Annotated in this window: 118 protein-coding genes, 1 riboswitch and 1 other annotated feature (1 of these 120 only partly in view); of the genes, 106 read left to right on the top strand and 12 right to left on the bottom strand. The window is 30.7% G+C overall.

All coding sequences use genetic code 11. The features are described 5' to 3' along the window. From polA to obgE, 20 genes are all read left to right on the top strand, one after another. Positions 1-619 carry the 3' end of a DNA polymerase I gene (gene polA, locus B5X49_RS02565; protein ID WP_045749609.1) on the top strand. It extends 2,027 nt beyond the left edge of the window, so only the last 619 of its 2,646 coding nucleotides appear in the window; the start codon falls outside the window, past its left edge; its stop codon occupies positions 617-619. Positions 620-628: 9 nt separating this feature from the next. Continuing rightward, positions 629-1,996, top strand: coding sequence for a DNA-formamidopyrimidine glycosylase (mutM, locus tag B5X49_RS02560; RefSeq protein ID WP_052670095.1), 1,368 nt, complete (start codon positions 629-631; stop codon positions 1,994-1,996). After that, positions 1,993-3,183, top strand: coding sequence for a DnaD domain protein (locus B5X49_RS02555; RefSeq protein ID WP_045749608.1), 1,191 nt, complete (start codon positions 1,993-1,995; stop codon positions 3,181-3,183). The genes mutM and B5X49_RS02555 overlap by 4 nt, the downstream gene beginning before the upstream one ends. After that, positions 3,180-3,977 (top strand): ATP-binding protein, encoded by a 798-nt coding sequence (locus B5X49_RS02550; protein ID WP_052670092.1) that lies wholly within the window; start codon positions 3,180-3,182, stop codon positions 3,975-3,977. Before B5X49_RS02555 ends, B5X49_RS02550 begins: the two co-directional genes overlap by 4 nt. 285 nt (positions 3,978-4,262) lie before the next feature. Further along, positions 4,263-6,191 carry a threonine--tRNA ligase gene (gene thrS / locus B5X49_RS02545; protein WP_045749607.1) on the top strand — a complete coding sequence of 643 codons (1,929 nt, stop codon included), beginning with the start codon at positions 4,263-4,265 and terminating at the stop codon, positions 6,189-6,191. A 127-nt stretch (positions 6,192-6,318) separates the two neighbouring features. Then, on the top strand, positions 6,319-7,224 hold the full coding sequence (locus B5X49_RS02540) for an ABC transporter ATP-binding protein (RefSeq protein ID WP_045749606.1): 906 nt from the start codon (positions 6,319-6,321) through the stop codon (positions 7,222-7,224). Further along, positions 7,211-8,593 carry an ABC transporter permease gene (locus B5X49_RS02535; RefSeq protein WP_045749605.1) on the top strand — a complete coding sequence of 461 codons (1,383 nt, stop codon included), beginning with the start codon at positions 7,211-7,213 and terminating at the stop codon, positions 8,591-8,593. Before B5X49_RS02540 ends, B5X49_RS02535 begins: the two co-directional genes overlap by 14 nt. Continuing rightward, on the top strand, positions 8,586-9,578 hold the full coding sequence (locus B5X49_RS02530) for a P-loop NTPase (protein WP_045749604.1): 993 nt from the start codon (positions 8,586-8,588) through the stop codon (positions 9,576-9,578). The genes B5X49_RS02535 and B5X49_RS02530 overlap by 8 nt, the downstream gene beginning before the upstream one ends. A 13-nt stretch (positions 9,579-9,591) precedes the next feature. Beyond that, a complete protein-coding gene (locus B5X49_RS02525) occupies positions 9,592-10,866 on the top strand; it encodes a hypothetical protein (protein ID WP_045749603.1) in 1,275 nt (424 codons plus the stop codon). Continuing rightward, entirely contained in the window at positions 10,867-11,556 is a 690-nt protein-coding gene (locus B5X49_RS02520) for a DUF6320 domain-containing protein (RefSeq protein WP_045749602.1), read from the top strand. 50 nt (positions 11,557-11,606) lie between these two features. Next, entirely contained in the window at positions 11,607-12,269 is a 663-nt protein-coding gene (gene radC, locus B5X49_RS02515; protein WP_045749601.1) for a RadC family protein, read from the top strand. Positions 12,270-12,301: 32 nt separating this feature from the next. Then, the gene (locus tag B5X49_RS02510) at positions 12,302-13,240 is read left to right on the top strand and encodes a DUF697 domain-containing protein (protein ID WP_159444480.1); all 939 of its coding nucleotides are present in this window, start codon (positions 12,302-12,304) and stop codon (positions 13,238-13,240) included. Positions 13,241-13,368: 128 nt separating this feature from the next. Then, positions 13,369-14,466, top strand: coding sequence for a BMP family lipoprotein (locus tag B5X49_RS02505; RefSeq protein ID WP_045749599.1), 1,098 nt, complete (start codon positions 13,369-13,371; stop codon positions 14,464-14,466). A gap of 67 nt (positions 14,467-14,533) precedes the next feature. Beyond that, complete coding sequence (locus tag B5X49_RS02500; RefSeq protein WP_045749598.1) at positions 14,534-16,075, top strand: ABC transporter ATP-binding protein; 1,542 nt, start codon at positions 14,534-14,536, stop codon at positions 16,073-16,075. After that, complete coding sequence (locus tag B5X49_RS02495; RefSeq protein ID WP_045749597.1) at positions 16,072-17,187, top strand: ABC transporter permease; 1,116 nt, start codon at positions 16,072-16,074, stop codon at positions 17,185-17,187. The genes B5X49_RS02500 and B5X49_RS02495 overlap by 4 nt, the downstream gene beginning before the upstream one ends. After that, the gene (locus B5X49_RS02490; RefSeq protein ID WP_045749596.1) at positions 17,180-18,157 is read left to right on the top strand and encodes an ABC transporter permease; all 978 of its coding nucleotides are present in this window, start codon (positions 17,180-17,182) and stop codon (positions 18,155-18,157) included. The genes B5X49_RS02495 and B5X49_RS02490 overlap by 8 nt, the downstream gene beginning before the upstream one ends. 201 nt (positions 18,158-18,358) lie before the next feature. Further along, the gene (gene rplU, locus B5X49_RS02485) at positions 18,359-18,658 is read left to right on the top strand and encodes a 50S ribosomal protein L21 (RefSeq protein WP_045749595.1); all 300 of its coding nucleotides are present in this window, start codon (positions 18,359-18,361) and stop codon (positions 18,656-18,658) included. Continuing rightward, positions 18,658-18,972, top strand: a complete 315-nt coding sequence (locus tag B5X49_RS02480; protein WP_045749594.1) for a ribosomal-processing cysteine protease Prp — start codon at positions 18,658-18,660, stop codon at positions 18,970-18,972. Before rplU ends, B5X49_RS02480 begins: the two co-directional genes overlap by 1 nt. 1 nt (position 18,973) lies before the next feature. Continuing rightward, positions 18,974-19,252, top strand: a complete 279-nt coding sequence (gene rpmA, locus B5X49_RS02475) for a 50S ribosomal protein L27 (protein ID WP_045749593.1) — start codon at positions 18,974-18,976, stop codon at positions 19,250-19,252. Between the two features lie 70 nt (positions 19,253-19,322). Further along, positions 19,323-20,576, top strand: coding sequence for a GTPase ObgE (obgE, locus tag B5X49_RS02470; protein ID WP_045750067.1), 1,254 nt, complete (start codon positions 19,323-19,325; stop codon positions 20,574-20,576). A 51-nt stretch (positions 20,577-20,627) separates the two neighbouring features. Here obgE and B5X49_RS02465 read toward each other — a convergent pair whose 3' ends face one another. Further along, entirely contained in the window at positions 20,628-24,182 is a 3,555-nt protein-coding gene (locus tag B5X49_RS02465; RefSeq protein ID WP_045749592.1) for a hypothetical protein, read from the bottom strand. A gap of 87 nt (positions 24,183-24,269) precedes the next feature. Here B5X49_RS02465 and ruvA point away from each other — a divergent pair, with 87 nt between their 5' ends. From ruvA to queA, 3 genes are read left to right on the top strand one after another with little or no spacing between them, the layout of a single operon-like run. After that, a complete protein-coding gene (ruvA, locus tag B5X49_RS02460; protein ID WP_045749591.1) occupies positions 24,270-24,830 on the top strand; it encodes a Holliday junction branch migration protein RuvA in 561 nt (186 codons plus the stop codon). Positions 24,831-24,842: 12 nt separating this feature from the next. Beyond that, positions 24,843-25,856, top strand: a complete 1,014-nt coding sequence (gene ruvB / locus B5X49_RS02455) for a Holliday junction branch migration DNA helicase RuvB (RefSeq protein WP_045749590.1) — start codon at positions 24,843-24,845, stop codon at positions 25,854-25,856. Next, the gene (gene queA, locus B5X49_RS02450; RefSeq protein WP_045749589.1) at positions 25,853-26,872 is read left to right on the top strand and encodes a tRNA preQ1(34) S-adenosylmethionine ribosyltransferase-isomerase QueA; all 1,020 of its coding nucleotides are present in this window, start codon (positions 25,853-25,855) and stop codon (positions 26,870-26,872) included. Before ruvB ends, queA begins: the two co-directional genes overlap by 4 nt. Here the strand turns inward: queA and B5X49_RS02445 are convergent. Next, positions 26,865-27,686 (bottom strand): undecaprenyl-diphosphate phosphatase, encoded by an 822-nt coding sequence (locus tag B5X49_RS02445; RefSeq protein WP_045749588.1) that lies wholly within the window; start codon positions 27,684-27,686, stop codon positions 26,865-26,867. The two genes, queA and B5X49_RS02445, sit on opposite strands and share 8 nt — an antisense overlap. A gap of 112 nt (positions 27,687-27,798) precedes the next feature. On the opposite strand from B5X49_RS02445, the gene B5X49_RS02440 reads away from it, so the two are divergent. From B5X49_RS02440 to B5X49_RS02365, 16 genes are all read left to right on the top strand, one after another. Continuing rightward, on the top strand, positions 27,799-28,152 hold the full coding sequence (locus B5X49_RS02440) for a hypothetical protein (protein WP_045749587.1): 354 nt from the start codon (positions 27,799-27,801) through the stop codon (positions 28,150-28,152). Beyond that, positions 28,152-28,424: an HPr family phosphocarrier protein gene (locus tag B5X49_RS02435; RefSeq protein ID WP_079560629.1), complete on the top strand. Its 273-nt coding sequence runs from the start codon at positions 28,152-28,154 to the stop codon at positions 28,422-28,424. The genes B5X49_RS02440 and B5X49_RS02435 overlap by 1 nt, the downstream gene beginning before the upstream one ends. Then, positions 28,421-29,338 (top strand): undecaprenyl phosphate translocase family protein, encoded by a 918-nt coding sequence (locus tag B5X49_RS02430; protein WP_045749585.1) that lies wholly within the window; start codon positions 28,421-28,423, stop codon positions 29,336-29,338. The genes B5X49_RS02435 and B5X49_RS02430 overlap by 4 nt, the downstream gene beginning before the upstream one ends. Further along, positions 29,304-29,921, top strand: a complete 618-nt coding sequence (gene trmB / locus B5X49_RS02425) for a tRNA (guanosine(46)-N7)-methyltransferase TrmB (RefSeq protein WP_045749584.1) — start codon at positions 29,304-29,306, stop codon at positions 29,919-29,921. The genes B5X49_RS02430 and trmB overlap by 35 nt, the downstream gene beginning before the upstream one ends. Then, positions 29,908-30,960, top strand: coding sequence for a M42 family metallopeptidase (locus B5X49_RS02420; RefSeq protein WP_045749583.1), 1,053 nt, complete (start codon positions 29,908-29,910; stop codon positions 30,958-30,960). The genes trmB and B5X49_RS02420 overlap by 14 nt, the downstream gene beginning before the upstream one ends. Continuing rightward, entirely contained in the window at positions 30,960-31,799 is an 840-nt protein-coding gene (locus B5X49_RS02415) for an aldo/keto reductase (protein WP_052670090.1), read from the top strand. The genes B5X49_RS02420 and B5X49_RS02415 overlap by 1 nt, the downstream gene beginning before the upstream one ends. A gap of 85 nt (positions 31,800-31,884) precedes the next feature. After that, the gene (gene parE, locus B5X49_RS02410) at positions 31,885-33,840 is read left to right on the top strand and encodes a DNA topoisomerase IV subunit B (RefSeq protein ID WP_045749582.1); all 1,956 of its coding nucleotides are present in this window, start codon (positions 31,885-31,887) and stop codon (positions 33,838-33,840) included. After that, positions 33,837-36,404, top strand: coding sequence for a DNA topoisomerase IV subunit A (gene parC, locus B5X49_RS02405; RefSeq protein ID WP_045749581.1), 2,568 nt, complete (start codon positions 33,837-33,839; stop codon positions 36,402-36,404). The genes parE and parC overlap by 4 nt, the downstream gene beginning before the upstream one ends. Positions 36,405-36,412: 8 nt before the next feature. After that, positions 36,413-37,168 (top strand): hypothetical protein, encoded by a 756-nt coding sequence (locus tag B5X49_RS02400; RefSeq protein WP_045749580.1) that lies wholly within the window; start codon positions 36,413-36,415, stop codon positions 37,166-37,168. Between the two features lie 5 nt (positions 37,169-37,173). After that, complete coding sequence (locus B5X49_RS02395; RefSeq protein WP_045749579.1) at positions 37,174-38,046, top strand: uridine kinase family protein; 873 nt, start codon at positions 37,174-37,176, stop codon at positions 38,044-38,046. A gap of 33 nt (positions 38,047-38,079) precedes the next feature. After that, positions 38,080-39,123 carry a hypothetical protein gene (locus B5X49_RS02390; RefSeq protein WP_143228535.1) on the top strand — a complete coding sequence of 348 codons (1,044 nt, stop codon included), beginning with the start codon at positions 38,080-38,082 and terminating at the stop codon, positions 39,121-39,123. Between the two features lies 1 nt (position 39,124). Then, entirely contained in the window at positions 39,125-39,955 is an 831-nt protein-coding gene (locus B5X49_RS02385; RefSeq protein ID WP_159444479.1) for an SDR family NAD(P)-dependent oxidoreductase, read from the top strand. After that, positions 39,952-40,821, top strand: coding sequence for a DegV family protein (locus tag B5X49_RS02380; RefSeq protein WP_045749576.1), 870 nt, complete (start codon positions 39,952-39,954; stop codon positions 40,819-40,821). The genes B5X49_RS02385 and B5X49_RS02380 overlap by 4 nt, the downstream gene beginning before the upstream one ends. Positions 40,822-40,909: 88 nt before the next feature. Then, positions 40,910-41,179 carry a hypothetical protein gene (locus B5X49_RS02375; RefSeq protein ID WP_159444478.1) on the top strand — a complete coding sequence of 90 codons (270 nt, stop codon included), beginning with the start codon at positions 40,910-40,912 and terminating at the stop codon, positions 41,177-41,179. Next, the gene (locus B5X49_RS02370; RefSeq protein WP_045749574.1) at positions 41,172-41,522 is read left to right on the top strand and encodes a hypothetical protein; all 351 of its coding nucleotides are present in this window, start codon (positions 41,172-41,174) and stop codon (positions 41,520-41,522) included. The genes B5X49_RS02375 and B5X49_RS02370 overlap by 8 nt, the downstream gene beginning before the upstream one ends. Positions 41,523-41,568: 46 nt before the next feature. Continuing rightward, a complete protein-coding gene (locus tag B5X49_RS02365) occupies positions 41,569-41,832 on the top strand; it encodes a hypothetical protein (RefSeq protein ID WP_045749573.1) in 264 nt (87 codons plus the stop codon). A 13-nt stretch (positions 41,833-41,845) separates the two neighbouring features. Here the strand turns inward: B5X49_RS02365 and B5X49_RS02360 are convergent, their stop codons facing one another. From B5X49_RS02360 to gcvT, 5 genes are all read right to left on the bottom strand, one after another. Continuing rightward, positions 41,846-42,916: an NAD-dependent epimerase/dehydratase family protein gene (locus B5X49_RS02360; RefSeq protein ID WP_045749572.1), complete on the bottom strand. Its 1,071-nt coding sequence runs from the start codon at positions 42,914-42,916 to the stop codon at positions 41,846-41,848. A gap of 105 nt (positions 42,917-43,021) precedes the next feature. Continuing rightward, positions 43,022-44,467, bottom strand: coding sequence for an aminomethyl-transferring glycine dehydrogenase subunit GcvPB (gene gcvPB / locus B5X49_RS02355; protein WP_045749571.1), 1,446 nt, complete (start codon positions 44,465-44,467; stop codon positions 43,022-43,024). Further along, complete coding sequence (gene gcvPA / locus B5X49_RS02350; RefSeq protein WP_045749570.1) at positions 44,464-45,777, bottom strand: aminomethyl-transferring glycine dehydrogenase subunit GcvPA; 1,314 nt, start codon at positions 45,775-45,777, stop codon at positions 44,464-44,466. The genes gcvPB and gcvPA overlap by 4 nt, the downstream gene beginning before the upstream one ends. A gap of 22 nt (positions 45,778-45,799) precedes the next feature. Continuing rightward, positions 45,800-46,168, bottom strand: a complete 369-nt coding sequence (gcvH, locus tag B5X49_RS02345) for a glycine cleavage system protein GcvH (RefSeq protein WP_045749569.1) — start codon at positions 46,166-46,168, stop codon at positions 45,800-45,802. A 13-nt stretch (positions 46,169-46,181) separates the two neighbouring features. Further along, the gene (gene gcvT, locus B5X49_RS02340; RefSeq protein ID WP_045749568.1) at positions 46,182-47,252 is read right to left on the bottom strand and encodes a glycine cleavage system aminomethyltransferase GcvT; all 1,071 of its coding nucleotides are present in this window, start codon (positions 47,250-47,252) and stop codon (positions 46,182-46,184) included. Between the two features lie 113 nt (positions 47,253-47,365). On the opposite strand from gcvT, the gene B5X49_RS02335 reads away from it, so the two are divergent. Then, positions 47,366-48,055 (top strand): metallophosphoesterase, encoded by a 690-nt coding sequence (locus B5X49_RS02335; RefSeq protein ID WP_045749567.1) that lies wholly within the window; start codon positions 47,366-47,368, stop codon positions 48,053-48,055. A 71-nt stretch (positions 48,056-48,126) separates the two neighbouring features. Here the strand turns inward: B5X49_RS02335 and gpmI are convergent, their stop codons facing one another. Next, a complete protein-coding gene (gene gpmI / locus B5X49_RS02330) occupies positions 48,127-49,659 on the bottom strand; it encodes a 2,3-bisphosphoglycerate-independent phosphoglycerate mutase (protein ID WP_045749566.1) in 1,533 nt (510 codons plus the stop codon). A 184-nt stretch (positions 49,660-49,843) separates the two neighbouring features. Further along, positions 49,844-49,963, top strand: a riboswitch (FMN riboswitch). Positions 49,964-50,037: 74 nt separating this feature from the next. Here gpmI and B5X49_RS02325 point away from each other — a divergent pair. The 24 genes from B5X49_RS02325 to B5X49_RS02210 all read left to right on the top strand — a co-directional run bounded on the left by B5X49_RS02325 (position 50,038) and on the right by B5X49_RS02210 (position 70,690). Continuing rightward, positions 50,038-50,769, top strand: a complete 732-nt coding sequence (locus tag B5X49_RS02325) for an ECF transporter S component (RefSeq protein ID WP_045749565.1) — start codon at positions 50,038-50,040, stop codon at positions 50,767-50,769. A 141-nt stretch (positions 50,770-50,910) separates the two neighbouring features. Then, positions 50,911-52,206, top strand: coding sequence for a phosphopyruvate hydratase (gene eno / locus B5X49_RS02320; protein WP_045749564.1), 1,296 nt, complete (start codon positions 50,911-50,913; stop codon positions 52,204-52,206). 90 nt (positions 52,207-52,296) lie between these two features. Continuing rightward, positions 52,297-52,665 carry a methylglyoxal synthase gene (locus tag B5X49_RS02315; protein WP_045749563.1) on the top strand — a complete coding sequence of 123 codons (369 nt, stop codon included), beginning with the start codon at positions 52,297-52,299 and terminating at the stop codon, positions 52,663-52,665. Between the two features lie 30 nt (positions 52,666-52,695). After that, positions 52,696-53,307 carry a hypothetical protein gene (locus tag B5X49_RS02310; RefSeq protein ID WP_045749562.1) on the top strand — a complete coding sequence of 204 codons (612 nt, stop codon included), beginning with the start codon at positions 52,696-52,698 and terminating at the stop codon, positions 53,305-53,307. 7 nt (positions 53,308-53,314) lie between these two features. Continuing rightward, positions 53,315-55,465 carry a ribonuclease R gene (gene rnr / locus B5X49_RS02305; protein WP_052670088.1) on the top strand — a complete coding sequence of 717 codons (2,151 nt, stop codon included), beginning with the start codon at positions 53,315-53,317 and terminating at the stop codon, positions 55,463-55,465. Positions 55,466-55,517: 52 nt separating this feature from the next. Beyond that, positions 55,518-55,967: an SsrA-binding protein SmpB gene (smpB, locus tag B5X49_RS02300; RefSeq protein WP_211026743.1), complete on the top strand. Its 450-nt coding sequence runs from the start codon at positions 55,518-55,520 to the stop codon at positions 55,965-55,967. Then, entirely contained in the window at positions 55,964-56,926 is a 963-nt protein-coding gene (locus B5X49_RS02295; RefSeq protein WP_045749560.1) for a patatin-like phospholipase family protein, read from the top strand. Before smpB ends, B5X49_RS02295 begins: the two co-directional genes overlap by 4 nt. Then, positions 56,923-57,798, top strand: coding sequence for a phosphatase PAP2 family protein (locus B5X49_RS02290; protein ID WP_045749559.1), 876 nt, complete (start codon positions 56,923-56,925; stop codon positions 57,796-57,798). The genes B5X49_RS02295 and B5X49_RS02290 overlap by 4 nt, the downstream gene beginning before the upstream one ends. Before the next feature lies 1 nt (position 57,799). After that, a complete protein-coding gene (locus tag B5X49_RS02285) occupies positions 57,800-58,222 on the top strand; it encodes a GNAT family N-acetyltransferase (RefSeq protein WP_045749558.1) in 423 nt (140 codons plus the stop codon). Positions 58,223-58,271: 49 nt separating this feature from the next. Then, positions 58,272-58,456, top strand: a binding site (T-box leader). Positions 58,457-58,507: 51 nt separating this feature from the next. Beyond that, on the top strand, positions 58,508-61,078 hold the full coding sequence (alaS, locus tag B5X49_RS02280) for an alanine--tRNA ligase (protein WP_168711913.1): 2,571 nt from the start codon (positions 58,508-58,510) through the stop codon (positions 61,076-61,078). Continuing rightward, positions 61,075-61,491, top strand: coding sequence for a Holliday junction resolvase RuvX (gene ruvX, locus B5X49_RS02275; protein WP_045749557.1), 417 nt, complete (start codon positions 61,075-61,077; stop codon positions 61,489-61,491). Before alaS ends, ruvX begins: the two co-directional genes overlap by 4 nt. Positions 61,492-61,494: 3 nt before the next feature. Beyond that, positions 61,495-61,764: a DUF1292 domain-containing protein gene (locus B5X49_RS02270; protein WP_045749556.1), complete on the top strand. Its 270-nt coding sequence runs from the start codon at positions 61,495-61,497 to the stop codon at positions 61,762-61,764. Further along, positions 61,748-62,320 (top strand): O-methyltransferase, encoded by a 573-nt coding sequence (locus B5X49_RS02265; RefSeq protein ID WP_045749555.1) that lies wholly within the window; start codon positions 61,748-61,750, stop codon positions 62,318-62,320. Before B5X49_RS02270 ends, B5X49_RS02265 begins: the two co-directional genes overlap by 17 nt. Before the next feature lie 155 nt (positions 62,321-62,475). After that, positions 62,476-62,919: a M48 metallopeptidase family protein gene (locus B5X49_RS02260; RefSeq protein ID WP_159444477.1), complete on the top strand. Its 444-nt coding sequence runs from the start codon at positions 62,476-62,478 to the stop codon at positions 62,917-62,919. A 45-nt stretch (positions 62,920-62,964) separates the two neighbouring features. Next, the gene (gene greA, locus B5X49_RS02255; RefSeq protein WP_045749554.1) at positions 62,965-63,441 is read left to right on the top strand and encodes a transcription elongation factor GreA; all 477 of its coding nucleotides are present in this window, start codon (positions 62,965-62,967) and stop codon (positions 63,439-63,441) included. After that, complete coding sequence (locus B5X49_RS02250; RefSeq protein WP_045749553.1) at positions 63,441-63,986, top strand: YqeG family HAD IIIA-type phosphatase; 546 nt, start codon at positions 63,441-63,443, stop codon at positions 63,984-63,986. The genes greA and B5X49_RS02250 overlap by 1 nt, the downstream gene beginning before the upstream one ends. Further along, positions 63,970-64,998 (top strand): GTPase, encoded by a 1,029-nt coding sequence (locus tag B5X49_RS02245; protein ID WP_045749552.1) that lies wholly within the window; start codon positions 63,970-63,972, stop codon positions 64,996-64,998. Before B5X49_RS02250 ends, B5X49_RS02245 begins: the two co-directional genes overlap by 17 nt. Then, on the top strand, positions 64,995-65,555 hold the full coding sequence (gene yqeK / locus B5X49_RS02240; protein ID WP_052670086.1) for a bis(5'-nucleosyl)-tetraphosphatase (symmetrical) YqeK: 561 nt from the start codon (positions 64,995-64,997) through the stop codon (positions 65,553-65,555). Before B5X49_RS02245 ends, yqeK begins: the two co-directional genes overlap by 4 nt. Beyond that, on the top strand, positions 65,552-65,863 hold the full coding sequence (gene rsfS, locus B5X49_RS02235) for a ribosome silencing factor (RefSeq protein ID WP_045749551.1): 312 nt from the start codon (positions 65,552-65,554) through the stop codon (positions 65,861-65,863). Before yqeK ends, rsfS begins: the two co-directional genes overlap by 4 nt. A gap of 5 nt (positions 65,864-65,868) precedes the next feature. Continuing rightward, entirely contained in the window at positions 65,869-66,513 is a 645-nt protein-coding gene (locus B5X49_RS02230) for a class I SAM-dependent methyltransferase (RefSeq protein ID WP_045749550.1), read from the top strand. Positions 66,514-66,562: 49 nt separating this feature from the next. Then, a complete protein-coding gene (locus B5X49_RS02225; protein WP_045749549.1) occupies positions 66,563-67,063 on the top strand; it encodes a ComEA family DNA-binding protein in 501 nt (166 codons plus the stop codon). Between the two features lie 85 nt (positions 67,064-67,148). Continuing rightward, positions 67,149-69,017, top strand: coding sequence for a ComEC/Rec2 family competence protein (locus B5X49_RS02220; RefSeq protein WP_159444476.1), 1,869 nt, complete (start codon positions 67,149-67,151; stop codon positions 69,015-69,017). 60 nt (positions 69,018-69,077) lie between these two features. Continuing rightward, entirely contained in the window at positions 69,078-70,025 is a 948-nt protein-coding gene (gene holA, locus B5X49_RS02215; protein WP_045749547.1) for a DNA polymerase III subunit delta, read from the top strand. Next, a complete protein-coding gene (locus B5X49_RS02210; protein WP_045749546.1) occupies positions 70,022-70,690 on the top strand; it encodes a 3'-5' exonuclease in 669 nt (222 codons plus the stop codon). The genes holA and B5X49_RS02210 overlap by 4 nt, the downstream gene beginning before the upstream one ends. A 21-nt stretch (positions 70,691-70,711) precedes the next feature. Here B5X49_RS02210 and rpsT read toward each other — a convergent pair whose 3' ends face one another. Beyond that, positions 70,712-70,972, bottom strand: a complete 261-nt coding sequence (rpsT, locus tag B5X49_RS02205; RefSeq protein ID WP_045749545.1) for a 30S ribosomal protein S20 — start codon at positions 70,970-70,972, stop codon at positions 70,712-70,714. A 103-nt stretch (positions 70,973-71,075) separates the two neighbouring features. Between rpsT and pgsA the strand changes: the two genes are divergently transcribed. From pgsA to B5X49_RS02165, 8 genes are all read left to right on the top strand, one after another. Then, on the top strand, positions 71,076-71,663 hold the full coding sequence (pgsA, locus tag B5X49_RS02200) for a CDP-diacylglycerol--glycerol-3-phosphate 3-phosphatidyltransferase (protein WP_045749544.1): 588 nt from the start codon (positions 71,076-71,078) through the stop codon (positions 71,661-71,663). A 54-nt stretch (positions 71,664-71,717) separates the two neighbouring features. Next, positions 71,718-72,710 (top strand): recombinase RecA, encoded by a 993-nt coding sequence (gene recA, locus B5X49_RS02195; protein WP_045749543.1) that lies wholly within the window; start codon positions 71,718-71,720, stop codon positions 72,708-72,710. A gap of 109 nt (positions 72,711-72,819) precedes the next feature. After that, positions 72,820-73,290: a hypothetical protein gene (locus B5X49_RS02190; RefSeq protein ID WP_045749542.1), complete on the top strand. Its 471-nt coding sequence runs from the start codon at positions 72,820-72,822 to the stop codon at positions 73,288-73,290. 104 nt (positions 73,291-73,394) lie between these two features. Continuing rightward, a complete protein-coding gene (locus B5X49_RS02185) occupies positions 73,395-75,035 on the top strand; it encodes an FAD-dependent oxidoreductase (RefSeq protein ID WP_045749541.1) in 1,641 nt (546 codons plus the stop codon). Continuing rightward, complete coding sequence (locus B5X49_RS02180; protein WP_045749540.1) at positions 75,035-75,340, top strand: rhodanese-like domain-containing protein; 306 nt, start codon at positions 75,035-75,037, stop codon at positions 75,338-75,340. Before B5X49_RS02185 ends, B5X49_RS02180 begins: the two co-directional genes overlap by 1 nt. After that, complete coding sequence (locus tag B5X49_RS02175; RefSeq protein ID WP_045749539.1) at positions 75,330-75,581, top strand: metal-sensing transcriptional repressor; 252 nt, start codon at positions 75,330-75,332, stop codon at positions 75,579-75,581. Before B5X49_RS02180 ends, B5X49_RS02175 begins: the two co-directional genes overlap by 11 nt. Positions 75,582-75,770: 189 nt before the next feature. After that, entirely contained in the window at positions 75,771-77,504 is a 1,734-nt protein-coding gene (locus tag B5X49_RS02170) for an ABC transporter ATP-binding protein (protein WP_045749538.1), read from the top strand. 7 nt (positions 77,505-77,511) lie between these two features. After that, positions 77,512-79,530 carry an ABC transporter ATP-binding protein gene (locus B5X49_RS02165; protein WP_045750061.1) on the top strand — a complete coding sequence of 673 codons (2,019 nt, stop codon included), beginning with the start codon at positions 77,512-77,514 and terminating at the stop codon, positions 79,528-79,530. Between the two features lie 113 nt (positions 79,531-79,643). Here B5X49_RS02165 and B5X49_RS02160 read toward each other — a convergent pair whose 3' ends face one another. Then, positions 79,644-80,291 carry a hypothetical protein gene (locus tag B5X49_RS02160; protein ID WP_045749537.1) on the bottom strand — a complete coding sequence of 216 codons (648 nt, stop codon included), beginning with the start codon at positions 80,289-80,291 and terminating at the stop codon, positions 79,644-79,646. A 249-nt stretch (positions 80,292-80,540) separates the two neighbouring features. Here B5X49_RS02160 and rny point away from each other — a divergent pair, with 249 nt between their 5' ends. The 16 genes from rny to B5X49_RS02080 all read left to right on the top strand — a co-directional run bounded on the left by rny (position 80,541) and on the right by B5X49_RS02080 (position 98,426). Beyond that, positions 80,541-82,121, top strand: coding sequence for a ribonuclease Y (gene rny, locus B5X49_RS02155; RefSeq protein WP_045750060.1), 1,581 nt, complete (start codon positions 80,541-80,543; stop codon positions 82,119-82,121). 108 nt (positions 82,122-82,229) lie between these two features. Further along, positions 82,230-83,000, top strand: a complete 771-nt coding sequence (locus B5X49_RS02150) for a TIGR00282 family metallophosphoesterase (protein WP_045749536.1) — start codon at positions 82,230-82,232, stop codon at positions 82,998-83,000. A 111-nt stretch (positions 83,001-83,111) separates the two neighbouring features. Continuing rightward, positions 83,112-85,013, top strand: coding sequence for an MFS transporter (locus B5X49_RS02145; RefSeq protein ID WP_045749535.1), 1,902 nt, complete (start codon positions 83,112-83,114; stop codon positions 85,011-85,013). 24 nt (positions 85,014-85,037) lie between these two features. After that, entirely contained in the window at positions 85,038-87,572 is a 2,535-nt protein-coding gene (gene mutS, locus B5X49_RS02140) for a DNA mismatch repair protein MutS (protein ID WP_079560619.1), read from the top strand. Between the two features lie 2 nt (positions 87,573-87,574). Further along, a complete protein-coding gene (gene mutL / locus B5X49_RS02135) occupies positions 87,575-89,293 on the top strand; it encodes a DNA mismatch repair endonuclease MutL (RefSeq protein ID WP_045749533.1) in 1,719 nt (572 codons plus the stop codon). After that, complete coding sequence (gene miaA, locus B5X49_RS02130; protein WP_045749532.1) at positions 89,290-90,132, top strand: tRNA (adenosine(37)-N6)-dimethylallyltransferase MiaA; 843 nt, start codon at positions 89,290-89,292, stop codon at positions 90,130-90,132. Before mutL ends, miaA begins: the two co-directional genes overlap by 4 nt. A gap of 5 nt (positions 90,133-90,137) precedes the next feature. Beyond that, positions 90,138-90,629, top strand: a complete 492-nt coding sequence (locus B5X49_RS02125) for a shikimate kinase (RefSeq protein WP_045749531.1) — start codon at positions 90,138-90,140, stop codon at positions 90,627-90,629. After that, positions 90,626-91,054: a type II 3-dehydroquinate dehydratase gene (locus B5X49_RS02120; protein ID WP_045749530.1), complete on the top strand. Its 429-nt coding sequence runs from the start codon at positions 90,626-90,628 to the stop codon at positions 91,052-91,054. Before B5X49_RS02125 ends, B5X49_RS02120 begins: the two co-directional genes overlap by 4 nt. Before the next feature lie 33 nt (positions 91,055-91,087). Further along, positions 91,088-91,645: an elongation factor P gene (efp, locus tag B5X49_RS02115; RefSeq protein ID WP_045749529.1), complete on the top strand. Its 558-nt coding sequence runs from the start codon at positions 91,088-91,090 to the stop codon at positions 91,643-91,645. A gap of 107 nt (positions 91,646-91,752) precedes the next feature. Then, entirely contained in the window at positions 91,753-92,487 is a 735-nt protein-coding gene (locus B5X49_RS02110; RefSeq protein ID WP_045749528.1) for a pseudouridine synthase, read from the top strand. A 44-nt stretch (positions 92,488-92,531) separates the two neighbouring features. Continuing rightward, positions 92,532-93,197 (top strand): (d)CMP kinase, encoded by a 666-nt coding sequence (gene cmk, locus B5X49_RS02105; RefSeq protein ID WP_045749527.1) that lies wholly within the window; start codon positions 92,532-92,534, stop codon positions 93,195-93,197. After that, on the top strand, positions 93,194-94,597 hold the full coding sequence (locus B5X49_RS02100; protein WP_045749526.1) for a S1 RNA-binding domain-containing protein: 1,404 nt from the start codon (positions 93,194-93,196) through the stop codon (positions 94,595-94,597). Before cmk ends, B5X49_RS02100 begins: the two co-directional genes overlap by 4 nt. A 19-nt stretch (positions 94,598-94,616) precedes the next feature. Further along, positions 94,617-95,933, top strand: a complete 1,317-nt coding sequence (gene der / locus B5X49_RS02095; RefSeq protein ID WP_045749525.1) for a ribosome biogenesis GTPase Der — start codon at positions 94,617-94,619, stop codon at positions 95,931-95,933. After that, positions 95,923-96,918 carry an NAD(P)H-dependent glycerol-3-phosphate dehydrogenase gene (locus B5X49_RS02090; protein WP_045749524.1) on the top strand — a complete coding sequence of 332 codons (996 nt, stop codon included), beginning with the start codon at positions 95,923-95,925 and terminating at the stop codon, positions 96,916-96,918. Before der ends, B5X49_RS02090 begins: the two co-directional genes overlap by 11 nt. Positions 96,919-96,989: 71 nt before the next feature. Continuing rightward, a complete protein-coding gene (locus B5X49_RS02085; protein ID WP_045749523.1) occupies positions 96,990-97,265 on the top strand; it encodes an HU family DNA-binding protein in 276 nt (91 codons plus the stop codon). 210 nt (positions 97,266-97,475) lie between these two features. Continuing rightward, positions 97,476-98,426 carry an ankyrin repeat domain-containing protein gene (locus B5X49_RS02080; protein WP_052670085.1) on the top strand — a complete coding sequence of 317 codons (951 nt, stop codon included), beginning with the start codon at positions 97,476-97,478 and terminating at the stop codon, positions 98,424-98,426. A 10-nt stretch (positions 98,427-98,436) separates the two neighbouring features. Here the strand turns inward: B5X49_RS02080 and B5X49_RS02075 are convergent, their stop codons facing one another. Next, the gene (locus B5X49_RS02075; protein ID WP_045749520.1) at positions 98,437-99,609 is read right to left on the bottom strand and encodes a CPBP family intramembrane glutamic endopeptidase; all 1,173 of its coding nucleotides are present in this window, start codon (positions 99,607-99,609) and stop codon (positions 98,437-98,439) included. A 103-nt stretch (positions 99,610-99,712) separates the two neighbouring features. Here B5X49_RS02075 and rdgB point away from each other — a divergent pair, with 103 nt between their 5' ends. The 8 genes from rdgB to B5X49_RS02035 all read left to right on the top strand — a co-directional run bounded on the left by rdgB (position 99,713) and on the right by B5X49_RS02035 (position 107,120). Then, positions 99,713-100,315 (top strand): RdgB/HAM1 family non-canonical purine NTP pyrophosphatase, encoded by a 603-nt coding sequence (rdgB, locus tag B5X49_RS02070; RefSeq protein ID WP_052670083.1) that lies wholly within the window; start codon positions 99,713-99,715, stop codon positions 100,313-100,315. Beyond that, positions 100,275-100,721: a metallophosphoesterase family protein gene (locus tag B5X49_RS02065; RefSeq protein ID WP_045749518.1), complete on the top strand. Its 447-nt coding sequence runs from the start codon at positions 100,275-100,277 to the stop codon at positions 100,719-100,721. Before rdgB ends, B5X49_RS02065 begins: the two co-directional genes overlap by 41 nt. Beyond that, complete coding sequence (locus B5X49_RS02060) at positions 100,711-101,586, top strand: choline/ethanolamine kinase family protein (RefSeq protein ID WP_052670080.1); 876 nt, start codon at positions 100,711-100,713, stop codon at positions 101,584-101,586. The genes B5X49_RS02065 and B5X49_RS02060 overlap by 11 nt, the downstream gene beginning before the upstream one ends. A gap of 140 nt (positions 101,587-101,726) precedes the next feature. After that, the gene (locus tag B5X49_RS02055) at positions 101,727-104,600 is read left to right on the top strand and encodes an EAL domain-containing protein (protein WP_045749517.1); all 2,874 of its coding nucleotides are present in this window, start codon (positions 101,727-101,729) and stop codon (positions 104,598-104,600) included. Further along, a complete protein-coding gene (locus B5X49_RS02050) occupies positions 104,597-105,640 on the top strand; it encodes a hypothetical protein (RefSeq protein ID WP_045749516.1) in 1,044 nt (347 codons plus the stop codon). The genes B5X49_RS02055 and B5X49_RS02050 overlap by 4 nt, the downstream gene beginning before the upstream one ends. Before the next feature lie 44 nt (positions 105,641-105,684). Continuing rightward, positions 105,685-105,888: a hypothetical protein gene (locus B5X49_RS02045; protein ID WP_045749515.1), complete on the top strand. Its 204-nt coding sequence runs from the start codon at positions 105,685-105,687 to the stop codon at positions 105,886-105,888. A 145-nt stretch (positions 105,889-106,033) separates the two neighbouring features. Beyond that, the gene (locus B5X49_RS02040; protein ID WP_045749514.1) at positions 106,034-106,390 is read left to right on the top strand and encodes a hypothetical protein; all 357 of its coding nucleotides are present in this window, start codon (positions 106,034-106,036) and stop codon (positions 106,388-106,390) included. A gap of 28 nt (positions 106,391-106,418) precedes the next feature. Further along, positions 106,419-107,120, top strand: coding sequence for a Type 1 glutamine amidotransferase-like domain-containing protein (locus B5X49_RS02035; protein ID WP_079560617.1), 702 nt, complete (start codon positions 106,419-106,421; stop codon positions 107,118-107,120). A 30-nt stretch (positions 107,121-107,150) separates the two neighbouring features. On the opposite strand, the gene B5X49_RS02030 is transcribed toward B5X49_RS02035, so the two are convergent. Then, positions 107,151-107,846 carry a glycerophosphodiester phosphodiesterase gene (locus tag B5X49_RS02030; protein ID WP_045749513.1) on the bottom strand — a complete coding sequence of 232 codons (696 nt, stop codon included), beginning with the start codon at positions 107,844-107,846 and terminating at the stop codon, positions 107,151-107,153. Positions 107,847-108,009: 163 nt separating this feature from the next. Here B5X49_RS02030 and B5X49_RS02025 point away from each other — a divergent pair, with 163 nt between their 5' ends. The 10 genes from B5X49_RS02025 (at position 108,010) to B5X49_RS01985 (ending at position 115,096) form a co-directional block, all read left to right on the top strand. Next, the gene (locus B5X49_RS02025) at positions 108,010-108,246 is read left to right on the top strand and encodes a hypothetical protein (protein WP_045749512.1); all 237 of its coding nucleotides are present in this window, start codon (positions 108,010-108,012) and stop codon (positions 108,244-108,246) included. A 220-nt stretch (positions 108,247-108,466) separates the two neighbouring features. Further along, complete coding sequence (locus tag B5X49_RS02020) at positions 108,467-108,877, top strand: hypothetical protein (protein ID WP_045748781.1); 411 nt, start codon at positions 108,467-108,469, stop codon at positions 108,875-108,877. Beyond that, positions 108,874-109,059 (top strand): hypothetical protein, encoded by a 186-nt coding sequence (locus B5X49_RS02015; protein ID WP_211026742.1) that lies wholly within the window; start codon positions 108,874-108,876, stop codon positions 109,057-109,059. Before B5X49_RS02020 ends, B5X49_RS02015 begins: the two co-directional genes overlap by 4 nt. 112 nt (positions 109,060-109,171) lie before the next feature. After that, entirely contained in the window at positions 109,172-109,378 is a 207-nt protein-coding gene (locus tag B5X49_RS07590; RefSeq protein WP_045748783.1) for a hypothetical protein, read from the top strand. A gap of 34 nt (positions 109,379-109,412) precedes the next feature. Next, complete coding sequence (locus B5X49_RS02010) at positions 109,413-109,619, top strand: hypothetical protein (protein WP_045748784.1); 207 nt, start codon at positions 109,413-109,415, stop codon at positions 109,617-109,619. Positions 109,620-109,621: 2 nt separating this feature from the next. Continuing rightward, positions 109,622-109,822 (top strand): hypothetical protein, encoded by a 201-nt coding sequence (locus tag B5X49_RS02005; RefSeq protein ID WP_045748785.1) that lies wholly within the window; start codon positions 109,622-109,624, stop codon positions 109,820-109,822. Next, positions 109,819-110,376: a hypothetical protein gene (locus tag B5X49_RS02000; RefSeq protein ID WP_211026741.1), complete on the top strand. Its 558-nt coding sequence runs from the start codon at positions 109,819-109,821 to the stop codon at positions 110,374-110,376. Before B5X49_RS02005 ends, B5X49_RS02000 begins: the two co-directional genes overlap by 4 nt. Before the next feature lie 12 nt (positions 110,377-110,388). Then, a complete protein-coding gene (locus B5X49_RS01995; protein WP_045749508.1) occupies positions 110,389-111,057 on the top strand; it encodes a hypothetical protein in 669 nt (222 codons plus the stop codon). A gap of 621 nt (positions 111,058-111,678) precedes the next feature. Continuing rightward, entirely contained in the window at positions 111,679-113,382 is a 1,704-nt protein-coding gene (locus B5X49_RS01990; RefSeq protein ID WP_045749507.1) for a hypothetical protein, read from the top strand. Between the two features lie 19 nt (positions 113,383-113,401). After that, complete coding sequence (locus B5X49_RS01985) at positions 113,402-115,096, top strand: hypothetical protein (protein WP_045749506.1); 1,695 nt, start codon at positions 113,402-113,404, stop codon at positions 115,094-115,096. The last annotated feature ends 247 nt before the right edge of the window (positions 115,097-115,343 follow it).

Genomic DNA, 115,343 nt, shown 5'->3' with positions numbered 1-115,343 from the left:
AAATCTTCAAACAGCATTTATAGAGGGTGAAGACATTCATACATCAACAGCTAAAAATGTTTTTCACGTCGATGTTGTTGATAGTGAACAAAGAAGACGTGCAAAAGCAGTTAACTTTGGAATTATTTATGGAATAGGACCTTGGAGTTTAAGTGAAGATATTGGTGTAACAGTTAAAGAGGCTGAAAGCTTTATTACAAGATATTTAGAAGTTTATCCAGAAATTAAAGAATATATGACCAATATTGTTGAGTTTGCTAAAACACATGGTTATGTAGAAACAATTTTAAAGAGAAGACGTTATATTCCTGAATTATCCAGTAAAGTTTATGCATTAAGAGAATTTGGTAAACGTACGAGTTTAAATGCACCAATTCAAGGAAGTGCTGCAGATATTATTAAACTTGCGATGATTAAGTTACATGCATATTTAAAAGACAATCAGAAACAATCTAAACTGATTTTACAAGTACATGATGAATTAATCCTTGAAGTTGTTCCAGGAGAATTAGAAGAGATGAAGGAAGTTGTACCTCGTATTATGCAAGATGCATATCCACTCAAGGTGAGTTTAAAAACATCTTGTGATGTAGGGAAAACGTGGTATGAACTCAAGTAAGAGGTAGATATGCCAGAATTACCTGAAGTTGAAAGTATTAGAAAAAATTTAGAGGCAGTCATTCAAGGTGATACGATTGAACGTATCACTGTTTACTATCGTCCAATCGTTTCAAATGATGAATCGTTTGAAACGAAATTGATGAATCAAACCATTCATCAAATTGGTAGAGAAGCTAAATATTTAAAGTTTATATTGGATGATTATTGTTTAATCTCTCATCTTCGAATGGAAGGTAAGTATTTGGTTGATGAACCTATTACAAAACATACACATGTAGTGTTTCACTTAAAGAGTGGTCATATACTGCAATATCAAGACACCAGAAAATTTGGACGTTTTGAATGTGTACCTATTGAAGCAAGCAATACATATTTAAACCTTAAAAAAGGATTAGCTAAAGACCCAGATCAAATGACAGATGAAGCGTTTTATGATGCGATTAAAAATCAAAGAAGATCAATCAAAGAATTGTTGTTAGATCAAAAAATCATTGGTGGAATTGGCAATATCTATGCTAATGAAATATTATATTTAGCTCAAATGCATCCTGCAAGAAAAGGGTTAACGATATCAAAAGAACAATCAGATCTTATTTTAAAACATGCGAAAGAAGTTATTTTACTTGCAACAAAACTAGGTGGTTCAACAATAGATACTTTCGAGTCCTTAGGACATAAAGGGCAATTTCAGCAACATCTAAATGTGCATGGGAAAACATCTGAAACATGTAAAATATGTGGTAGTACCATCCAAAAAGTTCAATTTAAAGGCAGAGGTACTTATTATTGCCCGGGTTGTCAACCATCTATTACAATCGGCTTAACCGGTGGTATAGCTAGTGGTAAAACAACAGCTTCCAATTATTTAAAAAAACTAGGGTTTATGGTCATTGACTCTGATCATATAGTTAAAGAGCTATATGAGAAAAAAGAAGTTATAGATTTAATTAGTAAACAATTTGATGTATTAGAGTTTGGATTTATCAATAAAAAGAAACTCGCACAAATTATTTTTAAACAACCAAAAGCCAAAAAGAAACTAGAATCTATTTTACATCCTTTAGTATTTGAAGCGATAGATGTACTTAAGCATCAAGCTTTTGAACATTTGATATTTATTGATATGCCACTTTTATTTGAAGTGGGTTATCAAGATATTGATTATAGTCTATTAATTTATACGAAACCTTCAACGCAGTTAAAACGATTGATCGATAGAGACTTTTTAACAGAAAGTGATGCACTTTCAAGGATCAAGAGTCAAATGTCCATTTTGAAGAAAAAGAAATTAGCAAATCACGTTATTGAAAATGAAAAAGATATCCTTGATCTTTATCAAAACATGAATACATATTTAAGAGAGGTTCTCTCATGAAGAATAAACAAACATTTACAGTCATAACTCAATCTGCATTATCCAGTGATGAATGGAAAGTTTTAGGACTTTTATATCAACCTGTGATGGGATATTTAGCATTTTCTATGTATCATACGTTTTATCATTTACTGAATCAAAAGAATTACCAGTCTCAAACATTTACCAAAGAGTTCATTTTAGAATTACTCAATATTAAATCAGACCAATTCAAAGAGGCTTTAGAAAAACTCGAGGCGCTTAATTTACTGAATAGTTTTAATCATGAAGATCATTTTGTATTTCAATTAAAAACACCACTCTCACCAAGAGGGTTTATTCAAGATACAGTCTTAGGACAATTTCTTAAAGCTGAAATTGGTCAAAAAATGTATTTAGCATTAACAGAATTATTTAAAGTTGAAAAGTTTGATTTAACCAATTATGTAGAAACAACAAAAACATTTGATGATATCTTTAATTTTGTTCCAAGTAATCATTACAGTGATACGGATGTTTATTTAGGTAAAAAGAATAATTTAGGTGCACAAATTAAAAAACAAATCGATTTTGATCAATTTATAGAAAGATTACCGGATCGTTGTAAGAAACCAATTCTATTTTGGTGGAAAACAGAAGAAACGATTCAAAAGCTTGTCTTTATATATCAATTAACAATGGATGAGATTGTGGACCTTTATTTAAAAACAGTTATGCCAAGTGGTGAAATTGATTTATCAAATCTCTCATTTAAAGCTCAAAACTTATATCAAAATAAGAAACAAAGTCTTCCAGTTGTCTCCATGCAAAAAGAATTAAGTGGGTCAGAGGAACAAATTAAACAATTAAAAGAATTCTCACCAATGAGAATTGTTGAAATGTATGTTAAAGATGATTATCAAATGATGTCTTCTGATACAATTATGCAACTTCTTGAAAGAAACCAAGTTGAAGTAGGCGTTATTAATGCTTTATTATTACATATCCTTAAATTTAAAGAAGGACAATTACCACATATTAATTACTTAGAAAAAGTATTAGAAACATGGATTAAAAATGGTGTGAGAACTACAGAGGATGCATATCATAAGGTACTCAGTCAAGCAACTCCAGAACAAAAGACAAAAACTCAAAGTAAGAAGAATCCTGAATGGGTTGATAACTATTTAGATGAGTTAAAAGCATTGGAGGAATCTTATAATAAATGAAATTAGAAATGATTAGAAGTATTGTTGAAAAAGACAATGAACTGAATAAAATGAATATTCAAGATCAAGATCTTTTGGTTGCTTTTCAATATATCATGCAACGCGATCAAAATGATTTAAAAGATTTCTATCCTAAACTGGTTTTAAAACCATATGCACATATTGCATATATACCTACAAAAGAAAAAGTTATGTATGATTCCACAAGAAAACTACGTAGTTATTTAGAAATATTTGAATCAGATATTTATATATCGGATGCAACTTTAGATGATTTTATCATTGAAGATGATATTCATGAAAAAGCAATTAAATATGCTAAGAGTTTGATTCATAAAAAAGATACATTCTATAAGGGGTTATTTTTAGTCGGACCATATGGTTCTGGTAAAAGTTATTTATTATCTGGACTTGCTAATGATTTGACAAAATCCGGAGTGGATGTGGTTTATGTATTTGTACCAGATCTTATAAGAAGTATTAAAACATCGATTGGGTCTGATATGCTTGAAAAGAAGATTAATATATTAAAACGAGCAGACTGTCTGATCTTAGATGATTTAGGGGGAGAAAATTTATCTGTTTGGTTTAGAGATGAAGTTTTATTACCTATTTTACATTACAGATTAAATGCAAAACTACCTGTTCATATTTCATCCAACCTCTTTTATACGAAACTAGCAGATGCTTTAAAAACAGAAAAGGAAGATTCTGTTAAAGTCATGCGTATTATTAAACGTATACAAGATTTAACAGAACCTTTTGTATTCACAAAAGTGTTCAAAAAAGATTGATTTTTTAAATTATTAGAGTAAAATATCATATAGGCGTTAATAAAGGACATGATTTAAGAAAACAAAAAAGCGATGTAAGAATGGTGAAAGCTTACAACAAAACTTAAATTACCACCTTTGTAGCTGACTTAAACCAATAAGTCCGTCGAGTCTAGCGTTAATAGACAATGAAGTGCAATGGATTATATTTACAATCATTGAACTAAGGTGGTACCGCGGAAATTATATTTCGTCCTTATGTGTTTTTACACATAAGGACATTTTTATTTTAAGGAGGATTTATCCATGATACAAATTAAATTTATGGACGGAAACGTTCGTTCATACGAAAAAGGAATAAGCGTTATTGAGGTAGCTAAAAGCTTATCTATCTCTTTAGCGAAAAAAGTTATTGCAGCTAAGTTTAATGGGAACTTTATTGAAATCAACAGAGCATTATTAGAAGATGGTGAACTAATTTTATTAACTAAGGAAGATAGTGATAGTTTTAATGTTTTAAATCACTCTGCTGCGCATTTACTCGCTCAAGCAATTCATCTTTTATATCCATCAGCAAATTTTGGTGTAGGACCTGCAATTGAAGAAGGTTTTTACTATGATGTAGACTTTAAAGATCAAACATTTACAGACCAAGATTTATTAACATTAGAAAAGAAAATGAAAGAACTTGCTAAAAAGGATTTTTCAATCGAAAGACTTGAAGTATCTTACGAAGAAGCTGTCCAAGTGTTTTCACATGACCCTTATAAACTAGAACTTATAGAACAATATAAAGATACTCAGTTATCTTTATATCGTCAAGGTGAGTTTGTGGATCTTTGCCGCGGAGGTCATGTACCTTCCACACGTTTTATTGAACATTTTAAACTTTTAAGTATTGCAGGTGCTTATTGGAAAGGGGATGCAAAGAATAAACAACTGGTTCGTATTTATGGCGTTGCATTCTTCACAAAAGAAGCACTGGATGCACATTTAAACTTACTTGAGGAAAGAAAACAAAGAGATCACCGTAAAATAGGTAAAGATTTAGATATCTTTATGGTCAACCAAGAAGTGGGTTCTGGTCTACCATTTTGGTTACCTAAAGGGGCAACCATCAGAAGACTGATTGAAAGATATATTGTAGATAAAGAAATTGAGTTAGGGTATCTACATGTTTATACACCGATTATGGCTAATGTTGATTTTTATAAACAAAGTGGACACTGGGATCATTATCATGAAAACATGTACCCTCCAATGGACTTAGGTGATGGAGAGTTATTGGTTTTAAGACCGATGAACTGTCCGCATCATATGATGATTTATAAAAAGGATTTACACTCCTACCGTGAATTACCAATTCGCCTAGCTGAACTAGGTATGATGCACCGTTATGAAAAATCAGGTGCATTAAGTGGTTTACAGCGTGTAAGAGAAATGACTTTAAATGATGCCCATATCTTTGTAAGACCGGATCAAATTAAAGAAGAATTTATGCGTGTTGTTCATTTAATCGTTGAAGTATATAAAGATTTCAACATTACAGATTATTCCTTCAGATTAAGTTATAGAGACCCATTAAATACAGAAAAGTATTTTGATGATGATCAAATGTGGCAACGTGCTGAATCTGAATTAAAACATGTTATGGATGAAATGAAATTACCGTATAAAGAAGCTATTGGTGAGGCAGCATTCTATGGACCTAAGCTGGATATCCAAGTGAAAACTGCTTTAGGTATGGAAGAAACATTATCCACAGTTCAATTAGACTTCTTATTACCTGAACGTTTTGACTTAACTTATGTTGGCGAAGATGGTAAGAACAATCATCGACCTGTCGTCATTCACCGTGGTGTAGTTTCTACCATGGAAAGATTTGTTGCTTATTTAATTGAAGAATATAAAGGAAGCTTCCCATTATGGTTAGCACCTGTTCAATTAAAGTTTATACCAGTTTCCTTAGAACATCATAAAGACTATGTCATGGAGTTACATGAATCATTTAGTAAATTAGGATTTAGGGTAGAATCAGACTTTAGAAATGAAAAATTAGGATATAAGATTAGAGAAGCTCAAACTCAAAAAATACCGTACCAACTCGTCGTAGGGGATAATGAAGTCCAAACACATACCATTACTTATAGACCGTATGGTTCTGTTGAACAAGTCAACATCAAGATAGATGATTTCATTGCTTTATTACGCAATCGAATTGATTCTAAAAAATAATGAATGAAAACCTTAGTAGATGATATACTAAGGTTTTTTTGATATCAAAAATTTATCCGTGGATATGAGTTTGTGGTATCATAGATGTAGAAAAACTTAAAGATAATTAGATAGATAGGAGAAAACAATGCTAGAGGTAAAAAACGTCACACTTAAATATGGTGATTTTGTTGCAGTGGATAATCTCTCCTTTGAAGTAGAAAAAGGAGAAATATTTGGTTTGCTTGGTACGAATGGTGCAGGTAAGACAACTACATTTAGAACCATTATGGGTTTACTTTATCCAAGTAGTGGATATGTACGATATGAAGGGGAATTTGTATCATATCAAACGGTAGATAAAATTGGATATATGATTGAGGAAAGAAGTTTATTAACGAAACTTACGGTTAAGGATTTAATGCTTTATTTTGGTCAATTAAAAAATGTAGAAGCAAAAACAATTTTAGAAAGACTGGATTACTGGCTAAAACGTTTTGATATAACCGATTATAAAAATAAAAAAATTAAAGAATTGTCTAAAGGTAATCAACAAAAAATTCAGTTTATTAGTGCACTCATCAATGAACCTTCTTTACTGGTATTAGATGAACCATTTAGTGGGTTAGATGTTATCAATATTGAATTATTTGTTGAAGTCATTAGAGAATATCAAAAGAAGGGATGTACCATCATCTTCTCATCTCATCAAATTGATCATGTTGAAAGTTTTTGTGAAAGACTTGTAGTCTTACAAAAGGGTAAGAGCGTGATTTCAGGATTAATTAAAGATGTGAAAAAAGAATTTAAAAAACATAATATCAAAATTATTGTTGATGGTTTTGATCCAAAAGAGGTATTAAAAATCGATGGTGTTTTAGATGTCATTGAAAACTCCAATGAATGGATTGTAAAAACACGAGAAGAATCTGTTTCAAAAGATGTTTTTAATTATGTCAAACAACTCGATAATATTAAAAAATATGATGTTGAGGAAGCAACACTCTCTGAAATATTTATTGCGAAAGTAGGTAAAAAGTATGAAGAAGCTTAAGTATTTAATTCAATATGGTTTAAAGAAGAGACTTTTTACCAAAGCGTTTTATATTTCAACTGCTGTAATTGGCGTATTACTCATTGGTATAACCTTACTACCAACAATTATTCTTAACTTTACAGACCCAAATCAAGGTGAGTTATTAGAAGATGAAGTTTTAATTGTTAATACAACCACTTATGATGTTGGAAATGCAGATTTTACCAATTATATTATTACAGGAACCAATGCTGTAATCAATCAATTAGGGTATGATAACCAAGTAAGCTTTTTAAGAAGTGAAGACCCACTGGATGTTCCAAGTGATAATTACTATAATGAAGCACATAGTGAACAAGCATTAATTTATATTTACCGTGTTCAAGTAAGACCTGGAGATCCTGTTAATGATGATTTATTTGAGGTTCGAGTTAAGGTTTATAACAGAGGTATCAACTCAGGATTACTAGAAGTCATTCAAATGCATTTATCAGAACTTCAACGATTAAAATATAAAATAGACCATCCACAATTAGAACCAACACTCATTCAAGATTTACGACCTGAATTTGTTGTAAATCCAAATATCAGTGATGGTGTGGATCAAGAAATACTTGCTGCATTATCTCCAATGTTAATTATTCCAATATTTATCTTAATTACGATTGGTCTACAATTCGTAGGTACAGAAATCATGGAAGAGAAATCTACAAAAGCTATTGAAATTATTATTGCTTCTGTGCCACCTAGAACCCACTTTTTTGCAAAAGTACTATCCGTTATGATTTTCTTAGTTATTCAGTTATTTATTTATGTATTATTTGGAATGATAGGATATGGACTAAATGAAATTATTGCAGGAGGTCAGGTAAGTTCTGGTGGTAGTTGGAATATGATCTTAGGTGTGATCGCACCGATTGTCTTACCAACCTTAATACTGACTTTAATATGTTCGATTTTAGGTGCCTTAATTTATTGTATTATTGGTGCATTTGTTGCATCACTTGCAGTCAATCAAGAAGATTATCAGTCTATACAAACACCTGTAATGATGATTCTATTATTCTCATATATGGGTGGTATTATTGCAGGAGCTTCACAATTTAAAGAATTACTATTAATATTTGCTTATGTACCTTTCTCTGCACCACTGGTTATACCTGTTGCTTTCATGTCTGGATATATCGGGTTGGTAGAAGCAAGTATTGGTATTGTTATTCTTTTAATATCTACAGTACTTTTAATGATGGTATTTACACCACTTTACCGTGCAAGTATTTTATCCTATGACCAATCTTCATTAATTAAACGTATCAAAAACACATACAAAACAGCAAAAGTTTTAAAACAAAACCAAAAGATGCATGAGGAAAATCATATTGACTAATTTAGAATTATTGATAGAAGAAATTCAACAACTAAAAGATCCAAGTCTTGGTATTACTTTAAAGGAATCCAGTGGATTATTAGGTCATGAGTTTAACGATCAAGTCCTAGATTTAAAAATAGCTATAAAAAATCGTAAAAAGGATGAATCCACTTTAAAACTTGATATTGCTAGACTTGTAAAAATTAAATATCAAATTCCAGGACTTAGAATTGAATTCTTCGATTCTAAGTTTAAACTTGATAATGAAGAAAAAATAACTTATATTGGTGTGATATCTGGAAAAGGTGGCGTAGGTAAATCCAGTGTTTCTGCGAACTTAGCTCTAGCGATTTCAAGACTTGGATTTAAAGTAGGTATCATTGATACCGATGTATATGGTTCGAGTATTCCAAGTATATTTAAACTTCCTATAGAACCACTGGATACCACAGAAGATGATGAAATCATTCCTGCATTATATGGAGATATTCAAGTTATTAGCCCTGAATTTTTTATGCCTAAAAATCAACCACTGATGTGGCGTGGTCCTATGTTGGGTAAACTTATTACACATTTTTTTAAGAGTGTATGTTGGGATCCTGAAACAAAGTATATCATTATGGATTTACCACCAGGAACAGGAGATATTCAACTTGATGTACAAACATTTGTTCCTGAAAGTCCAATGATTATTGTAACAACACCACATCCTAATGCCAGTCATGTGGCGTTAAAGGCTGGTTTAGGTGCTATGGAAATAGGACATCCGATTCTTGGTGTTGTTGAGAATATGAGTTATTATTATAATGACTGTCGACAAGAAAAGGATTATATATTTGGTCAAGGTGGTGGGCACATGGTTGCTGATGCATTAAAGACATCCGTTCTCATTGAAATACCAATTAATCAACCGCTTAATCCTGAGTCTTTTTTATATGATTTAGAGGATATGAATGGTAAACTATATTTAGCACTTGCTAAAAAAATATTAGAAAAGTTATAAATGAGGTTTTAAATTGGCTAAATTAAGAAAGTTCTATGATTTAGATAACGCTGCAAAGATATTTCCTGTGGTTGCGAATGAATCTAGAAGTTATATGTTTAGATTGTCCATTGTCTTTAAAGAGTTAATTGATCCTGAATTACTCAAAATAGCTCTTGTTAAGACAACTAGACGTTTTAAACATTTAAATGTTCGCATTCGTAAAGGACTCTTTTGGTACTACTTTGAGGAGAATTTAAAAGAGCCATTTCCAATGCTTGAAAATGGATTAATTAATCCATATCTGTATTTTAAAGAGAATAATGATTTTTTATTTAGAACACTTTACTACAAAGAACGTTTGAGTGTGGAGTTTTTCCATGCACTTACAGATGGAAAAGGTGCATTAGAGTTTATTAACTCATTGGCATATGAATATTTGACTTTAAAGGGTTATAACATTGATCCTGAGGATTTAGTCATTCGTGCGGATGCTGCCGGTAGTTATCAAGAAGTAGAAGATGAATTTAAAAAACTTTATCATAAACAAAAAATAACATCCACTAAAGAACCTAAAGCATATCATTTAACTGGAACTTATTATGCCAATCATTATAATGCTGTTATGAATGCTTATATTGATGTAGAAAACATTAAAGCCGTTGCTAAAAACTTTGGAGCAACCATATCTGAGTATTTGGTTGCAGTAAGTATTTTAGCAATCAAAAGATCCGGTGGTCAAAAACAGTATAAACATTTGTTAAGAGTCTTTATACCTGTGAATATGAGACAATTCTATCCAAGCATTACATTAAGAAATTTTGCAAGTTTTGTAAGAGTTAATTATGATTTAAACCAACAAGAACAAGAATTAAAAGACATTATTATGTTGGTTAAATCTGAAATGAAAAAAGAGTTAGACCCAGACTTAATGTTAAATCGTATCATTCAAAATGTACGATATGAACAAAATCCATTCTTAAGATTAACACCTTTATTTGTCAAAATACTTGCTATGAGAAGTGTGTATGGCATGATTGGTGAGGCTTTAAATTCATTTGATATATCCAATTTAGGTCAAGTGATATTACCTAAAGATATGCAACCCTTTATATCACATTATCAGTTTACAATTGCAACCTCTAATGATACGCCAAAAGCTTTATCAGTAGTTACTTATAATGGTACATTAACCTTGTCATTTATTTCTAAAATGATTGAGCGTGACTTTGAGAAAGCATTCTTTGAAATACTTGGTGAACATCAAATTAAATCCTATATTGAATCCAATAATTGGGAGGTAATTTAAATGAAATACTGCAAAAAATGTCATACATATTACCACCATGATATTAAACTCTGCGATGTATGTGGCAGATCATTAGTAGAAACAGATTTTAAATCTAAACTAGTTACTCAAGGATATCCTGAAGTTAAAGTTTTAAAAGAAACAAGTCGATTCATTATGAAAATATTTAGTATGATATCGATAGGAATCAGCGTTTTATTAGTCGTTGTGAACTGGATGACTTATAGTGATTATCCGACACTTTGGAGTTTACTCGCTATAGGACCGATTGCTTATGCTTGGTTGTTGTTATTCCAAGTGGTTATATCGAAACATGATTACCCGACCAAGGTTGTCAGACAAGTATTCTTTATTAGTTTAATCTTAATTGCTGTAGATTTCTTTACGGAATTTCGATCTTGGAGTCTAACCTATGTGATTCCTTTCATGTTAACTACAACAACACTGATACTACCTATTATGATTGCATCTAATCCGGTCAAGTATTATTTACATGTTAGAACACTTTTATTCTTAGTTATTTTAAATCTAAGTATATCAATTCTTGCATTTACAACAAACCTTTGGATTGATACTGCAACTTGGACAGCTGTGATGAGTGGGTTATCAGGAGTATTCTTATTACTTTCAATGTTTGTTTTCGCAAGAAAGACAACATGGAACGAACTGGTTAAAATTTTTAGAATATAAAAGTTAAATGAATCACCTCCTATTACTATAGAGTAAGGAGGTGGTTTTTTATGTTTGAAGATAAACCTAGAGAAAAACTCATAAAGTATGGTGTATCAGTCTTAACAAATGCAGATATTATTGCTTTACTCTTAAGAACTGGAACTAAGAATAGTAATGTATTTGAAATGTCTTTAGAACTCATGAATAGATTATCATCCATACAACATATTCAAAACTTCAAAATTGAAGATTTTAAAGCAATCCCTGGTATTTCAGTTGCAAAGGCTACAACTCTAATTGCAGCGATTGAATTAGGACGTCGGGTATATGAACATAAAAGGGAAGAACAACCTTTTTTAAGAGAGTCTACAGACATTTATAAATTGCTCTATTTAGAGGTTTCTAATTTAGAAAAAGAAAACTTATTTATTCTATGCATTGATATAAAAGGAAGACTTCTCAAAAAAGACCATGTCTATATCGGTACATCCACTGCCATTCATGTTTCTATCAAAGATTTATTCAAATCAGCCATATTGGTAGGTGCTTATGGAATCATCTTAGTACATAACCATCCCAGTGGTGATTCTAGACCGAGTTATTCAGATGATACACTCACAGAAAAATTAAAACAGGCTGGTCAAATGCTCTCAATCGAGGTAGTTGACCACTTAATTATTGGTAAAAATGAATTTTACTCGTATAAAGGAGGGAAAGTCTATAAAATTTGATATAATAAATCAATAAAAGGAAGTGAATGACTATGAAAAGAGATTCATCTAAGGGTTTATGGTATTTAGTAGGAATAGGTGTATTAATTGTTATACTGATGATGATTACCGCATCTGTTATTCAGGTAGGAGAACAATTAAAATCGATTCATGAATATGCACCTTATGTATTTTATGGATTGGTAGCGATATTGGTATATGTCTTATTAATTAGACCGATTGTTATTATTCTTTTTTCACCTTCATTTTCTATAGATACAACACTTGATAAAAACCCAAAAAGAGAATATGGTGTTTTTAAAAGAGTTGCTAAAAGATTATTAGAACAAGAGGATCTTCCAGATTCCATTAAAGAAAACATTAAAAAGTCATACAGTAATCCAAGTGCTTTAAGAGATGCACTTCAAAATGCATATACACATCACATTAAAAAGAAGATGAATAAAATCATTAGAGAACATGCAAAAACCGTTATGGTATCAACAGCAATATCTCAAAATGGTCGTCTAGATTTTATTACGGTTATTGTAGTTAATATCAAAATGATTAAAGAACTTGTCTTAGTATGTGGGTTTAGACCAAGTTTTAAGAATTTAGCGAAGTTAGTTATCAATGTCTTTATAACAGCATTAATTGCTGAAGGATTAGAAAATATCAATATTGGAGACATATTACCGCAGTCTACGATGAACATGTTAGGCGAAATTCCTTTAATTAAGCCAATCATGTCATCTGTTCTTGAAGGTGTATCCAATGCGTTATTAACACTTAGAATTGGTATTGTAACCCGTAAATATTTATTTGATGATTCAAAAGAATTAACAAAAGAAAAGATTCGTTTCGGTGCTTTAATCGAAGCAGCACAGCATCTACCTATCGTTATAGCAGATGGACTTTTCTTATTTCCAAAAAGTGTGATGAATATCTTTAAACCTAAAAAAACCAAGATCGAAGAGATTGACGGTAATTAAAAATATCATGTTCGATTTTACAAAGCAAATTCTAAATTAGAGTTTTCACTTCTTGATAATCGTGTAAAATTGTGGTAAATTAATATTAGTATATTAATAAATAATATGCTAGGAGGAGATTTAAATACATGAAAAAAATATTAGCACTCTTAATCTTAAGTGTGTTTTCACTTGTGCTTGTAGCATGTGGTGAACAAACGACTGAGTGGAACATCGTTATGTTAACTGACGTTGGAACCATTACAGACAAATCATTTAACCAAGGTACTTGGGAAGGTGTTAAAGCTTTTGCAGAAGATAATGATATTACACACTCATACTTCAGACCAAATGCCGCTACACATGCTAGCTATTTAGAATCAATCGATATGGTTGTTGCTAATGGTGCAAATGTTGTTGTAACACCAGGCTTCTTATTTGAAACAGCTATTTATGAAGCACAATCTAGATACCCTGATGTATATTTCATCTTAATCGATGGAGAACCTCATACACCAGATTATTCTACATTCCGTACAGATGACAATGTTGTTAATATTTTATTCCAAGAAGAGCAATCAGGTTTCTTAGCTGGTTATGCTGCTGTTGCTGATGGATTTACAAATTTAGGATATATGGGTGGTATGGAAGTACCAGCTGTTCAAAAATTTGGTATCGGTTATGTTGCTGGTGCTTATTATGCTGCAAATGCATTATCTAAGACAATCACTTTTGATGCTTCAAGATATGAATATCTAGGTGACTTTGATAACAAACCAGAACATACAACTAAAGCTGCATCTTGGTATAATGCAGGTGTTGAATTGATCTTCGTTGCTGCTGGTGGTGCTGGTAATGCTGTAATGGCTGCTGCTGAAGCAACTTCAGGCAAATTTGTAATTGGTGTTGACGTTGACCAAGCTGGTGAATCTGATACAGTTATTTCTTCAGCAATGAAAGAATTGGCAATTGCAGTTCGTCAAGAATTACAAGCTTTAATCGATGGTAATTGGAATGGTGGACAAACACTACGTAAGAGTGCTGCAAATGACTCAGTAGGTTTACCAACTGCTCAAGCATCATGGAGATTTAGAACATTTACACAAGCACAATACGAAACAGTATTAGGCAAAGTTAAAGATGGTACAATTACTGTTCCTCAAACAAAAGCTGAATTAACTGCATTCTTAGCGGCTAATGGCAACCCAAGTGCTGCTGCATTAGTTAATAAAACAGTTACTGAATAATACAAAAACACTTTGAACTAGGGGATGATATTTTTATCATCCCCTATTTTAAAAGAAAAGGTGCACGATGGAAAAATATACTTTAGAAATGATTGGCATCACTAAGAAGTTTGGTCAACTTGTTGCAAACAACGACATTACACTCAAACTTCAAAAAGGTGAAATTCACGCTATTTTAGGTGAAAATGGTGCTGGAAAATCAACATTAATGTCTATTTTATTTGGTTTGTATCAAGCAGATGCAGGTGAAATAAAGATTAATGGTGAAGTTGTACATATAAAAAATCCAAATGACGCAAATAATTATCATATTGGTATGGTACATCAACATTTTAAACTGGTCGATACATTTACAGTATTGGAAAACATTATTTTAGGCAAGGAAACAGTGAGTAAGTCTAATTTTTTAGACTACGATACACCTAGAAAACAAATTGAGGCACTGTCTAAAAAATACAATTTGAATGTTCCACTTGATGCATATATTAAAGATTTAAATGTTGGTATTCAACAAAAAGTTGAAATTTTAAAGATGCTTTATAGAGATTCAGATATTCTTATATTTGATGAACCAACATCAGTTTTAACACCACAAGAGATTGATGGATTATTTCAAATTATTAGAAACTTTGCTAAAGAAGGTAAAACAATTGTCATTATTACCCATAAGTTAAACGAAATTAAGGCAATTGCAGAAAGATGTAGTGTACTTAGACGTGGTAAGCTTATTGGGACCGTACTGATCAAAGATACAACAATTGAACAATTATCATCAATGATGGTGGGAAGAAATGTTAACTTCCACGTCAATAAAGAAAAACAAAATGTCGGTGAAACCGTACTTGAGGTTAAGAATTTAACGTACTTTAATAAAGATAAAACAAAAAAGATTTTAGATGAAGTAGCGTTTGAAGTTAAGGCAGGAGAGATTGTTGCGATTGCAGGGGTTGAAGGTAATGGGCAGTCTGAACTTGTTTCCTTAATAACTGGTCTTTCATTAGTTGAGGATAAACAATCCAAAATTATTCTCAATGGACAAGACATTACAAAAGAATCTATTCGAAAAAGAATTAAATTAGGTATGTCACATATTCCAGAAGATCGACAAAAACATGGTCTTATTTTAGATTATAAATTAGGTGAAAATCTAATTTCAAATACCTATATGGAAGAAATGTTTCAAAAATATGGCTATTTACTCGATGATAAGATTGTAAAACACGGTGAAGAACTTGTTAATTCATATGATATTAGAAGTGCAGCAGGCATTAAGAGTAAAGCTAGAGATATGTCGGGTGGTAATCAGCAAAAAGCAATTATTGCAAGAGAGACTACAAAAAAACATAACTTATTAATTGCATCTCAACCTACACGTGGTTTAGATGTAGGTGCCATTGAGTATGTGCATCAAGTACTTGTCAAAGAAAGAAACAATGGCCAAGCAGTATTAGTCGTATCTTATGAACTGGATGAAGTTATTGATATATCCGATAGAATCTTAGTTATTCGTGAAGGAAAAATTGTTTATAATGTCAAACAAGAAGATACCACAATAGAAGAATTAGGTCTATATATGTTGTTTGACCAAGAACAAGGTACAAAAATATGATTAAAACAATTGGACTAAAACTTAAAGATTACTTTACGAGTGTTCGTTTTTACACAACATTTGGAACCATTATAATTTCTATATTGATAGGATTTATGATTATGGTGATGGTCAAACCTGAATCTGCATTTAGAGGTATATACTCACTTCTATTCAGTAACTTTAGAAGTCTTCAGTATATTGGTAACGTATTATTTGATGCGGGTCCATTAATACTTGTGGGTTTAGGTGTAGGGTTTGCTTTTAAAACAGGTTTATTTAACATTGGAGCATCAGGTCAGTTTATGATAGGTGGTTTAGCAACATTATATGCAGCACATGCACTAAACCTACCTCCTGGTATACATTTTATTGTAGCAATGATTATCGGTATGCTTTTTGCAGCATTATATGCATCCATACCAGGTATGTTAAAAGCATTCTTTAATGTAAATGAAGTCATTACTTCAATTATGCTTAATTATATTGCAGCATTTTCTTGTTATATTTTAATTCCTATGACAGGGTTTTATGATGTAGGGATAACTGCAATATCTACACAGTTTGGTAGTGCAGCAATACCTCAACTAGGTATGAATTTGATTTTCCCAAATTCATATATTGATATTGGGATTATTATTGCTATTTTAGTTGCAGTATTCTTACAATTTTTACTAAATAAAACAACATTAGGTTTTGAATTAAAAGCAGTAGGTCTTTCTAAAGAAGCAAGTAAATATGCAGGTATTAAGATCAAACAAAGTATTATTACCTCAATGGTCATTTCAGGTGCACTTATTGGTATGGCATCTGCACTGAATTACTTGCCATTAAATCCAGATTATTTTAGATACCAAACATTGGTAGATCCAATCGGATTTAAAGGTATTTCTGTTGCTTTAATGGGAGGGTCAAACCCAATCGGTATTATTTTCTCAGGCATATTTATTAGTTTTATTGAAAAAGGTTCGTTGACTATGCAGCTTTTTGGATACAATAAAGAAATTGCATCCATTATTACATCCGCTATTATTTATATGATTGCAATATCTGCATTTGTTGGACAAATGATTGACCAATCTATCAAAAATAAGAAATCACAAGCAAAGAAATTAGGTGATCCAAATGTATGATAGTATATTAAGATATTTAAGTTTAGTCGTTATTGTTGCTATACCGTTGATTGTAACTGCATTAGGTGGCATGTTTACAGAGCGTGGTGGTGTTACAAATATCGCTTTAGACGGGTTGATGATCATCGGTGGATTCGTAGGTCTATTGGTTGCAAACGCACTTAAAACAGGCGATTTAGTGACTAATTTAGTTGTTTATATGGTGGCTTTATGTATTGCTGGATTGGTGGGTATCCTCTTTTCGATGATACATGCATTTGCATCAATAAAAATGAAAGCTGACCAAACGATATCTGCAACGGCAATCAACACATTAACACCTGCACTTGCGTTATTCTTAACTCAAAGTTTAGTTTTAGGTGAATCTCAAGGGTCTGATAAATTACCTGTTTTTGCACCTGAATTTAGAATTAGACATATACCATTCTTATCAGATATTCCAATCATTGGCGACTTATTCTTTAAAAATGTTCAACCAGGTCTTTATGTTGGAATTATTGCAATCATCATTGCATCATTAGTCATTTTCAAGACAAGATTTGGACTAAGACTTACTGCAACAGGTGAAAATCCACATGCTGCTGATGCTGCGGGTATATCTATTTATAAAATGAGATATCTAGGAGTAGGTATCTCAGGATTCTTAGCAGGTATTGGTGGATTTATCTTAGTTATGACATTTAATGAATTTTCAGGTGATGTATCTGGATATGGATTCTTAGCTATTGCTGTATTAATATTTGGTAATTGGAATCCAATCAAAATTATGGGAGCAGCACTATTATTTTCAAGTTTATTAACATTGGGTAACGGTGTCGCATTCTTCCCGTTTTTAGAAAATTTAGGAGTTCCTTCAGCATTTTGGAGTATGGTTCCATACATTGCAACCATCATCGTATTGATCTTTACTTCTAAGCGTTCTAGAGCACCTAAAGCCTTAGGTATTGCATACGATAAAGGTCAAAGATAATAAAAATCATCGGTAATTCTCATAAAATAAGTAAAAAATAATAAAATCTAAAAAAACCTGGTTAAAACAGATTATTAACTTGACAAAATGCACGAAATCATATAAAATGATACTCGCGTTGTACCACGTAGAAAAGGTCAAAAATGTCTCCTGACTACCTTCATAGTGTGTCTTCAAATAAAAAAATAAGGAGGAAACAGCATGTTTGCAATTATCAAAACAGGCGGTAAACAAGTAAAAGTAACTGAAGGACAAGAAATCTATGTTGAAAAACTAGAAGTTGAACCAGGTGAAACTTATGAATTTACTGAAGTTCTTGCAATCGACTCAAAAATTGGACAACCATTCATCTCTGGTGCTAAAGTTGTTGCAGAAGTCGTAAAACAAGGTAAACAAAGAAAGATTATTGTTTTTAAATATAAGAGACGTAAGAATCTTAGAAGAAAACAAGGTCACAGACAACCATACACTAAATTGGTTGTTAAATCTATTATCGGCTAATGATTCAATACAGATTTCATAAAGATAATGGTACAATCCAAAATGTTCATGTCGAAGGACACGCACTCTTTGGAGCACATGGAACAGACATCGTTTGTTCAGCAGTATCAACTGCATTAATCATGACGGCTAATGCAATTGAAATTCTAGGCTTTAAAAAACAATTTAAAGTCAAGATTGAAAGTGGATTCTTCGAATTAAATGTGATCAAATCTAATGATACCATCGAAGGGTTACTCAAAAATTTAGAATACACAATGAATGAGTTAGAAACTCAATATAAAACTTACATTAAAAACCAAAAGGAGGGATAACATGCTAAAGATTAATATTCAGTTATTCGCATCTAAAAAAGGGGTTGGATCGACTAGAAATGGTCGTGACTCTAGATCACAACGTTTAGGACAAAAATTATCTGATGGACAATTCGCTTCAGCAGGTTCAATCATCTATCGCCAAAGAGGAACTAAAATTCATCCAGGCAATAATGTTGGACGTGGTGGAGACGATACGTTATTTGCTAAAGTATCAGGAACTGTAAAATATGAGCGTAAAGGTAAAGACCGTACGCAAGTATCAGTTTACGAAGCTTAATTTAAAGGGTAATTGATAATTACCCTTTTTTCTTGTAAAATAGTTGCTATTAGGAGTGATAGATATGAGTATATTTGTAGATGAGGTCACAGTAGAAGTTACTGGTGGCAGAGGCGGTAATGGTAAAGTTGCTTTTAGAAGAGAAGCCCATGTAGAATTTGGAGGTCCTTCTGGAGGTAATGGTGGTCACGGTGGTAATGTATATTTTATTGGTGATGAGGGTAAAAATACACTCATCGATTTAAAATATAACAGACACATTCGTGCCAAAGATGGTACACATGGTCAAATCAAAGGTATGCATGGTGCAAATGCACCTCATACGTATATTAGAGTTCCATTAGGTACCATCGTATATGATGATAAAAATCAATTGATTGGCGAAATTCTTTATCATGGTGAAGCACTTTTAATTGCTAAAGGTGGTAAAGGTGGACGTGGAAATATTTCATTTGCATCCAATAAAAACCAAGCACCTGACTTTGCGGAACAAGGTGATTTAGGTCAAAAGTTTGTTGCAAAAGTTGAACTACAAGTCTTAGCTGACGTAGGTCTTTTAGGTTACCCATCTGTTGGTAAATCTACACTAATTTCTGTTATTTCTAATGCTAAAGCCAAAATTGCTGCATATCACTTTACAACATTAAGTCCACAACTTGGAATGGTTAGAGTTCAAGATGATGAGTTTGTTGTGGCGGATTTACCAGGTTTAATTGAGTTTGCTCATTTAGGCGTTGGACTTGGAATCCAGTTTTTAAAACACGTTGAAAGATGTCGTGTATTACTCCATATATTATCGATGGAAAGTGATAATCCATTCGATGATTATCAAAAAATCAATAAAGAACTTGAATTATATGATGAAGCATTAAAAGATCGTAAACAAATTGTTGTTGCCAATAAAATGGATGTTGAAGGCGCTAAAGAAAAAGTTGATGCTTTAAGAAAAGAACTTAAAGATGTTAAAATCTTTGAAATTTCAGCGTTATCCAAGGAAGGATTAGAAGAACTCAAACACGAAATTGTTAACGTGTTAAAAGAGATTCCTAAACTTAAACCTAAAGAATCAACACGCGTTTATACATTCAGTGAGGAAAAGGATTCACCGTTCATTATTAAAAAGGCAGATGATGGTGTCTTTGAGTTAAGCGGTGAGAAACTATTCCAACTCTTCAATAGAATTGATGTCAATAATGAATCAGCAATTAAACGATTCTCAAGACAATTAAGAGAATTAGGCATTGATGATGCATTAAAAGAAGCTGGTATTCAAAACGGAGAAATTGTACGTATATTCTCTTATGAGTTTGAATATTTAGAGTAATCATATTAAAAAGGTACACCTAAATGTTAGGTGTACCTTTTCATTTATAAACTATAGTTTAAGTGTTCTTGATTTAAATGCAAAGCTCTTTTTAGCATCAAGTAATTCTTTTTGATAAAGTTTCTTTTCATGCATTTCAACTTTTAAACCAAATTGTTCATACTCTTTTTGGTTTTCATCCATTAAGATTGTTTTTTGTTTGGTTGTTTGTTCTAAGTCCAGATGGATTTGTTGTATACGCTTTTCAAAATGTGCTTGTTTTTTGTTTAAGTTCTCTTTATACTCAGTAATTTTATTTTGGTAAAATTCAGTGAGTTTAACTTCATTTTGATTAAATTTCGTATGTAGTAATCCATTTTTAGACTGAGTTGAATCCTCTAGTTGTTTTAAGTTTTTATCTTTTATAGTTTTTGCTTCAACAAGTTTAGACATATTTTTATTCAATAGGTCTTGTACTTTTTGATAAGCTTTATCATAATCCACTTTAAATTGAGCAATAACAGAACTTAGGTTTGCATCTATAAGCTTAGATTCATTCTCTAGATTTCTTTCATTGTTCATAATGTAGCTTTCCGTTTGAACCATGGATTCTTTAAGCTGCTGAATGGTATGGAATCTATCTTTATGAAGGGCATCTTTTAAGGCTTTAAATGAAATAGATTTTTCATTTGAGGCATCAATTATGATTTCTTGATACTTTTTCTTAACTTGGTTTATGGTTTGTTCTGATTGAATCATCTTTTTTTGAATCTCAAGTTCTTTTTGTTCAAAATCTTTATAATAGTTTGTTTTTAAAGACTCTTGATCGGAAATAAGTTGATTAATCAATCGAACACTCACCTTTAATAACTCTTGATATAATACATTACTCTTAAGTTCAAAGTAGGTTTCAATTTTATCATAACCTTTTTGATATTCTTTCATGATATTATCTGTTAGATATATAGGTTGATTGAGTTTTTGAGTTATAAAATCTACCTTTTGTTCATATGTCTTAAATAACTGAGTCAGTTTACTTAATATACGTTGATATATCGACATTTGATTCAAATAAACATTTGCTTCAATTTGATATTTTTTGCTTAAGTTCTTTTTACTTTGTTCAAATTGAGTATAGAGTTTTTGTTTGGTTTGTTCAATTTTGTCGATCGCTTTTTGGTTTTTTAGAATTTCTGTTTCAATATTGGAAACTTCACTTTCTAAATCATTCATTTGTTTAGATAGAAGTTCTTTATTAAGTTTATAGTTCTTATTACCTTGATCGTCTCTGTTATCTAAAATATTAATTTCAGATTGTTTTTTATCAATGTTATTATTAAGAAGTTTGATTTGATATTCATATTTTTCAATGACACTGACATAATTTTCAATGGATAATTCTAGACTATCTAACTTATGATTAAGTTCATTATTGAGAAAATCCACTTTAGTATTCATTCTTAAATTCATCAAGTCATTGATTTTAGTCTCGTGATATTGATGCAAATCAATTAAGAATTCATCCTTAGACTGTTCTTGTATGAAACTTAGGTTCTTAAATATATCAAGACTTAACTGAATGAATAACTTGATATCTTCAGGATGTGCAGGTAATTGATATAAATTCATAAGTTGTAGCATGAAATGATGATGAATATTATAAATTACATAGATTTGGTTAAACAAGAAGTGAATTCTTGATTGAACAATATCTAAATCCTTATAAAGTATTTCAGAATCAAGTGTAATATATTCTAGATGCTCATTTAAATTTGATTTAAATTCCTCAAGTGAACGAGATAGGTTAATCTTTTCTATTTCGATTTGAGTAAGAGATTCAATTTGTTCAGAATATACACGTTCTTTCTTCATTAAGAAGTCAATTTCTGAATTGATCTCTAAAATAGATTCTAAAGTATCTAGTTCCAGTGATAATGCTTGACGTTCAAAAGCGTAAATGGATAAATCTTTTTTAGATAACTGTGTTTTTACTTTTAGATCTCTTATGACGTTTTCTTTATCAATGTTTAATTGATGTGTCATTTGGGTCACATTCAATTGATAATCATAATATAACTTTAAGGATTCCAACAGTGTTTCTTGTTCTAAAATAAATGATTCTAATTCAAATGCGATTAAATCCTCTTGATGTTGGTAGTAATTAAGATGATAATTCGTATCGTTACTTAAAAGATTGATATCTCTTTCTGAAATAGAATTCGCAACACTTAATTTTAATTCTAGTGGAGCAATTTTAGATAGATATACCAACTCGATTTTTTCAAGTTCAAAATCATGAGCATACTTAAGCGATTTTTGTTTGAACTCTATTTGTTTTTGATGATAGAGATGTTCTTGGTCGTTTTTAAAATTCAGTAACTTTTGATTGATAATCATCAGTTTACCTTCAATACGCCATTTCATTTGTTTTTCTAATAATGCAATTTCCAAATCATAAAGCTTTTGATATTGTTCTTTATTTTTTTGAATGGTTGCTCGATTGGTACGATGAATTTGCTTATTAAGTTCATTATCTTGACTACGTAAATATTTATTTTTGTTTCTGTTTAAATCTTTTTTATCATCCTCTGTTGAAAGCAGACTAAAATCAGCTTTATATTGAGTTAAATATTCATGGCGGTCGAGTTGGATTGTTTCTCTGAATGCTGTAAGCTTAGAATTATAAAGTGTGATTGCTTCAGCTGTTTCTTTGATGATTTGTTCTTTTTTTGCTGAATATTCTTGATTCATTTCATCCATTTGCTTTTTATGAACTAAGAACTTTTGATGGTAACTATCTTCAATCTCTTTTTTAGTAAGTTCATATTTTTGATTAAACTCATATTTTTCATCATCAATTGGAATGAGTGCTTTTTTATAAGTATCTTTAGCTTTTTTAATAAACTCATCTTTTTCTTTTTTGAGTAAGTCAACATGTTGATTAAACTGAATGGATTCAAGATGATAATCATTTTTTATGGATAAGTATTTCTTATCTGACTGATCTCTGTAAGTATTTTTAAGAAGATTCATCTGTTCTAGTCTTAAAGCTACTTCAGCCTTTTTAGAATTCATACTTTCATGTGTGGTTAAAACATTTTCATCATAACTCTTTTTTATTTCTATTAGAAGAGATTGATGATTTTCCTCAATTTGCTTCAGTTGATGATCACTATGCTTTTTAATTTCTGCAATTAAACGCTCAATCTCAGAGATTTCTTTAGCTTTTGCTGTTTGGATTTCTCTTTTAAGTTCACCTTGTTTTAATTCTAATTCTTTAATAGAATCTTTATGTTTAGCAATAATAATACTCGTTTCTTTTTCAATCTCTTTTAAATCATTAGTTTGCTTTGAATCAAGTTGAAGGCGCTTATTTTTAACCTCATCTTTATGATGTTCGAGATTTTTTTGTAGCATCAAAATTTTTTGATTGAATGTTGATTTGAGTAAATCGTGACTGTCAAGTGTGTTTTTTAAGATAGATTCATGTGACTTTTTAAAGCCTAAAAACTCTCCTTTAATATTGGAAAGTAATTCTTTTAATGGATGTGTGATGTCTTTATACTTCTTATCTTTTTTCGCTAGTTCATCCAGTTTTAAGTTGGCATCTTTAATGAATTCAAACACTTCATTCACCTACCTAATTTATTATATCATAATAAAGGGTTCAAAAAATGTTATAATATTTTAGAATACTAATTATAGGTGATTGCTATGTACGGATATATTAAAGGAATCGTTAAGAAAATTACACCTCAACATATTATTGTTGATAATCATGGAATAGGATACTTAGTCATAAGTCCAACACCGTATCAGTACCGTTTAGAAGAAGAGGTACAATTATCTACATATCTTCATGTAAGAGAAGATATTTTTCAATTATATGGTTTTAAAGATGATCAAACGTTAGAACTATTCTTAAAATTATTAAGTGTTTCAGGTATTGGACCAAAGAGTGCTTTAAGTATAGTAGCATATGATGAACCCAATAAAATTATTTTGGCAATTGAAGAAAGTGATGCAAAATACTTAACCAAGTTCCCTGGTATTGGGATGAAATCTGCTCAACAAATTATATTGGATTTAAAAGGTAAATTAGTTTCAGATGATTTAGATTTAGAACTGATTAGTGATGCATCCAAGGATGTATCTTTAGCGCTTGAGGCGTTAGGATATAATAGAAAAGAAATTGCTAAAGCATTAAAGCATATCAACACCGATCAAAGTGTTGACCAAGCTTTAAAAGAAGCGTTAGCTTATATGTTGAAATAGAGGATATAATCCATGATAGATGATAAATCAATTTTAAGAGATTTAGAAAATCAAACTGAAGATGAATTAATGCTGCGTCCACAATATTTAAATCAATATATTGGACAAAATGATATTAAAGAAATGTTAAGTATTTATATTCAAGCAGCAATCAAAAGAAGTGAAAGTTTAGACCATGTCTTACTTTATGGTGCTCCTGGATTGGGTAAAACAACACTGGCTCAAATTATTGCTAATGAATTAGGAGTAAACATTAAAATCACAAGTGGACCTGCAATTGAAAAAACTGGTGATTTGGCAGCCCTTTTAACATCACTTCAACATGGGGATGTCTTATTTATTGATGAGATACATCGCTTACCACGTTTTGTTGAAGAGGTTTTATATTCTGCAATGGAAGATTATGTTTTGGACATTGTTTTGGATAAAGAAAGAGATTCTAGAAGTATTCGTATTGAGTTACCACCTTTTACTTTAGTTGGAGCTACTACTAGATTTGGTGATTTATCGCATCCTCTACGTGAAAGATTTGGTGCTGTTTTTAGATTGAGTTATTATACAATTGATGAAATAAAGCAAATTGTAAGAAGAACATCTAATGTTTATCAAAACAAAATCGATGAACTCGCAGTTGATGAGTTATCTAAGCGTAGTAGAGGTACACCTAGAATTGCCAATCGTTTGTTTAGACGTGTGAGAGATTTTGCAGAAATTATGACAGATGGTGTCATAACATATGATGTAACAAATCTCGCATTAACAAAACTTGGTATTGACCAAAAAGGACTCGATTCATCCGATTATTTATACTTAAAAGGTATGATTGAACGTTTTAATGGAGGTCCGGTAGGATTAGAATCTATTGCTTCTACCATTGGTGAAGAACCCGGTACAATTGAAGATGTATTTGAACCTTTTTTACTTCAAGAAGGATATATTAAAAGAACTCCTAGAGGTAGAGTGGCTACTGAAAAAGCTTATGAACTCCTAGGTAAAAAATATTATAAAGGATTACTAGAGACTTGAAAATAGAATTATTTGATTATCATTTACCCAAAGAAAATATAGCACAACACCCTGAAGATAAAAGAGATCACTCTAAATTGCTTGTTATTGATAGAAAAAATGATCTTACACATGATAAGCATTTTTATGATATCTTGGATGAATTTACTGAAAATGATGTTTTAGTGATGAATAATACAAGGGTAATTCCTGCTAGACTTTTAGGACATCGTGAAGGTTTACAAGGTGTTATGGAAGTATTACTATTAAATCAAACATCTAAAGATGAATGGGAAGCCTTAACAAAACCTGCTAAAAAAGTTAAACTAGGAACCATCATCGTCTTTGGTGATGGTAGTTTAAAACTGAAATGTGTAGGTATTAAAGATGAAGGTATACGCGTCTATGAGGCTATTTATGAAGGTATATTTTTAGAAGTATTAGATAAACTCGGCACGATGCCACTACCACCTTATATCACAGAACAACTCAGTGATAAAGAACGTTATCAAACGGTTTATGCTAAATATCCAGGGTCTGCTGCAGCACCAACTGCAGGACTCCACTTTACCAAAGAGTTATTAGAAAACATTAAGAAAAAAGGTGTAGAAATTGTTGAAGTAACACTTCATGTAGGACTTGGTACGTTTAGACCTGTTCAAGTTGATGATGTGTTAAGTCATCATATGCATAGTGAGGCTTACGAGATCAGTAAAGAAGCAGCAGAACGTTTGAATACCTATAAAAAGTTGGGTAAAAGAATTATTGCAGTAGGGACAACCTCAGTTCGTACACTAGAATCCAATTATAAAAATGGATTTCACCATGGACATTATTCTACAGATATATTTATTTATCCAGGATATCAATTTAAAGTCGTTGATGCAATCATTACAAATTTTCATCTACCAAAGTCTACATTGATTATGTTAGTTTCTGCATTTTATAACCGAGAAAAAGTTTTAGAAATTTATAATGAAGCAGTAAAAAAAAACTATCGCTTCTTTTCATTCGGCGATAGTATGTTTCTTAAATAATAAAGAGTATAATGGATATAATGCCGACTGTGAAGGCATAAATCGAAAACCATATTAAATTTTTAACTTTCACAAACTTAGACATAACGTGTACAGTTAAGTATGAAAATATAAAACTAAATATAAATGCTAATGAGAATCCTAGAATATCAATTGTTCCAGGATTTTTTATTGCATCATACAAACCTAATAAAGATACTGGAATACTAACAATTAAATAACTTAAAAATGAAAATTTAATAACCTTGGAAAGTGTAATACGTTGAGATAATCCACCTACCATTGTAATACCAGAACGACTTAAGCCCGGAAGTACTGCAAACATCTGAAATAAACCTATAATTAATGCGTTTTTGTATGTTATATCATTTTCAAATGTTCTATGTCTTAGTAAATAAATTCCAAGTAACAGTAATGAAGTAACAATTAAGGATATTCCAACAGAAAGTAGATTTGTTGGAATTAGATCTTTGAATAATAGCCCAACGATACCTATTGGAACAACAGCAATGATGAGTTTTAAAACATAGAAGAAGTTCTGTTGGCTTTTTTCACGTTCTTTGGTAAATACAAACTTCCACGAATCTACAATTAACTCCTTTACATCTTTAATATAAAAAATTAAAAGAGCAAGAAATGAACCAATGTTTGTAATCATCAAAAATAATGTGAGACTTTGATTAAGATCTTCCCCACCCATAAATAAATGTGAGAATAAAACGAGATGCCCAGATGATGAAACTGGAAAGATTTCAGTGATTCCTTGAATGATCCCTAGAATGATGTATTTAATAAGTTCAATTATATAGTCCATGTTTATGTTTCCTTATTTAGATTTAATATCGTTATTATAACATAACAAATTTGTGTAAGCGTTGTATTTTTAACGAAAAAAACATATAATAAGAATTAAGGAACGTGATAATATGACAGATGGACAAATAATTACACTCATTATCTCAATAATTGTCATTCTTTTGGGAGTGATATATCTATATATATATCATAAGAGAGTAACATTAACTGAAACTGAGACTAAAAAAATAGATGTAAATGGGTTAGTAGATGCACTTGGTGGCATAACTAATTTAAACATGGTAAGACTTGAAGATAAACGATTAAAGATCGGTTTAATAAATCCAAAAATGGTTTCTCAAACACTTCTTAAATCTCAAGGTATCGTTGGTTTCTTAACAGGAAACGAACTCAAATTATTAATCAAAGAAAATGCTATAGAAATTAAAAATGTATTAGAAAAAATGATAAGTGAGGTAAAATAATGAAACAAAAATTCGTCATTGTGTCTGAGTATGGATTACATGCAAGACCTGCAACACGTTTGGTAAACCAGGCTATGAGTTATCAATCAGAGATCAGTTTATCTGCATTTAATCGTACTGTAAACCTCAAGAGTATCATGGGTGTCATGAGCTTAGGTATTTATAACGGTGAAATAGTTGAAGTTCAAGCTGAAGGTGAAGATGCAGCAGAAGCTATTGAAGGTTTAACCAATTTCATGATTCAAGAGGGTTTGGGACAAGTTAAAGAATGATTAAAAAAATAATGATTGGTATTTTAGTTGGAATAGGCTCAATTTTACCTGGAGTTAGTGGTGGTATGATTGCAGCTTCTTTTGACGTATATGCAAAGCTCATACGTGCACTCGATGAACTTACCAAGACTCCTATCAAAGCGGTTATATCCATATGGGAATACTTATTAGGAATACTTATTGGAGTTTTACTAGGATTTTTAGTGATTGCAAATATATTTTATTTGATACCTCTTCCTTCAACACTACTATTTATCGGATTAATACTCGGTGGATTACCAGAAGTTTATGTTTTGTCTAAACAAGAACATCAAAAGTTTAAATGGATATCTATTACAGTCCTTTCATTTCTCCTTATGCTTAGTATCACCATATTTGGACAAGGTTTAAATAACCAAGGATCAACAGATGCGAATTTCATGATTTGGATTGTTGTGGGCATGATGCTTGCACTAAGTTTGATTGTTCCAGGTTTAAGTGGAACAATGCTATTATTAGTCATTGGTTTTTATACACCACTCATTTTCTTAGGTAAGACAATGATAGAAGCGGTTGTTACATTAAATATAGATTTGCTTATGCAAAACATTCCAACGCTTATCTATGTTGTTATAGGACTCATTTTAGCATTTATCATACTTGCAAAAGTGATCAGCTTTGTATTAAAGAAATTCCCAAAAACATTTTACCAAGTCATTTTAGGTATTGTCATTGCTGCACCTATAAACATAATGATTAGTTTGAAAGATGAACTATTATTAGAGGATGTACCTGTGGATATCTTTGATGTAAAAACTCATTGGTTAATGTGGGTCATAGGGCTTATTTTAGTTCCGATTGGCATTTGGATTGCTAGAAAATTTATTAAGGATAGTAAAGATGAGACAGAAGAAAATCAAAGAGGCAACACTTGATAATTTAAAAGAGTTAGATGTATGTATGGATCCTCTTTTAGCAAGTATTCCTTCAAATAAAAAAATCACATTAGAAATTGGCAGTGGTAAGGGTAGATTCATCACCTCACTTGCAAATGATTTTAAGGATGAGTTTTTTATTGCAGTTGAAAGAGATCAAAACGTTTGTTATCGACTTGCACAAAAAAGACATGCACTTAATTTAAATAATCTATTAATAATTTGTGATGATGCTGAGAAATTACCACTATATTTAAAAACAAGTAAAGCTGATTTAATTCAGCTTAATTTTTCCGACCCATGGCCAAAGAAAAGACATCATAAAAGAAGACTGACTTATCCAACAAAGTTAAATCAATATAAAGATATGTTAAGTCCTAATGGAAGAGTCATTTTAAGAACAGATCATCCGGATTTATTTATTGATTCATTCCAATATTTTGGTACAGCAAATTTTAATATTTTAGAATGTGATTGGAATCTTCCAGTCTCTGATTACATGACAGAGTATGAGGAAAAGAAAAGAACAAAAGGACCTATTTATCAATTAATTGCTGAGGTAAAAAAACATGAATCACTATGAAAATTTAACAACCATACCTGGAATATCAGGTCATGAACATTTTGTAAGATCATATATGGAATCAGTGATTAAAAAATATCCACAATACCAAATTGTAAAAGATAAATTGGGTAGTGTTTTTGCATATAAGAAATCATCTAATCCAAATGCTTTAACAGTTTTGATTGCAGGTCATATGGATGAAGTCGGTTTAATGGTTCGTGGTATTAAAGATAATGGAGCAATTGAATTACTTCCAATTGGTGGATTATCTGCGGATGTTTTTATTTCTCAAATACTTTATGTATACACAGAAGAAGGTAAAAAAATACCAGGAATCATAGGTAGTGTGCCACCTCACTTAAAACAAAAAAATGTACTAGAGATAAAAAATCTATTACTTGATATAGGAACAGAATCTAAAGAAGAAACATTAAGTTATGGTATTAAATTAGGTGATATGGTTTTATTTGATACACCCTATATAGAAACGGTGAATCAAAAAAGATTTATGGCTAAATCTATTGATAACAGATTTGGTTGTGGTTTAGCTTTAGAAGCTATTGAAAAATTTAAAGATGAAACTTTTGATTTTAATTTAGCTATAGGAGCAACCGTTCAAGAAGAAGTCGGTTTAAGAGGTGCTGAAACTTCAACTAATCTATTTAAACCAGATTTATTTATTGCGCTAGATTCATCACCTTTAAACGATTTATATCAAGCGAGTGCATCAGGAAAATTAGGGGACGGATTTTTATTAAGAATATTTGATCCTAAGAATATTATGTTATTCTCACTCAAAGATTATTTTAAAGAACTCGCATTAAAACATAAAATCAAGTACCAACCTTATATTTCTATGGGTGGAACGGATGCTGCTAAAGCAATTGATATGCATGAAGGTATTTTATCAACTACGATTGGTTTACCTGCAAGATATATTCATAGCAGTGTTGCAATGGCAGACTATTTTGATTTAGAACAAGCAAGAAAAATGTTGTTTGTATTAATTAGTGATTTAACAAGTGATAAAATTCAACAATTAAAGGAGGAAAATTAGTGAAACAGTTTAAACTCAATAACGGGGTTTTAATGCCAGCATTTGGATTAGGAACATTTAGAGTAGAACCGGGAGAATCCGCTTATGAAACGGTACTTTCTGCACTCAAGATGGGTTACAGACATATTGATACAGCAATTATGTATGGTAATGAATCCGATGTAGGTAAAGCAATTAGAGATTCATTAATTCCACGTGAAGAAATTTTTGTAACATCTAAAATAGCTAAACATTATTTAGGTGATAAATCCTTAATTATGAAAGCATTAGATGAAAGTTTGGAACGCTTAAATATAGGGTATATTGATTTGATGTTGATTCATTGGCCTAATCAGGATGATGCCATGAATCAATTAGTTTGGAGTGTTTTAGAGTCTTATTATGAGGCTAAGAAGTTTAGAGCTATAGGGGTATCAAACTTCCAAAAACATCATTTAACTGCACTATTAAAGAATGTTAAAATTAAACCACAAGTCAATCAAGTTGAATGTCATCCACTTCTTAATCAAACAGCATTACATAAATTTTTAGTTGAACATGACATACAAATGACTTCCTATGGACCTTTTGCTAAAGGTAAAGTATTTGAAGGACAAACCTTTGAGGCACTCACTGAAATTGCTAAGGATTATGGTGCTACCGTATCACAAGTGATTATTGCATGGGGTTTAATGAGAAATATAGTCATGATACCAAAAAGTGTTCACGAAGAACGTTTATTGGAAAACTTTAAAGGTCAAGAACTCGTGTTAAGTGCATCAGATATTGAAAAAATTAATGGATTAAACCGAGGATCTAGACTTTATACAGATCCAGACAATAACACGATTTATTTATAAAAAAGACCAATAAAGATAATCATCAATATATAAATGATTATCTTTTATTGTATAATGGTAATAGATAGACACGAAGAGGTATTTAATGGCACAAAAAAATTATGATGAAACAAGTATACAAATATTAGAGGGATTAGAAGCCGTCAGAAAAAGACCAGGTATGTACATTGGTTCCACAGATCAACGTGGTCTACATCACCTTGTTTGGGAAATTGTTGATAATGCTATGGATGAAGTTCTAGCTGGTTTTGGTGATGAAATATCAGTCACCATTAAAGCAGATAACTCCATCGAAGTTTTAGACAATGGAAGAGGTATGCCCTATAAAATGCATCAATCCGGTGTACCAACGACACAGGTTATTTTTACTGTTTTACACGCAGGTGGTAAATTTGGTGGTGATGGTTCTTATAAGGTTGCAGGTGGTTTACACGGTGTGGGTAGTTCTGTTGTGAATGCCTTATCGGTTGCACTTGAGGTAACTGTTTTTAAAGATGGTGGAATGTTTAGACAACGCTTTGAAAATGGTGGTAAAAAGATCTTACCTCTTGAACGTATAGGAGATTCTAAGAAAACAGGTACACAAGTATGGTTTAAACCGGACCCTACGATATTTTCAACAACACTTTATAATTATGAAACAATTAAAGAACGATTAAAAGAATCAGCATTTTTAATCAAAGGATTAAAAATCAATTTAAGCGACCAAAGAAAAAACTTAAAAGAATCATTTAAATATGATGATGGTATTAAAGCTTATGTTGAACTTTTAAATACAGGAAAAAATACCTTACATGAAGTTAAAGATGTAGAAGGTAATTTTAGTGCAAGTAAGCAAGCTGTTATTGAAGTTGAGGTTGCACTTCAATATACAGATGGTTATCAAGATAACATTATATCTTTTGTAAATAATGTACGTACAAAAGATGGTGGTTCACATGAGGTTGGATTTAAAAGTGCACTTACTAAGGTGATCAATGATTACGCTAGAAAGTATAATTTTATAAAAGAAAAAGACGATAATATTGATGGTGTGGATATTAGAGAAGGATTAACCGCCATAGTTTCATTGAGAATTCCAGAAGCGATTCTTGAATTTGAAGGACAGACTAAATCAAAACTAGGTACTCCGGAAGCAAGAAATGCACTTGAAGCTGTATTCTATGAAAAGTTTAATACATATCTTGAAGAAAATAGTGATATAGCATCTAAAATCATCGGTAAAGCAATTGCAGCATCTCAGGCTAGAGAAGCAGCTAGAAAAGCTAGAGAAGATGCTAGAGCAGGTAAAAAAAGAAGTAAAAAAGAAGTTATTTTATCAGGTAAGCTTACACCAGCACAAGGTAAGGATAAACAAATCAATGAATTATTCTTAGTCGAAGGGGATTCTGCTGGAGGTTCTGCAAAACAAGGTAGAAACCGTTTATATCAAGCGATATTACCCCTTAGAGGTAAAGTTATTAACACTGAAAGAACCAATACTGAGACGATCTTAAAAAATGAAGAAATCTCAACCATGATTTATACTATTGGTGCTGATTTTGGTGAAGATTTTGATATTACTAAATGTAATTATAAAAAAGTAATCATTATGACGGATGCTGATGATGATGGTGCACATATTCAAGTACTACTCTTAACATTCTTCTTTAGATATATGAAGCCACTCATAGAAGATGGAAGACTCTATATTGCTCAACCACCGTTATACAAAGTTTCAAGAAAAAAATCTAAAAAAGAAGATATCGTCTACGCTTGGAGTGATGATGAATTAAAAGAGATTTTAGATAAAACTGAAGGATCTTATACCATTCAACGTTATAAAGGTTTAGGTGAAATGAACTTTGCTCAACTTTGGGAAACAACCATGAATCCTGAAAGTAGAACGCTTATTCAAGTAACAGTAGATGATTATAATGTGTCAGATAAATACATTTCAACACTCATGGGCGATCAAGTTCAACCAAGAAGAGAATGGATTGAATCTCATGTGGATTTTGAAGTAACCGATGATTTTGATATAGAAGGTAAAAGCAAATGAGCAAAATAAGCAAAAAACTAGATCAATTTGTCAGTGAAAAAATACAAAAAACATTACTTGAAGACATTATGGCAAAAAGCTTTGGTAGATACTCTAAATATATCATTCAAGATAGAGCATTACCGGATGCAAGAGATGGATTAAAACCAGTTCAAAGACGTATTTTATATGCCATGGGACAAATGGGTGTTAACTTTAATAAACCACATAAAAAATCAGCAAGAATTGCTGGAGATGTTATGGGTAAATACCATCCACATGGTGATTCATCGATTTATGATGCAATGGTTCGTATGAGTCAAGACTTTAAAATGCGTATCCCATTGGTAGATATGCATGGGAATAATGGTTCCATTGATGGAGACTCAGCTGCAGCAATGCGTTATACTGAGGCAAGACTTTCAAAAGAAGCTGATTATTTATTAAAAGATATCGATAAAAGAACTGTTAATTTTGTACCAAACTTTGATGATGAAGAACAAGAACCTACAGTATTACCAGCAAAATTTCCAAATTTATTAGTTAATGGTGCAATGGGGATTTCTGCAGGTTATGCAACAAAGATTCCACCTCATAACCTAAAAGAAGTTATTGATGCTACAATGGCTTTAATCGATAATCCGGATTTAACCGATATGGATATGTTGAACTTTATTAAGGGGCCAGATTTTCCAACAGGTGGTATTGTACAAGGTATAGATGGCATTAAACAAGCAATTAAAACAGGATCCGGAAAAGTTATTATTCGTTCAAAAACAGCGATAGAAGAAATATCTAAGTCACAAGATCGTATTGTTGTAACTGAAATACCATATGAAGTTGTTAAAGCAGATTTGGTTCGACAAATAGATACTTTGAGAATTAATAACAATATTGAAGATATTTTAGAAATTCGTGATGAAACAGACCAAGAAGGGTTAAGAATTGCTATTGACCTTAAAAAAGGCGCAGATTCACAATTAATGTTGAATTACTTGTTTAAAAATTCAGATTTACAAATTAGTTATAACTACAATATGGTAGCAATTCTAAAAAATCGTCCTGTACTTTGTGGTGTTTTAGAACTTTTAAAAGTTTATATAGAACATCAAAAAGAAGTCATTACCAATCGTTCAAATTTCGAATTAGAACGTGCAATGAAGAGAAATCATATTGTTGAAGGTTTAATCAAAATGACATCAGTTGTTCAAGAAGTCATTGATGTTATTCGTAAGTCTAATAATAAATCCGATTCAAAAATCAATATCCAAGAAAAATTTGGGTTTAGTGAACTTCAATCTGAAGCAATTGTTATGTTACAACTGTACAGATTATCATCTACGGACATTGAAGCTTTAATGAAGGAACGTGATCAATTAAACCAAGAAATCATTGAACTGAACTTGATTTTATCTAATGAAAAAGTATTGCTTAAAACCATTAAAAAAGAATTATTGGAAGTCAAAAATACTTTAGGTGATGAAAGAAGATCATTAATTGAAGATGAGATTGAAAATATTAAGATTGATCAAAAAGACTTGATTACAGACGAACAAACCATCATTGGTATTACGAAAGATGGGTATGTTAAACGTTCTTCCTTAAGATCATTTAATGCATCAAAAGAAGTTGGATTAAAAGAAAATGATGCATTACTGTTTGAAAAAGAGGTCAATACATTACAAACACTGATTATCTTTACAAACCTAGGTAATTATTTATTCCTACCGGTTTATAAGATTGAAGACCAAAAATGGAAGGATTTAGGGGTATACATCAATAACATCATTCCGATTGAAAAGAATGAGAAAGTTATCAAAGTTTATGCTATTGAAACATTTAAAAATGATACAAAGTTACTCCTAACTTCTAAACAAGGCTTGATGAAACAAGTTAATTTAACCGACCTTGAAGTGACACGTTTTAATAAACCTATTCGTGCAATGAAGTTATCTAAAGATGATGAACTCATTTTTGTGGATATGAATGAACTTGAAAATATCATATCGATTTCTAAAAATGGTTATATCCTTCGATTTGAAACATCAGAATTACCACTTTATGGATTACAAGCAGGTGGTGTAAAATCCATGGCGTTAGGTGAACATGACGAGGTTGCAGTTGCATTTTATGCAAAACCGACAGATGATTTTTATTTCTTAACATCTCGTGGACATGTCATCAAAGATACAGTGTCTGAACTTCCAAAGTATGCAAGGAACAGAAGAGGTATTATTTTAATTGAACGTATCAAAACATCACCTCACTTTATTGTTTCGGCTGCTAGAGCATCCAAACAACAAATTAAAGAGAATGTAAAAGTAAGACTCTTATCCAGTAAGGAATTATTAGAAACAGATTTACAGGATTTAAAATATTCTAATAATAAATTTGGTAAAAAAATGATTGAGGATGGTTACTATATAGAAATTAGTCCATCTGTTGAACCGGAAACTGAAGTAAAAGTCACTAAAAAGGTTGTTAAACAAGAAGAAGTTGTACCTAAAGTATTAGAAGAAACGATAGAAACAAAACAAAACCAAAAAATAAGATTATCGAGACTAGATTTGTTCGATGAAGAATAGAGGATAATATGAAAGTTGTTGTAAATCAACAAGAATTAGAATTAAAAGAGCCAATGACTCTTGAAAAAATTGCAGAATCACTTTCTATACATGATGCAATGTTTGCAACAGTTAATGGTCGTATGAGAGAACTCTCTTATGTACTTTTTACAGATGCAAAAGTAGAGTTTAGAAATTTAGAATCACATTCAGGTATGCGTATATATGAAGCAACATTGAGATATGTATTTGCTAAGGCAGTTTATGAAATTGATCCATCATTAAAAATTCGTTTTTCATACTCAATTTCAAGAGCTATACTTGCAACGATTGATAATAAAGAATTTTCAACTGAACTTTACGATCAAATATTAAGCAAAGTTCGTGAGATTATTGCAAGAAAAGAAGATATTAAGAGAATTTCTGTAACAAAAGAAGAGGCAACAGAACTTTACACAAAACAAGGTTATTTAGATAAAATTGAAACCTTAAAATTAAGACAAGAAAACCATGTTAACTTATATCAATCAGGTAGTTATATTAACTATATGTTTAGTTATATGTTACCTAATACAAGTTATTTAACAATCTTTGATGCGAAATTTTATCATCCTGGATTCTTAATATTCTTCCCAAGAGCGGAATTAATGGGCAAATTACCAGAATTTGTTGATCAAAAACATTTGGTAAATCTCTTAAAGAAGCTTACAAGTGGGGTAAGATCATTGGTGGAGATACCATTGCAAATATCAATAAACATAGTGAAACTAGAGACAGACAAGTAGATTTCGTGAATCTTTGCGAAACAAAACATAATAATCAGCTTTCTGACTTAGGTAATCAAATTGCTCAAAATATCGAAGATATTAAATTGATTGCTGTTGCTGGACCATCATCCTCTGGTAAAACAACATTTACAAATCGTTTACGTATTGAGCTCTTAGCAAAAGGTATTGAACCTATGATGATATCCATGGATAATTACTATAAACCTAAGACAGAAGCACCTAAAGATAGTGATGGTAACCCAGATTTAGAACACGTTGAAGCACTGGATGTTAAGAAGTTCAATCAAGATATGGCAGACTTGGTCATGGGTAAAGCTGTATCCATGCCGATATTTGACTTTAAACTAGGAAAACGTGTTTTAGGACCAAGTATTACTTTGAAAAAAGGATCTCCTATTTTAATTGAAGGTATTCATGCATTAAATGATAAATTAACAGACCTTATTCCAAACCATCAAAAATTCAAAATCTTTATTTCACCAAATACACAAGTTCATATTGATGATCATAATCCATTGTCACTGACAGACTTAAGATTAATCCGCCGTATGGTTAGAGATCAAAAATATAGAAATACACCAGTGACTCAAACACTGGATATGTGGAGTAGTGTTCGTCGTGGTGAATTTAGATGGATTTATCCACATCAAGAAACTGCAAACTTCATTTATAACTCTGAACTGACCTATGAATTACTTGTTTTAAACAAATTTGCTTTACCTCATCTTTTACAAGTTCCTAAAGATGATAAACACTATATTACTGCAAATAGATTGGTCAAATTCTTGAAATATTTCAAAGAAATTGATTCTACATTGATTCCATCAAACTCAATTTTACTTGAGTTTATTGGTGGTTCACCATTCCACGATTAATAAAGGATAATAAACATGATCGCACTTTCTAACATGTCAAGACTTCAAGTATCAACAGAGACACTTCTATTATTCATTAGAGTTTATGAATCTAAGGGTAAAGAGTTCTTTTATGATGAATTATTTAATAAAGATAAAGATGTATTCTTGAAAAAGACGATAGAAAGTAATGTTTTTTACATTGGTAAGTTGTTAAATATGCCACTAACGGATGCAAGGCTTAAACTCATTGCTAAAAAGAAGTTAGTGGCTAAAAATAAAGCTGAAACATTAATGATTAATATCAAACATGCACTTTCATCGATTCAAAAATTCCCTAAAGATTTTGAACTCTTTCCTAACGAATTTGATAATTTAGCACGTATGCTTTCAAAAGATAATGAACCTATAAAATTTAGAGTCACTGAAGGCAAACCAGATGGAACATTATTTTCTTCTAAAAAAACGATTAGTTTAAAAGAGCATTTGGAACTATTAATCAAAGAATACAATACACAACAAAAAACAAAACAATATGAGTTATTACAACTGATAACAAATTTTTATATAGATTATGTCAATGCATCTGTTTTCTCATCTCATAATGAGTTGATTGCATACATCATTCTATATGCATTTTTACTTAGAGATTTTAATGTATTTAAGTATGTTTCATTTTTTGAATACTTTTATAAACAGCAGGAACAATATAAACTCGCTTTAAATCAAGCAAATTATTACTATAATACAGGTTATCCAAATACCGATCTTTTATCTAAGTTTATTATGGATATTCTAAATAATGCATATGATCATGTCAATGATTTTGCCAGAGAATATTCATTTGAAAAGAAATTAAATAAGAGCGATAATATCGAAGCTACCATTAGAAACGGTAAAGAGATTTTCTCTAAAGAAGATATAAGACTTGCACATCCTACGGTTTCCTTGATTACAATTGACCGTACATTAAAACGATTAAAAGATGAAGGTTTAATCCAACCACTTGGTAAAGGTAGAAGTTCGAAGTGGCAAAGAATTGATGAAAGTAAACGTCAAAATGGAAGACAATTGGATATATTCCAATTCACAGATTAATATGAAAACAATTCTCATTACAGGTTCCACAAGTGGTATAGGTAAAGCACTTGTATATCATCTCATGGATGATCAATTTGATTTAATTTTAGTTGGAAGAAACCAACTACTTTTAGATGAGCTTGAAAAATTTGTAAAAAAAGAAGTTCCAAAAAGACGTATTTTTACGTATGTAATGGACTTTGGTAAGTTAGAAGATGTCTATCAAGTAAGTAACGTAATTAAAAAAAACCATCCGCAAATTGATTATTTATATCATAATGCAGGAGCTGTCCCTCAAACTAAAAATGCTTGGACAAAAGATGGACATTTAGAAGCCTTACAAATCAATTACTTATCCATGCTACTCATGAATGAGATTTTATTAGAAAATGTATTAAACTCATCTGAAAAAACGATACTTCATACAACATCCATGTCAGCAAGTAAAAAATTTTATATGGATGAGATATCGATGATGAGTCAATATGGCAGAATAAAAATATATGGTATTTCAAAGTTATTCTCAAGACTATACTTTCACCATTTAGCAACAATACATAATGATTTAAAAATCAAATTAATCAACCCTGGAATTGTATTTACGAATCAAATTCGACACATGATTCCTAAACCTTTAAGATTTTTAGAAGGTGGCGTGAGATTGTTTATTAAAGACCCTAATCAAGTTGCTGGACATATCAAGTCAATCATTAAGAAAAATCAAGAGGTACCGATTGAATTATATAAGGGTAATAAAATTGAAAAACATGCTAAAATTAATTTAGATCAAGACTTACAAAAAGAAGTCATGATGTATAGTATGGATTTATTGAAAGGATACTCATTATGAAAATAGGATTTACAGCAGATTCATCCAGTGGATTAGAGTATGCACCTTTTAAACATCAAGTTAAAATCACAAAAACAACTATCCATTTCGGAGATGAAACATTAACCGATGGTGTGGATATCACAGCTGATGAGTTTTATTTAAGATTGGAAAAAGAACATGTTGTACCAACCACATCCGCACCTACATTAGGTGAAGTTTTAGATAAAGTAATAGAGTATAAAAAACTAGGGTACACGGATGTCATTCATTTTCCAATCTCTACAAATCTTTCAGCTTATGGTAAACACATTAAAAGATTGGTTCAAAGTGAAGTATCCGGTATTAACTTTAAAGTTATTGATACTAAAGCTGCAACGCTTGTACAAGGGTATTTAGTATCTGTTGCAGAAAAGCTAGCTTCTATGGGGAAAAACCCTGATGAGATTGAAAAAGAGATATTAGAACTTAGAAATCAAATGCAAGCATATTTTGTTGTAGATGATTTGAAGTATTTAATTAAGAATGGTAGATTATCAAATATTACTGGAACGATTGGTATACTAGCAAAAATCAAACCTATCTTATCCCTAACTAAAGATGGTAAGATAGAAACTATTGAGAAGGTTCGTACACACCATAAGGCAACCGAGAGCATGTTCATGCGTATTAAAGATGAAGCAAAATCCTATAAAAAAGTAACTTATATGGTTTTACATACAAATAGGTTAGAGGATGCTTTAAAGTTTAGGGAACGCATTTTAAAAGAAATGGATAATGTTCATGAGTGTTTGGTTTCAACAATCACACCGACAGTTGGAGCACATATCGGTTCTAAGATACTTGGTGCAGGTTATGTTATACTAGATACATATGATTACTTATAAAAAACATATCCAAACATTTAAAAGTATGCTTCATATACTAAAAACTGAAAAAGATATAAATAGTATTAGAAATCATATTATTATATTTATGAAATATCTTGAAAAACACCATTTACTTATAAAGGATTATGCAGCATATCATAAGTTATTCTTATGTTGTGAGGTCAAAGCGTGTTCGATAAAAGATCAATCCATAGAAGCAAAATTAGCATTTTTAACTTTGATACATCGAATGGATTTTATAGATTCAAATAGTGATGTATTCATTATTTATTATAAGAATCATATGTTACAAGAAATCATCGAATCTGCAATAGATTCGTTAGAATTATTAATCGGAGGTATAGATAATGTTTAAATTCACATGGCAAAGAAGAGTGGTAGCAGCAACACCTTTAATATCACTTTTAATATTCCTAACATTAGGTTTAGTTTGGGGATTATGGCATCCGGGTTGGCTTGCTTTCCTACTTATACCAATTGTTCCTTATTTTGTTGGGTTAAAACAATTTAGAATGACTTTTTCATTATTGATTGTAGTTATTTTTGTTGTCTTAGGATCATTTGGTTATTGGCATCCAGGATGGTTGGTATTTTTACTTATTCCTATCTACCATATATTGTTTCCGGCAGATACGAAGTTATTTGTAAAAGCTGAAACAAAGCCTAATAAACATTACGATATTGAACAAGAAGACTAATCTATCAAGAATTCAAAAACTTCATAACATATTTTGTAAGCTGTACTTGGAAAAATATCAAGAGGAACTCACCTTAATTGAGGAAAATGAAAACTTGATTGTTTTTAAAAGTGAAAAAGGTATCTATCAAATTGAGCATTTTATATCCAATAGAATACGTATTGTTTTTCCAGATTATCATGGAGAAATAGATTATTTCAGGTATTACTTTGGTGAAATTTTAGGTACAAATTATGAAATATGTGACACAAGTGATTTTTTAGAATACACATTATCATTTGTCGACAAAATAATTATGAAGCATTCGTAAGTATGAAAAAACCTCATAGAGGTTTTTTTTCTTTTCTGTTTATTGTAAATTCTTTAATATGTTGAATAATTTTTGGATCTTGGATTTGATTGGTTGAAATTAAGTAGTTTGCAGTATCTAATAGAGTTTCTTCTAAGTCTCTGGGTTGATAGAAAATGGTATGGTCTAGTTTTTCATGACTGAATAAAGCATTAGAACTTAATGTATAAAGTGAGTAATTCGTAAATAAAGGAATACGTTTTTTAGCATGATAATAAGATTCTATAATAGGGGATAAAATTCTTACAAATGTAAGTGATAATACTTTAATGTATGTTTTTCTGCCACTTATCTTTTTAAGTGTTTCAAAGATTTCTTTGACTTGGATGTTTCTATTGGATACGATATAAAAACCATATTTCTTAAGTTTAGATAAGGATAAAATACTTTCAGCAACATCTCTTACATCGACAAAATCATATCCTCCAGTTACTCTGGTTGACATTTTCTTATTCAAATAATTTTTGATTAATTCTGTTGTATGACCATTTAATAAATCATTTGGTCCGATTATACCTGAAGGATGAATGATTGTTATAGGATAGCCTTTAACATAATATTCTTTCACATAGGAAGTTGCTATAGCTTTGGACTTTCCATAATGACCATAGACAAATTTAGGATCAAACTGCGTGATTTCTGTCATTACTCTTTGTTTAGGTAATTCTCTAATCGCATGAACACTAGAAATATAAATAAAATGACTCACTCTTTTTAAGATGGAAAGGTCTAGCATATTTTTAGTGCCATCAACATTGACAAGATACATGTTCTTAGTATACTTGCTTGAAATAGATATAATTCCTGCACAGTGTATAACAACGACCTCTGAATATTTAAAAGAAGTATTAGACAAATCAAAAAAACGATTTAAATCTTCAAGAGAAGTTACATCACCAAAAAAAACTTCAATCAAAGGATTTTTTAAGGGTGTGATATCACTACCTGGTAAAACTAGAGCTCTTATATGTTGTTTTTCCTCTAACAATTTTAAAACGATATTGTAACCTAAATGTCCAAGTGCACCTGTTATGAAGTAAAGCATTATAAACACCTACCCTTCACTTACATTTTACATCGCATATTTTAAAAAGGTTGAAAAACTATAAAAAAAGGTACAATGTATTAAAATTTACATTGTACCTAAGTATTAGATAATGTCTTTAAATTTGACAATAGGATTTCTTGCAGCTTTTGCTTCATCTAAACGTCTAACGATTGTGTGATGTGGAGCTGTTTTTATCATGTCAGGGTTTTGATTTGATTCATCAACAATGGTTCTCATCGTTTCGATGAAGTGATCGAGTGTTTCTAGACTTTCTGATTCAGTAGGTTCAACCATGAGCGATTGACTAAATGTTAATGGGAAATAGATTGTAGGCGCATGGATACCATAATCCAGAAGTCTTTTTGCAATATCAAGTGTCTTAATTTGGTGTGGGTTATTTAATAAGCCATCATAAACAAATTCATGCATAGCATGTTCTTTAATCGGTAATTTGAATAAGTCTTTTAATGATTCTTTGATATAGTTCGCATTTAAGGTTGCAAGTTTACCAATCATTGGTATGTATTCTTTACCAAGCGTTAAGATATAAACATATGCTCTTAAGTAGACAGATGCATTACCATAGAAATTTGATAATGGTCCGATGGTTTGAGAAGGTGTAACCAAGTGATATTTGGAATCTATTTTTTCAACTATAGGTCCTGGTAAGTAAGGTGCTAAAAATGATTTGACTCCAACTGGGCCAGATCCTGGACCACCACCACCATGTGGAGTTGAAAATGTTTTATGTAAGTTTAAATGTGTAATGTCAAATCCCATATCTCCAGGTCTAGAAACACCTAATAAAGCATTAAGGTTTGCACCATCATAATACAATAAACCACCACAATCATGAATTAAGTCAGATATCTCTAAAATATCTTTTTCAAACATACCAACAGTGTTAGGGTTTGTAAGCATTAATCCTGCGACCTCATCACTTAAACTTGCTCTTAAAGCATCCATATTCACTGTTCCATCTGGATTAGATTGAATCTCTAATACATCAAAACCAGCAACAGTAGCAGAAGCAGGGTTGGTACCATGTGCACTATCAGGAACAATAATTAATTTTCTCTTAAAATCTTTTCTATCTTCATGATACTTTTTAATAATCATTAATCCAGCTAATTCACCTTGTGCACCAGCATAAGTATTTAGAGAATAAGCATCCATACCTGTGATTTCAGATAAATAAATAGATAATTCGTTATAAATCCTTAAAAAACCTTGTGCATGCGTAATGGGTTGAAGTGGATGAATGTTTTGAAATCCTGAAAGACTTGCTAATTCATCGTTAATTTTAGGGTTATATTTCATTGTACAAGAACCAAGTGGATAAAATCCTGATTCAACGCCAAAATTCTTCTTAGAAACATTTGTATAATGTCTAACAACATCAAGTTCAGAAACCTCAGGTAACATTGCATCCTCATCTCTAAGTAAGGATGAAGGTAATACAGCTTTAGGAAAATCATTTTTAGGAGTATTATGACCTATACGACCTGGTTTTGAAATCTCAAATATTAATTTATCATAGTATATCATTGAAATTTACCTACCAATTCTATGAAGTGATCGATTTCTTGTTTGGTTCTTTTTTCAGTTACAGCAAATGTTAATAAGTTGTCATGTTGTAAAACTGGTCCTAAATATCCGTATTTAAGTAAATAATCATTGAACTTATCGTAATCTCCATTAAATTTTAATGTGAATTCATTAAAATGTGGGTGATTTGTAAATGGTTTAAAATGATTAAGTTTCAGTAATTGATCTTTTAAATAGTAAGCACCATCTAAGGATAGATTAGCAACATCTTTAAATCCTTCTTTACCAAGAGCGGATAGATAGATTGCAACACTTAAAGCCATTAAGGATTGATTTGAACAAATATTAGAGTTTGCTTTCGCACGACGAATATGTTGTTCTCTGGCTTGTAATGTTAAGACGAATGCTCTTTTTCCATCAACATCATTTGTTAAACCACAAATTCTACCAGGCATCTTTCTAATTAGTGCTTTGGTTGTTGCTAGAAAACCTGCATATGCACCACCAAAAGATAGTGGTATTCCAAGAGATTGTAAATCTCCTGTTACGATATCAACTTGTAAAGCTTTAGGTGTTTTTAATATAGCTAATGATCTTGGGTCTGTATTTAAAATAAACAAGGCTTGGTGTTGGTGAACAAGACTAGATACAGAATTTAGATCTTCAATAATACCGTATTTATTTGGGTTTTGTAGGATAACTGCAGCAGAATCCTTTAAATTGTCCTCTAAATAAGATAAATCTGTGATACCATCTTTTTCAGGTACCAGTAAAAATTCGACATCTCTAAAATGCCCATAGGTTTTAATAACATCGATTTGACGGTCTCTCATCGTACTGGATATAAGTACTTTTTTCTTGCCTGTTTCAGCAAGAGCCATAAACATTGCTTCTGCTGTAGCTGTTGGACCGTCGTACATGGAAGCATTCGTAATATCCATTCCAGTAATCTCACAAATCATCGATTGATACTCAAAAATATATTGTAGAGTACCTTGACTCACCTCAGGTTGATAAGGTGTATAAGATGTTAAAAATTCTTGTCTTGATGTTAACTGTTTGACGATAGAAGGGGTATACACATCAAAAGCACCATGTCCTCTAAAAACCTTAAGTTCTTGATTTTCTTTTGAAAGAGACTGTAAGAAATTGGTGAGTTCTAAATCAGAATACTGTGAAGGTATTTGATACGTTTTATTGAATCTCAGTGCTTTAGGTATCTTATGAAATAAGTCATCGATAGAATCTATACCGATGACTTTTAACATATGATCTATGTCACTTTTTGTATGTGGTTGATATTTATGCATAGATGATATGCTCCTTTACAAATTATAATGTTGCTTCGTATGCGTTGACATCCAATAAATCACTTAAATCAGAAGGATTGGATAATTCGATTTCTACAATAAATTCATTAAATGGATCTTCACCAACAAGTTGAGGTTCAGAAGATAATTTTTCATTTACAGAAACGACTGTACCACTTACTGGTAGATAAATATCAGATGCAGATTTAACAGACTCAACTGCAGCAAATACTTCACCCTTTTTAAATGTTTTACCTACTTTAGGTAAATCGAAGAATACGATATCTCCTAAGTGCATTGCTGCATAAGATGAAATACCTACTTTTGCACGATTACCTTCTACAAAAATCCATTCATGGGTTGGTGCATATAATACATCATTTTTATTCATATTTGTTCTCCTCTTAAATTTTATTATTTTTCTTTATAAATTTTTTATCTCTAACGATTGCTTTGACACGCTTTTGCCTAATTTCAATTTCAATTTCTGTACCAAGTTTACTAAAAGGTATATCAATGTATGCTAATCCGATAGCTTTTTGAGTTGTAATAGACATATAACCAGTTGTAACATAACCTATTTTAATATCATCTTTGTATATATCGTAATGAGATCTAGCTACATTTCTTTCAAGTAATTCGAAGCCAACGAGTTTTCTTTTTAAATCATTTTCTATAGATAATAGTGCATTTTTACCAATAAAGTCATCTTTAGTCATATCAACAGAAAATTTTAGACCAGCTTCAAAAGGATTGATAGTTTCATCAAGTTCATTCCCATAAAGCGGCATAGCAGCTTCAAATCTAAGTGTATCTCTAGCGCCTAAACCTATGGGTTTAACATCTAACTGATAAAATTTAGACCAAAGTAGTTGTATGAGTTTTGCATTACCATAAAATTCATAACCATCCTCACCTGTATAACCGGATCTAGAATAAATAACATCATGACCGAATAACTTTGATTCTTTAAAATCCATTGAATTTGGAAGTTCCTCAATTTGTAATGCTTGAAGTATTTTAGATGCACGAGGTCCTTGAAGTGCAATTAATCCATATGATGAACTTTCATTTGTTATGCGTATATCAAAACCATCTTTTAAAGTTAATAAATGTTCATAATCTTTAATCGTATTGGATGCATTTACAACAAGCAATGCCTCATGATCACTTAATGGATAAACCATTAAATCATCTTTAATACCACCATTTTCATTTAGAATAAGTGCATATTGGATTTTATTATTTTTAAGGATCCTTTGAGAAAGTGCAAAATTAAGAAATTTATATGTATCCTTACCTTCAACAAAGATCTCTCCCATATGTGAACAATCAAACATACCTACATCATTTCTAACTGAAGTATGCTCTGATTGAATTGTTGTATAGTAAAGTGGCATCTCAAAACCATTAAAATCGATTAAGGTTGCTCCAAGGTCTTTATGTGCCTGGTTAAGTATTGTTTTTTGTAGCATCTATATGTATTCCTTTCAAAGCAATTCAATAATCATATTATAAACCATAAGTGGTGTTTTAACTACAGTTAAAGATTTGATAAATGATAAAATATAAAAAAGAGGTGCACAGATTGAAAAAGTACTTTATATTTTCAGACATTCATGGAACGTTAAAACCACTAGTTGAAAAGTTAGATAAATTAGGATTTGATATGGTTGATAACAATCATATTCTTGTTTCACTAGGGGATAATTTCGACAGAGGTGTCGAAAATCTTTATGTTTTAGGTTATTTGAGACATTTTCATAAACTAGGTAGACTGATTATGATACGTGGTAATCACGATACATATTTAGAAGATTTTTTATTAGGTAAAAACGATGGAATTTTCAATATTAAACATAATGGATTAGGAAATACGCTAATTGAATTTGCTGATAAAGATGCTTTATCAATCGATAAAATTCGAAATAGCATTATTAAGAAGTATCCATTTTTAGTACAAATGTTACATGAAATGATAGATATTTTTGAAATAGGTAAGTATAGATTAATCCACGCAGGTTATGTTTTAAATGATATGTCGACATGGGTGATAAGTGATTTTGCAAATGCATATGATATGATTACTAAAATGACTAAGGACGATTATATTTATATATTTGGACATACACATGTAAAAAGTCTTAATCATTTTTTACTGGGTAAAGATTCAAATGATATATTTGAGTATAAGAACTATATTGGCATTGATGCAAATACGATCCTTACAAAAGATGTACATGTTATTGTAATAGAAGCAGATGGAACATTAATATAATAAAACCCGATATTTATTTTCCTATAACAAGGAAAGATAGATGATATCGGGTTTTAATTTTAGTAGTTTACTTATTTTTTGATTAAGGATTTACCTGTCATTGCTGCAGGTTTTTCAATACCTAATAAATCAAGTAGAGTAGGAGCAACATCACATAATGCACCTGGTTCTAATTCTATACCTTTTTTAGTAATGACAACAGGAACTAAGTTTGTAGTATGAGCTGTATGAGGTAATCCATTTTCATCTCTCATTTTTTCAGCATTACCGTGGTCTGCTAAGATAATTGCAACGCCACCTAATTCATTAATGATGACATCTGTAACTTTACCAACACACTCAACAGTAACCTCAACTGCTTTAGTAGTAGCTTCTATAGATCCTGTATGACCAACCATATCCGGATTTGCAAAGTTTAACACCATAGTTTGATATTTATTTGTACGTAGTTCAGCAATAACTTTATCTGTTAATTCGTATGCTGACATTTCAGGTTTTAAGTCATAAGTAGCAACTTTAGGAGATTCAGCTAAGATTCTTGTACTATGTGCGAGTGGAACTTCTTTACCACCATCAAAGAAGAATGTTACGTGTGCATATTTTTCTGTTTCAGCAGCTCTAATTTGGTTTAAACCATTTTTTTCAATCACTTCACCATATAAATCATCAAACTTTTGTAACTCATATGCTAAGAAACCTTTTACGGTTTCTTTATAATGCATCATGGAAACAAAACATATGTTTTTAGGAGCTTTAGTTACATCAAGTAATGGTTTACCTTCTGTGTATAAAGATTTTGTAGCCTCAGGGTTTGATAAAGCAGTAGCCATACGAATAGCTCTATCAGGTCTGAAGTTTGCAAAAATCACAGAATCATTATCTTCAATTAATCCAGCAGTGTTTACTACAAAAGGACTGATAAATTCATCTTGAACACCTGATGCGTATGACATTTTTATACCTTCTAATGCAGAATCAATGTGAGGTGCATTTCCTTGTGTCATTGCATCATATGCTAATTGAATTCTATCCCAGTTATTATCTCTATCCATTGCATAGTATCTTCCAGATACAGTTGCAACGTTAAAACCATAATCAACTAAGGATTTAACGAATTCATAACCAGATTCTTGAGGTGTATCACGACCATCTGTAAATACATGAAAATAAGTTTTGTCTAAAATGTTTTGTTGTTTAGCAAAGTCATATAATGCCTTGAAATGACTTGTATGTGCATGAACTCCACCATCAGAAACTAAGCCCATAATATGCAACTTAGAATTGAATTTTTGAGTATGTTCAACAGCTTTAATAAATGCTTCGTTTTTGAAGAATGATCCGTCTTTAATAGCAACATTGATTCTAGAAAGAGATTGCCAAACAATTCTTCCTGCACCTAAATTTAAGTGACCAACTTCACTATTACCCATTTGTCCTTCAGGTAATCCGACATTTTCTCCAGATGTCACTAAAGTTGTGTTTGGATAAGTCTTTAATAAATTATCTAAATATTCAGTATTTGCTAAAGTAACTGAATTTGAATCGGATGCAGGTGCTATACCTAAACCATCCATGATGATTAATGCAGCGAATTTTTCTTTCATATGTTATACCTCTTTTCATAATCCAAGTATATTATACTATATTTCAAAAAAATAAAAGAAATGTTAATAATATAACAAATTTAAGGAAGGAATTCTATTTTGTATTTTGTTAAAAAATGGGAGAGTTTATCAAATTATTAGTTATGGGAATTAAATAGTGATATAATTATTTTGTATCCAATTTAATAATCTTCGGGGCGAGGTGTAATTCCTCACCGGCAGTTAAAGTCTGCGAGCAATGTTTATTGCAGGAACCTGTGTGATTCAGGTACCGACAGTATAGTCTGGATGAGAGAAGAGAGAATTCCTTTTTTAGGTCTTTTTGTTACCCGATTAATTTTTTTGGGTAACTTTTTATTTTAAAGGAGAGTTTACCAAATGATTGATCAAATCACAGAATTTCTAAAAAGTAACATGGCAATAATTGAACTAACATTAATTATTGTATTCATGATTGCTTTAGTTGTATTAATTATTTTCGCTTGGAGAGCTGAAAATAAGATAGAAAATAAACCAAAGAAGATAAAGAAGATGGTTGTAATATCCATATTGTCCGCTTTATCAGTTATTTTATATTACTTTATAAAATTTCCATTAGGTGTTATTTTACCGTTTGTTCCACAATTTTTAGATATACATTTTTCGAATGTACCTATCTATATAGGTGGATATTTATTTGGACCTATTAGTGGATCTATCATCGCAATTATACGATTTATTGTGAAACTACCAGGTTCAACAACACTAGGTACAGGTGAACTTGCAGACTTAGTCATAGGACTAGCAACTGTTTTGGTCTCATCTATTATGTATCACAGAAAGAAAAACAAGAAAACAGCAATCACATCAGCTGCTGCAATTATGGTTGTATGGATTATTACTGCAATACTTGCTAACTGGTTATTTATTTTACCGTTTTATATGAGTTTATATGGATTTGATGCAGTCTTAGGAATGCTTTTGGTGATTCCAGGAATTGATGCTTCCAACTATATGTTACTCTATATTTTATATGCAGTGATTCCATTTAATATTGTGATTTCTGGTTTAGTCAGTGGTATGACTTTCTTACTCTATAAACGATTATCTATTATCTATAAAAAAATATAAATAAAGATAAAACTTTCAACACATAATTTCATATGAATCTTTAAGTATGCGTTTTCATTCATGAGGATAATTGAAAAAAAATGAAATTAATGTATAATATATATGGATAAAACATTAAAAAATTTTATAAGGAGAAACAAAATGCCATTTATTACAAGTGTTTATGCAAGAGAAATTCTTGATTCACGTGGTAACCCAACAATTGAAGTTGAAGTTGCAACTGAATCAGGTGCTTTCGGACGTGCGTTAGTACCATCAGGAGCTTCAACTGGAGAACATGAAGCAGTTGAATTACGTGATGGTGATAAGAGCCGTTATTTAGGAAAAGGTGTCTTAAAAGCAGTTGAAAATGTTAACGACATTATCGGACCAGCTATTTTAGGAGATTCTGTATTAGATCAAGTTGCAATCGATAGAAAAATGATCGAACTTGACGGTACAAAAAACAAAGGTAAATTAGGAGCTAATGCTATCTTAGGTGTATCTATTGCTGTTGCTAAAGCTGCTGCAGATTTATTAGGATTAGAATTATACCAATACCTAGGTGGATTTAATGCTAAACAATTACCTGTACCAATGATGAACATCATCAATGGTGGTGCACACTCAGATGCACCAATTGACTTCCAAGAATTTATGGTTTACCCAGTAGGTGCACCATCATTTAAAGAAGCAATTCGTTGGGGAGCTGAAATTTTCCATAATTTAAAGACTATTTTAAAGAAAAAAGGTTTAAGTACTGCAGTAGGTGATGAAGGTGGATTCGCTCCAAACTTAGCATCTAATGAAGATACAATCGATACAATCTTATTAGCAATCAAACAAGCAGGTTTCGAAGCTGGTAAAGACGTATATATTGGTTTTGACGTTGCAGCATCTGAATTCTTTGATAAATCAAAAGGTAAATACGTATTCAAAAAATCTACTAAACAAGAATTTACTTCTGCTGAATTAGTAGCTTATTATGAAGCACTAGTTGCTAAATATCCAATTATCTCTATTGAAGATGGTATGGATGAAAATGACTGGGACGGATGGAAGTTAATGACTGACAAACTTGGTTCAAAAATCCAAATCGTTGGTGATGACTTATTCGTTACAAACACAGAATACTTAGCAAAAGGTATTGCAACTCAAACTGCAAACTCAATTTTAATCAAAGTTAACCAAATCGGTACATTAACTGAAACATTTGATGCAATCGAAATGGCTAAACGTGCTGGTTATACTGCAGTTGTATCACACCGTTCAGGTGAAACAGAAGATACTACAATCGCTGATATTGCTGTTGCTACAAATGCTGGTCAAATTAAAACTGGTTCTGCATCAAGAACTGACCGTGTTGCAAAATACAACCAATTAATCAGAATTGAAGATCAACTTGGTGATTCTGCATTATATCTTGGATTAAAATCATTCTATAATTTAAAGAAATAAATTAAGCATTCAAAAACCCCTAAACCATACATGAAGCCAATCATGCTATAATGTATTTATAGGGGTTTTTTTAATGAAAAGGTGGAAATTATGAAAATTGCACTCATTGCACATGATAAGAAAAAAGATTTAATCATTGAATTTTCAAAATTACATGAAGCATATTTAAAGACACATCAGCTTTATGCAACAGGTACTACAGGAAAAAAGATTATGGAACATACGAATCTTTCAGTTAATTTAAAGAAATCTGGACCATTAGGTGGAGATCAAGAAATTGGAAGTATGATTGCTAATGGAAAGATTGATATGGTTATATTTTTTAGAGATCCACTCACAGCACAACCCCATGAACCTGATGTAAGTGCGCTATTAAGGCTATGTGATGTGTATAACATCCCACTGGCTACAAATCCAAAAGCTGCTGAATTATTCTTAGGAGAACTTAAATCCAAGTAATCTTTCAATGGTTTTAATGAGGTATACAACATGAAAAAAAATAAGAAAAAGAAAGTTATAGATTTCATCAATAAAGATTATATTGATGAAAATGGAAATGCTATTGTAGATGTCGTGATTAATGATCGATCCGAATTATTTTCACCATACTCTAATAAGATGTTACTAAGGAGAGAAATCTTTTTATATCTCGATACAATTGCTGATCCTATACCCAATGAATATCCACTGATAATTAATTTTATTGTCAAAGACTTAAATATCTTGAATCAAGAATATGTGAGAGAAGCTTTGAAAAGATATTATTGGTTTAGTTATAAAGAAATGGAAAAGAATCTTAGAAAAGATATGCTTTTTGTCTTTTTATACTTAGTCATAGGATTATTACTCATCATTGGATTTAACTTTTTTGATTTTTCAATGTTTGGTATCACAGATGCTTGGGTAAGAATTATTGATAGTTTCTTAACGATTTTTGTATGGGTTATCGTTTGGGAAGCCATCTCTCAATTAATCATTGGGCGTGGTAAAAAAGTGGCTGAAATGCTCAATGAAAAACAGATGGCTATCGCAGAGGTACGATTCTTCGATAGTTTAAGTGAGGTTGCAACCGAAGGTAGCGACCCCAATATGAAGAAATGAGGAACACATGATACATAAAGACTTTTTAATTTGGTTTTATAAACAAAAAAAACAAACGGTAGAATTAAGTGAAATTCAAAACAACTACCAAAATGATTTAGATTTTTTAAGTGATTTTAAAAACTTCATTGATGTAAAAGATCAACACGTAAGTTTAAAACCAGGTTACTCTATAGGTCACTTAAGCATTAAACGAACGATTGCTTTTTTATTGATGTTGGATTCTAAAGATATAGCAATCGATCTTTTTGATTTGAATGGAGCAATGGAAAATGACCTTGTTTTAGTTAATCATGTAACCAAAACACCTTATGTAGTAGAAATACTTAAAAGTGATTTAGAAAGGTTACTTGCAGATGTTAGAAAATCAAATGGTAGAGTTGCACGTTTTGATTCAAATCAAGCAAAAGATAAGTTAATTATTGTGGATAATGCACCAGAGTATTTAGTCGATGGGCATGTTGTTTTATTACAAGTCAAAGAAATAACTAAAACAAAAGTCATTACAGAATTTAAAGAAGTCATTGGTCATAAGAATGACCCAGATATGGAAATTGTAAAAATCATTTATGAGTATGAATGGCCTTTAAGCTTTTCTAAAGAACTATTAAATGAATTACATCACATAAAATTTGATGAGCAAGTAGAAATTAAAAGAAGATTGAATTTAAGGGACGAATTCGTCATTACAATAGATGGAAAAGATGCCAAAGATTTAGACGATGCTATTTCTCTTAAACAAATTGATGAAAATACATTTGAGTTAGGTGTTCATATTGCAGATGTAAGCTATTATGTAAAGGAAGGTTCTTTACTCGATCAAGAAGCATATAGAAGATCAACTTCTGTATATTTAGCAGATAGAGTTATTCCAATGTTACCTCACGCATTATCTAATGACTCTTGTAGTCTTAATCCTTTTGAACCTAAATATACATTAAGTTGTATCATGACGATCAACCGTGATGCAGTAGTCACAGACTATAAAATAGTCGAATCCATTATTGAAAGTAAGCACCGACTGACTTATGATGAGGTAAATATCTTATTAAAAGAAAATGTTTCATTAGGCTCCAAGCAATTAGATGATATGTTATTTCAAATGAATGAATTATCTAAGAAGTTAAAGATGATACGTTATAAAAGAGGTGCAATTGACTTTCAATCAAGTGAACTTAAATTTAAACTGGATTTAAATGGAAAAGTTATTGATGTCGAAGAACGTATGACCGATGAAGCAGAACAACTGATTGAGTCCTTCATGATTTTAGCCAATGAAGTGGTGGCGATTCATTTTCATGAGTCTGGTCTTCCTGGCATTTATAGAGTTCATGAAAAGCCTGACGTTGAAAAGTTAGACCAAGCATTTATATCTACTAAGAAATTAGGTTTTAGTGCACACAATGAATTAAAATCGACTGCAAAAAAACTACAAAAACTGACTAAAGATGTTTCAAATACGCCTTTTGAGTATATTGTCAATATGATTCTTTTACGTAGCATGCAAAAGGCAAAATATGATGAAAAACCTATTGGTCATTTTGGTCTTGCAAGTCCATATTATTCTCACTTTACATCACCAATTCGACGATATCCAGACCTTTTATTACATAGAATGATCCGAGAATTCATGTTAAAACCACTAAGCGAACAAGAACTTAATGATAAAAAGAAATATTTTGCAGGTAAATTACCAGATTACTCTGAACAAACCTCAAAAAATGAACGTACTGCAATAACCATGGAACGTGAAGTTAATAAACTCAAGAGTAGAGAGTATATGGAGAACTTTATAGGTCAATCCTTCAAAGGTCAAATTACTCAAATTTTACCGAGCGGCTTCTTTGTTAAAGTGGATAAAGGTATTGAAGGATTTGTTAATGTTAGAAATGTAAATGAATATTTAATTTATGATGAAGAAAATTTATTATTCTTTACGGACAATGGAAATAGATATCGTTTAGGTGATTTTATAACGGTTAAACTTATATCTGTTGATAAAAATGAAAATAATATTGATTTTTCTATTGAAAGAAAGAAGCGTCAAGGTGATGATTTCAAAGCTAAAGTAAACCAATCTAAAAAGCGTCAATCATCTCTATCTCAAAAAAGAGGTAAAACCAAGGGGAAACCGAAAAGAAAAGTGAATCATAAATAAGATTACATGTTAAAATTAAGATACACTTAGAATGATAAAAAAGGTATACATAATGAAGATTATTACGCAACATAAAAGAGCTAAATTTGAATATTTCATTGAACAAACACTTATAGCTGGTATAAAGCTACAAGGTAGTGAAGTAAAAAGCATTCGTGCGGGAAAAGTATCCATCAATGAATCCTATATCACATTTAAAAACGGTGAAGTTTTTATTTTGAATATGCATATTGCAAAGTTTGAAGCCTCATCTGTTTTTAATCATGATGAAACAAGAACGAGAAAATTACTTTTAAATCGAAGTGAAATCAATAAATTAGTAGGTGCTAAGGAACGAGATGGAATGACTTTAATTCCACTTTCGATTGAACTCCATCAAGGATTAATTAAAGTCAAAATTGCACTTGCTAAAGGTAAAAAACTCTATGATAAACGAGAAACAATTAAGGAACGTGATCTAGAAAGAGAAAAAAGAATGGCATTTAAGGACAAAAATCGATGAAAAAAGACAAGGTTAAAGTTGGCTTAATGCTCGGTGGTGGTGGTGCTAAGGGTGCGTATCAGTTAGGTGTTATTAAAGCATTAGAAGAAGCTCAACTTATAAAATATATAAAAGCTATTTCGGGTACATCTATAGGTGCGATCAACACCTTACTTTTAATGAGTAAAAGAAAACATGAAGACATTTCTAAGATATGGGAACTGATCGATAAGGATAATGTCTTTGGAACCAAAGGCACTTTACTTTCTAAAGATAACCGTATGTATTCTTTAAAACCACTATCTGAAACTTTAATCAAAGAAATTTCTTTAAAATCGATTCAAAAATCAAAGTTTAAAGGGTTTGCAACCACATCAAAAATGTATCATAAAGTTTCTATATTACATCAAATTAAAACAGATACAATGGAAAAAAGAGTGTTTAATTTGAATGAATTTAGTGATCCATATATTGCGGTAATGGCTTCAGCTTCATTTCCTGTTGTATTTGGACCAACTCAAATAGGTGATGATCATTATGTGGATGGTGGACTATTAGATAACTATCCCATTCAACCGTTAATCGATGCGGGTTGTAATCTTATATTAGCCGTAGCATTAGATGACAGATTTAATCCAAATATATATGATAATACCAATGTCAACATTATTAATTTCACAGCTCAAACTGCTTTTGAAAAAAACATTTTAAAAGATTTAATGGATGTGATGAAATTTGATCATAATTTTAAGAGCGAAAAAGAAGAAATAGGATATGTTGTTGGAAAAATCATGATCAAAAAAATGTATGAAGAAAGATATTTGACACCATTTATGGGTATGAACTTCTGGTATAAACGCCCTAACTTTAAAGTTTTGAGTTTATCACCTGAAGATGAACTATATTTGAAACGCTTAAGTGTTCATAAAAAAAGAAAAAAACTTATTTTAAAAGAACCACCAAAGGGAGATAATTTATGAATGAAATAGAAATTGTAAGATGGGTCCAAGGTATAAGATTCCCATTACTAGATGAATTATTTAAAATCATTACTGAACTCGGTGATCAGCTTGCATTTATTGCAATAGCACTGACTATTTATTGGTTTTTCAATAAAAGAATTGCTTTTAAATTAGTTTTTGTTTTTATCAGTTCAGCGATTGTCAATGAAGTTTTAAAAGCAATTATTATGAGACCTAGACCATATGTTGTTGATCCAGATACGAATGTTGGAACATCTACACATGGATACGCATTTCCATCCGGTCATGCTCAAAATACAGGTGTCATTACTACCGTACTGAATCAAAATTTCGGTAAAAAAAATCCTTGGTTAAGATGGGTTTTACTCGCATTTTTAATTTTAGTGCCATTTTCTAGAGTCTACTTAGGACAACATTATCCAAGTGATGTTGTTGTCGGATTATTATTAGGTATAACTATTGCATATGGTATTTCAATCCTTGTAGATAAAATGGGTGAAAAAGAACATATCTATGGAATGTATGCAATAATTCCTTTGTTATTAGGTGTTCTCATTCTATCGTTATTAGGACAACCCTATGAAGAAGTAAAAAATATATTCGTTGCTTTAGGTGGATTGACTGGATTTTTCTTAGGGTATTTCATCGATAAGAAATATATTCAGTACCATGAGTATCCTAAAGGTATTAAGATTTTATATCGATTAATGATAGGTGCTTTAATCGTTATGATTTTCTACTTAGGTTTAAGTATATTATTTGATATGATTGCAGTAGATAATCAGTATTTAGATTATATCCGTTATATGTTTGTTGGATTTGGTGGTTCTGCACTATCCATGCTGACATTTAAAAAGCTTAAGGTGTAACATGATTTTTGATAAAGCATTTCATGAACTCTCACACATAGAACTTCTTGAAATCATGAAGCTTAGACAAGAAGTATTTATGATTGAACAACAAATATATGAAGTAGATATTGATTCATATGATTCTGTATGTAGACATCTATTTATTAAGAGAAATGGGCATATCGTTTCGTATGCTAGATTAATACTTAAAGATGATGAATACCATATTGGTCGTATTGTGACTGATAAAGCATTCAGAAAACAAGGATTTTCTACATCCATTATTGAATATTTGAAGCATAAACATGAGTCTTTAAAGTTATCTGCTCAATTACAAGCTGTAGAATTCTACAAGAAATTAGATTTTAAACCTATTGGTAAAAAATATAAAGAAGCAGGCATATACCATCAAAAAATGGTCTATATTAATCCTAATTTATAAACCAAAAATTTACTTTATTGATTGAAATCTATAATAATATGTTAAAATATTGGTAGCAATGATTAAGAGGAGTAGTTAAAAACATTGTAAAGAGAGTCACTGGTTTGGTGTAAAGTGATCAATGTGATAATGAAGGCTATCTTAGGAGCTAAAAGTACACTGGCTTTAACAGTATAAATGAGTGCACGATTTTTCGTGAACTAAGGTGGTACCACGGATAATTCCGTCCTTAGAAGATATTAATCTTTTAAGGACTTTTTATTTTTTAATAAGGAAGGTATGTATATGAAATACATGACAGCAAAACAGATTCGTGAAACATGGTTAAATTATTTTAAGGAAAGAGGACATCAAATTGAACCGTCTGCATCATTAATACCAGTTAATGATCCAACATTATTATGGATTAATGCAGGAGTTGCACCATTGAAAAAATACTTTGATGGAACTGAAACACCTCGTTCTAAACGTATAACAAATTTACAAAAAAGCATACGTACGAATGATATTGATAATGTAGGAAAAACAGCAAGACACCATACATTCTTTGAAATGATGGGTAATTTTAGTATTGGGGATTATTTTAAAGAAGAAGCAATTGGATTTGGCTATGAGATTTTAACAGATGCTAAATACTTTGGTATGCCAAAAGAAAAGTTATATATAACTTACTACCCGGATGATTTAGTAGCGAAAGAGACATGGGTAAAATTAGGTATACACCCAACACATTTAATACCACTTGAAACAAACTTTTGGGAAATTGGTGCGGGTCCATCGGGTCCTTGTACAGAAATATACTTTGATCGTGGTGAAGGCTATGATTTAAGAGGTCCTGAATTGATTGCTAATGACATAGAAAATGAGCGTTATATTGAAATTTGGAATATCGTTTTTTCTCAATATAATGCAGATCCTAAATTGCCAAGAAGTTCTTATAAAGAATTACCGAATAAGAATATCGATACAGGTGCTGGTTTAGAAAGATTTGCATGTGTATTACAAGGTACAAAAACTAATTTTGAAACAGATCTTCATTATCCAGTAATACAAAAAACAGAAATCTTATCAGGTGTAACATATGAAGGACAAATGGCATTTAAGGTGATTTCTGATCATATTAAAACATTAACATTTGCTATTTCAGATGGAGCAACATTATCTAATGAAGGTCGTGGATATGTTTTAAGAAGAATTCTAAGACGTGCAATTAAGTATGGCCGTTCCATTCAACTCATGGAACCATTCTTATATAAGTTAGTGGATGATGTTGTTTTAATGATGAAATCTTTTTATCCTGATTTAGAATCTAAAAAAGAAATTGTTAAAAAGATTATATATAAAGAAGAAGTTAAATTCTTCGCAACCATTTCAGATGGTGAAAAACATCTAATTCAATCTATTAAAGATCATAAACTCGATGGTAAAGAAGCATTTAAACTCTATGATACATATGGATTTCCAATCGAATTAACCATGGAATATGCAGAAGAAAACCAAATTACTGTAGATAAAGATGGGTTTTATCAAGAATTAGAAATTCAAAAAACACGAAGCCGTGATGCTAGAAAAGTTAATCAATCGATGAAATCACAAGACGAGTCATTCTTACAGTTTACTGAGAAGTCTTTATTTGTTGGTTATGAAACTTTACAAGTAGAAGCAAAAGTTATTAAAATATTTGAACAAGGTATTGTATTAGATCAAACACCTTTTTATGCAACTATGGGTGGACAAGTTTCTGATAAAGGTACGATTAACGGATTAGTTGTTCAAGATGTTGTTAAACTGCCAAATGGACAGTTTTTACATGTCATGGAAACAGATAGTTTTGAAGAAATGGATGATGTACTTGCAATTGTTGATGAAACCCATAGAAGACAAGTTGAGAAAAACCATACAGCAACACATTTACTCCATCAAGCAATCAAAGATGTTTTAGGTAAGCATGCGAATCAACAAGGTTCATTTAATGGTCCAAAGAAATTAACATTTGATATCAATCATTATGAATCTATTCAAGTTAAAGATATTATTAAAATTGAATCAATTGTAAATGCATATATTCAAAAAGCATGTGATGTAGTGACACATGTATTACCAATTGATGAAGCTAAAAAACTTGGTGCTAACATGTTATTTGGTGAAAAATATGGTGATATTGTTAGAGTTGTTGATATTCAATCATGGAGTTTAGAATTCTGTGGTGGTACACATGTTAAAAATACAAAAGATATCGAACATTTTATGATTACATCAGTTGAGTCTATTGGATCTGGATTATACCGTTTTGAAGGTATTACAGGGGAATTATCAGTGTCTTCAATGGAGATACATCAACAAGTCATGCAGTCCATACATTTATTTAAAGATAAGATACATCAATTAGATCAAATGATTCAATTACCAGCAGAACCAAAACTTTCATCAAGCTATCAAGATATTATTAATTTACGTCAATATCAAATGGAATTGAGTCAGTTATTTAAACAGTTAGAAAAAGATAAAGAACAACAAATTATCCAAGAAATCTTAAGAAAAGCAGATGAATGGATTCCAAAAACGATTCAAAAAGAAACCATTATTGCTGTAAATGATTTACCACAAGACTCCTTAAAACCACTTGTTGATGTGCTTTATGATAAAATAAAGACAGAAACAGTTATCTTGTTTAATTTAAACTCATCTAGAGTCAGTTATTTTGTAAAAACAAATCAACAAAATGCTAGAGAACAAATCAAAAACTTGAACCAACTTTTCGATGGTAACGGTGGTGGAAAGCCTGATTTTGCTCAAGGTGGGACACAAAATATAACAAAAGTTTCAGATTATTTGAAAGGTAATAAAATCATTTGACATATTTAGGTTTAGATTTAGGAGATAAATCCTTAGGTGTTGCAATATCACTTTCTGGTGTGATTGCAAATAATCATACGACAATCCGATTTGGTTATCAAGATTTTTCGTATGCGATTAAAGAACTCAAAAAAATAGCTGATCAAAATCAAATACAGGTTATTGTTCTAGGTTTTCCTAAACATATGAATAATGATGTTGGAGAAAAAGGCGCTTTAACGATTAAGTTTAAAGAATTAATGGAAAAAGAACTCACTCAAGAAATCGTATTATGGGATGAAAGATTATCAACCAAGACGGCTTTAAGAATGCTTTCGGATTCCAATAAAAAATATGATAAACAACGTCAACTTAAAGATGAAGTTGCTGCTCAAGTTATATTACAAAACTATTTAGATTCCAGGAGGAATTAACACATGAAAGAAAATGAATTAATCATTGTAAGTGATGATAAAGAGGAAAAGGTAACAATACTTTTTACATTTACAGAAAAAAATAAGAACTATGTAGTTTTTGAGTTTGATGAATCTGAAGAGGTATCTGCAGCTATATACGAACCACTTGAATCCGGTGAAGTAGGTACATTATCAGATATCACTACGGATGAAGAATGGGATCTTGTTGAAAGAATTTTTGAGCAATACGAAAAAGATTTAGAAGATGCATCAGATGAAGAAACGGATTGATGATTTAAAACAACTGTGTATTCATGATAAGATTCCTATAATTACGGATGAGGCGTTATCCTTTATTAAGAATTATATAGAAGTTCATCAAGTTAAAAAAATTCTTGAAATTGGAAGTGCTTATGGCTATAGTTCCATTTCATTTAGTCTAACAGGTGCATTTGTAACAACCATTGAAAGAGATTTAAATCGATATTCAATCGCAAAAACATGGATTCAAGAATTAGATAACAATATCAAAATAATTCATGCCGATGCACTGACATATGATCTTTCAAATGAAAAATTTGATATGGTTTTTATTGATGGTGCTAAGTCACAATATACAAGGTTTTTTGAAAAATATATGAACAATTTAAATGATGATGGCGTCATTATTTGTGATAATATAGACTTTCATGGTATGAAGGTTACAGATACTAAAAATAGAAATACAAAGGCATTAATTAGAAAATTAGAACAGTTTAGATCTTTTCTATTTAATCATGATGCATACGAAACAACTTATTATCCAATAGGTGATGGTCTAACCGTGACGAGAAAAATAAAAATATGATACAAACCTACCAACATGGAGATATCAATATCAAATATCAAGTTCATAGGAAAAGAATTAAGCATATATATTTTAGGTATATAGATGATGTTTTACATATCAGTATTCATCCTAAATATTCAGAGCAAAATCTCAAAGATGCTATAGAAAGAAATATGGACAAGATCAGCCGATTGATTGTGAAAAAGGATAAAAAAATTGTAATGCATCAAACGCTATGGGGAAATAAATTATTAGAACCTTTGCTCAATTTGAATCAATATCACGATTTATTGACAGATGAAATCATTCTAAAAATTAATGAACTTAATCACGAGATAAAACCGCTTATAAAAGCGTTTGGACTGGATTTTGTCCCCATTAAAATAAAACAATTAAAAAGTAAATTTGGTTCTTGTCATACGCTTCAAAAATATATCACAATCAATTTATTTTTAGCAAAACTTGACCCAATTTATTTAAAGTATGTACTGTTACATGAATATGCGCATTTTATAGTGCCCAATCATTCAAAAAAGTTTTACAATGTACTCGATCATATGATGGGAAATCATAGGGCTGTACAAAAGAATCTAAGAAAACATGTGATTTCATTCTAGATATCATTATATGATATAATATTAAGTAAATTAAGGAGATTAGATATGGCAGTTAAAAAACAATATGAATTAACACAAACTGGATTGGAACAGTTAAAGGCTGAACTTGTTGAGTTAAAAGATGTTAAAAGAAAAGAAAATTTAGAGGCTTTAAAAGAAGCACGTGAACAAGGTGACTTATCAGAGAATGCAGATTATGATGCTGCAAGAAATGAACAAGCACGTATTGAGTCTAGAATTCTTGAGATTGAATCCATTTTAAAGAATGTTAAAATTATTCGTACCAATGATGATTCTTCATCAGTAAATATCGGTAAAGAAGTTGTTTTAAAATTCATTGAAAAAAACAAAGAGGTAACGTATCACTTAGTTGGTACAATTGAAGCAGATCCACTTAAAGGAAAAATTTCCATCGAATCACCACTTGGTAAAGCAATCAAGGGTAGAGAAGTTGGAGAAGTTGTAACTGTTAAATCAGAAACCAATAAAACATTTAATGTGGAAATATTATCTATTAATTAATGGCATTATATAAAAAAATAATACCTGAAATCTATGTTGATTCAGTTAAAGATATTCCATATAAATCCTTAAAAGTGCAGGGTATCAAAGCTCTGCTTTTTGACTTGGATAACACCTTAATTGATTATGAACAAACAAAATTAGATACGGATACATCTAATTTTTTAATTGAATTAGAAAAAGATTTTTTAGTAATTATTATTTCTAACTCATATGAAAAACGTGTTTACGGTGCGGTTGGTAATCAGTTTTCACATATATCATTTGCTAAAAAACCTTTGAAATTCGGTTTTAAAAAAGCGTTAAAAAAACTTATGCTTGAACCCAAAGAGGTAGCAATTATTGGTGATCAACTTATGACTGATATTTTTGGTGGAAATCGAATGGGGTTTTATCCAATACTAGTCAATCCTATCAAACAAAAAACAGATAAATTACCTACACGAATCAACCGAATAATAGAGAAATTCTTCATTAGAAAAGTTAAACGAAATGATCCTAATAAATATGATGAGGTTTTAAAGAAATATGCTGAAAAATACTGATACTTGCCTAGGATGTGGTAGTCATTTACAAAATGAAAACCCAAATCAAGTAGGTTATACAATAAATCTTGAAAAACCATTTTGTATGAGCTGTTATAGACTGATGCATTATGGAGATGCTAAGGCACACCATCATCCAGATCAATTACCTGATTTTGAGGCTAATTCTTTAGTTGTAGTTGTTACATCCGTTTTATATTTAGATACTATATTAAATTCTGATATCAAACGATTAGGTGATCATCAAAAGGTAGTTTATTTAATCAATCAAATTGATTTATTACCACAGTCTACATCGAAAAACTATTTGTTAGGAAAAATTCAAAAAAACTTTAGATTGTTCCGTGTACTTTATGATGAAATCATTTTAATGAGTGCTAAAAATCCATTAGATATTGAAAATTTAAAAGATTATTTAAAACATACAAAATTTAAAAACATTTATTTGATTGGTTTACAAAATAGTGGTAAAACAACAATATTTAAAGAACTAACTGGTAATAAAGAAGCATTAACCATGCCTAAAGCGGCTTTAACGCAAAGTATTTTAAAAGGTTCTTTTGAAAATAAATTAATTTTTGATACACCAGGTCTTTATCAAAGTGGATATTTACATGAATTTTTACCTTATGATACATATAAAGATATCCTACCTAAACAAGAATTCAAACCAAGAAATGGTTATATGAAACTCAATGATGCCATCATTATTGGTGGATTAGTAGCGATTTCTGTTATTAAAGGTGAGACGAAGTCCACACTCTTTGTAAGAGATGAAGTCAAACATCATTTAACTAAAGATGAAAAAGTTCTATCGGTATTAAATAATGAGGCTATTTTTGATATCAAAATGGATCAATATATAACTGAAGATTTCAAATTAAAAGACGATGTGAAGTATCAATTTACATTAGCGGATTTTGGGTTAATTCAGTTTATGGGTCCAGTCACTTTAAGAATTTATCGACATCCAAAAATGTATGTGTCTTTATCAGAAGGTTTCTTTAGATGAGAGATATCATATATCAAGACGTCTTAGAAAAATATATAGATAAACCCGACAGGTTAAAGCATATCTTAGGTGTTGCAGAAACAGCTGTCGTGTTAGCAGATATTTACGGTGTTAATTCAAATGATGCGTATATTGCTGCAATATTCCATGATTATACAAAGTATGATTCAATTATCGATCATCAACAAATCATATCACATAAGGATTTGAATAAATACAAGGATTATCCTCAAGTCTATCATGCGATAAGTGCATCCATTCTCTTAAAAACAAAATATAATATTCATAATAAAGATATTATTGATGCAGTAAGATATCATGTTTGGGGAAGAAAAAAGATGACTTTAATGGAAAAGATTATCTTGATTGCTGATAAAATAGAACCCTCAAGAAATTATCCAATTGTTGAAAAACTAAGAAGTACTTCAAAGATTTCACTGGATTTAACCATCAAACTTTATTTAAATGACCTTATTGAAAATGTACATGGTAAAATCATGAATGTACATCCTGAAGTTTTTGAATATATTAAAGAATATAAAGGAGTCTCCAAATGACCACATTAGAAAAAGCAAAAGCAATACTAGAAAAAATTAATGCTAAAGATATAGCAGTTTACGAATTTAAAGAAAAATCACCTTTTTATGATTACTTTATTGTAGGAACTGTAAATGAACGTGCTGGTAATGCAGCAATTAGCTATTTTAACAGTGAACTACAATCTGAAATAAAACATGTTGAAGGTAAGAAGAATACCAGTTGGGTTTTAATTGACTTAGGAGATGTAGTCGTTCATCTTTTCAGTGAAAGTGATAGAGAATTCTATGGTTTCGATAAACGTTTCATGGAAATTAAAAAGAGGTAACTCACTTGAGATTCGAACACTTCTATGATGTCTTTCAAAAAGATATTCAATATGAAGCACTTTTAAAGCCAATATTAAAGTATCTTCATCCCAATGAAACTTTACTGGATGCAGGGTGTGGAACGGGTTATATCTTAGAACTATTACTTAAGAAAAACTATCAAGCAATTGGTTTAGATGTTAGTCCCTTCATGTTATCTCTTGCATATGACAAATTACAACCACTAGGATTTACCCATCATCTATTTGAACATGATCTAAAAAAACCGATAGGTATGCAATTTAATCAAATCATTTGTCTTTTGGATGTTATACATTATTTTAAAGGTTGTAAAAAGCTGTTTTTAAATCTATACAGAGCATTAAAACCAAATGGACGACTGATTATTGATTTATATAAAGAACCATTTGATTCATTTGAAAGTGGCAAAGTATCTTCGTTAGCATATACTTGGAAAGTTTCAAAGCAACCCAATGGAATCATACATCAAATTGATGTTCAAAATGATTTAGATAAATATCATTACCATTTGAAACAATATGTCTATCCAATGGATTATTATGTAGGTTTACTTCAAGAAATTGGATTTAGTATACAGGAATTTAAAGGCTTTGATGATAGAAAGAAATATTTTGTTTGTACAAAATAAAAGTTAATTTATAAAACTTTCACATTATATGGATGTGGAGGTTTTTTTTATGAAGAAAAATATTTTAATTGTAGTTATCATTGCTATTGTCATTGGTATCATCTATATCATACCTAAAAATCAAAAGGAACTTCAAACCTTCAAAGTTGAGCATGAATTGGTTGAAGTAACCATCAAAGGTGAAGTTCAAAGACCTGGTACATATCAAGTTAAAAAAGGTATGACACTGTCGTATCTAATTTATTTATCAGGTGGATTTACTGAATATGCGGATATTGATCAACTTATTTTTAATGAAAAAATTCAAGAGAAAGAATATGTAATCCAAAAATTACAATTAGATGTTGAAGAATTCATTAAAAAATATGATTTAAATCAAATCACTTATGAAGACTTAATTAGAATTCCTAATATCACAGAATCACGTGCATTAGAAATTATTCTTTATAGAAGAAGTCATCAGAAATTTATAAGGGTTGAAGAATTATTGGAAGTTAAAGGCATTGGACAAGCAACATTTGATAAGATTAAAGTCTATTTTTACGTTTAGAAACAATCATATAACACTTTGGTGTTTGATAGGTTTCATCTTATGTATGCATTTTTGGTATTATCTTATACCTTATTTAATCATAATGTACTTCGTTAGAAGAAAACTAAAATGGATTGATTTTGTAGTTATTGGCATCTACCTACTCTTATTTATAACAGGTTTACCTAACGCATCACATGTAAGTGGTAAACTATTGATTACCTATAAAGAACAAAAAGATGAATATTATCAATATGAAGTCCGTGATCTATTTCATCAATATACCATCAATTTAAATGAGAACCTCCTTATTGGAGATATCATCAACATCGATGCAAAGATAGAAAAATATAGAAAACTGACTAATTTTAGAGGTTTTGATAGTTATAGCTATTATTTATCTAAAGGCATAGATGGAAGATTAGTAAATTTTCAATATGAGAAAAAGAATTCTTTATCATTTTTGCATTGGTTAAATCAAGATAACGTGTGGATAGATTTTTTTAAGGATATACCATTCATCGATGATGAAATATATGGGTATCTTTTTAGTTTTTCAAGCCTTCACCTAAGTGTTATTTTGATTGGAGTTCAAAAAACATTTTATTATTTAGATCTTAAAGATAGTAAAAAGGATTTGATACTCACTTGTCTTTTAAGTATATGTTATTTGATAGGTCAAAGTGTCCTCATTTTAAGATTGCTCTTAACATCTTTAATACGTTTTATGTTGCATAAGCTAGAGTGGGATATTGACCGGATGAATGTTGAAATCACAGTATTCATCCTTATTTTGTGTATCAATCCATATGTCATATACAATCATACATTTCTTTTACTTTATATCATCATTTTTCTGAATCTTTTTAAGTCTATCCAATCTTTTATAACGAATCAATTAATGTTTATTTTAATATTTATACCATTTTTGTTGTTATGGAATGGAAAAATCGATGTATTGTTATTACTTTTCATGCCTATAATATATGGCATGTTAAAATATACATTCGTTCCATCGTTATTCATTTATTTTCTATTTCCAATGATTAAGTTATCAACTTACATGCAAGAATCTATCGTTCGAATTCTAGAGTTTGTTAAAACTTATGATTTATCCATATTCATACCAAGATTTACAAACGAATGGATGGTTCTTTATATACTTATCATGATTCTATTATATGCATCTAAAAGTTTACGAACATATTTTGTAAACTTAATGTTAAGTTTAGGTATTTTAATATGTTTTATAGTTATTCAATATACAACAATCAACGACAGTGTCTATTTTATTGATGTAGGGCAAGGTGATGGTGCAGTAATTATTAAGAATAATTATGTAATTGTGGTTGATGCCTTTGATGGTGTTTCAGATTATTTATATTATATGGGAATAGACCGAATTGATTATTTAATCCTTACACATCACGATTTAGATCACATCAAAGAAGCAGATTCTTTGATAGAGACTTTTAAAGTGGATGTTTTAGTGCTCAGTGGGTACCAAGATTATCCCGTTAATCACCCGAATATCCTAAGGATAAACCAAATGAACTTACCAACTATAGAATCCATTGAACTGAAATTTTTAGGACCTGTAAAAAACTATAATAATGCAAATGCAAATTCGATTGTTTTTCAAATCAATGTCCAACAAGAGATTTATTTATTCACAGGAGACATCGATAAGTCGGTTGAATTGGATCTTATTAATATTTATGGACATAAACTCAAAAGTGATATTATTAAAGTTCCTCATCATGGATCTAATACATCAAGTGGAGAGTTGTTTTTAAGTTATGTTAATCCTAGGCTGGCTATTATAAGTGTAGGTATTAAGAATCGTTACAATCAACCACATCCAGAAATTGTTGAATTATATCAATCTTTTGGTATTCAAATACATTTGACAAGTCTAGATGGTGCATTCTATATAGAGGGTGAACAAAGTAAGAAATTTTCTCCTTATTAAGGATTAAAGGGTTTAAATAAAATCACAAAAAAGGTATAATGATAATAAGCGAGGTAACCCATGGAATCTATATACTTACTGGTTGGTCAATCAGTCTATTTAATCAATGAACAGGTTAAAAAATATCAAAGTGAATCCTCAATAGACGCATTTAATACGGTGAATATAGATGCATTAGAGACATCTTTAGATGAAATATTAAGGGAACTACAAACTGTTTCATTTTTTAGTGAAACTAAAATGGTTATTATAGAACACGTAGATGCATTAACTCGATATGATGATCATCAACTTGAACCATTTTATAAGTATTTAGAATCGCCTAGTGAAGACATTAAACTTATTATGACTATGAATGAAGTGCCTAAAGCACATCAATTATCTCAGTATCTTGAGAAGTATGCATTTATCGAAACTATTAAAAGTCTAGAAGGTTCAGCATTACCAATCTATTTAAATAAAGTAATTGAAAAAGATGGATATAAAATGGATGGTAGGGCAATTGAACTTTTAATTGATAGAACAAGTGGAGATTTATTTTTATGTTTTCAAGAAATTGAAAAACTAAAGGCATACAAAGTAGATGAAAAACATATTGTGGTTGATGATGTTGAGCTATTAGTAACAAGAAATTTAGAAGACAATATATTCGCATTCTCTTCAGCATATTTAAAAAACGATATTAAAAATTGTATAAAGATATATGAAGATTTAGTTACAGGTAAAACACAGACATCAACGATTTTCAATCATCTATACCAAACAGTTCAATGGATATTACAAACACAGTTATTAATCAATAGAAATCTAAGTCAACAAGAGATTGCAAGTGAATTAAATATATCCAGTGGAAGAGCTTATCATTTAATTCGAGAAGCTAAAACACAAAGTAAAAAACGTTTGGAACAACTGATTATAGATTTATCTAAACTTGATGTAGAAATAAAGACTGGACAAACAGAAGAAAAAATAGGTTTTGAACTATTGTTATTAAGGGGGATCAAATGAAACTAAATTATAAAGAGATATTAATATTTGATTTTGAAACAACAGGATTGTCACCAATGCAAGATAAGGTAATTGAGGTAGGTGCCGTTTTGGTTCAAAAACATGAAGATACATTTGAAATAAAAAAAGAAATCAATTATCTTATTAAACAAAGAGAACCGATTTCACAGTTTATAACAAATTTAACAGGTATTACTAATGAGATGTTAGAATCTACTGGTGTCGATGAAGAGTTTGCATTTAATGAACTTAACGCACTCATCCAAGAGGATACATTATTAATAGCCTATAATTTAAATTTTGATATTGGTTTTTTACTGAAACTCTATCAAATGTATTTTGATCGTAAATACATGATTAAAAATGATATTTTAGACTGCATGGCAGTTTATAAAGATCGTTATGAATATCCACATAAATTATCAGATGCTGTTGAAAGATTCAAGTTAACAAATGATCAAGCACACCGTGCAAGTGAAGATGCTAAAGCAACCTTCCAAGTTTTATTAAAACTTTCAGAAGAACTTGATAATATGGATAAGTATGTTAATGTATTAGGATACAATCCTAAATACCGTCAACCTGACACATATTTCTTTAAAAAACCGATTAAGTTAGTTGCTCAAGGTTTTAAAGGATTTCGAGAAATAGAAAAAAGCAAATAAAAAACACCTTTTGGGTGTCTATTATAAGGAGTTTACTAAATTTGCTAACGCCGCTTTGTGACGGGCAACAAAGTTTTTGTGGAAAATTCCTTTAGCTTGTCCCTTGTCTAACTTTTTATGAGCAAATGACAAAGTAGACATTGCTTTTTCTTTATCTTTAGCTGCAACAGCTGCTTCAACAGCTTTAACCGCAGTTTTGTATGAAGATTTAAATGCAACGTTTGCTTGATGACGTTTTTCATTTGTTAAGTTACGTTTGATTTGAGATTTAATATTAGCCACAAATTCACCTCCTAAATAAGCACATATCATTTTACCAAATCAAACGGTAAAATGCAATAACTATCGGTGAAATATGATAAAATAAATGAGATGGAGATTTTTTATGACAACTGCTAACAAAATTACTATTTTAAGAGTGCTATTAATTCCTATAATGATTGTTATACTTTATATAGAACCACTTAAAGTTTATATGACTATTTTTGGTTTAAGGTTAAATGAGTTACTGTTCGCTTCTATATTTTTAATTGCGAGTGCAACAGATTTTATCGATGGGTATATTGCAAGAAAATATAATCAAATAACAACTTTTGGAAAGTTTTTAGACCCTATCGCCGATAAGGTATTAGTATTTACAGGTTTATTATACTTAATGCTTCAAATGAGTGATCGTGTACCTCTTTGGACAGTTGTATTAATTATAATTAGAGAATTTATGGTGACAGGTATACGATTATTAGCTGTTGAAAAAGGAAATGTCATAGCAGCAAGTCATTTAGGTAAGTATAAAACAATATTTACATTAGTTGCAATTATCATTTTACTCTTTAATGATTTTGGTCTAACAGCGATTAACCCTAATTTTGTATGGGTAGGAAACGTTATTTATTATATAGCACTGATATTCACAGTTATATCGGGTGTAGACTATTTCATGAAGAATAGAAAAGTTGTATTAGAATCTATTTAAAAAAAGTTATTTTCAAACAATGATACTATTATCTTATAGGAGGAAACAATAGATATGAGTGATAACAAAAAACAACAAGCACTTGAACTTGCTTTAAAGCAAATTGAGAAACAGTTTGGTAAAGGTTCAATAATGAAATTAGGTGATGAAGGTGATCACTCCATAGAAGTTATCCCTACAGGCTCAATTGCATTAGATATTGCTTTAGGTATTGGTGGATATCCAAGAGGAAGAATTATTGAAGTTTATGGTCCTGAGTCCAGTGGTAAGACAACTTTAACATTACATGCTATGGCAAGTGCACAAAAACAAGGTGGTACGGTTGCCTTTATAGATGCAGAACACGCATTAGACCCAACCTATGCAAAAGCATTAGGTGTAGATTTAAATAATTTAGTTTTATCTCAACCTGACACGGGTGAACAAGCACTAGATATTGCTGAGGCATTAATCAAGAGTGGTTCAATCGATATGATCGTTGTAGACTCTGTTGCAGCACTTGTTCCTGAACAAGAAATTGCAGGTGATATGTCTGCAAACCATGTGGGATTACAAGCAAGAATGATGAGTCAAGCAATGAGAAAAATGAGTGGTGTTATTTCTAAATCAAATGTTGTTGCAATATTCATTAATCAAATTAGAGAAAAAGTCGGTATAATGTTTGGTAATCCTGAAACAACTCCAGGCGGACGTGCATTAAAATTCTTCTCATCAGTTAGATTAGAGATTAGAAGAGCTGAACAAATTAAAAGCGGTAGTGATTTAGTAGGAATTCGATCTAACGTTAAGGTAGTTAAATCTAAAGTAGCACCTCCACTTAAAACTGCGATGGTAGATATTATGTATGGAACAGGTATTTCTAGGAGTGGAGAAGTTCTAGACTTAGCAGCTGAACTTGATTTTGTTAATAAGAGTGGTGCATGGTATAACATTGGTGATGAAAAACTAGGCCAAGGTAGAGATAATGCTAGAATTTATCTTGAAGGTAAACCAGAACTACTTAAAGACCTTGAATCTAAAATTAGAAAACACTATAATCTTAAATAAGTCATTTGAAAAAATGACTTTTTTCTTACATAATAATTTGAATTGAAGCATTATTGAAGTTATTTTGATTTATGTTTGTTATTCTATATAAAAATGAAAGGAGTAAAATATGTTTAGTTTAGTATTAAATATGCAAAAAACTAAAAAGTATATCATTGAAGGCACCATATTCTTTATTTTATTTTTAGCAATATTTTTCACACTGGATTATCTAAATATGTCTTATCAAGACATGAATCTTACATATGGTAGTTGGTTAGTTGTGCTAAATATTTTTATGAATATTGTAATGGCTTTGTTAAGTACTTTGATGATGAACTTTTCAACAGCATTAGTTGAATTAAGAGCAAGTAAGGGAAATGGATCTAATTTAGGTTTTCTAGCAACTGTTTTTGGAATTTTCACATATGGATGTACAAGTTGTGTGATTGCATTTATGAGTGCAGTAGGTATTAATCTTGTAGTCATTGCATTACCATTTGCGGGACTTCCATATAAGTTTTTATCCTTACTATTAATCATTATAGGATTAGGTATAATTATGAGAGAAATCAAAGTAGGCGTTTGTAAAATTAAGTAATTTCACATAATTTAAGTTGCTTCAGAGTGGTGAAGCATTATATTTGATTTTATTATACCCCTGGGGGTATGATGATACCAGTGTTTATAATGAGGAGAATTCATATGAAAAAGAAAACTATTGTCGTTGTTGGTGGTGTTGCTGGAGGAATGAGCTTTGCAAACCGTTACCGCAGACTCAATATAGATGATGAAATCATCGTTTTTGAGAAAGGTCCGTTTGTGTCATTTGCAAACTGTGGACTACCTTATCACATCTCAGGAGAAATAAAGAGTAGACAAAGTCTATTAGTTGTAAAAGAAGAGTTATTACAAAAAAGATTTAACTTAAATGTACGATCCAATTCTGAAGTGATCTCAATCAATCCCGAACAAAAAAAGATTCAATACCGTTCTAATCAGGAGATTTTTGAACAATCCTATGATGAGCTTGTTATCTCAACAGGTGCCAAACCAATTGTTCCAACAATTGAAGGTCTCGATCGAATTCCATTCTTTACGTTAAGAAATATACCGGATTTAGATAAAATTATGCTGCAAATTAAAAACCATCATCCTAAGCATGTCAGTATTTTAGGAGCAGGATTTATAGGGTTAGAATTAGCTGAAAACTTAAAGATGCGTGGAATTGAAGTTGCACTTATTGAAAAATCTAGTGATGTTTTACCTGTGTTGGACCCTGAAGTATCCATTCATGCGAAAAATGCATTAATTCAAAATGGAATTGATGTCTATACGAATAATGAAATCGTTAAGATTGATCCTAATACGCTATATTTAAAATCAGGTCAAGAAGTGAAAACTGATTTCCTTATAATATCCATTGGTGTTGCACCAGATACAACTCTTTTAAAGAATATTGGAGCAAACCTAGGTATGAAAGGTGGAATTATTGTAGATCATAATTATCAAACTTCAATTCCTCATATATATGCAGTTGGTGATGCAATTATTGTCAAAAATCAAATTTCAAATCAAGATACACTCATTCCACTAGCAAGTCCTGCAAATCGTCAAGGAAGACAGCTTGCTGACATTTTAAGTGGTTTAAATGTTTACAATAAAGGTAGTATTGGTACATCTATTGTTAAAGTATTTGATATGAGTTTCGCAAGTACGGGTTTAACAGAAAAACAACTTACCAAGGGAACATATCATGTGATTCACTTATTAGCAAATGATCATGCAAGCTACTATCCGGGAGCTACATCGATTCATCTAAAAGTTATATTTGATAAAATGTCTCACCAAATACTTGGTGCACAAGCATTCGGTCAAAAAGGTGTGGATAAACGTATTGATATTATTTCTACAGCCATTAAAGCGAAGCTAACAATTACTGATTTACAAGAACTAGAGTTTACGTATGCTCCTCCATATTCTAGTGCTAAAGATATTGTAAATTTAGCAGGTTATGTAGGTCAAAATATAATATTAGGGATAAGTCAATCCGTACAATGGTATGATGTTGAAATGCTTAAAAATGAAGGTTACTTATTCATTGATGTAAGAAGCTTTATTGAAAGAGAAGGTTTCGGATATATTGAAGGTTCCATGCATATAGATATTGATGAATTGTATCTAAGATATCAAGAAATTCCAAAAGATAAAAAACTAGTTGTATATTGTCAGTCAGGAACTAGAAGTTATAATGCTGAAAGATTTTTAAGAGCTAAAGGTTTTGAAGTTTATAATTTAGATGGTTCATATAGTGTTTATGATCAAATATCAAAGGAGATAAAATAATGTATAAAACAGTAATGATGTTCGAACTCGAACAAACAATGAAAAAAGAAAATGTAAAAATAATTGATGTAAGGGAAATTGATGAGTTTAGTGAAGGTCATATTCCAAATGCTATCCATGTGCCTATGTCAGATTTTGTAAATAATTTGAAAAAATTGAATAAAAAGGAAGCTTATTATGTGGTTTGTTATTCAGGAGCAAGATCACAAGCTGCATCTCAGTTCTTATCAAAACAAGGTTATGATGTAACCAATGTTTTAGGTGGTATGAGTACATATCGCGGAGATTTATCTGATGAAGTGTGATGACCAAATCGTTAACAGAATAAAAAGAACACATGGACAAATGAATGGTGTTTTAAAGATGATGGAACAAGATACAGATTGTGAGCAACTTGTTATCCAGTTGAAAGCCATTCGTTCAAGTATAGAAAAAACAATTGGTTTAATTACTGCAAATAACTTGATTCAATCCATTGAAAAAGAACATTCTATTGAAGTTCGTGATATCAAAGATGCACTTGATTTAATTGTTAAAAGTATTTAGAATGATTAAAAACTCATACGAAAATGTATGAGTTTTTTCGTTAATAGAGTATCTAATGAATTGCTGATATGGACGTTGAATTTTAGTAATTTAGGCATATTTATCATATTTGAATATTTATATCCATTTGATACTCATTTTAAAAAAATGAGGGTATAATTGAATTGATAATATTTTTTTGAGGTTGCCATGTTTAATATATATAAGAAAATCGGTTGGTTCATCAAGCAGGAGTGGAAAACATATCTACTCATGTTTACGCTTCTTACGTTAATTGCTTTGTTAGCATTAACACCTGCTTACGTTTTAGGTATTGCCATAGATGTCATCGTATCCAAAAGCTTAAATTGGACATCTTTTGCTTTTTTAATAACAGCATTAATCCTTATACCTGTTGCTAGGTATCTATCATCGTATTTTTATAACTATACGGTCAACAAAACATCTCAAAAACTGGCATTCACTTTTAGAAAAAACTATCTAAAAAAGCTTTTTGATATGGATGCTGAATTTTATGAAAAATATCAAAAAGGAGATTTAATCTCTAGGGCAACAGCAGATTTAGATATGATTACTGTTGCTGCTACATCGATGATTGAAGGTATGATTTTTAATATTGGTATGATACTCATTGCAATCAGTATTATGGCAATAACAATTTCATGGGAGCTTACTTTAATCTCTGTAACAATAATGCCTATAGGTATCACTATTTTAAATATTATACGTATGAAAAAAAGAGAATATGTTAAGAAGCATCGTGTCATTTATGCTGCGATGACAGAAAAGATTTTAGAGTCTGTTGAAGGACAAAAAACGATTCGAGCTTATGTACAAGAAGAAAATGATTTAAAGGAACAAAAACGTGTTATCGTCAATGATATTGAATCATGGAGATATATCATTAACTATGAAAATAGATTAGCACCTATGTTTGAATCGGTATATGCAATTGCATATATTTTAGCATTCGTGTTTGGTGCATTGTTTATTATGCAACAACAAATGACTGTAGGACAATTAGTTATCTTTATCTCTTATATTGGTATTTTATATGGACCGATTATTTCTATATCAGGAGTCTTTCAGCAAATCAATAATGCAACAGTTGCAGTCGACCGATTTGATGAGATTATGAAGACTGAACCTGATGTTAAGGATGATGAAATTCCTGATCATATTCTAGATTTTAAAGAAATTGAATTTAGAGATGTAACATTTAAATATCCTTTTGATGAACAACCTACGATTAACCAAATAAACCTTACGGTTAAGAAAGGTCAAACAATTGGCGTTGTTGGACCTACGGGAAGTGGTAAATCCACATTAATTCGTCAGTTGTTAAGAGAATTTAATGTAACTTCAGGTCATATCTATATCGATGGAAAAAACATTAAAAAATACAAAATTGAAGATATAAGAAAAATTGTTGGATATGTTCCACAGTCCCATATGTTATTCCGTAGAGGAGTGGATGATAATATTTTAATAGGAAATCCACAAGCAACAATCGATCAACTCAATCGTGCAATTAAAATTGCCGATTTTGAGAAAGATATTCACTATTTAAATGCTGGATTACAAACAAAGGTTGGAGAAGGTGGTGCGACCCTATCAGGTGGTCAAAAGCAACGTCTATCGATTGCCAGAGCATTAGTTAAGGAACCTGAGATTCTTATTTTAGATGATTCATTATCTGCTGTAGATGCAAATACAGAAGAAACTATTTTAGAACAACTTAAAAAATTTAGAACAGGTAAAACAAACATTATTGTTGCTCACAGATTTTCAGCAATTAGAGATGCTGATTTAATCATTGTAATGGATCAAGGAAAGATTATCGAACGTGGCACTCATGAAGAATTAACTAAAATCGATGGATGGTATAAAACTCAATACATCCAACAAATGAGTATGAAATAGGTGTATGATGAAACAAGTTAAAAAAGTATGGAGATACATTAGAAAATATAAAAAATTACTTACTATTTCTATAGTATGTATGCTTGTTGTCCAATCACTAGGATTACTAGCTCCTTTAATCGTACGTTCTATTTTAGATGATCAATTGGTAGGAATCACTCGTCCATGGTATGAAACAACATCTACTGATGGTGTATATTATGACGGTAATTATTATACACAAGATGAGACATCTCCCAATCAATTAACCATAGTTATTGTTAATGGAAATTATTTAGTAATCGAAGGTTCAATTGAAAGTGGTAACCAACAATATATAGCAACAAATGATCAAGAGGGTACATTAAGTATCACAACATTTGATGGAAGTGTCGTAACCTATCAAGCAACTAAATTGACAGGGAATGAAGTAAGCGCATTTTACACACCATTTTATGAGCCTGTTATTATCCTTTTAATTCTATTATTTGCAAGATATGTGTTGCATATAATCTTCCTATTTGTTCAAAGAATATCTACTGCATATATCACAATGAATGTGGTTAGAGATGCAAGATTGGATGCTGTTAAAGCATTACAACGTATGCCAATGACATACTTTGAACAAGAACCAGCCGGAAAAGTTGCAAACAGAATCATTACAGATGTCAATGGAATGATCAATCTCTTTTCAACACTCATGAATCTATTATTTAATGCGACATTATCAGTTATTTTTGCATACATAGGTATGTTTTACTTAGACTCAAGTCTTGCACTTATGACTTTCTTAATTTTCCCTGTAATTTATGTTTGGTTGAAATTCTTTATTAGACACCTCAATCAAATTGCTCAAAAAGTATCTGAGTCTGCATCTATGATTACAGCTAAATTAAATGAAATCATTAATGGGGTAAACATTTTACAAATATTTAACTATCAAGAACAAACAGAGAAAGAATTTGAAATAATATCCAATGAGTATCGCCGTGAACAGTTAAAAGAGCAAAAATTACACTTAACCATTGGATGGAATTTAATTCGTTTGTTAGGATTTTTGGTTACAGCATTCATCATAGGATACTTTGGTTTCCAAAGTTTAACTGTAAGTACCTATATTATGACTGCAGGTACAATATATGCATATAATGATTATTTATCTCGATTGATTGAACCAGTATCTATATTATTTAGAGAATTTGGGAATCTTCAAATGGCATTAGTCAGAACGGATAGAATATTTTCTATTATAGATGCAGAACAAGAAGATGACAGTTTCGAAGTTATACCAAGATTTGAAGGTCATATTGAATTTGATAATGTATGGTTTTCCTATAAAAAAGGTCATCCTGTCTTATTGGGTATTAATTTAGAAATTCAAAAAGGAACGATGGTAGGAATTGTTGGTCATACAGGTAGTGGAAAATCAACCATGATGAGTTTACTTTTAAGATTCTATGATTTTAAAGAAGGCGATATGGGGAAAATACTTGTAGATGGAGTTGATATTACAACGTATTCTAAACGTACATTTAGAAGTCATATTGGTATGATTTTACAAGATCCAATGATTTATCAAGGAACAATTGCAAGTAATATTAAATTTGGTACAGATGCAAGTGATGATGAAGTCTTAAGAGTTCTAAAAGAAATTGGTGGAGGACCTATGGTTGAGAAGTTACCAAATGGAATTCATCAAGAAGTTTACCGTGGTGGTGGCAACTTATCACTTGGTGAAAAACAATTAATTTCATTTGCTAGAGCGGTGATTCATAATCCATCCATATTAATTATGGATGAAGCAACAGCAAATATTGATACAGAAACTGAGTCACTCATTCAAATAGCTTTAAACAAAGTCAAAGAAGGACGCACAACAATAGTTATCGCACATAGACTTTCTACCATTAAACATGCCAACAAAATTGTCGTATTAGAAAATGGCGTTAAAATTGAAGAAGGTACACACGATCAGTTACTGAGTGATGATAAGAAATATGCTGCAATTTATCGTTCACAAATCAAAATGATTCATGAAAATTCATAAGAACTAGACTAGATGCTTAAAAAACTAGACCTTTTATAAGTTCTAGTTTTTTTATATCCTATAAAAAAAGTTGAATACCCTTAGCATTCAACTTTATAATATAACTATTTAATTTAGGCGTTATTTTCATCAATAACTGTTGATGGAGTTAAACCAAGAAGATCCGTTCTAAAATAATAATTAACAGTAACTTCTTGATCCATAGCAAGTTCTATATGATAAGTTATTTTAGAATAAAGATTTGGTTTTTGAACCTCAACAAACCATAGAGGTTGATGCGGTAGTATATGATTAAATGAAATCATACGATTGGTACTAAAATTCTCAGTTAGTGCCATATTTAATGGCTCAGATTTGGCATTCATCCAATCTGTTTGAAGTAAGAAAACTGTTTCAAAACCATGAATATGGACATTATTCTTTGTTTTATATTTAGCTCTAATTGTATAATGACCATTTGTTTCATCGTAGAATTCTGGTATATGAAATGAAATAAGTTTTACTTGAACAATTAAATCTGGTGTTTCAAGGTTGATAATTTCATGATTTGTTTCATCTTCATATGTGATATAAGAAGATAGGAAATTTGATTGAATATCGTTACCAAAATCTACATTTTTATATTTTAAGTAATCTCCCAAATAAAGAGCAATAATAAATGTCACTGGAACGACAATGATGAATATAAATAAGAATAACTTTAATCGATACTTTAGTAACCATTTTCCAAATTTTGACTGTGGTTGATGTTTAGGTAACATGGTAAATCTCCTTTTAAGTAGTCAAAATTAATTATACTATAAAACACACAATTTATAAACCATATTAAAAAATATAAACTCAATAAATACATTTATGTAAAATGCATTGCCACACAATAATATAATTGACTAAAAGTGATTTTAAAGTTATAATTAAATGAGTACAAAATGTACTTAAATAATTTTTGATGAATTAATAGATTAAAAGTTAAAATTATAAATATGGAGGTTACAGAAATGTTTAACATTATGTTTAATGTTGACACGCCTGCATTGATTACCTTCATTTTGCTAATCGTCTTAGGATTATTGGGTGGCGCAGTAATAGGATACTTTATTCGCGTTTCACACCATGAAAAGAGTCTACGTCAGTCTAGAGAAGCTGCTGAACGTATTGTTGAAGACGGTAAAAAAGAAGCGGAGAAAACAAAAAGAGAGCTTGTTTTCGAAGCTAAACAAGAGATATTAACGTTACGTAAAGAGTTTGATAATGACATGCGTGAAAGACGTCAAGTCGTTTTAAACCTTGAAGAAAAAGTTTCACAACGTGAGATTGCACTTAACAATAGATCGCAATATTTAGATAAACGCGAAATTGGTTTAGATGCTAAAGAACAAAAATATAACGAACGTAAAGAACAACTTGATAATCAATATAGCAAAGTGGAAGAATTGGTGAAGGAACAGGAATTAAAACTTGTTTCTATTTCGGCATTGTCTAAAGAACAAGCAAAAGAAGTTATAATGGCTCAAGTAAGAGATTCATTATCTAATGAAATTGCAACATACATTCGCGATGAAGAAGATAAAGCAAAAGCGATTGTTCAAACAAAGAGTAAGGAATTGTTATCACTTGCAATGCAAAAGTATGCATCTGAAACAACATCTGAAAGAACAGTATCTGTGGTAGAAATACCTAATGAAGATATGAAGGGTAGAATTATCGGTAAAGAAGGTAGAAACATTAGAACACTCGAAGCTCTCACTGGAGTGGACTTAATTATCGATGATACACCTGAGGCAGTCGTGTTATCTGGATTTGATCCAGTTAGAAGAGAAATTGCAAAACGTGCATTAACAATCTTAGTTCAAGATGGAAGAATCCATCCAGGACGTATTGAAGAAGTTGTTGAACGTGCAAGAGCAGAAATTGATATGTTTATCAGGGAATCTGGTGAAGAAGCAGTCTTTAAAACAGCTGTTGGTAAAGTTCATCCAGATTTAATCAAACTTTTAGGACGTATGAGTTTTAGAACATCATATGGACAAAACGTTTTAAAACACTCCATTGAAGTTGCATTCTTAGCGGGTAAATTAGCTGCTGAGATTGGTGAGAATGAAATTCTTGCAAGACGTGCTGGATTATTCCATGATATTGGAAAAGCAGTTGACCATGAAGTTGAAGGATCACACGTTACAATCGGAGTTGATATTGTATCTCGATATAAAGAACCTAAAGAAGTAATCGATGCAATTGCATCACACCATGGTGATACAGAACCTCAATCTGTAATTGCAGTATTAGTTGCTGCAGCAGATGCATTATCAGCTGCAAGACCTGGTGCAAGATCAGAATCTATGGATTCCTACATGAAGCGATTAACCCAACTTGAAGAAATCTCAAATGAGGTTGAAGGTGTAGATAAAGCATATGCAATTCAAGCTGGACGTGAAGTACGTGTTATGGTATTACCTGAAAAAATTGATGATTTAGGTATTATAAATGTTGCACGTACAATCAAAGAAAAGATTGAAGAAAAGATGACTTATCCGGGAACCATTAAAGTAACTGTTATTCGTGAAAAACGCGCAACAGATGTTGCAAAATAAACGATTAATAAACAAACATCACTTGATTTAAGTGGTGTTTTTTTTGTAAATAAGTATTTTATGAATCTTTGCAGGTTTTTATCTAATAAAATCGTATATAATAAGTGTATGAAAATATTATTTATAGGAGATATTTATGGTACTCCAGGTATCGAATATGTACTTGAAAACATACCATATCTAAGAAAAACCTACCAACCCAACTTAATTATTGCCAATGCTGAAAATGCAGCAAATGGACGAGGTATTACAAAAGTACTGTACAAAAAACTAATGCAAGCAGGAATTAGTCTTTTAACAATGGGAAATCATACATGGAAAAACCCAGAATTAAAAGAATTTATCACAGAGTCTAAAATTATAAGACCGATTAATGATGGTTCTAATTTAGGTCGAGGATACGCAATTATCCAGTATAATAACGAAAAGGTATTGGTCATAAACGCTTTAGGCAAAGCATTTATGCAAGATGTCATTGATCCTCCATTTTTAATGGTTAAAGAAATACTAGAAAAAGAATCTTTTGATTATAGTTTATTAGATATACATGCTGAGGCTACATCAGAAAAGGTTGCAATGGCACATTTCTTGGATGGAAAAATTGATATGATTGTTGGTACGCATACGCATGTTCAAACCAATGATGATCGTATCATGCCGAAAGGAACACTCTATATTACAGATGTTGGTATGACAGGTCCTCTCAATGGTGTGATTGGTGTGACTAAAGAAGTGATTATCGACCGATTTATTTACATGAATCAAAGACCTAATGAGGTTGCTAATGGACCAAGACAATTAAATGCAGTGTTATTTACACTTTCACCAAAAAGAAAAATAGAAAAAATACATATAGAAGAAACAAGCACATCCCTTTAATTTTTAGGAAAACTTGTTTCTTTTTTTATCAAACATTCAATCATCTTTCATTGAATTATGATTATTATGATATAATAAATCTAAAGAAAAAGTGTTTTAGGGGGAGATAATATGGCTTCAATCACTAAAGATGGATTTTTAAATGTTAAAGGTAAAAAGCATCAGATTGTAGATTTAATCCAGGATTTAAGTTTTGTATCAGGTACATATATTGTATCTTTTTTGCAAGGCATTGGTCTAAGTGTACCTAGAAAACTTAGAATGGCAGTTTTAAAACGTGTGTTAAAAGACGTCGTTGATAAAACGATTGAAGAAAGAAAGACTTTAGCTGATGAAATGGGTTATCGGTTAACCTGGTTCCAAAAATATACGGATTCTCAGCTTGTTAATCTCTTGGATTGGTATAAGAGCACATCACTCAATAATAAATATTTGATGGATTTTTGGAGTGCTTTACTTGCATACATGGTTGAATCAGGTGTTTCTGATCAAGAACTAGAAAAATTATTTGGTCATGCTACCTTAGAAGCTAAAAAACAAAGTCGACCTCAAGCACGATTATTTAATGATGAAATCAATGCTGTTTTATATGACAATCCAGGTGAAATTGATGGTGTAACTCAAGAACAGTTTAGACCAGTTACTTATAAAGCAACAACTCTTTCTGAGCTAAGAGCAATTGGTGATAAGTATAATGCGCCAATTCCAAAACGTCTTAAGAAGAAAGAAGTTTTCGATGTGATTATCGATAAACTTAAAGAAAAGAATGAATTGACACCACAATTAGAAGAAAAACTAAAAGGTCAAAATATCATTTTATTAGAGAGATTTGCTAAAGATCACGATATTAAAGTATCTACAGAATTGAAAAAAGAAGAAATTATTGAATTTATTCTGTCTAATGCTCAAGAGACAAGAGCTTCATATTTTGTTCCGCAATCACTAGATGTCTATGAAACAATTGATGAAGAACCAAAAGAAGAAATAAAGGAACCAATCGTTCCACCAGTTATAGAAACAAAGATTGAACCTCAAGTCAAAGAGGAAACACCTGTTGAACCGGTTAAAACTCCAGAAGTTGTGAGTGAAAAAATAATCGAAAAGCAAGTTGTTGTTTCAAGTGGTATTGATTATAAACCTGAATTGAATCGTCTGGCTGAAGCATTTGAAAAATTAGCTCAAGCATTTAGTGAAAAAGAATTTACGATTAAAGTAGATAACCATATTGAATCCGTAGAACGTCCAGTTGTTGCTGAAAAACAAGTGGAAGAAAAAGAAGAGAGAAGACCACTTAACACGAATTTAATGGTAAATCCAGAAGTTATTGTTAAAGAATTATTGAAAGACGATGAGTCTGATATTCCTTCTTTTGAAGAAACTGAAGAAAAAGTTGTTGAAAAAGCAGTTTTATCAACAGGTTACAGAAAATTTATTTTAGTACTTGCAGGGTTTATCTCATTAATATTTGCAGCTGCATTTACTACAGTTGCACTTGCAGTGAATCAAATTATTCAACTACCTGCTGAAATTGATTTGTCTATCATACCTTTAGATTCATTAATGACTATGATTATTGCATCAGTTTTAGCAGCAATTAATTTAGTTGCATTTATAAGATTTGTATTTATGAAGCCTACTAAAAAAGGTATTATCACATGGGCAATTATTCTACTAATCACTGGTAGCTTAATTGCAGGGTTTATTGCATTCTTTGGTATCAAGAAAGTTTATGTCTTACCTAAAGAAGAACCAAAAGATGATGCGGGTCGTATTATAGAAGCGATTCAGTCTATGCAAACAGAAAAACCTCAACAAAAACGTTACAAAATGAATGTATTACTCAAAATATTCTTAATACTATTTATAACAGCTGCGATCATCTTTGCTGGATTATATGCAATGTGGAGATTAGGAATTACGTATGGCTATGAAAATATTCCTTTCATAGGTCCTTTCCTTAGAGACTCTGTCATTATTCCTTTATTTGGTTCGGCTCACGAAATGGCATCATAATTTTATTAAAGCAGAGGAGGCATTATGGAAGATAAAGAACTTTATACTCCAATGATGCAACAATATATTAACATTAAACAAGACTACGCTGATGCGATAGTCTTTTTTAGATTAGGTGATTTCTATGAAATGTTTTTTGATGATGCAATTGTTGCATCCAAAGTATTAGAAATAACCTTAACATCTAAAGATGCAGGTAAAAAGGTACCCATGTGTGGAATACCTTATCATGCATCTAAGGTTTATATACAACGTTTGGTATCAAAGGGATTTAAAATTGCAATTGCAGAACAGGTAAGTTTACCAGGAAAAGGACTCGTTGAAAGAGAAGTTATCAAACTCATCACGCCAGGTATGATTATTGATGAAGGTATCTTAAATGCCAATGAATATAATTTCATTGGTTCTATTATATTAAGCGAACATGGGTACGTATTAAGTTATGCAGACATTTCAACTGGTGATACATTTGTCATTGATGGATTATCCAGAGTAGAGATTATCGATGAGATAAAAAATCTTAAACTTAAAGAAGTTATTTTAAGTAATACTTCGGATCAACAACTGATGAACTTTTTTAAGTCTGAATCTATATTAGTCACAGAATATAAAATTGAAGATGAAATACACTCCAAATTAATCCAATCACTATCCAGTAAAGAAGTTAAATTATCTGCATCCTTGTTGTTAGATTATTTAACACGTGAAAGTAAATTAGAGTTATCACATTTAATGCCATTTAAGGAATTAACCTTTAAATCCTATATGCATATTGATCATCAGGTATTTGAGCATTTAGAACTTATTGAATCAAATAGTAAAAATCCTAAATCTTCCTTAATTTATTGGTTAGATCAAACCTTAACCGCAATGGGTTCTAGATTACTTAAATATACTGTTACGCATCCTTTAAAAGATGCTACTTTAATTGAATACAGATATGATATGATCGAAAGTTTCAAACCCTTTGAACCTCGTAATCAATTAGAAAGTTTACTCGATCAAATGTATGATATTAACCGCTTGGTTGGTCGTATTGCAAGTAATAATGGAAATGCAAAAGATTTAGTACAATTAAAAAACACACTCAGTTTGATACCAGAACTTAAAAATGTATTATCGATGTATCCAGGCAATCTTATATTAGAACTCAATAAAGAAATAGATACCCATGAAACTTTATATGAAAAATTACAACTTGCTTTAAAAGATGATGCACCATTATCGATTAAAGAAGGTGGAATGATCAAAGATGGTTATCATCATGAACTCGATGAACTTAGAGAAATTGCATTACACGGTGAGGACTGGCTTGAAAATTTCTTAGAGACTGAAAGAGAAAAAACCGGGATAAAGAATCTTAAAATAGGATATAACAGAGTTTTCGGTTATTATATTGAGGTTTCCAAAGGAAACATACCATTAATACAAGATGAATTTGGTTATATTAGAAAACAGACACTTACCAATGGTGAAAGATATATTACGGAATCTTTAAAAGTTGTTGAACAAAAGCTACTTACATCAAAAGAAAGAGCAGATAAACTTGAGTATGAACTTTTTGTTGAACTCAAGGAGTTTACAAAAGGTTTTGTAGAAAGTTTACAAAAGTTAAGCTATTTAATTGCACAAATGGATATGTACTTAGCGCTTGCTAAAGTAACAGATTTATATCATTATGTGAGACCTAAATTAAACCTTAATGGTTTTGTTGAAATAGAATCAGGTAGACATCCAGTTGTAGAAAGACATGTGGAATTTATTTCTAATCATATAACGATGAAGCCTCATGAAATATTTATTTTAACAGGGCCTAATATGAGCGGTAAGTCCACTTATATGCGTATGTTTGCATTAATTGTTATTATGGCTCAAAGTGGCATCTATGTACCAGCAAATAGAGCTAGTCTTCCAATCTATGATGCAATTTTTACAAGAATAGGATCGAGTGATGATATTTCTGGTGGTAAGTCTACGTTTATGGTTGAGATGGTAGAGGCAAATGAAGCTTTAACAAAAGCCACAAAAAACTCCCTCATTTTATTTGATGAAATAGGACGTGGTACAGCAACATATGATGGTCTTGCACTTGCACAAGGAATGATTGAATATATACATAAACATATTCAAGCTCAGACAATGTTTTCAACACATTATCATGAACTGACTCAACTCTCTGAAAAGTTTGAACATATTACAAATCTTCATGTAAAAGCAAAAGAAGAAAAAGACCATATGGTGTTTCTACATCAAGTAGAACGTGGAGCATCAGATAAATCATATGGTATTCAAGTTGCAGCACTTGCACATCTACCAGAAGCGATTATTAAGCGTAGTAAGCAAATACTCAAAGTGTTAGAAAAAGAATCTAGCAAATTAGAAAATAATTTGTTCATGTTTGAAGAAAAAGTGGAATTGGAACATATTATTCCAAAAGATATTCAAAATATACTAGATGATCTAACGTTGATTGATTTAGATAAATTAACTCCTATTGATGCATTAATTAAACTTAAGTATATTCAAAATCAAATCAAACAAACGAAAAAGGATTCATAAATATGCACGATATAACCATCATGGATATGGCACTAGCCAATACAATTGCAGCAGGTGAAGTTGTTGAAAGACCAGCATCTGTTGTTAAAGAACTCATTGAAAACTCAATTGATGCTGGTGCTAAACAGATCATTGTCGAAGTAAATCAAATGGGTTTAGAATCAATCATTGTAACCGATGATGGTTTTGGTATGTCCAAACTTAATCTAAGTAAAGCAGTTTTAAGACATGCTACGTCAAAAATATTTAAAATAAGTGACTTAAATCAAATTAGTACTTTAGGATTTAGAGGTGAGGCATTACCATCGATTGCATCGGTTTCTAAACTAGAGATTATGAGTCGTGTGCGTGGAAGTGATGGGTATCAAATTTCTGTTGTCAATTCTAAGCAAAGTGAGATTGGTCATGCATCTTTAAATCCTGGAACAAAAGTTATTGTAAGAGAATTATTCTACAATACACCTGCTCGATTTAAATATATTAAAAGTGAATATGCTGAGAAAAATGCAATCACAGATGTTGTTTTTAAACAAGCTTTATCACATCCAAACATTTCATTTCAACTCATTATGGATGGTAAGTTAATTAAAAAAACATTAGGAAATGGTTCTATTCCAGAACTCATCGATACCATATATGGTAAAAACATGTCGGATGGATTAAAATCATTGAGTCATGAAATGGGCAAAATTAAGATTAAAGGATACTTATTAGACCCTAAATTTGTAAGATCTAAAAGAAATGATATTTCAATATTTATTAATCACCGATTTGTTAAGAATTATGCATTAACTCAAAGTGTCATCGAAGGATATCACACGTATATTATGACTCAAAAATATCCTATTGCATTAATTTATATGGATATTGATCCTTCACTTGTTGATGTAAATGTACATCCACAAAAGATGGAAGTTAAATTAGCAAACGAAAAGATGATTTCATTTAGTTTGACACCCATTATAAAAAATACATTAGAATCAGGAAGAATTCCTATTCGAGAAACAATACAAGAAGTTAAAAAGGAAGTATTTAAACCTGAAATCAGAAGTCTATTTGAACTTAATGAATCAACTGATGTAGATGGATTGAACGATATTAATATAAACCAAGATCTTCCTTTCAAGGTAGATGAAAATGAAGTGGTTGACGTAAAAATTCCACACCTAGAATTTATAGGTACATTAAGTGGAACATATTTATTATTTCAAAATGATGAAGGATTATTTTTAATGGATCAACATGCTGCAGCAGAACGTATTCGATATGAGTATTATGTAGATAAAATTGGTGATCAAGAGATTAGAGTGTATCATACACTCATTCCATTGGAACAACATATTACAGATCAAGATGTTCATTTGATCAATGAACACAAGAATAAACTCAATCAGTTTGGATTTAATTTTGAAGGTAGAAATTTAGTAAGTCATCCAGATTTTCTAAGACCAAATGAAATTGACTTGGCAATTCATTCTATACTAGAACAACTAGAAAATAATTCAGACATCAACCTTTATAAACTAAGAAATCAATTGGCTAAAGATATTTCATGTAAAGGTGCAATTAAAGCAAATCATCAATTATCAAAAGTTGAAATTGATGCAATTCTTAAGGATTTAAAAACTTGTAAAAATCCATATACATGTCCTCATGGTCGTCCTGTTTTAATTAAACTATCTAATCAAGATATAGAAAAAATGTTTAAGAGGATTGTATGAAAAAGGTCATATGTATCGTTGGACCGACAGGTAGTGGAAAAACAAAATTATCTATAGAATTAGCCAAAAGATTTCAAATGGAAGTTATCAATGGTGATTCGGTAAGTATCTATAAGGAATTAAATATAGGTTCAGCAAAAATCACAGAAGATGAGATGAATGGTGTTAAACATCATCTCATCAGTCATAGAACGTTAAATGAACCATACTCTGTATTTAATTTTCAAAAAGATGTTAGACAATTAATAAGTCAAATCCAATATCCATTAATTGTTGGTGGAAGTGGTTTATACATTAAATCTGCACTCTATGATTATGAATTTGAGGAACAAGAGAAAAAAGAGTTACCAGAAATCAGTCAAATGATTGAATTTATTAAGGAAAACGACCCAGATATAGATCTAGATTGGCATAATGAAAGACGCATTGTTTCTGCATATCAGACAATTATTTCTGGAAAAAAACGAAGTGATAAAAACAAGTTACATCATCCGTTATACGATATTTATTTGATTTATTTAGATATGGATAGAAATATCTTAAGACAAAGAGTAGAATATAGATTAAATCAAATGATTGAAAAAGGATTTATTGAAGAAACAAAAGCTTTAATGACGTATGATTTAAATATTATTGGATACCGTGAATTAAAAGGATATTTAAATCATGAATTGACGCTAGAAGATGCGATCAATACCATCATTACTCAAACGATGCGATTTGCTAAAAGACAAAAAACCTGGTTTATGAATCAAATGAATCCAAATGTTTATGATGGATTAAGTCCTGATCTTGTACAACAAGTTTCAAAAGATATCGAACAATTCCTGAAAGGATAAATTGAATGAAAATATTTTTAATAGGGATGCCTGGGACTGGAAAATCCACTGTAGGTAAAATCTTAGCGAATAAACTCGGGTGGAAATTTATGGATTTAGATCACTACATTGAAGAAAGAGAACTGATGTTTATAGACCATATCATAACGCTATATGGTGAAGATGCATTTAGAGTCATGGAAACAAATGCACTAAAATCTATCAATGAAGAATCTATGGTCGTTTCAACAGGTGGTGGTATTGTCACTCGTAAAGAAAATAAGCAATTTATGAACGGCATAAAAATTTATTTAGAAACTCCTATAGAATTGATTGAGCAAAGATTAAAGGATAGTTATGAAAGACCTTTATTAAAAGAAAAATCATTACAACAAATTTATGATGAGAGATTCTTAAAATATCAAGGTTTTGCTGATCATATCATATCCAACTCAAAAGAAGTATCACGTACTGTTGAAAATATATTAAGTCTATTAAAGGAGATGAATATACTATGAAAATTGCAATTATACATGGACCAAATTTAAATATGTTAGGTAAACGTTCAAAAGAACATTATGGTATTTTAACCCTAGATGAGATTTGTGATATGATTATTGAAAAATTCCCTTCAGTGGATTTTATCTTTTTTCAAAGTAATCATGAAGGTCAGATTATTGATTTCATACAAGATGTATATGTAGATGGGTTAGTGATTAATGCAGGAGCTTATACACATACATCCATAGCGATAAGAGATGCACTTGAAATTTTGACTATTCCTAAAATAGAAGTACATTTATCCAATATTTATCTTAGAGAACCGTTTAGACACACAAATTATATTAAAGATGTGGTATTAAAAACATTTTATGGTGAGAAAGAACTGTCTTATTTAAAGGGAATACAGTTTTTAGTTGAAAAAATACAAGAAATCAAGTAAAATATACGAGGTATTTAAAAAGGAGTTGTTAATATGGTATCAACAAGTGAATTTAAAACAGGGTTAACGATTGCAATTGATGGACAAATTTATGTTATCTTAGAGTTCTTGCATGTAAAATCTGCAAGAAGTGGAGCAATCATTAATACAAAGTTAAGAAATCTTAGAACAGGCAATATTCAAGAAATTACCTTCAAATCAGGCGATAAAGTAGAAAAAGCTCAAATTGATCGTATCTCTATGCAATATTTATATGCTTCTGGAGATATGCATGTCTTTATGAACATGGAAAACTATGAGCAAATTGAAATTACAAAAGAGCAAATAGCTTATGAACTTAATTTCTTATATGAAGGTCTTTCTGTAGAAATTAATTTTTATGGTGATGAAATTATTGGTGTAAACTTACCTGAAAAACTCGTTCTTGAAGTTAAGGAAACTGTTCCAGGTGTTAAAGGTGATACTAAGACTAACGCAATGAAAGATGCATGGTTGCATTCAGGTTACTTAGTTAAGGTTCCAATGTTTATCGAATCTGGAGAAAAAATCATCGTTAATACAACGGATGGTTCTTACGTATCTAGAGCTTAATTAGATGAATTATAAAATTAAAAAGACCATCGGTCTTTTTATTTATGTAAAATCAGTGAATCGGCATCAAACTGCATGAAATATGCTATAATATTTAGGGTGAAATTATGGAAAGATTATCAAAAGTTTTAGCACACGCTGGTGTGGCTTCAAGACGCAAATCTGAAGAGATGATACAAAATGGTCTCGTTACTGTCAATGGACAAGTTGTAACGCTTTTAGGATTTAAAGTGTCACAAAAAGATGAAATATTAGTAAATGGTAAACCTATTGATAAAGAAACATTGGTTTATTTTTTAATGAATAAACCTACTGGATATCTATCCACTTCAACAGATGCATTAAAAAGAAGAAATGTTACAGATTTATTATTACCTGAGGATAAGGATTATAGATTATATCCGATCCACAAATTAGAGTATGATGCAGCAGGACTGCTTATCATAACAAATGATGGTGATTTAACTAAACATTTAACTCAACCTAATATTGAGCTTAAAATGGAATATAATGTTCGATTAAAAGGCATTATGATTCGCGAAAAATTAAGAGAACTCAGACGTGGAATTGTTCTAGGTAAAAAGATGATTGAATTTATTGATATTGCAATCTTTGAGTTAGATAAAAAAAATCAATCTACTTTAGTAAGATTTGTTTGTAAAGATGTCACAAGTAAAGAATTAAGAGAAGTATTTGAAAAACTAGGACACCCGATTAAAAATATGACACGTATTGGATTTGATACACTGAATCTTGAAGGTGTTGCTCGTGGTGGATATAGAAGATTAAAAGTACAGGAAGTTAAGTATCTCTTTAGAGATCTTAGTACAAATACAAAATAGAGTTATTTTAATATGATATAATATAAATAGTGTGGAGGATTTTTATGGCGGTATTTCAAGTGGCCATCGATGGACCAGCAGGTAGTGGAAAATCAACAATCAGTAAGATTATTGCACATCGTCTAGGTATGACACATATTGATACTGGGGCAATGTATCGTGCAGTAACATTACTTGCCATTGAAAATAAAATAGATTTAAATGATGAAGCAAGTTATCGTTTTTTAGAATCCGCTAAAATTTCATACCACAAAGATCATATATATATTGATGATCGACTGGTTGAGGCTGATATTCGAGGTAAACTCGTAACAGAAAATGTTTCATTAGTTTCAAGTTTCCCTTATGTGCGAAAAAAACTTGTAGAAATACAAAAGGAAGTTGCACAAAAAGGTGAAATTATTATGGATGGTAGAGATATTGGCACAGTTGTCATGCCAAATGCAAATTTAAAAATATTCTTAGTTGCAGATGTTTTGGAAAGAGCCAAACGACGTCAACAAGAAAAGATTAAAAAAGGTCATGATGTTCACTTAGACAAATTGGTTGAGGAAATCATGATAAGAGATCAAAAAGATTCTACTAGAAAAGAATCGCCATTACGTAAAGCAGAAGATGCTATCGTTATAGATACTACAGCATTAAGTATTGAACAAACTGTTGAAAAAATTATAGAGCTGATTAAAAAAGCAAAAGGAGAAATCAAATGAGTGACTTTATATTTCCAAAAAAAGGACAAATCGTAGAAGGTGAAGCTTTCGATGTTAAGAAAGATAGAATATTAGTATCTTTTAGTGCTGCTACAGAAGGTACTATATATGCAGAATATTTCGATAAACCTCAACCACAGGATTTAACAAAAATCGTTAAAGTGGGTGATAAAATTCGTGCGAAAGTTGTGATGGTTAAAGAAGAAGATCATTCAAGTATGATTTTACTTTCTCGCCTACCATTATTAGCTGAAAAGAAATTAGAAATCTTAGAAAAGGCATATCAAGAAAAACAAACTATCCAAGCGGTTGTTAAACAAGCTGGAGAAAAAGGTCTTGTCTTGAATTTTGAAGGATTTGAATTATTCTTACCATATTCTTTATTAGATTTTGAACTTAAAGAAAAGAAAGAACAACTCATCAATCAAAAATTAGAAGTTTTAATTGAAGAGTATAAAGAAAACAAAAATAGACCAAAAATTATTGCAACTAGAAAACCAATTTTTGAATCTATTCGTCAACAACAACAAGAAGAACGTCAAGCATTAAGAATGGCTGAATTAGAATCAATTCAAACAGGTTCTATTTTAGAAGGTGTTGTTGAATCCTTCGAGTCACATGCTGCATTTGTTCGTTTTGAACATGTTTCAGGTATGTTAAGAATATCTCAAGTTTCACATCACCGTGTAGACAAAATCGAAGATGAATTAACAAAAGGACAAACTGTTCGCGTTAAAGTTATCAAAAAAGAAGGTAATCGTCTAGATTTATCTATGAAAGCATTACTTCCAACACCTTATGAGGCATATTTTGATGCGCATAAAGTTGGTGAAACTGTTAAAGGTACTGTTGTTTCTAAATTACCATTTGGTGTTTTAGTTGAACTGGCACGTGATGTTAAAGGTTTATTGCACAAGAATGAATACTCTTGGAATCCAAAAGATAATTTTGATTCATATATTAAAATTGGAGATGAAATCGAAACTGCAATTTTATCTAAAGATATTAAAAAAGAACGTATTGCTTTAAGTAAAAAAGCAATCGAACACAACCCTTGGAGTAACTTAAACTTAAAGAACGGTCAAGACATATCTGTTAGAGTAGAATCTGTTACAAAAGATGGTGTTTTAATTTCATATGAATCCGTAGATGGAATTATTCCTACAAATGAAGCTCATAATGATCCTAAGGTTCATATTGAAGATCACTATCAAAAAGGTGATCAAGTCAATGCAAGAGTCATTGAGTTTAACAAAGACAATTGGGTACTTAAGTTATCCGTAAAAAGAATTTTGAATCAATTAGAACGTGCTGAATTTGAAAAATATTTAGGCGAAGATGAAAATCAAGAAGATTTCACTTTAGGTGATATCTACACAGATTTAAAAAAGAAAAAATAATATAAAGAAGGTTTTTTAGATGCCATTTACAGTAGCAATTGTTGGTCGTCCCAATGTAGGCAAGTCTTCATTATTTAATCGCATATTAGGTGAAAGACTCTCCATTACAGATGATGTAGCAGGTGTCACAAGGGACCGTATATACGCCCAAGCCGAGTGGTTAACTAAAAGATTTAGCATCATAGACACAGGGGGCATAGATATAGGTGATGCACCCTTTTTAACTCAAATTAAACACCAGGCTGAAATCGCAATGGATGAAGCAAACGTCATCATTTTTGTTGTTGATGGTTTAGTCGGATTAACAGATAGTGATTATTATATTGCTAAACAATTATATAAAACTGAAAAACCAGTGATAGTTGCTGTTAATAAAATTGATGATTTAGTTCATGTTCATAATGCGTATGAATTTTATTCATTAGGCTTCCAAGATCCAATTGCAATCTCATCACATCATGGTATTGGTGTAGGTGATTTGCTTGATAAAGTATTATTCTATATGACAACCGAAGATAAACCTGCTGAAAAAGGAGTTATCTCATTTGCAGTTATTGGTAGACCTAATGTTGGTAAATCATCTCTTGTCAATGCAATTATTGGTGAGGAAAGAGTTATTGTATCAGAAATATCAGGTACAACAACCGATGCTATTGATACATCCTTTATAAAAGATAAACAAAAATATACAGTCATTGATACAGCCGGAATTAAAAAACGAGGTAAGGTTTATGAAAATCTTGATAAGTACTCTGTATTAAGAGCACTTACAGCACTTGAACGTGCAGATGTTGCATTACTTGTATTAGATGGTGAGGCTGGTATTCAAGAACAAGATGGTCACGTAGCTGGCTATATCATGGAATATAAAAGAGCATGTATTATTGTCGTTAATAAGTGGGATTTAGTTGAAAAAGATAGTAAAACGATGAAGAAATTTGAGGAAAAGATTCGTGAGGAATTTAAATTCCTAACATATGCTCCAATCGTATTTTTATCTGCTAAAGAAAATCAAAGAGTACATACTGTATTCCCAGTACTTCAATCAGTATATGAAAACTTTACAAAAGAATTATCAACTAAATTGATTAATGATACATTAATTGATGCAGTTTTAATGAATCCACCTTCCGTTTTCAATCAAGGTAAAGCGAAGTTTAATTACGCAACACAAACAGATATTAAACCACCGACAATTACCATGTTTGTAAACGAACCTAAATATATTCACTTTAGTTATGAAAGATACCTACAAAATCAATTTAGAGCAGTCTTTGATTTAACAGGTAGTCCTCTTAAATTTGTATTCAGAAAGAAGGAGTCTTATGAAGATTAGTTTAATTGGTGGTGGTTCTTGGGGAACAACCCTAGCACAAGTACTAACGGATAATGGTCATGAAACACTGGTATATGATATTAATGAATCTGCTGTAAATAAAATTAACCATGGAGAACATCCATTCTTTAGTAATCATATTGAAGGTATAAAAGCGACAACAAATCTTAAAGAGGCTTTAGCATTTTCTGATTATCTTGTACTCGCTGTACCTACAAAATTTATGAGACAATCTTTAAAAGAAATCAATTTAAATGCGGATAGAAAATTACACTTTATCAATGTCTCAAAAGGTATTGAACCTGAAACACTTAAACGTGTTTCTGAAATTGTTGATGAGGAAATTAATCCAGAGTGGTTAGGCGCATATGCAGTCTTAACTGGACCTTCACATGCAGAAGAAGTTATTGAACGTAAACTTACTGTATTAACCGCTGCAAGTTTTACACCATGGTTTGCTAAAAGTGTACAATCACTTTTCTCCAATCAAAAGTACTTACGAATTTATACATCCGATGACTTAATTGGTTGTGAAGTCGGTGGTGCAATTAAAAATGCTATAGCAATCGTTTCAGGAATGATGACGGGGTATGGTTTAGGTGAAAACGCCCGTGCAGCATTAATTACACGTGGAATCCTAGAGATTGTTCGTGTTGTTGTCTATATGGGTGGAAAAAAAGAAACTGCGTTTGGTTTGACAGGTATTGGTGACTTAATTGTCACTGCATCCAGTTTAAATTCTAGAAACTTTAACGCAGGATTAAGAATCGGTCAAGGTATTCCCGTTGATCAAGTTTTAAATGAGTCCAAAATGGTTGTTGAAGGTGTCAGAGCCATAGCAGCTGCTAAGGATTTATGTCGTTCATCCAATATTGAATTACCAATTATTGAAGTAGCATATGATGTAATTTTTAATCATATGACGGTTGAAGATGCAATTACAATCCTACTTACAAGAGAGCTAAAAGCAGAAACGATTGAATAATAGATTGCATTTTATTGTAAAGATGGCTTTAATATGTTATAATCAACTCAATAAATAGGAGGATACAAGAAATGAACAAAACAGAATTAGTCGCATTAGTAGCGGATAAAGCTGGAACAACTCAAGTTCAAGCTGAAACAATTGTTAATGCATTCGTAGAAGTTGTAACCGAAACATTGGGACAAAGAGGGGAAAAAGTTGTTGTCACAGGATTCGGAACATTCGAGGTGAGAAACCGTGTTGCAAGACGTGGTAAAAACCCTCGTACGGGAGAAGAAATTGTTGTTCCTGCACAAAAAACTCCTGCTTTTAAAGCTGGTAAGCTCTTAAAAGACGCTGTAAAATAATTTTAATGCGTGTTGAGTATAACTCTCATGCCTCAATAAAACCTTCTATGAATTAGAAGGTTTTTTTAATCCAATGAAAAGGTAATATCTCATGAAAATACTTAAAATATAAAAATTTTTATTGATTAAAAGTATTTATGGTTTGGATTTAGATTATCAAAATTCATAAAATAAGTTATAATATGAGTAGTAGATCAAGGGGGTGTTGGAATGGATTTATTTAAATATGCTTACGAGGATAATGTTGCATACTTACAAACGCATTTAGAATCTGTACATATAAAAGATCCAAAAGGTAAGAGTCTTTTACATTATGCTGTGTTAGGAAGTTCTCATGATGTTATCGATTATTTACTCAATCAAGACATCGATGTGAATTTGCAAGATCAAACCGGTGAAACAGCTATTTTTGACTGTGCAAGAAAAGGAAAATTAATTGTTGCCAAGAAATTAATTCAACGTTATGCTAAACTTGATATCAAGAATAATAAAGGTGAAACATTGTTTCATTTGGCAGCACATAAAGGCGATATATCATTTATAAAGCTTTTAATTGAAATGAGTGCAAACCCTAATGAACTAACCAATGAAGATAAGTTACCGATTCATTATGCAATATTAGCAGGACATGTGGAAGTTGTAAATTTCTTAATAGATTATACAAAACAATCATGGTTCTATTTAGATGCTTATCAAAATTCATTTCTTCATTATGCTTGTAGAACAACGAATAAAGACATGGTGAGACTGTTTTTGAATAAAGATTTAGACCCAAATGCACTCAATACTCATTTTGAAACACCACTTTTTAATATTATTAGATATTCAAGTAAAGATATTCTTATCCACTATTTAAACCAAGACGCATTCATTGATATTTATAATCGACGATTTGAAACTCCGATGACATTAGCAAAAGTTTTAGATCAAAAAGAATTTTATGAAATATTAAATGAGTTTAAATTATCACCTGCTTACCAACGCTTAATTGAACAGCAAGCACTTACGATTTATGTTCTGAATCGAGATCATAATAAGTTAAAACAACTTATTGATCAAGGTTATGGATTAAAAAAAGACCGTTTAAAGAAAACGGCCTTAGATTATGCGAATCAATATAAAATGTCAATATGCATCAATTTATTAAGACCTTTAATTTAAGGTCTTTTTATTACATAAAAGCAAGTAGAATACCGATTAAATTATAAACCATATGAACAAGTATATTAATGTGAATATTCTTTTTGTTTTGAATGTAGATTAAACCTAAGATAAATCCACCACCAATATAAGATAAACCACTTGTTAATGCTAATAATATATCACCTTCTAAAAGTTCAGTTGTAATATGAATCGCACCAAAGATTAATGAAGATACAATCAGTGCTGTTTTTGTATTTTTTATTAATCCAAAGATTGCTTTTCTAAATACAAATTCTTCAACAATAGGTGCAAGTATGACTGCAGTTATAATCATCAATATTGCAAATTCAGAGCTAAGCATTCTATTTATAGATAGTTGGTTTGCAGAAATTTCTGATGGAATACCGAATAGTGATTGTAAAATAATTACAATAACATTCACGAAAATATTGGTTGCAAATAAGTATAATACACCAATACCGGTTTTAGAAAGAACATCTGATGATGTCATGCTAGATTTTAATTGTATATAATCTGTTTTGATGATAGGTTTACAAATCCATATCAGTGGAACAGTCACTATGATATATATGATAAAACTATATAAAGCATTAAATGCTGTTGTAGGAAGTATACCTTCCTCAATTCTTACAACAGATTCAAGTTTTGGGTTATTCAAAGTGAAATTTGGTTCATCAACATCAGGTATATAGTAACTGATTTGTGCGCCATTGCTCCATGTGGTTTTTTCTTCATTAAAAATTTCATTAAACCCTAAAGCTGTCAAAATGACGGGGTTATTTGAGTCATCAGTCAGTTCAAAAACATCATCAGTCATATAAAAAGATGCTGATGTGTGGGTGTAGATTGAATAATCTCCTAATGTAAATACGTTATAGAAAAATGGAAAATAAGATGGATCAGCATTTAGAAAATCATCTGTTCTAATAACCAATACAGCATTTACATCACTAACTGCATATTCAATTGCATTTTCTGCAGCTGAAACAGGTTTAAATGCAAATGGATTATTTCTAAGCATTAATACGACGAATATAGAAAGAATAAATGGTAGTATCATATAACCTAAATAGATAAATAATGTTTGAATATATCTCTTTTTATAAGTTACATCTAAATCCTCAACTTCCTTATGGAGCGGTGCAAACTCATCCTCTATGGATTGTAAATGTTCATTCATGTATAAAATTCCTTTCAATTATATTTGTTATTATTATACTATGAAACACGTAGTTTTAGGAAAAATGTTATAATGATTATAGTAAATTCTTTAGAGGTCAATTATGAAATTACTTGTTACGACAACAAATGCACATAAACTCATAGAGATAAATGAAATATTTACAAAGTTACCCTTGATTGTTGAAGTAGAATCATTAGAAAAAATTATGGATGTTTTAGAGGATGGTAACACGTTTTTAGATAATGCTAAAAAAAAGGCATTAGAATATGCAAAGATATATCAAACCATTACATTATCTGATGATTCGGGATTATGTGTGGATGCAATCCATCAAATGCCTGGGGTATATTCCAGCAGGTATTCAGGGCTTGGTGATAAAATAAATAATCAAAAGTTATTAAATGCTTTATCCGGAAAGAATAATAGAAATGCTACATTCTATTCAGTCATTGCAATTGCATTTCCAGATGGTAAAGTATTTAGTTTTGAAGGTAAGATTCATGGCTCAATATCGGAAGTTGAAATGGGAAGTGAAGGTTTTGGTTATGATAGTTTATTTATACCTGAAGGATATAATCAAACATTTGCTTCATTAGGTAGTGATTTTAAAGCGAAGCATTCACATCGTCGAATGGCTTTAAACAAAGTTATGGAGGGATTTGATGAGATTATTAATTACTGGAGATATTCATGGAAAGCGTGAGCTTCTACTTAATATTGTAAAGAAAGAACAACCATTTGACTTACACTTAAATACCGGTGATTTAGGTATAGACATTAAAACTATAGAGCAGACTAAAATGATTGCTGTAAAAGGTAATAATGATGTATACTTTGATCTACCAACAGAAAGAATTATTGAGTTTGATGGTAAAAGAATTTTACTTACACATGGTCATTTACAAAATGTTAAATATGGACTTACGGAATTGATTGAACTTGCCAAAGAAGCAAATGCAGATATTTGTATATTTGGTCACACCCATGATGCGTTTTACAAAGTTATTGATCATATTACATTTATTAATCCTGGTTCTTTAACGGGGTATAAAGAAAAAAGTTATGCAATTTATGAGTTAGAGAAAGTGAGTTTTATGTATGTCGATTGAATTAGAAATATTAGAAATTGCTAAAAAGGTTTTTCAGAAAAGTGAAGAACAAATCAAAGTTGAATATCGATTTAAAGGTGGAATGAGTAATTATACTTACCTTGTCCATGTATCCGGTATTCCCTATGTGATCAGAAAGATTGGGGATGGTGGTGAATTACTTGTCAATCCTGCAATCGAAAAGGAACACTTAGCATTAATTCAGCCATTAAAGATTTCATCGGATGTTGTGTATTTTGATGTCAATACAGGTATAAAAGTGTCAACATATGTTGAAGGAGAACCACTTTCGACGGGGTTTACAGAAAATGATTATGCACTGGTTGCTAAAGAGTTAAGAACATTACATGAATCAAATTTACCAGGTCATGATTATGAACTTAAAAATAGATTAAGACGTTATGAAAAATTATTGAAACATGAGCCTGGTAAACTATATTATCAATTAAAAATGCAATGGTTAAAATTATATGATGATTATTATGGATATTTACCAAAAGTATTTTGTCATGGAGATGCACAACGTTCAAATCTTGTGAAGCACGAGCAAAAGATTTATCTATTAGACTGGGAATTTGCTGGTTTAAATGATCCGTTTTATGACATCGCATCATTTGGTAACATTGATTTTAATGACTCTTTAAAACTACTTGAATTTTATTTAGAAAGAAAACCGACACATCAAGAATATCAACGCGTGAGATTCTATAGAATGTTTCAAGTACTTCAATGGCATATTGTTGCAACATATAAACACGAAATTGGATTATCAGAAAAACTACATTTGGATTTTGAAAAAATCGCTCAAAAGTATTTGTTGATGGCTGAAAATTTCAACAATGAGTTAAAGGATGATCGAAAATAAATACAAAATATATATTACAACTAGAGCCTAGTTTTGAGACTTTAGTTGAAATTCAAAACTTTATCCAAGACAACACCTTAACAGTCCAAGATTATCAGACTGTTTTTGTGCGTTTGTTAGAGGTTAAATTTGAGCTTTATATGTTTAAAGAAGTCATCGATGAAGGTAAGGTATTTGAAGCATCAAAAATGTTTTCAAATGAGTTATCTCATGTTGAGAAGTTCTATTATTTAATGTTTAAATCTGCAATCAAGTTAAATCTATTTGAAATGGCGTATAGATATATTCAAAAAAGGATGGAGGCACTACCTGTATCCAAAAAATATCTAGGAACTTTTGACTTGATTGAATTCAAAAAATCAACGAATCAATCCTATATACAGGATATTGAAGTATTGATTAAGGATGTAATTCCACAAGAACTAAGATTAGAGCTTGTGAAAGAGCAATTAAATATCTATATCAAAGAAAAACAATATGATAAAGTATTAGAAGTGATACCTCAAGTTAAAAAAATAGATATCACGCATAGTTATATACCCTTTTATATGGAGGCATTATTTGGTCTAAATCAGTTTGATGAACTTAAAAATCTAGCAAATCAATATAAAGATCACCCAACTTATAAGTTTATAGCATCACTGTATTTATTGAAACTCTATATTAAAGATAATGATGCCCATCGAATTGCTATACTTGATGCTGATTTTGGCTCTCAAATTGACAATGAGTCGCCTGAATTCCAAAAAGAAGTTTATGAATTGTTCAGGACCTTCTATCAATCCATTAAGAATCGATTAATGCATGAGTCATATTCCAAAAAGTTAAAAGCAATCCTTAAAGAAGAAAAAAAGACTAAAAATAAAGAACCAGAAATTGTATTAACCAATGAAAAGATAAGTCAACTACCAAATGAATCTCAATCGGTATTTGTAAAAAGCAATAAACAGACACTTAATAAAAGTTTACCAACACTTATTGATTTATTTGCTTATGCTCATCAAATTTCTGATACAAGAAATATTCGTGAATATTTAAGACTTTTCTTAATTAAAGCAGAGGAATACTTTAAGTTCAAAGATATCGTTATTTTTTCTATCAAAGATGAAATGCTTTATCACTATAAAAAAGAACGCCTCTATGATAAACAATTAGATAAATCATCATATTTTAATACGCTCATTTATGAGGTAAGCCAAAAAGGAGTAGAGTTTTTTGGTCAACCTTCAGAACTTGAGAAAAACATAAATATTTTAACTCAAAAACCCTATGAAGAAGATATAAAATATATCTATGCATTTCCATTATTTGATATGGGTGTTTTAATGATTCATGTGGATCATGATGTATTAGACCCTGGCACATATTTTGATTATATCAATGGACTATCTACTATCATCTATTCCATTTTAAGGGATGAAGAAAAAAACACTAAATTAAAGCAAGAAACTCATTTTTGGCAGAGGATATTTGATGCTAAAATTTTTGATATGAGAATTATGGATCCTTATTATTCAACTTACAATGTTAGTTCTCAAGCGCTTCTTAATATGGAAAGTCACGCAACACTCGATATGTTTATAAGAAATATAGCCATTCATGAAGTCAAAAACTATCAAATGAAGATTCAAAAGCTCTTTCAAAAATCAGGACAGAGTGATGAAATCGTCTATATGTATCAGGATAAACAAATTAGAGAAAAGTTAGTATCTATAGAAAATAAAAAGGAAATCCATATTATTTCAATATTTGAAGATTTAACAGAATATTATGAAGAAAAGAGTCGATTAATGATGGAAGCTACGGTAGATTTTGAAACATCACTAAAAAACTTAAACGCACTAAATAAAGAAATGACTGAGTATGTCAAAGATAAGGGTTCTTTTATGTTAATCACTTTTAATGACGCTATATTACCAATATATGGTTATGATGTCACGTTAAAGTTTTTTAAAGAATTTGGACAAAGAACTCAAAAGTTCTTTAATGATGGTGATGTTTATCGTTTTTCAACCTATCAACTTTTCGTTTATATTCCTCAAAATGATATTCGAAGTGTGACAAAAATAATTAAAGACTATATAAAGTATTTAGATCAAAACCAATCTGTAGTCATCCATTATGAGAAATTCTTACCAAAAATATCCATTATCCGATATCCTGTTGTAACTGAGGAAAAACTACCTGCGAATCTATATCGATATTTAGAGGTATCTCTAGATTACTTAAAACGACAACTCAATGATGAGTCTTATATCTTTTTTGAATATCAAATTTATGAAAATGAGGTTTTTGAACAACAAGTTATTAATTACTTAAATCAAGCCATGGATCAAAATCAATTATCATTGATGTTCCATCAAATCATTGATATCAAGCGACAAATCGTTTGGCAATATGAATCAAGTATTGCACTAGAGAACTTAAATATTGATAGTAAGTACTTATTATCTATTGCTAAAAAGAGAAATAGACTATTTGAACTCGAAAAATATCATATTCAAATGGTATTTCAATTCTTAAGTATCCTAGAAAAGGAAACAGAAAGATTAATTAAAATTACAATACCTGTTTCTAAGGAAACATTCCTTGATGTAAACTTTAATCCATTTGTTTTTGGATTAGCCCAAAAGTTTATGATACCTTTTGAGTTTATTCGATTTAAAGTCAAAGGTGAAAACTTAAAAGGAAATCAACATATCAATCAAATCAATGAACTCATTCAGGCCGGAATCGGACTCGATACAACCAATGTAGATATGGCATTAAGTTATCCTTTTCATGCACTTCATTTAGATATGAAACCTAGTGATTCAAAATGGAATGCATATCTTAAAATGTTAAAAACAGTTTTGGATGAAAATAATATGGCATTAATTATTAGAGATATTGATGATAATGAACAAAAAGATATGGTTGAATCACTTGGTATTCAATATATTGAGGGTAATTTATTTAAACGTATGCATGCAGATAAACTTTTCATGAAGATTAAAGGAAGTATACAATCATGACAATTTTAGATTCTATCGAAACATTACCATTTGATGCAAAGATTAGAGCTAAAAGTGCTTATAGTGCACTTCAATATGTAGATTTAATGATTGATGATTTTTTAGTTCGAACTGCAAAGAACAAAGCAGATATATTATTAGATGTGTTTGGGGTGTTACAAGGATTATTTGTTGCTATTGACGGATTATATCAACTATCTTTTGCAACAACAAAGTATAAATATCATATTAATATTAATCAAAATCGCACACTAAGATTACTAAAATATTTAAGAAATGATGTGGTTGGTCATCCTACGAATCGTAGTTATAGTGATGGTACATTTGGGTTTTCACTGATTTTAGAAGATGAAATTACTAAAGATCACTTAAGTTATGTTACCTATATCATGAGAAATAAAGATATTACACAATCAAAAGAAACAATTTATTTTGATAAACTTATTCAAGCATATAAGAAAGAAAAGAGTCAAGCATTAAAAGATTTAGAAAACTATTTACATAGACAACCATCCAAGATTGAAACAACAGGATATATCGTGCAATTATTTGAGAAAGCAAGTATCAATAGCTTAGATGTGGAATTGTTATCTAAAATAAGAAGAGAATTCTTAAGAGAACAAAATCTATCTGAGGATTCTAATAATCGATTTATTTTCCGATTAGATTTATTAAAATCCACATTTAATTGGAAGGATTCAAAATTCCAAGATGTGATACATTATATCGTTTTAAAACAAATATTATCTTTATATAAGATGAATTTAGATTTATCCGATAAAAAAATCAGGATTCCTGTCGTTGAATTACCCACTGTACTGAAAACTCTTAAAAAAGAAATTCAATCTAATGCAAAAAAAAGATCACTCATAACACATCTAAATGATACGGATTATCCGATGTTTCAAAATGATTTAGAGCAATTAATTTATCAAGTTAATGACCCAATGGTCAAAGAATTCTTAAATTGGTTTAAAAAAATAAGTGATAATAACCACAAATTTTTAGTTGGAAAAACCATCAAAGATATTTTGTCATAAATATGTTATAATAATTTTAAGTAACAATGTAAGGAGATAAAACCATGGCATGGAGTAATGAAACATATTTAGTAGGCGAACGTATTCGTGTAGAAGGTGAAAGAGATTTAGGTATAGTCACTCGTTTAGATTTAGAAAGAGGACTTATCTATGTAATGTTTAAACGTTTAAGAGAAGAAGTTTATTCTTATCCAGAGTCCATTGCAAACCAAACTTTAACTCCTCTCGTTAATAAAAGAGATAGTTAATTCATACACTTAATCCAAATGGATTAAGTGTTTTTATTATTTAAATATGTGAAACTCTATAAAATAAACTATCACAGTTCATATTTCATGACAAATAATTGAGTTCATGCTAAAATACGGACATATTAAGAGAGGTTATGTTCTTATGACTGAGAAAAGATATAAGGAATGGGTACAAACTGAATATATCAAAAAGAAACAGTCAACTGTAGATGCATTACGTCAGATGTCTGTAGATGATCTATATGATCATATCAAGGCATATAAAGACTTTATGCTTTCTCTTGCTATGGATCATGAGCAAGAAATTATGGACGGAAACCTAGAAAAACAAATAGAAAAACAGCTAAGACAAGTCGATACCCTAGAGAAATTTTTAAAGGATGGTATTACGGAATCTTTAGTTCATATTATGCTTGATGAAGAAATTATTATGCATTTAATTAAAAAAGTTAAGAAAGACCAAACAATTGGTGCTTGTTGCGAAACATCTTTTGAATAAGATGTTTTTTTTTTGATACAATAGATATATGATAAATATACTAACCTCTAAAACTATATTCCATAAGGAATATGCAAAAAAAGTACTAACTCCATATATTCAACCTGAATCCAAAATCTGTGTGATAGCATTTTCGCATTTTGAAAGTAACGATATGTTGAATTCATATTATAAAACCTATGAAAAACCTCTAGGTATTTGGTATTTACATATTGTAGAACCATTATTAACATATGGTATTCTAGAAGATCAAATTGAGTTTGTACTCTATAAAAAAGATTCAAAAGAAGATGCATTAAAAAAGATTCAAGAAGCTAATATCTTGTTTTTACCTGGCGGAGCACCGGATAAATTTATGGAGCGATTAAAAGAGTATGAATTACTTGATGCGCTTAAGAATTTTGATGGGATTATCATAGGTCCATCCGCTGGAACAATGATTCAATTTAATTGGTTTCATATCTCTAAAGACAGAGATTATAAAAAATATAGTATAAACTCAGGAATCGGATATTTAAATGATTTTGGTGTGGAAGTTCACTATAATCGTAGGAAACAACAGAAAAAGAGTATAAGAAGAGTAAGCCATTATCACGATAGACCTGTCTATGTAATCGAGGAGACTGGACTTATGATTTTAAAAGATGGGAAAATTATTTTCCAAAAAGATGCATATAAATATTATGAAAAAGGTAAGAAAGTATACAAAAAAAATAAAATCTATGCTTAACATAGATTTTTTTTATGGTTTAACATTAATTTAAAAGCCATCTGTCGTAATATAATCGACACCTAATTCAATCATTTTTTCTGCTATGTCTATATCATTAACTGTCCAAACACCAATCTTAAGATGATGGTTATGAACGATTTGAACCATTTCTTGATTCACTTTTGAAAAATGAATTGATAAATTCATATGATATTTCTTGAGCATCTGTAAGATAACTTCATCAAATTGATCGGTTAAAAATTGAATTTCAATGGTTGAATTTATTCCTCTTACATGAAGTAAGTTATCGATAATAAAGGATATAAATATAGTATGTTCAATATAGTCATAAGCTTCAATGAGTGCATATAGTTTTTTGAACTTTTGATGGGTCATTGGAAACTTTAATTCAATGACTGCTTTTTTTCCTTTGGACTTACAAATTCTTAAATAAGTTTCCAATAGAGGAATTTTATGTTGGGTATTTTTAAGTGGGTAATTTAACAGGTTTTGATAAGTAGATTTTTCGATTAATAAATCTATTTGGGTTAAGTGTTTAATGTTGTCATCATGGTGTAAAACAAATATATCATCATATGTGAGGTGAACATCAGTTTCAATACCATAAAATGGTAATTCAGATGCAAGTAAAAAACCTTCTTCGGTATTTTCAACGCTTTGAGAAGGCAATCCTCGATGTGCGATCCATTTAACTGATTTATGATTGAGTATTTTATTTTTCATAATTTAATTATACTATAAAAAAGAAAAGAACTCTAGTTTGATAGAGTTCTTAATGATTTTTAGTGGTACACCCAGACGGGATCGAACCGTCGACACCCTGATTAAGAGAGAGTTGTTCCGAGCGAATCGAAGGATTCGTTTTTATTTTCTAAGGGGGATTTTAATGTCTGTTGATTTAGTTCTTAAGAAACTACATACAGAAAGTAACTATAAACGCATGGGCGATCATCGTAAGTTCAAGTTTGTATTAGATCATTTAAACTCTACAGATGCAGTGATAAGTTTCTTCATTGAAGTATTAAAGTATAAACGTTATCAAGCAAACAAAATTGCTTATAACGTTGTGTATCACAAGAAGTATTATCAAAATCAATTAAATAAACCTGGTCAAGTTAATTAATGATAGAAAGAGTCTATTTAGCGTTTGACCAGGCGTTACATAGACTCTTTGTGTTATTAAAGGTTTATCAGAGTGTTCCTCTCCTTCTATCTGATAAATACCATGAATTTACTGTATTATCCCTTATACAGTGGATTCAGGAAGTATTAGATCGATACGTCCATGTAATCTTATCTAATACTTCCTGAATCTAATAAAAAGATTACATGGAGGATTTAAAATGAAATATGAATTTAAAATCAATGGTGTTGCTGTAAGCTTACAAGATTTTTATATAGCAATACATGAAGAAATCGATGGCGATATCGGTTGGCATGAGTTACTAGATACTACTAGTATCGAAGTAAATGGTAACACTTATTCTATCGAAGTATCTAATGATAACAAAAGTGAAATAATCATAAACCTTGTTAGAAAGATTTGTTATGATGCGATGTCAAGTGATTATGGTTGGAGTCTTAACAGAATTAAAGAATCATTATCTAAGATTGGTTTTAAAACAATCGATTTGGAATGGATTAAGGATGATTATCCTCATGAGTTTTTGGTTACAACCACTTTAGAAAATGAGGGGTTTATTATAGAAATTAATTCTGATGAATACCTTAAAGAGTTAAATGATGCATCATGAAGAAATATCTTATAGAACGTAACAACAAATACTTTACTGCTTTCGGTAATGAATTCGATAAAAAAGGCAAATCTAGAATTAAACCTATTTATGGAACTATAGAAAATGCAGTTTACTTCAGTTCACTCACAGATGCACAAAATACAGCTATCAGAGTGAATGGGAAAGTAGTCGAATCATGAAAGAAATCATTTTTATGACATGGATGTTAAATATTGTTATAACTCTGATATCAATCGTATCACTCATCACTGTATCATTTACCATTACAAAACTCCTGGATGAACTCAACTTATGAACTATGATGTTGAAATGTTGATGCCAATCGTTGTTCAAATTGTTAAGCGTACATTTACAAATGATTTTATAATAGGAAAATTGAAGTATTGCAGACAAACAGTATCAGCAATACAAAATAATAAATACAGCATCAAACAAGCAAAATACTACATCGATGTCTTTCTTCCAATCTTAATCAAGCTTGAATTGATAAAGTTATAAAAGACAACGTTGTCGCCTGAAGGAGGGAAATAATATGACAATTTACGAACTATTTATTGGAGTTATTAAACTTGGTAAATCTAATGATCCGAATTTGATTATTCAAAAAAACAAGAAAATAATGAGCATCGATGTAACATCTGATGATAATGTTATATTTAATTTAAGTGATAATTCCACTGTCAAAATGAAAGTCAAAAAACTTGAACAAATCATTAAAGAACAAGAAAAAGGTAACTAGAAATGAGATGCCTGGTAAAGAATGATTTAGCACTTCATAAGATATTCGGAGTCGTTAAAGTCCTAGAAAATCAATCGATTGATAAATACTTTATAGCTTGTGAATTCATGATCGGAAATAGAGAAATAAAATGGTGTAAATTAGCAGTATCTGGATTAAAGAAGTTAGACAATTATTCAGAAGAAAGAGGGTTGCATCCATGAAAACTACAAGACCTGAAGCACTAGAGAAATTGTCATGGAAAGAAATATTAAAACTCCTGGTATCTAAAGAAGAATATGCACTCATGGAGAATGATGTAAGAAAGTTCATGTCATATAATCATAAGGTATCTCCTGGTATATTGAATGCAGTCATGATGAAAGCAATTATTACGGCCAAAAGAGTCCATGGAGAACATACAACGATTAACATCGAGTATTTAAGAATTACATTTGAATCATTTGTTTTTAATAAGCATAAATCAACTCATACACAAAAGAAAAACCAATCATTAAATGTCGATTATGAAAGAAATTACATGGTAAGAAATGTACATCAAGCAGTTGCAAAACTCGACAAAGAAATGAATGATTTGAGGCAAAAAGGAATTGTTACTTCAGTTAAAGAAAATCCGGAATTTGTGGATCAATACATAGACGAATTAAAACAACTTGAAGAAAGCTATAATGTCAAAGATCCTGGAGAATTTGCAAATCAATACATGAATGATTTAAGAAGTATTGAAGATGCGAATTATCCATTAAAAAACAATTAATGAGGTTGTCATTTGAGCAATAAATATCTACTTAAGAAAATTGAATATGTTAATAAGCAAGATGAGGATACAAGCTCTATTTTTATTGCTATCAAATTGGCTCTATTATTTTTTCAAAAAGTAATAGGGAATCAATCAATCCAGGATTCCAATGAAAGACTGTGTGAAGTCTTACAATGTAGCTTGTCTGGATTGCATTATGCCTTTAGAATCTTAGAAGCCAACGGTATACTTACAAGAACATATGCTGATGATAACAAGTTTACTCGTACACAATTTATATTTAACCTGGAGAAGTTTGTTTCATGGCTAAAACTAACTAAATATGATGATGAGTATCTTAATGCGCCTAAGCGTAGTTTTAAACGTGCTGTAGTCAATCAAACATCAATAATCATCAAAGATGTTAGATCCAAAGTAGAACGTGCAATTGCAGAGATTAAACGTAAAGAAAAGATTACAGATAGAAAAGTATTAGAAGATAAAGTGAAGAAGATTACAGCTAAAGTTGAACGTGAGTATACACGTTATTTAAAGCATCTACAAACTCGTGCAACTAAACTTGCAAAGACTGAAGCAAGACGTCAAGAAAAAGCATATAAAGATTCATTAATGAAGACTATAATCGAAATGTCGATGTCATATGGCCACAAACCACCGGATAGCTTAAAAACTGCATAAAATGGAAATGAGAACTTAACCGTTCTCGTTTAGCGTTATTGAAAAATCACAAAACATGAAATAAATCATCTAAAGAACTGTTAAGGTTCTTTTTTTTACGTTAAAAAGTCAATTAATTTGTACCCACTTTTTTATATATTGTTAATTTGTATCCTTCTATTTTTATTCCTTCGCACCATAGTATTGGCCTAGTATTAATCATAATAAGTAACTCTATTTAATATTGAGCAATCTATCGGTGGTGGCTCTCAGTGAAAAAATGTTTTCTATGCATCTGTAGATGAAGATAAAAGACATGGTCTAAAACATTTTTGGCCGCTTTATAAAAAAAGTCATTGTTAGTAACTACAAAAATAAAAATTGGTTAGACTTTTTTTTCGCCACCTGGCCATTTAAAAAACACGCTTAAAATACATGCTTACGCATGTTGACCATTGGTTTAGAAATAAACGATAAGTGGAGGATCTAAACATTGATTTGTTAGATTTTTAAAGAAAATACATTTTTTTACAGACAAAAGTTTACTAGCCAATTTGATTATTGTTGATTTTAACGATAGATTGTGATTGATAAGCATTGCTTATTAAATAAAATGGCTATATGCCAGGAAGGTTGTTTTTTATGAAAAAGATTTTTAGTTTTCTTTTAATGGTGTTTACTGCATCTGTTGGTTTATTTGCAGTTACTACACAAAATGTTTATGCGAATCCGGTCTATCCACTTTCAATCACTGGCCATGACCAATCGATCACGGATATTTACTTACAAGCTAATGGATCCACATATGATACATATAAAATCATGATTGATTCACAAGTCTATGATTTTAATGTTTATTTGGATGATTGGGCAACGAATTTTACGAATCCCAATGTTGGTTATGCGATTGAAATCAAAGCCAATACATCCAGTTTATCTCTACAAAGTCATCCAGGTACTAAATCTGTAATTATTAATCATACAGGGTCATCCTTTGAGATTTACTTTGACGGAGTTCGTTATCCTGGTGCAACAAATCAGATGCAATCATACATGGCCGATTGGGCGCAAGATTACTCTAGTGTCAACCCAATCTTAGATAATGCAATTCATTTTGCAATCGATGCACGACCAACCATTTCCGGGGAAGAGAATTTCGCAACTTCTGTGAACGATTTAAGACCACTCTCATTCTTCCAAGGGTTTTTATATGCATTTGATGAAACGGACGGCGATTTAACGGATTCTATCGTTGTGGTTACGGATAACTATACGGCCAACATGTCAGTTTTGGGAAGATATGAAGTTACATTTGCAGTTGAGGACTCTGCAGGTAATCGAACAGAGCTTATCGCTTATATCAATGTTGTGGATATCACTGCACCAATCATTTCTGGTAACACTAATGTTGCTGAAGTAAGTTATACACAAACTTATAATATTCAGACGTTTAGATCGACTTTGACAATTACCGATAATTATCATAATCTTACAAACTCAAACATCATTGTTGAAACTGATAACTATACTGCAAATAAAACAGTACCAGGAACTTATAGTATTGTCTTTTCTGCAACTGATCCTTCAGGTAATAAAACAACATTTACAAAACAAGTAAAAGTTATTGATGATATTGCACCGGTCTTCTCAGGTACAACATTAATCACAAAACCAAGCAATTCTATTTTGACCGTTGCAAACATTCAATCACAGCTTTCTGCAGTCGATGCAATCGAAGGAAATAAGACTGCTCAAATCACTGTTCAATCGGACGGATTTACCGGTAATGGTAATCGTGTAGGGTCTTACGATATTGTGTTCCAGGTTCAGGACTCCAAGGGTAATAAATCTACACATACAGTTAGAGTCAATGTTGTTGATAATATCGCTCCAATTATCTACATCAAAGATAATGTTTCAATAGTCTTAAAAGCAAACGAAGTTCTTACAAGAGAACAAATCATTCAGATACTTCAAGTAACTGAACAAATCCAAAGTGTCAATCAAACTACAGTATTCTCATTTGACATCGATGAGTATTCTGGTAATGAGAATACAGTCGGTCTATACATGATGTCTGTACGTGTTTCAAATGTATCAGGTAATGAATCTGTACATAACATGATGATTAACGTTGTTGAGGGAGATACTGAAGACGACATCACTGTTGAAGAACCTCATTACGAGTGGTATGAACACGTTTGGAATTTCATTGTAGCTGTATTCAATTTTGTCATCGATGTCTTTGTAAATATTTGGAATTTCATTGTTGGTATTTGGAATTGGGTTGTTGGTTTGTTTCAAGCTGAAGAGGTAGCATTTGCTTACTTTATCAGAAGATATTAGAAAATAGGAGGATTCTCCAATGCTTAAAAAAATATTTATTATCATGAGTTTAATAGTCAGTGCGTTTGCACTGACTATCAACTCTTCTTATGCTTTAGATACTTGGGAGTTAAATGATGACGGTTATCACTATTACACTCAAAATCTACAGTTTGGAAACTCCATAACTATCGCGGTGGATCCAAGTGAGGTATTAGAAATTTTTGACTATAATCTTAACATTTATGTTGTTCCTAAATCAACATCAGGTATTGCACAAAATCAAGTTAAAATCACATTTGATTATGATGATGTACCAGGTTATTTTGGTTTATATTATGAGTATGCAGATAAGTCCTATCTTGCAATATCTTTTGTATCTAATCAAGCTGTAGAGATTAAAGTTAGGAAACTATCAGATATTACAAATATACCTGATGATGATTTGCTCGATGTCTCTGAATTACCTCAAACCAAGAATGAGGGAAATTTTCTCATGGATGTTGGCCATGTAAATTTTTCTGTGCAAGATAGAAAAGTTTTAATAACAATCACTTATTTTGGTACACACAAAATTGTTTATGATATGGGTATTCAAACTGATATGAGTTTATTTAATTCTACTGAAGCATATTACGTGAATTTATCCGGAGATGATCCACAAATATTCATCAACAATTCAGACAATTATTATCTTAAAGACATGTTGTCAAGTGATTCTAAAACTTTTGTAAAGCATACGATTTGGAACTTAAAAACAAATGAACTTACACATGTCAACGAATATAAAGCATACACTTACATTAAGCAAAATGATGAAGGTGTTTTAATTGCATATTTTTATACAGATACTTTTGTCATGGATAGGATTTTAACTGCAGAACTTGAATATACCTCCAGGATAAGAACGGACAAGTTTGGATTTATAACCGAGTATACTGATTGGAATCGACGCCAATTTAACTATACATCAGATGATGCACTTTCGTATTTAGATCTAAGTATTGATTGGAACTTGCTTGTGCCTGGTTGGGGTTTACATTCACTTGGTCTTAATCCTTTAAATGCATTAACAATTCCTAGAATTGATGTAGTTAACTTCTCTAATATGACAAATTACAATATCACTCAAAATGAAGTTAAAACATATTTTGAAAGTCTCTATGATTCATTTAATAACAATTCACAAGAGGACTCCTATAAGTTGTTTGCATTTGCTTTATCTGACGGAGCATTAATTGATACCGGAATTGTTAAGATGCAAACAGAAATTTATAACAATAAAAATAATCCGGAAGATCCTCACAACTTTCAAATATTTCATATTGTTTATGAGACAAACGGACATATTTATCAAACTGTAGGAGAAGACATCGATGTCGTTGTTGATACTGACCCAGACATATCAACACCAGATAATATCTTTAGTGCATTAGAACAATTATTGAAGATGTTTACGGACTTCCAACAATTTATGTCTTCCTTAAATTGGAACGATACACTTACAATCGTTATAGCTGTTGTTGTAGGTCTTATTATCTTAATCATAATAAAGTCTCTTGAGACGGTTATTTCCGTAATTAAAATGATATTTGGAGCAATTAAACTTGTATTCATGGGCATTCTTAATCTAGTCAAGTTTATCTTTAGCATACCAGGAAAATTATTCAAGTTTTTAAAGTTTTTATTCATACCTAAAAAGAAAAATAAATATAAAAGGAGTTACAGAAAATGATTACTGCACTTGTTATTTATCTATTCACATTACCGGTTAGAATCCTTAAAGGATTACATAAAGCATTTCATGCACTATTCATACCTAAGGCCAAACCTAAAAAACGAGGTCGATAATGACTGTTACTAAAAAGTTGGCCTTGACTGTTGATGAGATATCAGAGTTTAACTATAAGCTTGATAGATCTATTACGAAAGGTATATCAAAGTTCATTTTAAAATATAACGATTTTGTCATGGATGAAAGA

The organism is Acholeplasma oculi, assembly GCF_900166985.1.
In the GTDB taxonomy this organism is placed as follows: domain Bacteria; phylum Bacillota_I; class Bacilli_A; order Acholeplasmatales; family Acholeplasmataceae; genus Acholeplasma; species Acholeplasma oculi.
Note: the sequence above shows the minus strand (reverse complement) of the source record. Positions and strands in the feature narration are given on the sequence as shown.

What these genes read in the sequence shown, in the direction of transcription:
- rnr (WP_052670088.1), top strand. Translation starts at nt 53,315, where the DNA reads ATGATACATAAAGACTTTTTAATTTGGTTTTATAAACAAAAAAAACAA.
- B5X49_RS02220 (WP_159444476.1), top strand. Translation starts at nt 67,149, where the DNA reads ATGTACTTCGTTAGAAGAAAACTAAAATGGATTGATTTTGTAGTTATT.
- smpB (WP_211026743.1), top strand. Translation starts at nt 55,518, where the DNA reads ATGAAGATTATTACGCAACATAAAAGAGCTAAATTTGAATATTTCATT.
- B5X49_RS02005 (WP_045748785.1), top strand. Translation starts at nt 109,622, where the DNA reads ATGAGATGCCTGGTAAAGAATGATTTAGCACTTCATAAGATATTCGGA.
- B5X49_RS02025 (WP_045749512.1), top strand. Translation starts at nt 108,010, where the DNA reads ATGTCTGTTGATTTAGTTCTTAAGAAACTACATACAGAAAGTAACTAT.
- radC (WP_045749601.1), top strand. Translation starts at nt 11,607, where the DNA reads ATGTTTGAAGATAAACCTAGAGAAAAACTCATAAAGTATGGTGTATCA.
- B5X49_RS02210 (WP_045749546.1), top strand. Translation starts at nt 70,022, where the DNA reads ATGAAACTAAATTATAAAGAGATATTAATATTTGATTTTGAAACAACA.
- B5X49_RS02055 (WP_045749517.1), top strand. Translation starts at nt 101,727, where the DNA reads ATGTTTAAAGAAGTCATCGATGAAGGTAAGGTATTTGAAGCATCAAAA.
- gcvPA (WP_045749570.1), bottom strand. Translation starts at nt 45,777, where the DNA reads ATGCATAAATATCAACCACATACAAAAAGTGACATAGATCATATGTTA.
- B5X49_RS02010 (WP_045748784.1), top strand. Translation starts at nt 109,413, where the DNA reads ATGACAATTTACGAACTATTTATTGGAGTTATTAAACTTGGTAAATCT.
- cmk (WP_045749527.1), top strand. Translation starts at nt 92,532, where the DNA reads ATGGCGGTATTTCAAGTGGCCATCGATGGACCAGCAGGTAGTGGAAAA.
- B5X49_RS02030 (WP_045749513.1), bottom strand. Translation starts at nt 107,846, where the DNA reads ATGAAAAATAAAATACTCAATCATAAATCAGTTAAATGGATCGCACAT.
- rplU (WP_045749595.1), top strand. Translation starts at nt 18,359, where the DNA reads ATGTTTGCAATTATCAAAACAGGCGGTAAACAAGTAAAAGTAACTGAA.
- parE (WP_045749582.1), top strand. Translation starts at nt 31,885, where the DNA reads ATGGCACAAAAAAATTATGATGAAACAAGTATACAAATATTAGAGGGA.
- B5X49_RS02190 (WP_045749542.1), top strand. Translation starts at nt 72,820, where the DNA reads ATGTTTAGTTTAGTATTAAATATGCAAAAAACTAAAAAGTATATCATT.
- gcvH (WP_045749569.1), bottom strand. Translation starts at nt 46,168, where the DNA reads ATGAATAAAAATGATGTATTATATGCACCAACCCATGAATGGATTTTT.
- B5X49_RS02015 (WP_211026742.1), top strand. Translation starts at nt 108,874, where the DNA reads ATGAAGAAATATCTTATAGAACGTAACAACAAATACTTTACTGCTTTC.
- B5X49_RS02400 (WP_045749580.1), top strand. Translation starts at nt 36,413, where the DNA reads ATGAAAGTTGTTGTAAATCAACAAGAATTAGAATTAAAAGAGCCAATG.
- rsfS (WP_045749551.1), top strand. Translation starts at nt 65,552, where the DNA reads ATGACCACATTAGAAAAAGCAAAAGCAATACTAGAAAAAATTAATGCT.
- trmB (WP_045749584.1), top strand. Translation starts at nt 29,304, where the DNA reads ATGAGACAGAAGAAAATCAAAGAGGCAACACTTGATAATTTAAAAGAG.
- B5X49_RS02150 (WP_045749536.1), top strand. Translation starts at nt 82,230, where the DNA reads ATGAAAATATTATTTATAGGAGATATTTATGGTACTCCAGGTATCGAA.
- B5X49_RS02380 (WP_045749576.1), top strand. Translation starts at nt 39,952, where the DNA reads ATGAAAATAGGATTTACAGCAGATTCATCCAGTGGATTAGAGTATGCA.
- B5X49_RS02260 (WP_159444477.1), top strand. Translation starts at nt 62,476, where the DNA reads ATGGACAAGATCAGCCGATTGATTGTGAAAAAGGATAAAAAAATTGTA.
- efp (WP_045749529.1), top strand. Translation starts at nt 91,088, where the DNA reads ATGGTATCAACAAGTGAATTTAAAACAGGGTTAACGATTGCAATTGAT.
- B5X49_RS02540 (WP_045749606.1), top strand. Translation starts at nt 6,319, where the DNA reads ATGCTAGAGGTAAAAAACGTCACACTTAAATATGGTGATTTTGTTGCA.
- B5X49_RS02075 (WP_045749520.1), bottom strand. Translation starts at nt 99,609, where the DNA reads ATGAATGAACATTTACAATCCATAGAGGATGAGTTTGCACCGCTCCAT.
- B5X49_RS02020 (WP_045748781.1), top strand. Translation starts at nt 108,467, where the DNA reads ATGAAATATGAATTTAAAATCAATGGTGTTGCTGTAAGCTTACAAGAT.
- B5X49_RS02505 (WP_045749599.1), top strand. Translation starts at nt 13,369, where the DNA reads ATGAAAAAAATATTAGCACTCTTAATCTTAAGTGTGTTTTCACTTGTG.
- B5X49_RS02100 (WP_045749526.1), top strand. Translation starts at nt 93,194, where the DNA reads ATGAGTGACTTTATATTTCCAAAAAAAGGACAAATCGTAGAAGGTGAA.
- B5X49_RS02175 (WP_045749539.1), top strand. Translation starts at nt 75,330, where the DNA reads ATGAAGTGTGATGACCAAATCGTTAACAGAATAAAAAGAACACATGGA.
- B5X49_RS02360 (WP_045749572.1), bottom strand. Translation starts at nt 42,916, where the DNA reads ATGCTTTACTTCATAACAGGTGCACTTGGACATTTAGGTTACAATATC.
- B5X49_RS02060 (WP_052670080.1), top strand. Translation starts at nt 100,711, where the DNA reads ATGTCGATTGAATTAGAAATATTAGAAATTGCTAAAAAGGTTTTTCAG.
- B5X49_RS02065 (WP_045749518.1), top strand. Translation starts at nt 100,275, where the DNA reads ATGAGATTATTAATTACTGGAGATATTCATGGAAAGCGTGAGCTTCTA.
- greA (WP_045749554.1), top strand. Translation starts at nt 62,965, where the DNA reads ATGGCAGTTAAAAAACAATATGAATTAACACAAACTGGATTGGAACAG.
- B5X49_RS02510 (WP_159444480.1), top strand. Translation starts at nt 12,302, where the DNA reads ATGAAAAGAGATTCATCTAAGGGTTTATGGTATTTAGTAGGAATAGGT.
- B5X49_RS02375 (WP_159444478.1), top strand. Translation starts at nt 40,910, where the DNA reads ATGAAATATCTTGAAAAACACCATTTACTTATAAAGGATTATGCAGCA.
- B5X49_RS02145 (WP_045749535.1), top strand. Translation starts at nt 83,112, where the DNA reads ATGGCTTCAATCACTAAAGATGGATTTTTAAATGTTAAAGGTAAAAAG.
- B5X49_RS02040 (WP_045749514.1), top strand. Translation starts at nt 106,034, where the DNA reads ATGACTGAGAAAAGATATAAGGAATGGGTACAAACTGAATATATCAAA.
- B5X49_RS02050 (WP_045749516.1), top strand. Translation starts at nt 104,597, where the DNA reads ATGACAATTTTAGATTCTATCGAAACATTACCATTTGATGCAAAGATT.
- gcvT (WP_045749568.1), bottom strand. Translation starts at nt 47,252, where the DNA reads ATGCTACAAAAAACAATACTTAACCAGGCACATAAAGACCTTGGAGCA.
- der (WP_045749525.1), top strand. Translation starts at nt 94,617, where the DNA reads ATGCCATTTACAGTAGCAATTGTTGGTCGTCCCAATGTAGGCAAGTCT.
- yqeK (WP_052670086.1), top strand. Translation starts at nt 64,995, where the DNA reads ATGAGAGATATCATATATCAAGACGTCTTAGAAAAATATATAGATAAA.
- thrS (WP_045749607.1), top strand. Translation starts at nt 4,263, where the DNA reads ATGATACAAATTAAATTTATGGACGGAAACGTTCGTTCATACGAAAAA.
- B5X49_RS02555 (WP_045749608.1), top strand. Translation starts at nt 1,993, where the DNA reads ATGAAGAATAAACAAACATTTACAGTCATAACTCAATCTGCATTATCC.
- eno (WP_045749564.1), top strand. Translation starts at nt 50,911, where the DNA reads ATGCCATTTATTACAAGTGTTTATGCAAGAGAAATTCTTGATTCACGT.
- B5X49_RS02385 (WP_159444479.1), top strand. Translation starts at nt 39,125, where the DNA reads ATGAAAACAATTCTCATTACAGGTTCCACAAGTGGTATAGGTAAAGCA.
- mutL (WP_045749533.1), top strand. Translation starts at nt 87,575, where the DNA reads ATGCACGATATAACCATCATGGATATGGCACTAGCCAATACAATTGCA.
- mutM (WP_052670095.1), top strand. Translation starts at nt 629, where the DNA reads ATGCCAGAATTACCTGAAGTTGAAAGTATTAGAAAAAATTTAGAGGCA.
- B5X49_RS02370 (WP_045749574.1), top strand. Translation starts at nt 41,172, where the DNA reads ATGTTTAAATTCACATGGCAAAGAAGAGTGGTAGCAGCAACACCTTTA.
- B5X49_RS02000 (WP_211026741.1), top strand. Translation starts at nt 109,819, where the DNA reads ATGAAAACTACAAGACCTGAAGCACTAGAGAAATTGTCATGGAAAGAA.
- B5X49_RS02270 (WP_045749556.1), top strand. Translation starts at nt 61,495, where the DNA reads ATGAAAGAAAATGAATTAATCATTGTAAGTGATGATAAAGAGGAAAAG.
- miaA (WP_045749532.1), top strand. Translation starts at nt 89,290, where the DNA reads ATGAAAAAGGTCATATGTATCGTTGGACCGACAGGTAGTGGAAAAACA.
- B5X49_RS07590 (WP_045748783.1), top strand. Translation starts at nt 109,172, where the DNA reads ATGAACTATGATGTTGAAATGTTGATGCCAATCGTTGTTCAAATTGTT.
- B5X49_RS01985 (WP_045749506.1), top strand. Translation starts at nt 113,402, where the DNA reads ATGCTTAAAAAAATATTTATTATCATGAGTTTAATAGTCAGTGCGTTT.
- B5X49_RS02045 (WP_045749515.1), top strand. Translation starts at nt 105,685, where the DNA reads ATGGCATGGAGTAATGAAACATATTTAGTAGGCGAACGTATTCGTGTA.
- rpmA (WP_045749593.1), top strand. Translation starts at nt 18,974, where the DNA reads ATGCTAAAGATTAATATTCAGTTATTCGCATCTAAAAAAGGGGTTGGA.
- B5X49_RS02180 (WP_045749540.1), top strand. Translation starts at nt 75,035, where the DNA reads ATGTATAAAACAGTAATGATGTTCGAACTCGAACAAACAATGAAAAAA.
- gcvPB (WP_045749571.1), bottom strand. Translation starts at nt 44,467, where the DNA reads ATGATATACTATGATAAATTAATATTTGAGATTTCAAAACCAGGTCGT.
- B5X49_RS02290 (WP_045749559.1), top strand. Translation starts at nt 56,923, where the DNA reads ATGAATGAAATAGAAATTGTAAGATGGGTCCAAGGTATAAGATTCCCA.
- B5X49_RS02310 (WP_045749562.1), top strand. Translation starts at nt 52,696, where the DNA reads ATGAAAAAAAATAAGAAAAAGAAAGTTATAGATTTCATCAATAAAGAT.
- B5X49_RS02435 (WP_079560629.1), top strand. Translation starts at nt 28,152, where the DNA reads ATGAAACAAAAATTCGTCATTGTGTCTGAGTATGGATTACATGCAAGA.
- B5X49_RS02315 (WP_045749563.1), top strand. Translation starts at nt 52,297, where the DNA reads ATGAAAATTGCACTCATTGCACATGATAAGAAAAAAGATTTAATCATT.
- ruvB (WP_045749590.1), top strand. Translation starts at nt 24,843, where the DNA reads ATGATAGATGATAAATCAATTTTAAGAGATTTAGAAAATCAAACTGAA.
- holA (WP_045749547.1), top strand. Translation starts at nt 69,078, where the DNA reads ATGGAATCTATATACTTACTGGTTGGTCAATCAGTCTATTTAATCAAT.
- B5X49_RS02390 (WP_143228535.1), top strand. Translation starts at nt 38,080, where the DNA reads ATGTCAAGACTTCAAGTATCAACAGAGACACTTCTATTATTCATTAGA.
- B5X49_RS02420 (WP_045749583.1), top strand. Translation starts at nt 29,908, where the DNA reads ATGAATCACTATGAAAATTTAACAACCATACCTGGAATATCAGGTCAT.
- B5X49_RS02520 (WP_045749602.1), top strand. Translation starts at nt 10,867, where the DNA reads ATGAAATACTGCAAAAAATGTCATACATATTACCACCATGATATTAAA.
- B5X49_RS02550 (WP_052670092.1), top strand. Translation starts at nt 3,180, where the DNA reads ATGAAATTAGAAATGATTAGAAGTATTGTTGAAAAAGACAATGAACTG.
- B5X49_RS02285 (WP_045749558.1), top strand. Translation starts at nt 57,800, where the DNA reads ATGATTTTTGATAAAGCATTTCATGAACTCTCACACATAGAACTTCTT.
- B5X49_RS02325 (WP_045749565.1), top strand. Translation starts at nt 50,038, where the DNA reads ATGATTGATCAAATCACAGAATTTCTAAAAAGTAACATGGCAATAATT.
- recA (WP_045749543.1), top strand. Translation starts at nt 71,718, where the DNA reads ATGAGTGATAACAAAAAACAACAAGCACTTGAACTTGCTTTAAAGCAA.
- B5X49_RS02440 (WP_045749587.1), top strand. Translation starts at nt 27,799, where the DNA reads ATGACAGATGGACAAATAATTACACTCATTATCTCAATAATTGTCATT.
- B5X49_RS02080 (WP_052670085.1), top strand. Translation starts at nt 97,476, where the DNA reads ATGGATTTATTTAAATATGCTTACGAGGATAATGTTGCATACTTACAA.
- B5X49_RS02245 (WP_045749552.1), top strand. Translation starts at nt 63,970, where the DNA reads ATGCTGAAAAATACTGATACTTGCCTAGGATGTGGTAGTCATTTACAA.
- B5X49_RS02035 (WP_079560617.1), top strand. Translation starts at nt 106,419, where the DNA reads ATGATAAATATACTAACCTCTAAAACTATATTCCATAAGGAATATGCA.
- B5X49_RS02500 (WP_045749598.1), top strand. Translation starts at nt 14,534, where the DNA reads ATGGAAAAATATACTTTAGAAATGATTGGCATCACTAAGAAGTTTGGT.
- rny (WP_045750060.1), top strand. Translation starts at nt 80,541, where the DNA reads ATGTTTAATGTTGACACGCCTGCATTGATTACCTTCATTTTGCTAATC.
- pgsA (WP_045749544.1), top strand. Translation starts at nt 71,076, where the DNA reads ATGACAACTGCTAACAAAATTACTATTTTAAGAGTGCTATTAATTCCT.
- B5X49_RS02535 (WP_045749605.1), top strand. Translation starts at nt 7,211, where the DNA reads ATGAAGAAGCTTAAGTATTTAATTCAATATGGTTTAAAGAAGAGACTT.
- rdgB (WP_052670083.1), top strand. Translation starts at nt 99,713, where the DNA reads ATGAAATTACTTGTTACGACAACAAATGCACATAAACTCATAGAGATA.
- B5X49_RS02265 (WP_045749555.1), top strand. Translation starts at nt 61,748, where the DNA reads ATGAAGAAACGGATTGATGATTTAAAACAACTGTGTATTCATGATAAG.
- alaS (WP_168711913.1), top strand. Translation starts at nt 58,508, where the DNA reads ATGAAATACATGACAGCAAAACAGATTCGTGAAACATGGTTAAATTAT.
- parC (WP_045749581.1), top strand. Translation starts at nt 33,837, where the DNA reads ATGAGCAAAATAAGCAAAAAACTAGATCAATTTGTCAGTGAAAAAATA.
- B5X49_RS02430 (WP_045749585.1), top strand. Translation starts at nt 28,421, where the DNA reads ATGATTAAAAAAATAATGATTGGTATTTTAGTTGGAATAGGCTCAATT.
- B5X49_RS02120 (WP_045749530.1), top strand. Translation starts at nt 90,626, where the DNA reads ATGAAAATTGCAATTATACATGGACCAAATTTAAATATGTTAGGTAAA.
- B5X49_RS01990 (WP_045749507.1), top strand. Translation starts at nt 111,679, where the DNA reads ATGAAAAAGATTTTTAGTTTTCTTTTAATGGTGTTTACTGCATCTGTT.
- B5X49_RS02225 (WP_045749549.1), top strand. Translation starts at nt 66,563, where the DNA reads ATGAAGAAAAATATTTTAATTGTAGTTATCATTGCTATTGTCATTGGT.
- B5X49_RS02165 (WP_045750061.1), top strand. Translation starts at nt 77,512, where the DNA reads ATGAAACAAGTTAAAAAAGTATGGAGATACATTAGAAAATATAAAAAA.
- B5X49_RS02295 (WP_045749560.1), top strand. Translation starts at nt 55,964, where the DNA reads ATGAAAAAAGACAAGGTTAAAGTTGGCTTAATGCTCGGTGGTGGTGGT.
- B5X49_RS02445 (WP_045749588.1), bottom strand. Translation starts at nt 27,686, where the DNA reads ATGGACTATATAATTGAACTTATTAAATACATCATTCTAGGGATCATT.
- B5X49_RS02160 (WP_045749537.1), bottom strand. Translation starts at nt 80,291, where the DNA reads ATGTTACCTAAACATCAACCACAGTCAAAATTTGGAAAATGGTTACTA.
- B5X49_RS02495 (WP_045749597.1), top strand. Translation starts at nt 16,072, where the DNA reads ATGATTAAAACAATTGGACTAAAACTTAAAGATTACTTTACGAGTGTT.
- B5X49_RS02125 (WP_045749531.1), top strand. Translation starts at nt 90,138, where the DNA reads ATGAAAATATTTTTAATAGGGATGCCTGGGACTGGAAAATCCACTGTA.
- B5X49_RS02110 (WP_045749528.1), top strand. Translation starts at nt 91,753, where the DNA reads ATGGAAAGATTATCAAAAGTTTTAGCACACGCTGGTGTGGCTTCAAGA.
- mutS (WP_079560619.1), top strand. Translation starts at nt 85,038, where the DNA reads ATGGAAGATAAAGAACTTTATACTCCAATGATGCAACAATATATTAAC.
- ruvA (WP_045749591.1), top strand. Translation starts at nt 24,270, where the DNA reads ATGTACGGATATATTAAAGGAATCGTTAAGAAAATTACACCTCAACAT.
- B5X49_RS02170 (WP_045749538.1), top strand. Translation starts at nt 75,771, where the DNA reads ATGTTTAATATATATAAGAAAATCGGTTGGTTCATCAAGCAGGAGTGG.
- B5X49_RS02085 (WP_045749523.1), top strand. Translation starts at nt 96,990, where the DNA reads ATGAACAAAACAGAATTAGTCGCATTAGTAGCGGATAAAGCTGGAACA.
- B5X49_RS02250 (WP_045749553.1), top strand. Translation starts at nt 63,441, where the DNA reads ATGGCATTATATAAAAAAATAATACCTGAAATCTATGTTGATTCAGTT.
- B5X49_RS02480 (WP_045749594.1), top strand. Translation starts at nt 18,658, where the DNA reads ATGATTCAATACAGATTTCATAAAGATAATGGTACAATCCAAAATGTT.
- B5X49_RS02090 (WP_045749524.1), top strand. Translation starts at nt 95,923, where the DNA reads ATGAAGATTAGTTTAATTGGTGGTGGTTCTTGGGGAACAACCCTAGCA.
- B5X49_RS02490 (WP_045749596.1), top strand. Translation starts at nt 17,180, where the DNA reads ATGTATGATAGTATATTAAGATATTTAAGTTTAGTCGTTATTGTTGCT.
- B5X49_RS02185 (WP_045749541.1), top strand. Translation starts at nt 73,395, where the DNA reads ATGAAAAAGAAAACTATTGTCGTTGTTGGTGGTGTTGCTGGAGGAATG.
- gpmI (WP_045749566.1), bottom strand. Translation starts at nt 49,659, where the DNA reads ATGAAAGAAAAATTCGCTGCATTAATCATCATGGATGGTTTAGGTATA.